The sequence below is a fragment of the Antarctobacter aquimaris genome, assembly GCF_900184945.1.
In the GTDB taxonomy this organism is placed as follows: domain Bacteria; phylum Pseudomonadota; class Alphaproteobacteria; order Rhodobacterales; family Rhodobacteraceae; genus Maliponia; species Maliponia aquimaris.
The window spans coordinates 112,235-221,956 of record NZ_FXYF01000003.1 but is presented as its reverse complement, the minus strand read 5'-3'; the positions used below and the strand labels follow the sequence as shown (position 1 = coordinate 221,956).

General features: G+C 67.6%; 112 protein-coding genes, 1 tRNA gene and 1 pseudogene (2 of these 114 only partly in view). 55 read left to right on the top strand and 59 right to left on the bottom strand.

All coding sequences use genetic code 11. The features are described from left to right. On the top strand, positions 1-461 hold the 3' end of the coding sequence (gene glyA, locus MAA8898_RS06715; protein ID WP_094020224.1) for a serine hydroxymethyltransferase. It extends 835 nt beyond the left edge of the window; the window shows 461 of its 1,296 coding nt (coding positions 836-1,296); the start codon falls outside the window, past its left edge; the stop codon is at positions 459-461. A gap of 79 nt (positions 462-540) precedes the next feature. On the opposite strand, the gene MAA8898_RS06710 is transcribed toward glyA, so the two are convergent. Then, positions 541-1,179: an HAD family hydrolase gene (locus MAA8898_RS06710; protein WP_094020223.1), complete on the bottom strand. Its 639-nt coding sequence runs from the start codon at positions 1,177-1,179 to the stop codon at positions 541-543. 196 nt (positions 1,180-1,375) lie between these two features. Between MAA8898_RS06710 and MAA8898_RS06705 the strand changes: the two genes are divergently transcribed. Both MAA8898_RS06705 and MAA8898_RS06700 read left to right on the top strand, forming a co-directional pair. Continuing rightward, complete coding sequence (locus MAA8898_RS06705) at positions 1,376-1,783, top strand: (R)-mandelonitrile lyase (protein WP_094020222.1); 408 nt, start codon at positions 1,376-1,378, stop codon at positions 1,781-1,783. A 153-nt stretch (positions 1,784-1,936) separates the two neighbouring features. Continuing rightward, complete coding sequence (locus tag MAA8898_RS06700) at positions 1,937-2,809, top strand: DUF817 domain-containing protein (RefSeq protein WP_094020221.1); 873 nt, start codon at positions 1,937-1,939, stop codon at positions 2,807-2,809. Here the strand turns inward: MAA8898_RS06700 and MAA8898_RS06695 are convergent. From MAA8898_RS06695 to MAA8898_RS06685, 3 genes are read right to left on the bottom strand one after another with little or no spacing between them, the layout of a single operon-like run. Further along, positions 2,772-3,671: an EamA family transporter gene (locus MAA8898_RS06695; protein WP_094020220.1), complete on the bottom strand. Its 900-nt coding sequence runs from the start codon at positions 3,669-3,671 to the stop codon at positions 2,772-2,774. The genes MAA8898_RS06700 and MAA8898_RS06695 overlap by 38 nt on opposite strands. A 47-nt stretch (positions 3,672-3,718) precedes the next feature. Further along, positions 3,719-4,618 (bottom strand): fatty acid desaturase, encoded by a 900-nt coding sequence (locus MAA8898_RS06690; protein WP_094020219.1) that lies wholly within the window; start codon positions 4,616-4,618, stop codon positions 3,719-3,721. Continuing rightward, a complete protein-coding gene (locus MAA8898_RS06685) occupies positions 4,611-4,817 on the bottom strand; it encodes a DUF2061 domain-containing protein (RefSeq protein ID WP_094020218.1) in 207 nt (68 codons plus the stop codon). Before MAA8898_RS06685 ends, MAA8898_RS06690 begins: the two co-directional genes overlap by 8 nt. Positions 4,818-4,924: 107 nt before the next feature. On the opposite strand from MAA8898_RS06685, the gene MAA8898_RS06680 reads away from it, so the two are divergent. After that, positions 4,925-5,788 carry a helix-turn-helix domain-containing protein gene (locus MAA8898_RS06680; protein ID WP_094020217.1) on the top strand — a complete coding sequence of 288 codons (864 nt, stop codon included), beginning with the start codon at positions 4,925-4,927 and terminating at the stop codon, positions 5,786-5,788. Between the two features lie 184 nt (positions 5,789-5,972). Here the strand turns inward: MAA8898_RS06680 and MAA8898_RS06675 are convergent, their stop codons facing one another. Beyond that, the gene (locus tag MAA8898_RS06675; RefSeq protein WP_094020216.1) at positions 5,973-7,019 is read right to left on the bottom strand and encodes an aldo/keto reductase; all 1,047 of its coding nucleotides are present in this window, start codon (positions 7,017-7,019) and stop codon (positions 5,973-5,975) included. 127 nt (positions 7,020-7,146) lie between these two features. On the opposite strand from MAA8898_RS06675, the gene MAA8898_RS06670 reads away from it, so the two are divergent. Next, complete coding sequence (locus tag MAA8898_RS06670; protein ID WP_245853265.1) at positions 7,147-7,761, top strand: ImuA family protein; 615 nt, start codon at positions 7,147-7,149, stop codon at positions 7,759-7,761. Between the two features lie 199 nt (positions 7,762-7,960). Here the strand turns inward: MAA8898_RS06670 and MAA8898_RS06665 are convergent, their stop codons facing one another. After that, entirely contained in the window at positions 7,961-8,410 is a 450-nt protein-coding gene (locus MAA8898_RS06665; protein ID WP_141194808.1) for a hypothetical protein, read from the bottom strand. A 240-nt stretch (positions 8,411-8,650) separates the two neighbouring features. Between MAA8898_RS06665 and MAA8898_RS06660 the strand changes: the two genes are divergently transcribed. Both MAA8898_RS06660 and metG read left to right on the top strand, forming a co-directional pair. Continuing rightward, positions 8,651-9,874: an MFS transporter gene (locus MAA8898_RS06660; protein ID WP_094020214.1), complete on the top strand. Its 1,224-nt coding sequence runs from the start codon at positions 8,651-8,653 to the stop codon at positions 9,872-9,874. A 97-nt stretch (positions 9,875-9,971) separates the two neighbouring features. Further along, on the top strand, positions 9,972-11,684 hold the full coding sequence (metG, locus tag MAA8898_RS06655; protein ID WP_094020213.1) for a methionine--tRNA ligase: 1,713 nt from the start codon (positions 9,972-9,974) through the stop codon (positions 11,682-11,684). Positions 11,685-11,690: 6 nt separating this feature from the next. On the opposite strand, the gene MAA8898_RS06650 is transcribed toward metG, so the two are convergent. Then, positions 11,691-12,644: an NAD(P)-dependent alcohol dehydrogenase gene (locus tag MAA8898_RS06650; protein WP_094020212.1), complete on the bottom strand. Its 954-nt coding sequence runs from the start codon at positions 12,642-12,644 to the stop codon at positions 11,691-11,693. Between the two features lie 88 nt (positions 12,645-12,732). Between MAA8898_RS06650 and truB the strand changes: the two genes are divergently transcribed. Further along, positions 12,733-13,656, top strand: a complete 924-nt coding sequence (truB, locus tag MAA8898_RS06645) for a tRNA pseudouridine(55) synthase TruB (RefSeq protein ID WP_094020211.1) — start codon at positions 12,733-12,735, stop codon at positions 13,654-13,656. Positions 13,657-13,755: 99 nt separating this feature from the next. On the opposite strand, the gene MAA8898_RS06640 is transcribed toward truB, so the two are convergent. After that, positions 13,756-14,589 (bottom strand): alpha/beta fold hydrolase, encoded by an 834-nt coding sequence (locus tag MAA8898_RS06640; RefSeq protein ID WP_094020210.1) that lies wholly within the window; start codon positions 14,587-14,589, stop codon positions 13,756-13,758. After that, positions 14,589-15,266 (bottom strand): haloacid dehalogenase type II, encoded by a 678-nt coding sequence (locus MAA8898_RS06635; RefSeq protein ID WP_094020209.1) that lies wholly within the window; start codon positions 15,264-15,266, stop codon positions 14,589-14,591. The genes MAA8898_RS06640 and MAA8898_RS06635 overlap by 1 nt, the downstream gene beginning before the upstream one ends. 194 nt (positions 15,267-15,460) lie before the next feature. Here MAA8898_RS06635 and MAA8898_RS06630 point away from each other — a divergent pair, with 194 nt between their 5' ends. Further along, positions 15,461-15,889, top strand: coding sequence for an FKBP-type peptidyl-prolyl cis-trans isomerase (locus tag MAA8898_RS06630; protein ID WP_094020208.1), 429 nt, complete (start codon positions 15,461-15,463; stop codon positions 15,887-15,889). Between the two features lie 73 nt (positions 15,890-15,962). Next, complete coding sequence (locus MAA8898_RS06625) at positions 15,963-17,072, top strand: hypothetical protein (protein WP_094020207.1); 1,110 nt, start codon at positions 15,963-15,965, stop codon at positions 17,070-17,072. On the opposite strand, the gene MAA8898_RS06620 is transcribed toward MAA8898_RS06625, so the two are convergent. Together MAA8898_RS06620 and MAA8898_RS27055 are read right to left on the bottom strand one after the other, a co-directional pair. Beyond that, positions 17,032-17,598 carry a transglutaminase-like domain-containing protein gene (locus tag MAA8898_RS06620; RefSeq protein WP_245853264.1) on the bottom strand — a complete coding sequence of 189 codons (567 nt, stop codon included), beginning with the start codon at positions 17,596-17,598 and terminating at the stop codon, positions 17,032-17,034. The genes MAA8898_RS06625 and MAA8898_RS06620 overlap by 41 nt on opposite strands. Before the next feature lie 28 nt (positions 17,599-17,626). Beyond that, positions 17,627-17,761 (bottom strand): hypothetical protein, encoded by a 135-nt coding sequence (locus MAA8898_RS27055; protein ID WP_281252850.1) that lies wholly within the window; start codon positions 17,759-17,761, stop codon positions 17,627-17,629. Between the two features lie 181 nt (positions 17,762-17,942). Here MAA8898_RS27055 and pcaD point away from each other — a divergent pair, with 181 nt between their 5' ends. The 8 genes from pcaD (at position 17,943) to MAA8898_RS06580 (ending at position 26,334) form a co-directional block, all read left to right on the top strand. Beyond that, positions 17,943-18,731: a 3-oxoadipate enol-lactonase gene (gene pcaD / locus MAA8898_RS06615; protein WP_094020206.1), complete on the top strand. Its 789-nt coding sequence runs from the start codon at positions 17,943-17,945 to the stop codon at positions 18,729-18,731. Positions 18,732-18,735: 4 nt separating this feature from the next. Continuing rightward, on the top strand, positions 18,736-19,446 hold the full coding sequence (locus MAA8898_RS06610) for an alpha/beta fold hydrolase (protein ID WP_094020205.1): 711 nt from the start codon (positions 18,736-18,738) through the stop codon (positions 19,444-19,446). Between the two features lie 5 nt (positions 19,447-19,451). After that, positions 19,452-20,783 (top strand): lyase family protein, encoded by a 1,332-nt coding sequence (locus MAA8898_RS06605; protein WP_094020204.1) that lies wholly within the window; start codon positions 19,452-19,454, stop codon positions 20,781-20,783. Between the two features lie 32 nt (positions 20,784-20,815). Continuing rightward, positions 20,816-21,994 carry a TCR/Tet family MFS transporter gene (locus tag MAA8898_RS06600; RefSeq protein ID WP_245853262.1) on the top strand — a complete coding sequence of 393 codons (1,179 nt, stop codon included), beginning with the start codon at positions 20,816-20,818 and terminating at the stop codon, positions 21,992-21,994. Between the two features lie 100 nt (positions 21,995-22,094). Next, complete coding sequence (locus MAA8898_RS06595; RefSeq protein ID WP_094020202.1) at positions 22,095-23,183, top strand: zinc-binding dehydrogenase; 1,089 nt, start codon at positions 22,095-22,097, stop codon at positions 23,181-23,183. 107 nt (positions 23,184-23,290) lie between these two features. Beyond that, entirely contained in the window at positions 23,291-24,523 is a 1,233-nt protein-coding gene (locus MAA8898_RS06590) for a mandelate racemase/muconate lactonizing enzyme family protein (RefSeq protein WP_094020201.1), read from the top strand. Positions 24,524-24,578: 55 nt separating this feature from the next. Further along, positions 24,579-24,914 (top strand): ArsR/SmtB family transcription factor, encoded by a 336-nt coding sequence (locus MAA8898_RS06585; RefSeq protein ID WP_245853261.1) that lies wholly within the window; start codon positions 24,579-24,581, stop codon positions 24,912-24,914. After that, positions 24,901-26,334: an amidase gene (locus MAA8898_RS06580; RefSeq protein WP_094020200.1), complete on the top strand. Its 1,434-nt coding sequence runs from the start codon at positions 24,901-24,903 to the stop codon at positions 26,332-26,334. Before MAA8898_RS06585 ends, MAA8898_RS06580 begins: the two co-directional genes overlap by 14 nt. Before the next feature lie 100 nt (positions 26,335-26,434). Here MAA8898_RS06580 and MAA8898_RS06575 read toward each other — a convergent pair whose 3' ends face one another. Beyond that, entirely contained in the window at positions 26,435-28,315 is a 1,881-nt protein-coding gene (locus MAA8898_RS06575) for an acyl-CoA synthetase (protein WP_094020199.1), read from the bottom strand. Positions 28,316-28,488: 173 nt separating this feature from the next. Between MAA8898_RS06575 and MAA8898_RS06570 the strand changes: the two genes are divergently transcribed. Beyond that, the gene (locus MAA8898_RS06570; RefSeq protein ID WP_094020198.1) at positions 28,489-28,791 is read left to right on the top strand and encodes a DnaJ family domain-containing protein; all 303 of its coding nucleotides are present in this window, start codon (positions 28,489-28,491) and stop codon (positions 28,789-28,791) included. Positions 28,792-28,798: 7 nt separating this feature from the next. On the opposite strand, the gene MAA8898_RS06565 is transcribed toward MAA8898_RS06570, so the two are convergent. From MAA8898_RS06565 to MAA8898_RS06530, 8 genes are all read right to left on the bottom strand, one after another. Further along, entirely contained in the window at positions 28,799-29,455 is a 657-nt protein-coding gene (locus MAA8898_RS06565) for an SOS response-associated peptidase (RefSeq protein WP_094020197.1), read from the bottom strand. A 5-nt stretch (positions 29,456-29,460) separates the two neighbouring features. Then, positions 29,461-30,654, bottom strand: a complete 1,194-nt coding sequence (locus MAA8898_RS06560) for a class I SAM-dependent methyltransferase (protein ID WP_094020196.1) — start codon at positions 30,652-30,654, stop codon at positions 29,461-29,463. A 64-nt stretch (positions 30,655-30,718) separates the two neighbouring features. Then, the gene (locus MAA8898_RS06555) at positions 30,719-31,798 is read right to left on the bottom strand and encodes a methylglyoxal synthase (protein ID WP_094020195.1); all 1,080 of its coding nucleotides are present in this window, start codon (positions 31,796-31,798) and stop codon (positions 30,719-30,721) included. Between the two features lie 3 nt (positions 31,799-31,801). After that, positions 31,802-32,590 (bottom strand): pyridoxal kinase, encoded by a 789-nt coding sequence (locus MAA8898_RS06550; protein ID WP_094020194.1) that lies wholly within the window; start codon positions 32,588-32,590, stop codon positions 31,802-31,804. Positions 32,591-32,692: 102 nt separating this feature from the next. Next, positions 32,693-33,355 (bottom strand): dienelactone hydrolase family protein, encoded by a 663-nt coding sequence (locus tag MAA8898_RS06545; protein WP_094020193.1) that lies wholly within the window; start codon positions 33,353-33,355, stop codon positions 32,693-32,695. Between the two features lie 63 nt (positions 33,356-33,418). Next, on the bottom strand, positions 33,419-34,387 hold the full coding sequence (locus MAA8898_RS06540) for a TAXI family TRAP transporter solute-binding subunit (RefSeq protein WP_094020192.1): 969 nt from the start codon (positions 34,385-34,387) through the stop codon (positions 33,419-33,421). Further along, the gene (locus MAA8898_RS06535; RefSeq protein ID WP_094020191.1) at positions 34,387-36,312 is read right to left on the bottom strand and encodes a TRAP transporter permease; all 1,926 of its coding nucleotides are present in this window, start codon (positions 36,310-36,312) and stop codon (positions 34,387-34,389) included. Before MAA8898_RS06535 ends, MAA8898_RS06540 begins: the two co-directional genes overlap by 1 nt. Continuing rightward, complete coding sequence (locus tag MAA8898_RS06530; protein ID WP_094020190.1) at positions 36,309-37,238, bottom strand: amidohydrolase family protein; 930 nt, start codon at positions 37,236-37,238, stop codon at positions 36,309-36,311. Before MAA8898_RS06530 ends, MAA8898_RS06535 begins: the two co-directional genes overlap by 4 nt. Positions 37,239-37,347: 109 nt before the next feature. Between MAA8898_RS06530 and MAA8898_RS06525 the strand changes: the two genes are divergently transcribed. Further along, the gene (locus MAA8898_RS06525) at positions 37,348-38,271 is read left to right on the top strand and encodes a LysR family transcriptional regulator (protein WP_094020189.1); all 924 of its coding nucleotides are present in this window, start codon (positions 37,348-37,350) and stop codon (positions 38,269-38,271) included. A gap of 13 nt (positions 38,272-38,284) precedes the next feature. Here the strand turns inward: MAA8898_RS06525 and MAA8898_RS06520 are convergent, their stop codons facing one another. Beyond that, the gene (locus tag MAA8898_RS06520; RefSeq protein WP_094020188.1) at positions 38,285-38,980 is read right to left on the bottom strand and encodes an SDR family NAD(P)-dependent oxidoreductase; all 696 of its coding nucleotides are present in this window, start codon (positions 38,978-38,980) and stop codon (positions 38,285-38,287) included. Between the two features lie 314 nt (positions 38,981-39,294). Between MAA8898_RS06520 and MAA8898_RS27195 the strand changes: the two genes are divergently transcribed. The 6 genes from MAA8898_RS27195 to MAA8898_RS06490 all read left to right on the top strand — a co-directional run bounded on the left by MAA8898_RS27195 (position 39,295) and on the right by MAA8898_RS06490 (position 45,312). Beyond that, positions 39,295-39,597, top strand: coding sequence for an integrase arm-type DNA-binding domain-containing protein (locus MAA8898_RS27195; RefSeq protein ID WP_094020187.1), 303 nt, complete (start codon positions 39,295-39,297; stop codon positions 39,595-39,597). Positions 39,598-39,605: 8 nt separating this feature from the next. Beyond that, the gene (locus MAA8898_RS27190; protein WP_094020186.1) at positions 39,606-39,998 is read left to right on the top strand and encodes a hypothetical protein; all 393 of its coding nucleotides are present in this window, start codon (positions 39,606-39,608) and stop codon (positions 39,996-39,998) included. Between the two features lie 613 nt (positions 39,999-40,611). After that, positions 40,612-41,523: an alpha/beta fold hydrolase gene (locus tag MAA8898_RS06505; RefSeq protein ID WP_094020185.1), complete on the top strand. Its 912-nt coding sequence runs from the start codon at positions 40,612-40,614 to the stop codon at positions 41,521-41,523. A 135-nt stretch (positions 41,524-41,658) separates the two neighbouring features. Continuing rightward, a complete protein-coding gene (locus MAA8898_RS06500) occupies positions 41,659-42,783 on the top strand; it encodes a substrate-binding domain-containing protein (RefSeq protein ID WP_176445086.1) in 1,125 nt (374 codons plus the stop codon). A gap of 74 nt (positions 42,784-42,857) precedes the next feature. Then, positions 42,858-44,351 (top strand): sugar ABC transporter ATP-binding protein, encoded by a 1,494-nt coding sequence (locus MAA8898_RS06495; RefSeq protein WP_094020183.1) that lies wholly within the window; start codon positions 42,858-42,860, stop codon positions 44,349-44,351. Further along, positions 44,335-45,312 carry an ABC transporter permease gene (locus MAA8898_RS06490; RefSeq protein WP_094020182.1) on the top strand — a complete coding sequence of 326 codons (978 nt, stop codon included), beginning with the start codon at positions 44,335-44,337 and terminating at the stop codon, positions 45,310-45,312. Before MAA8898_RS06495 ends, MAA8898_RS06490 begins: the two co-directional genes overlap by 17 nt. A 338-nt stretch (positions 45,313-45,650) precedes the next feature. Here MAA8898_RS06490 and MAA8898_RS06485 read toward each other — a convergent pair whose 3' ends face one another. The 9 genes and pseudogenes from MAA8898_RS06485 to MAA8898_RS06445 form a co-directional block, all read right to left on the bottom strand. Continuing rightward, positions 45,651-46,595, bottom strand: a complete 945-nt coding sequence (locus MAA8898_RS06485) for a sugar-binding transcriptional regulator (protein ID WP_245853259.1) — start codon at positions 46,593-46,595, stop codon at positions 45,651-45,653. 73 nt (positions 46,596-46,668) lie between these two features. Next, positions 46,669-47,661: an ABC transporter permease gene (locus MAA8898_RS06480; RefSeq protein WP_094020180.1), complete on the bottom strand. Its 993-nt coding sequence runs from the start codon at positions 47,659-47,661 to the stop codon at positions 46,669-46,671. A gap of 42 nt (positions 47,662-47,703) precedes the next feature. Beyond that, positions 47,704-48,037 (bottom strand): annotated as a pseudogene (locus tag MAA8898_RS06475) (1-deoxy-D-xylulose-5-phosphate reductoisomerase); the annotation flags it as partial. Positions 48,038-48,059: 22 nt separating this feature from the next. Then, positions 48,060-48,533 carry a beta/alpha barrel domain-containing protein gene (locus tag MAA8898_RS06470; protein ID WP_094020179.1) on the bottom strand — a complete coding sequence of 158 codons (474 nt, stop codon included), beginning with the start codon at positions 48,531-48,533 and terminating at the stop codon, positions 48,060-48,062. Between the two features lie 233 nt (positions 48,534-48,766). Further along, complete coding sequence (locus tag MAA8898_RS06465; protein WP_094020178.1) at positions 48,767-49,726, bottom strand: carbohydrate kinase family protein; 960 nt, start codon at positions 49,724-49,726, stop codon at positions 48,767-48,769. Between the two features lie 30 nt (positions 49,727-49,756). After that, on the bottom strand, positions 49,757-50,743 hold the full coding sequence (locus tag MAA8898_RS06460) for an ABC transporter ATP-binding protein (RefSeq protein WP_370738614.1): 987 nt from the start codon (positions 50,741-50,743) through the stop codon (positions 49,757-49,759). Positions 50,744-50,811: 68 nt separating this feature from the next. Continuing rightward, positions 50,812-51,657 (bottom strand): carbohydrate ABC transporter permease, encoded by an 846-nt coding sequence (locus tag MAA8898_RS06455; RefSeq protein WP_094020177.1) that lies wholly within the window; start codon positions 51,655-51,657, stop codon positions 50,812-50,814. A 3-nt stretch (positions 51,658-51,660) separates the two neighbouring features. Continuing rightward, positions 51,661-52,605, bottom strand: coding sequence for a carbohydrate ABC transporter permease (locus MAA8898_RS06450; protein WP_094020176.1), 945 nt, complete (start codon positions 52,603-52,605; stop codon positions 51,661-51,663). A gap of 41 nt (positions 52,606-52,646) precedes the next feature. Beyond that, positions 52,647-54,164, bottom strand: a complete 1,518-nt coding sequence (locus tag MAA8898_RS06445; RefSeq protein ID WP_245853258.1) for an ABC transporter substrate-binding protein — start codon at positions 54,162-54,164, stop codon at positions 52,647-52,649. Between the two features lie 259 nt (positions 54,165-54,423). On the opposite strand from MAA8898_RS06445, the gene MAA8898_RS06440 reads away from it, so the two are divergent. The 11 genes from MAA8898_RS06440 to MAA8898_RS06390 all read left to right on the top strand — a co-directional run bounded on the left by MAA8898_RS06440 (position 54,424) and on the right by MAA8898_RS06390 (position 65,490). Continuing rightward, positions 54,424-55,755 carry an NAD(P)H-dependent oxidoreductase gene (locus tag MAA8898_RS06440; protein WP_094020174.1) on the top strand — a complete coding sequence of 444 codons (1,332 nt, stop codon included), beginning with the start codon at positions 54,424-54,426 and terminating at the stop codon, positions 55,753-55,755. Then, positions 55,748-56,761 (top strand): thiamine pyrophosphate-dependent dehydrogenase E1 component subunit alpha, encoded by a 1,014-nt coding sequence (locus tag MAA8898_RS06435; RefSeq protein WP_094020173.1) that lies wholly within the window; start codon positions 55,748-55,750, stop codon positions 56,759-56,761. The genes MAA8898_RS06440 and MAA8898_RS06435 overlap by 8 nt, the downstream gene beginning before the upstream one ends. Continuing rightward, on the top strand, positions 56,758-57,768 hold the full coding sequence (locus MAA8898_RS06430; protein WP_094020172.1) for an alpha-ketoacid dehydrogenase subunit beta: 1,011 nt from the start codon (positions 56,758-56,760) through the stop codon (positions 57,766-57,768). The genes MAA8898_RS06435 and MAA8898_RS06430 overlap by 4 nt, the downstream gene beginning before the upstream one ends. Beyond that, the gene (locus tag MAA8898_RS06425) at positions 57,768-59,093 is read left to right on the top strand and encodes an acetoin dehydrogenase dihydrolipoyllysine-residue acetyltransferase subunit (protein ID WP_094020171.1); all 1,326 of its coding nucleotides are present in this window, start codon (positions 57,768-57,770) and stop codon (positions 59,091-59,093) included. Before MAA8898_RS06430 ends, MAA8898_RS06425 begins: the two co-directional genes overlap by 1 nt. Before the next feature lie 144 nt (positions 59,094-59,237). Continuing rightward, positions 59,238-60,146 (top strand): sugar-binding transcriptional regulator, encoded by a 909-nt coding sequence (locus MAA8898_RS06420; protein WP_245853257.1) that lies wholly within the window; start codon positions 59,238-59,240, stop codon positions 60,144-60,146. A gap of 38 nt (positions 60,147-60,184) precedes the next feature. Next, the gene (gene lpdA, locus MAA8898_RS06415) at positions 60,185-61,573 is read left to right on the top strand and encodes a dihydrolipoyl dehydrogenase (protein ID WP_094020169.1); all 1,389 of its coding nucleotides are present in this window, start codon (positions 60,185-60,187) and stop codon (positions 61,571-61,573) included. 66 nt (positions 61,574-61,639) lie between these two features. Next, on the top strand, positions 61,640-62,344 hold the full coding sequence (locus MAA8898_RS06410; RefSeq protein ID WP_094020168.1) for a hypothetical protein: 705 nt from the start codon (positions 61,640-61,642) through the stop codon (positions 62,342-62,344). Positions 62,345-62,354: 10 nt separating this feature from the next. Continuing rightward, the gene (locus MAA8898_RS06405; RefSeq protein WP_094020167.1) at positions 62,355-62,972 is read left to right on the top strand and encodes a hypothetical protein; all 618 of its coding nucleotides are present in this window, start codon (positions 62,355-62,357) and stop codon (positions 62,970-62,972) included. Positions 62,973-63,124: 152 nt separating this feature from the next. Next, positions 63,125-63,349, top strand: coding sequence for a 2-C-methyl-D-erythritol 4-phosphate cytidylyltransferase (locus MAA8898_RS27265; RefSeq protein WP_370738616.1), 225 nt, complete (start codon positions 63,125-63,127; stop codon positions 63,347-63,349). 171 nt (positions 63,350-63,520) lie between these two features. Then, a tRNA-Gly gene (locus MAA8898_RS06395) sits at positions 63,521-63,594 on the top strand. Positions 63,595-63,690: 96 nt separating this feature from the next. Beyond that, positions 63,691-65,490, top strand: a complete 1,800-nt coding sequence (locus MAA8898_RS06390) for an ABC transporter transmembrane domain-containing protein (RefSeq protein ID WP_094020165.1) — start codon at positions 63,691-63,693, stop codon at positions 65,488-65,490. Here the strand turns inward: MAA8898_RS06390 and MAA8898_RS06385 are convergent. After that, on the bottom strand, positions 65,465-66,394 hold the full coding sequence (locus tag MAA8898_RS06385; protein ID WP_094020164.1) for a LysR substrate-binding domain-containing protein: 930 nt from the start codon (positions 66,392-66,394) through the stop codon (positions 65,465-65,467). The genes MAA8898_RS06390 and MAA8898_RS06385 overlap by 26 nt on opposite strands. A 124-nt stretch (positions 66,395-66,518) precedes the next feature. On the opposite strand from MAA8898_RS06385, the gene MAA8898_RS06380 reads away from it, so the two are divergent. After that, complete coding sequence (locus MAA8898_RS06380; protein ID WP_094020163.1) at positions 66,519-66,803, top strand: hypothetical protein; 285 nt, start codon at positions 66,519-66,521, stop codon at positions 66,801-66,803. Positions 66,804-66,857: 54 nt separating this feature from the next. Here MAA8898_RS06380 and MAA8898_RS06375 read toward each other — a convergent pair whose 3' ends face one another. Next, entirely contained in the window at positions 66,858-68,417 is a 1,560-nt protein-coding gene (locus MAA8898_RS06375) for a bifunctional metallophosphatase/5'-nucleotidase (RefSeq protein ID WP_094020162.1), read from the bottom strand. A gap of 176 nt (positions 68,418-68,593) precedes the next feature. On the opposite strand from MAA8898_RS06375, the gene MAA8898_RS06370 reads away from it, so the two are divergent. Next, positions 68,594-68,932, top strand: a complete 339-nt coding sequence (locus MAA8898_RS06370; protein ID WP_094020161.1) for a DUF952 domain-containing protein — start codon at positions 68,594-68,596, stop codon at positions 68,930-68,932. Continuing rightward, positions 68,929-69,987 (top strand): quinone-dependent dihydroorotate dehydrogenase, encoded by a 1,059-nt coding sequence (locus MAA8898_RS06365; RefSeq protein WP_094020160.1) that lies wholly within the window; start codon positions 68,929-68,931, stop codon positions 69,985-69,987. The genes MAA8898_RS06370 and MAA8898_RS06365 overlap by 4 nt, the downstream gene beginning before the upstream one ends. 25 nt (positions 69,988-70,012) lie before the next feature. Here the strand turns inward: MAA8898_RS06365 and MAA8898_RS06360 are convergent, their stop codons facing one another. From MAA8898_RS06360 to MAA8898_RS06335, 6 genes are all read right to left on the bottom strand, one after another. Beyond that, the gene (locus MAA8898_RS06360; protein ID WP_094020159.1) at positions 70,013-70,675 is read right to left on the bottom strand and encodes a phosphoribosylanthranilate isomerase; all 663 of its coding nucleotides are present in this window, start codon (positions 70,673-70,675) and stop codon (positions 70,013-70,015) included. Between the two features lie 89 nt (positions 70,676-70,764). After that, positions 70,765-71,124: a LapA family protein gene (locus tag MAA8898_RS06355; RefSeq protein WP_094020158.1), complete on the bottom strand. Its 360-nt coding sequence runs from the start codon at positions 71,122-71,124 to the stop codon at positions 70,765-70,767. Positions 71,125-71,126: 2 nt separating this feature from the next. Continuing rightward, on the bottom strand, positions 71,127-71,408 hold the full coding sequence (gene ihfB, locus MAA8898_RS06350) for an integration host factor subunit beta (protein WP_058245850.1): 282 nt from the start codon (positions 71,406-71,408) through the stop codon (positions 71,127-71,129). A gap of 217 nt (positions 71,409-71,625) precedes the next feature. Then, on the bottom strand, positions 71,626-71,919 hold the full coding sequence (locus MAA8898_RS06345; RefSeq protein WP_176445085.1) for a hypothetical protein: 294 nt from the start codon (positions 71,917-71,919) through the stop codon (positions 71,626-71,628). A gap of 116 nt (positions 71,920-72,035) precedes the next feature. Continuing rightward, positions 72,036-73,751 carry a 30S ribosomal protein S1 gene (gene rpsA, locus MAA8898_RS06340; RefSeq protein WP_281252849.1) on the bottom strand — a complete coding sequence of 572 codons (1,716 nt, stop codon included), beginning with the start codon at positions 73,749-73,751 and terminating at the stop codon, positions 72,036-72,038. 181 nt (positions 73,752-73,932) lie between these two features. Beyond that, on the bottom strand, positions 73,933-75,450 hold the full coding sequence (locus MAA8898_RS06335; RefSeq protein WP_176445084.1) for a winged helix-turn-helix domain-containing protein: 1,518 nt from the start codon (positions 75,448-75,450) through the stop codon (positions 73,933-73,935). Positions 75,451-75,621: 171 nt separating this feature from the next. On the opposite strand from MAA8898_RS06335, the gene MAA8898_RS06330 reads away from it, so the two are divergent. Then, a complete protein-coding gene (locus MAA8898_RS06330; protein WP_094020154.1) occupies positions 75,622-76,308 on the top strand; it encodes a DUF1045 domain-containing protein in 687 nt (228 codons plus the stop codon). A 7-nt stretch (positions 76,309-76,315) separates the two neighbouring features. Here MAA8898_RS06330 and MAA8898_RS06325 read toward each other — a convergent pair whose 3' ends face one another. Further along, positions 76,316-77,275: a CorA family divalent cation transporter gene (locus tag MAA8898_RS06325; protein ID WP_094020153.1), complete on the bottom strand. Its 960-nt coding sequence runs from the start codon at positions 77,273-77,275 to the stop codon at positions 76,316-76,318. A gap of 159 nt (positions 77,276-77,434) precedes the next feature. Between MAA8898_RS06325 and MAA8898_RS06320 the strand changes: the two genes are divergently transcribed. Both MAA8898_RS06320 and MAA8898_RS06315 read left to right on the top strand, forming a co-directional pair. Further along, on the top strand, positions 77,435-77,698 hold the full coding sequence (locus MAA8898_RS06320; protein WP_094020152.1) for a hypothetical protein: 264 nt from the start codon (positions 77,435-77,437) through the stop codon (positions 77,696-77,698). Positions 77,699-78,111: 413 nt separating this feature from the next. Then, complete coding sequence (locus MAA8898_RS06315; protein ID WP_094020151.1) at positions 78,112-78,336, top strand: hypothetical protein; 225 nt, start codon at positions 78,112-78,114, stop codon at positions 78,334-78,336. Positions 78,337-78,421: 85 nt separating this feature from the next. Here MAA8898_RS06315 and MAA8898_RS06310 read toward each other — a convergent pair whose 3' ends face one another. Next, positions 78,422-79,000 carry a hypothetical protein gene (locus tag MAA8898_RS06310; protein ID WP_245853256.1) on the bottom strand — a complete coding sequence of 193 codons (579 nt, stop codon included), beginning with the start codon at positions 78,998-79,000 and terminating at the stop codon, positions 78,422-78,424. 83 nt (positions 79,001-79,083) lie between these two features. On the opposite strand from MAA8898_RS06310, the gene MAA8898_RS06305 reads away from it, so the two are divergent. Beyond that, positions 79,084-79,623, top strand: a complete 540-nt coding sequence (locus MAA8898_RS06305) for a Crp/Fnr family transcriptional regulator (protein WP_176445083.1) — start codon at positions 79,084-79,086, stop codon at positions 79,621-79,623. 72 nt (positions 79,624-79,695) lie between these two features. On the opposite strand, the gene rpsD is transcribed toward MAA8898_RS06305, so the two are convergent. Continuing rightward, positions 79,696-80,316, bottom strand: a complete 621-nt coding sequence (gene rpsD, locus MAA8898_RS06300; RefSeq protein WP_094020149.1) for a 30S ribosomal protein S4 — start codon at positions 80,314-80,316, stop codon at positions 79,696-79,698. A 293-nt stretch (positions 80,317-80,609) separates the two neighbouring features. Between rpsD and MAA8898_RS06295 the strand changes: the two genes are divergently transcribed. The 4 genes from MAA8898_RS06295 to gcvA all read left to right on the top strand — a co-directional run bounded on the left by MAA8898_RS06295 (position 80,610) and on the right by gcvA (position 84,981). Then, positions 80,610-81,383: an EAL domain-containing protein gene (locus tag MAA8898_RS06295; RefSeq protein ID WP_094020439.1), complete on the top strand. Its 774-nt coding sequence runs from the start codon at positions 80,610-80,612 to the stop codon at positions 81,381-81,383. Between the two features lie 190 nt (positions 81,384-81,573). Continuing rightward, a complete protein-coding gene (locus MAA8898_RS06290; protein WP_094020148.1) occupies positions 81,574-82,749 on the top strand; it encodes an acetyl-CoA C-acetyltransferase in 1,176 nt (391 codons plus the stop codon). A 178-nt stretch (positions 82,750-82,927) separates the two neighbouring features. Further along, positions 82,928-83,650, top strand: coding sequence for an acetoacetyl-CoA reductase (gene phbB / locus MAA8898_RS06285; RefSeq protein ID WP_094020147.1), 723 nt, complete (start codon positions 82,928-82,930; stop codon positions 83,648-83,650). Between the two features lie 389 nt (positions 83,651-84,039). Then, positions 84,040-84,981 (top strand): transcriptional regulator GcvA, encoded by a 942-nt coding sequence (gene gcvA, locus MAA8898_RS06280; RefSeq protein ID WP_094020146.1) that lies wholly within the window; start codon positions 84,040-84,042, stop codon positions 84,979-84,981. 60 nt (positions 84,982-85,041) lie between these two features. Here gcvA and MAA8898_RS06275 read toward each other — a convergent pair whose 3' ends face one another. The 3 genes from MAA8898_RS06275 to MAA8898_RS06265 form a co-directional block, all read right to left on the bottom strand. Beyond that, entirely contained in the window at positions 85,042-85,218 is a 177-nt protein-coding gene (locus MAA8898_RS06275) for a YdcH family protein (protein ID WP_094020145.1), read from the bottom strand. A gap of 105 nt (positions 85,219-85,323) precedes the next feature. Beyond that, positions 85,324-86,106, bottom strand: a complete 783-nt coding sequence (locus MAA8898_RS06270; RefSeq protein ID WP_245853255.1) for a tRNA1(Val) (adenine(37)-N6)-methyltransferase — start codon at positions 86,104-86,106, stop codon at positions 85,324-85,326. Further along, positions 86,103-86,312: a putative signal transducing protein gene (locus MAA8898_RS06265; protein ID WP_094020144.1), complete on the bottom strand. Its 210-nt coding sequence runs from the start codon at positions 86,310-86,312 to the stop codon at positions 86,103-86,105. Before MAA8898_RS06265 ends, MAA8898_RS06270 begins: the two co-directional genes overlap by 4 nt. Positions 86,313-86,366: 54 nt before the next feature. On the opposite strand from MAA8898_RS06265, the gene MAA8898_RS06260 reads away from it, so the two are divergent. Next, the gene (locus MAA8898_RS06260) at positions 86,367-87,368 is read left to right on the top strand and encodes a polyprenyl synthetase family protein (protein WP_094020143.1); all 1,002 of its coding nucleotides are present in this window, start codon (positions 86,367-86,369) and stop codon (positions 87,366-87,368) included. Here MAA8898_RS06260 and MAA8898_RS06255 read toward each other — a convergent pair. The 3 genes from MAA8898_RS06255 to MAA8898_RS06245 all read right to left on the bottom strand — a co-directional run bounded on the left by MAA8898_RS06255 (position 87,361) and on the right by MAA8898_RS06245 (position 91,659). Continuing rightward, entirely contained in the window at positions 87,361-88,179 is an 819-nt protein-coding gene (locus MAA8898_RS06255) for a 4-(cytidine 5'-diphospho)-2-C-methyl-D-erythritol kinase (RefSeq protein ID WP_094020142.1), read from the bottom strand. The genes MAA8898_RS06260 and MAA8898_RS06255 overlap by 8 nt on opposite strands. Further along, entirely contained in the window at positions 88,160-89,908 is a 1,749-nt protein-coding gene (locus MAA8898_RS06250; RefSeq protein ID WP_094020141.1) for a tetratricopeptide repeat protein, read from the bottom strand. Before MAA8898_RS06250 ends, MAA8898_RS06255 begins: the two co-directional genes overlap by 20 nt. Positions 89,909-90,009: 101 nt before the next feature. After that, positions 90,010-91,659, bottom strand: a complete 1,650-nt coding sequence (locus MAA8898_RS06245) for an electron transfer flavoprotein-ubiquinone oxidoreductase (RefSeq protein ID WP_094020140.1) — start codon at positions 91,657-91,659, stop codon at positions 90,010-90,012. A gap of 419 nt (positions 91,660-92,078) precedes the next feature. Between MAA8898_RS06245 and greA the strand changes: the two genes are divergently transcribed. Further along, entirely contained in the window at positions 92,079-92,549 is a 471-nt protein-coding gene (gene greA, locus MAA8898_RS06240) for a transcription elongation factor GreA (RefSeq protein WP_094020139.1), read from the top strand. A 10-nt stretch (positions 92,550-92,559) separates the two neighbouring features. Continuing rightward, positions 92,560-93,564: a hypothetical protein gene (locus MAA8898_RS06235; RefSeq protein WP_094020138.1), complete on the top strand. Its 1,005-nt coding sequence runs from the start codon at positions 92,560-92,562 to the stop codon at positions 93,562-93,564. Positions 93,565-93,710: 146 nt separating this feature from the next. Here MAA8898_RS06235 and MAA8898_RS06230 read toward each other — a convergent pair whose 3' ends face one another. The 5 genes from MAA8898_RS06230 to MAA8898_RS06210 form a co-directional block, all read right to left on the bottom strand. Then, complete coding sequence (locus MAA8898_RS06230; protein ID WP_094020137.1) at positions 93,711-94,967, bottom strand: molybdopterin-binding protein; 1,257 nt, start codon at positions 94,965-94,967, stop codon at positions 93,711-93,713. Then, positions 94,968-95,819: a molybdopterin guanine dinucleotide synthesis gene (locus MAA8898_RS06225; protein ID WP_094020136.1), complete on the bottom strand. Its 852-nt coding sequence runs from the start codon at positions 95,817-95,819 to the stop codon at positions 94,968-94,970. Next, entirely contained in the window at positions 95,816-96,322 is a 507-nt protein-coding gene (gene mobB / locus MAA8898_RS06220) for a molybdopterin-guanine dinucleotide biosynthesis protein B (protein ID WP_094020135.1), read from the bottom strand. The genes MAA8898_RS06225 and mobB overlap by 4 nt, the downstream gene beginning before the upstream one ends. Next, positions 96,319-96,948, bottom strand: a complete 630-nt coding sequence (gene mobA, locus MAA8898_RS06215; RefSeq protein WP_094020134.1) for a molybdenum cofactor guanylyltransferase MobA — start codon at positions 96,946-96,948, stop codon at positions 96,319-96,321. Before mobA ends, mobB begins: the two co-directional genes overlap by 4 nt. Positions 96,949-97,027: 79 nt before the next feature. Next, positions 97,028-97,951: a formate dehydrogenase accessory sulfurtransferase FdhD gene (locus MAA8898_RS06210; protein ID WP_094020133.1), complete on the bottom strand. Its 924-nt coding sequence runs from the start codon at positions 97,949-97,951 to the stop codon at positions 97,028-97,030. A 64-nt stretch (positions 97,952-98,015) separates the two neighbouring features. Between MAA8898_RS06210 and MAA8898_RS06205 the strand changes: the two genes are divergently transcribed. Next, positions 98,016-98,723: an AzlC family ABC transporter permease gene (locus tag MAA8898_RS06205; protein WP_245853254.1), complete on the top strand. Its 708-nt coding sequence runs from the start codon at positions 98,016-98,018 to the stop codon at positions 98,721-98,723. Beyond that, positions 98,720-99,037, top strand: coding sequence for an AzlD domain-containing protein (locus MAA8898_RS06200; RefSeq protein WP_094020131.1), 318 nt, complete (start codon positions 98,720-98,722; stop codon positions 99,035-99,037). The genes MAA8898_RS06205 and MAA8898_RS06200 overlap by 4 nt, the downstream gene beginning before the upstream one ends. Before the next feature lie 12 nt (positions 99,038-99,049). Here MAA8898_RS06200 and MAA8898_RS06195 read toward each other — a convergent pair whose 3' ends face one another. From MAA8898_RS06195 to MAA8898_RS06180, 4 genes are all read right to left on the bottom strand, one after another. Continuing rightward, positions 99,050-99,688 carry a hypothetical protein gene (locus MAA8898_RS06195; protein WP_176445082.1) on the bottom strand — a complete coding sequence of 213 codons (639 nt, stop codon included), beginning with the start codon at positions 99,686-99,688 and terminating at the stop codon, positions 99,050-99,052. A 37-nt stretch (positions 99,689-99,725) separates the two neighbouring features. Then, positions 99,726-99,860 carry an aa3-type cytochrome c oxidase subunit IV gene (locus tag MAA8898_RS06190; protein ID WP_094020129.1) on the bottom strand — a complete coding sequence of 45 codons (135 nt, stop codon included), beginning with the start codon at positions 99,858-99,860 and terminating at the stop codon, positions 99,726-99,728. Positions 99,861-99,982: 122 nt separating this feature from the next. Continuing rightward, positions 99,983-101,023 carry an MBL fold metallo-hydrolase gene (locus MAA8898_RS06185; RefSeq protein ID WP_094020128.1) on the bottom strand — a complete coding sequence of 347 codons (1,041 nt, stop codon included), beginning with the start codon at positions 101,021-101,023 and terminating at the stop codon, positions 99,983-99,985. After that, the gene (locus tag MAA8898_RS06180) at positions 101,023-102,723 is read right to left on the bottom strand and encodes an acyl-CoA dehydrogenase (RefSeq protein ID WP_094020127.1); all 1,701 of its coding nucleotides are present in this window, start codon (positions 102,721-102,723) and stop codon (positions 101,023-101,025) included. The genes MAA8898_RS06185 and MAA8898_RS06180 overlap by 1 nt, the downstream gene beginning before the upstream one ends. Before the next feature lie 141 nt (positions 102,724-102,864). Here MAA8898_RS06180 and MAA8898_RS06175 point away from each other — a divergent pair, with 141 nt between their 5' ends. Further along, a complete protein-coding gene (locus MAA8898_RS06175) occupies positions 102,865-103,803 on the top strand; it encodes an L-threonylcarbamoyladenylate synthase (RefSeq protein ID WP_094020126.1) in 939 nt (312 codons plus the stop codon). Between the two features lie 267 nt (positions 103,804-104,070). On the opposite strand, the gene MAA8898_RS06170 is transcribed toward MAA8898_RS06175, so the two are convergent. Then, positions 104,071-104,652, bottom strand: coding sequence for a YqgE/AlgH family protein (locus MAA8898_RS06170; RefSeq protein ID WP_094020125.1), 582 nt, complete (start codon positions 104,650-104,652; stop codon positions 104,071-104,073). Positions 104,653-104,795: 143 nt separating this feature from the next. Between MAA8898_RS06170 and MAA8898_RS06165 the strand changes: the two genes are divergently transcribed. Beyond that, positions 104,796-105,593: a protein-disulfide reductase DsbD domain-containing protein gene (locus MAA8898_RS06165; RefSeq protein ID WP_094020124.1), complete on the top strand. Its 798-nt coding sequence runs from the start codon at positions 104,796-104,798 to the stop codon at positions 105,591-105,593. Between the two features lie 35 nt (positions 105,594-105,628). Here MAA8898_RS06165 and MAA8898_RS06160 read toward each other — a convergent pair whose 3' ends face one another. Together MAA8898_RS06160 and MAA8898_RS06155 are read right to left on the bottom strand one after the other, a co-directional pair. Beyond that, entirely contained in the window at positions 105,629-109,045 is a 3,417-nt protein-coding gene (locus tag MAA8898_RS06160) for an efflux RND transporter permease subunit (protein ID WP_094020123.1), read from the bottom strand. A gap of 3 nt (positions 109,046-109,048) precedes the next feature. Beyond that, positions 109,049-109,722, bottom strand: partial view of an efflux RND transporter periplasmic adaptor subunit gene (locus MAA8898_RS06155; RefSeq protein WP_094020122.1) — the 3' portion only. Its footprint extends 790 nt past the window's final position; only the last 674 of its 1,464 coding nucleotides appear in the window; its start codon lies beyond the right edge, outside the window; it ends in the stop codon at positions 109,049-109,051.

The following is a 109,722-nucleotide window of genomic DNA, read 5'->3' as shown; positions in this document are numbered from 1 at the left end:
CCGTGGCCTTCGGCGAGGCGCTGCGCCCCGAGTTCAAGACCTACCAGCAGAACGTCATCCGCAACGCGCAGGCGCTGTCGGACCAGCTGATCAAGGGCGGGCTCGACACCGTGACCCACGGCACCGACACCCATGTCGTGCTGGTCGACCTGCGTCCCAAGGGCGTCAAGGGCAACGCCACCGAAAAGGCGCTGGGCCGCGCCCACATCACCTGCAACAAGAACGGCGTGCCCTTCGACCCCGAAAAGCCGACCGTGACCAGCGGCATCCGCCTCGGCAGCCCCGCCGGCACCACGCGCGGCTTCATGGAGGCCGAGTTCCGCCAGATCGCCGACTGGATCATCGAGGTGGTCGACGGTCTGGCCGCCAACGGTGAGGACGGCAACGCGGCCGTCGAGGACAAGGTCAAGGCCGAGGTCGAAGCGCTCTGCAAACGCTTCCCGATCTACCCCGGCCTCTGAACCGCGCGCCGCAAATTTCTTTCAAAGAAATTTGCCCGCCCAGCCCGAAACGCCCGCCCTGACCGGCGGGCGTTTCACACTACAAAAGTCCGGCCAGCCCCGCGCCCTCCAAAAGGGAGGCGGCGCGGTGATGCCCGATCTCCTCGGGTACCGGAGCCAGGTCCGGCACCACGACCACGGTCATCCCCGCCGCCATGGCCGAACGCGATCCGGTGGCGCTGTCCTCGAAGGCCAGGCAGTGCTGCGGCGCGATGCCCAGCCGCGCCGCCGCCGTCAAATAGGGTTCGGGGTGCGGTTTGGCCAACACGACGCAATCGCGCGTGACCACCGTATCGAACCGGTCGTGAATCCCCGCCGCCCGCAAGCTGGCCGTCGCGCCGCGCATCCGCGACGAGGTCGCCACCGCCCGCGGCAGGCCCAGCCCGACAATCGCGTCCAGCACGTCCAGGACACCCGGCTTCAGCGGCATCCCCCGGCTGCGGATCGCGTCGAATTCCTCGCCCCAGGCGCTGTCCAGCGCAGGGACGATCTCGGCGCCGAACTCCTCGGCCATCCGGGTTTGCGTGGTCAGGGAGTCGGTGCCGATCAGGCTGTGAAAGAACTCCTCGCGCCAGGTCAGGCCAAACCGCGCGGCGGCGCGCGTGGCCGACTCCAGCGCGACGGCTTCGCTGTCCACCAATGTCCCGTCCAGGTCGAATATCACCGCCGCGTAAGTCATCCCGTCGCCTCCTGTTGTCCGCGGCCAGAGATGACAGATAACCGGGCGACCGCAAGCGGCCCGCCCTCGCGCGGCGTTTCACCCTGTTACAGCCGGCAACGAAAACCCGGACCGACCGGACCGTGCCAGAGCAGGCTTGGTCAATCCCGCGTCTTGCTCTAGCCTTCCGCCAACCGCCACCCCCCCAGGAGCCCCCATGCAGATTCACCGCGCCGGCACCCGCGCCTCCGTCACGCCGAACCCCGATTATTTCACCGGAACCGTGCGCTTTGACCCGGTGATCGCGGCACCCGACCCGTCCCGCGTCAACGCGCTGGTCGTCACCTTCGAGCCGGGCGCACGCACCGCCTGGCACACCCACCCGCTGGGCCAGACGCTCCTGATCCTGTCCGGCCTCTGCCTCGCGCAAAAGGAGGGCGAGCCGATCCAAACGCTGCGCCCCGGCGACACCGTCTGGTTCGCCCCCGGCGAAAGACACTGGCACGGCGCCGCGCCCGACGTCGCCATGTCCCACCTCGCGATCCAGGAAGCGCAGGACGGCAGCACCGCCGACTGGCTGGAAAAGGTCTCGGACGCGGACTACACCGGCCCGCGCGCCGACTGATCCGCGCGCCGCCGCCCTGCTTCTTCTTGGTCCAAATACCTCCGGGGGTGAATGGCCGCAGGCCAGAGGGGGCAGCGCCCCCACCCTTTCCTCGATGAAAAGGTCAGGCATCCCTGACTGGCGCCCCCCTACCCTGGCACTATCACGGATCGGATGAAAAACACCCGCAGCCTCGAACGCGCCCTTGGCGATTTCACCCGCGCCCGCCTGCCCCGGGGCCTCGCGGACCTCGCGATGTTCGTCCTGAAACAGGGCTGGGCCTGTCTCTTCGGCTTCCTGATGCTGGCGGGCCTGCTGCTGACCGACAGGTTCTGGCCGGACGACGCGGCGCTGCACCGCTACGACCTGCTGTTTCTCTACGCTCTCACCCTTCAGGTCGGCTTCCTGCTGTTCCGGCTGGAGACGCTGACCGAGGCCAAGGTCATCCTGCTGTTTCACCTCACCGGCACCGCGATGGAGCTGTTCAAGGTCAATGCCGGCAGTTGGGCCTATCCCGAACCGGCGGTGTTGCAGATCCACGGCGTGCCGCTGTTTTCCGGCTTCATGTATGCCGCCGTGGGCAGCTACATGGCGCGCGTGATCCGCATCTTCGACATGAAATTCGCCCCCTACCCGCCGTTCTGGATGACCCTCGCGCTGGCCGTGGCGATCTACGTCAACTTCTTCGCCCATCACTACCTGCCGGACGCGCGCTACGTGCTGATGGCGCTGACGCTGGTGCTCTACGGGCGCACCCGGGTCTGGTTCACGCTGAACCGCACCCGGCGCTGGATGCCGCTGCCGCTCGCCGCCTTCCTGAGCTCGATCTTTCTCTGGATCGCCGAGAATATCGGCACCGCCACCAACACCTGGCTCTACCATGGCCAGACGACGCTGGACCTCGTGCGCCTGTCCAAGATGGGCTCGTGGTATCTGCTGCTCTACGTCAGCTTTGCCACCGTCACGCTGGTGCTGCGCGACGCGCTGTCGCGCACGCCGCAGCACGACGTCACAGCACCAGCACCAGCACCACAAGCGACACGGTAAGCACGCCGATCCCCGCCAGTTCGCGCGCCGTCACCCTTTCGCGGAAAAACAGCACCGAGGCGGCCAGCGACAGGATCAGCTCCACCTGGCCCAAGGCATAGACATAGGCCGCCGTCTGCAGCGTGAAGGCGGTGAACCAGCCCATCGACCCCGCCATCGAGGTCAGCCCCAGCCAGACCGCCCGCCGCCGCGCCACCCAGACGGCCCCCAGCTGCCCCGGCTCGCGCCACCGCAACCAGACCGCCATGGCCAGCGACTGCATCAGCGTCACGCAGCTCAGCGCCACGGCGGCGCGCAGCAGGGGATCGTCGCTCGGCACCGACAGCGTCGTCGCCCGGTAACCCACCCCCGCCACGGCAAAGAAAAACCCCGACCCGACCCCCAGCAGAACCGCCCGGCTGCGCAAGCCCCGCAGCAGCCCGACCGCGTCCGGCGTCCGCGACAGCAGCAGCACCCCCGCCAGCCCGATGCCGATCGCCACCCAGCCCATGAGGGAGATCACCTCGCCCAGCAGGACAAAGCCGATCAGCGCGGTCTGGATGACCTCGGTCTTCTTGAAGGTGATGCCAACGGCAAAGTTGCGCTCGCGAAAGGCCAGAACCACCAGGATCGTCGCCAGGATCTGCCCCAGTCCGCCGATCACCGCCCAGCCCCAGAACGCCGCCCCCAGCACCGGCAGCGCGGCACCCGTGGTCCAGAGGTAACCGCCCAGCAGCAGCGCCGCCGCCGGCGAGGCATAGGCAAACCGCGCAAAGGTGCTGCCCGTGGCGCTCAGCGCGCCGCCCGACAGCACCTTGTGCAGCATGAAGCGCAGCGTCTGAAAGGTGGCGGCGCAGAGTGTGGCGAAAATCCAGAGGTCCATCCCGCCATTAGCGTCGGACCGAAGGGGTTAGCAAGAGCGCCGCGCGCCTACCCCTTGGGCCACAGCGGATGCGGCACCGGGTCCTTGGCGCGCAGGAAAAAGCGCCGGAACACCTCGGCGTAAGAGGCATAGCGGTAGGCGCCGTTGCGGCTGAGATAGCGCTTGCGGTTCTTGCGATAGAGTTGGGGCAGGCGATACCAGGGCACCATGGCGTGCATGTGGTGCACCACGTGCAGGTTGTTGTTGAGAAAGATCAGCGCCAGCGGGCCGCGATCCTCGATCACCACCGTGCGGCCGCGCGCATCCAGGTGGGCGCGATGCTCCAGAAAGGTGCGGATTTTCAGCACCGACAGCGCGGCATAGCTGCTGACCAGCCAGGCCCAGACCGGCATCTGCCCCACCGCCGCGATCCACCAGATCACCAGCGCCACCGCCGGCCCATGCAGCGCCCAGCCCAGCAGCACCCGCCGGTCGCCGCGCCGGATCAGCCGCAGGTCCGCCAGCATGAAACTGGCGGTCCCCAGCAGCGGCCCCAGCAGCATCCGCCCGGCCAGCGTGTTGTTGACCCGCAAGAGCGCGCGCAGGAGGCGGGGCAGACGCTCCCAGACCTTGGGATCGAGGTAATTGCTCTCGGGGTCGTCATAGGGATCTGTCAGGATCGAATCGCGGTGATGCGCCAGGTGCGTGTCCTTGAACCGCAGGTAGGGCACCACCAGCGACAACGCCGGAAACACCAGCGCCGCGTTCCAGAACCGCGACCGGAACGGGTGGCCGTGCAGCATCTCGTGCGTCAGCGACGAATGCAGCGCCGCGCCGACCGTGACCAGCGCCATGCCCAGCGGCAGCCAGAGCGCGGCGGCCAGCGTGGTGCCCAGCGCCCAGAGCGCGTAGCAGGCGGCGAGCAGCGCCAGGGTCGGCCATTCGAGGCCGCGCAGGCGGTCAGCCATGGGGGCGCCCCCAGCGGACAGCGGCCCAGAGCCGCTCGTAGGCCAGGTAGGTGACAAAGCCGAGCACCGCGTTGACCGCCGCCATGCCGCCGCCCAGGGCCAGCGACCCGGTAAAGGCAAGTCCGACCAGCGCCATGACCACCAGCCCCAGCAGCGTCCAGATGAGCGATTTGACCAGCGTGCGTGCCCGCGTCTCCATGAGGTCTCCAAAATGGGTCCGATTGGCGCCACGGTAACGAGCGCGTGAGACGCGGGGCATTCTGTGTCTGGTTCACATTTTTCGCATTCCGTGACAATAATCACCACATGAAGGGGATTCTCGACAAACGACAGCGCGCCGCTCTCCTGCGCGCACGGCTGACGCAGGCCATGACCCGCGCAGGATCGAACCAGACCGCGCTGGCGCGGGCGGTGGGGGTGGACCGTTCGACCATCTCGCAACTGCTCAAGGACGAAGGCGCACGCCTGCCCAACGCGCATCTCGTGGGGGCCTGCGCGCAGGCGCTGGGGGTGTCGACGGACTGGCTGCTGGGCCTGTCGGACCGGCCCGAAAGTGCGGCCGACCTGCTGGCCACCTCGCTGACCCTGACCGAGGCGCCGCGCGCGCTGGTGGACGAACAGATCTACCAGTGGCACCGCGAGGCCGAGGGCTACAAGATCCGCCATGTCCCCGCCAGCCTGCCCGACATGCTCAAGACCCGCGCGGTGCTGGAATGGGAATACGGCCCGCACCTGGGCCGGACCACGGAACAGGCGATCAACGCCTCCGAAGACCGGCTGACCTGGATGCGCGCGTCCAAGTCCGACTACGAGATCGCGCTGCCGCTCTACGAGCTGGAGAGTTTTGCCGCCGGCACCGGCTATTACGCCGGTCTCTCCGCCGACATCCGCCGCGCGCAGCTGGCCAAGCTGATCGAGCTGTCCGCCACGCTCTATCCCCGGCTGCGGGTCTACCTGTTCGACGCGCGGCGGCTCTATTCCGCGCCGGTCACGGTGTTCGGCCCGCTGCTGGCGGTGCTCTACCTGGGCCGCAATTACCTGGCCTTCCGCGACACCGTGCGGATCGCGGCGATTACGACGCATTTCGACAACCTGGTGAAGGAGGCCAGCGTCACCGCCCGCGCCCTGCCCGACCACCTGCGCGGGTTGCAGGGGCGGGTGGGCGGCTGAGCGCTTGCCCGGCGGCGGTATGGGACAGGCGATGTCGCCGGGGTATTTTCACAGAGAAGAAGCCGCAAGGGATCGCCCTGGTGGTGACCGCCCCGCAAGGATCGGCCGGGGCGATCGTCCGTGAAGCGGCCCTGGCATCCGGGCACTCCGCCCTCCTGCCCTGCCAGAGCCCGGGCCTGCCGGGTCAGTAGGGCATCGGGTGGGCCTTGTGCACCGCGTCCAGCCGCTCCAGCAGCTCCGGTGTCAGCTCGACCTCGGCCGCGCCCAGCAAATGATCAAGCTGCTCCAGCGTCGTCGCGCCAAAGATCGACGAGGCCACAAAGGGCCGCCGCGCCGACCAGGCCAGCGCCATGTGCACCGGGTCCAGGCCAAAGTCGCGCGCGACCGCCAGGTAGGCCTCGACCGCCGCAAACACGCGCGGCGACTTGCGGCCGCCCATGCTGTCGTTCAGCGTCATGCGCGAGCCCTCCGGCACCGCGCCGCCCTGGTACTTGCCGGTCAGGAAACCCGCCGCCAGCGGCGAGAAGGGCAAGAGCCCCACCTCCTCGTAGGTCATCAGCTCGGCCAGGTCGGTGTCGGCCAGCCGGCACAGCAGCGAGTATTCGTTCTGGATCGACACCACGCGCGGCCCGCCGGTCCGCGCCGCCGTCTGCAGCCACATCTGCGTGCCCCAGGCGCTTTCGTTCGACAGGCCGAAGGCGCGGATCGTGCCGCGTTCGACCTCGGCCTGCAACGCGCCCAGGCAATCCTCCATGTCGGCCACCACCTGCGCCCGGGTCCAGCCCGACTGCGACGGGTCATAGCGCCAGTTCTTGCGGAACATGTAGCTGCCCCGGTTCGGCCAGTGGAACTGGTAGAGGTCGATGTAGTCGGTCTTCAGCCGCTTCAGCGAGCCTTCGATGGTCTCGCGGATGGTCCTGGACGAGATCGGCGCGCCGCTCCGGGCGCGGCTGCCCTCGCCCGAATGCTTGGTGGCCAGGATCCAGTCCTTGCGCCGCCCGGTGGCGGCGAACCAGTCGCCGAGGATCTCCTCGGTGCGGCCCACCGTCTCGGTGCGGACCGGGTTCACCGGGTACATCTCGGCGGTGTCCATGAAATTGATCCCGGCCGCCAGCGCGCGGTCGATCTGGCGGTGCGCGTCCCCGGGCGCGGTCTGGGTGCCATAGGTCATGGTGCCAAGGCAAAGCTCGGACACCGTGAGGCCGCTCCGGCCCAACGGGTTCATCTTCATGCGGGTCTTCCTGTCTTGTCATCCGTGTTGGGGGGCAAGATGACACCTCGGGCCGGGATGGCAAGGGGATCGGCCCCGCGCACCTCCGCACTTGAGAACAAATACGGAACATGGCAGGCTGCGACTCATGACCATGGCCTCTGCCCTCCTGTCGCGCCGCCCCCATGCGCCGCCCCCCGCGTTGACCCTCTGGCACGAGATCGCGCTGCCGCTGGCGCGGGTGCACGAGATCTGCGGCCAGGCGCGACGCACGCTGGCGCTGCACGTGATGGCGCAGGCGGGCGGGCCGGTGATCTGGATCCACCGCCGCCACAGCCCCGATCAGCTGAACCCCTGCGGCATGGTCGGGCTGTTTTCGCCCGCCGAGGTGATCCTGGCCGCCACCGACCGCCCCGAGGACAGCCTCTGGGCGATGGAGGAGGCGCTGCGCAGCGGCGCCGCCCCGGTGGTGGTGGCCGACCTGGCCGAACCGCCCGGCATGACCCCGGTGCGCCGCTTGCACCTGGCCGCCGAGGCGGGGGCCGAGAACGGGTTCTGCCGGCCGCTGGGGCTGCTGCTGACGCCCGGCACGGGCGGCGCGCCGGGGATCGAGACACGGCTGTCCTGCGACCCGGCGCATGGACCGGGCGGGCAGGCCTGGCGGATCGAGCGGCTGCGCGCGCGGATGATGCCGCCCAAGACCTGGCGGTTGGAGGGAGGCCGGCTGGCGGGCTGGCCCGGCGCGGAGTCCCGGGAGGGCTGACCCATCACACGGGTGCCGTTTGCCGGGCACCGAGAGGTCCGACAATCACCGGATGGTTTGGCGAGGTGTCTATGTCAGTCGTGCGGGACAAAGGGTGAATTCGCTGCAGTTGCGCCAATGGCTGCTTTCGGTTGCATACCAACAGCAGTGCTATCTGACCGCGGTGTTCTGTGTATTGAAATGTGGCCTTGTGCAATTGTTACTTTTGAATTGCGGGAAATTCTCGCTTCGATTGCTGTGGATCGACGAGCAAAAAGTATAGGGTCCCTCCACCAAAGAAAGTGCCCATTAAACCCACGAGGAAAATGGTGTTGAGTGGCATGCCTTTTTGATCCAGCCATACCATCGCCAATGACCATAGCAAAAACGCGCCATAAAGCATTAGAGCGCCGTAGAACCTTGCACGTTTTTTCGTAAGGATTTTAGCGATGAAGAAGGCGACCAGAAACGGAAACCATGTTTCGGCTACGTGGTTCATATAGTGCATTTCTGGGGAGGCGCCACCGGGAAAGCCCATACCCATAAACAACGCCAAAGCCGGATACTGCCATGGCAGGAAAGGGTTAATTGCTTCGACCACCGCAAGACCAATCCAAACGATGAAAGCTCCTGCGAATGCGGCCAGATAAATTGCGAGTCGCCTTACCATCGCGTCAAAATAGGTAGCTCAAACGCTACTGGCAAGGGTGATGGGAAGCCGTAGAATGTATTAATTGCATTGTTCTCCCAACCAGACCAAGCGGCCATTCGTGTGTAGTGCAGCATCGGACGAAGAGGGCTCCAACCAGCCCCCCCAAATCCCTGCCGACCCCCCGCAAAGCCCTCAAAACGACCCCGAAAATGTCGCACAGCCACGTGACACTCCCGGCTTGAGCGCGCAGAAGGGGGCATGCGCATGCTTCTTTCCTTCGCCGCCTTGTTCCTGTCGGTCATCCTGTTGCAGCTCTCGTCAGGGGGCGTCGGGCCGCTCGACGCGCTGTCGGGGCTGGCGCTGAACTTCACCACCGCCGAGATCGGCATCCTGGGTTCGGCGCATTTCGCCGGGTTCTTCATCGGCTGCTGGTGGGCGCCCCGGCTGATGGGCGACGTCGGCCATTCGCGCGCCTTTGCCGCCTTCACCGCGCTGGGGACCATCGGCATCCTCGGCCACATCCTGACCGACGACCCCTATGCCTGGGCGGCGCTGCGGATCGCGCAGGGGCTCTGCGTGGCGGGCTGCTACACGGTGATCGAGGCCTGGCTGCACGCCAAGGTGACCAACGCCAACCGCGGCCGCGCCACCGGGGCCTACCGGCTGGCCGACATCACCGCCTCGCTTGGGGCGCAGCTGATCATCTCGATCCTGCCGCCGGCGCATTACATCAGCTACACGATCCTCGCGATCATCTGCTGCGCAGCACTGCTGCCGCTGACCCTGACGCGGCTCAGCCCGCCCGAGATGCCCGAGGCGCCGCGCCTGACGCCGCGCCTCGCCTGGACCCGCTCGCCGCTGGCGGTGGCCGGCGTGCTGGTCTCGGCGCTGTCGAGCGCGTCGTTCCGCATGGTCGGGCCGCTCTACGGCACCGGGGTCGGGCTGCACACCGGGCAGATCGCGCTGTTTCTCGCCTCCTTCGTGGCGGGCGGGGCGCTGGCGCAGTACCCGGTGGGCTGGCTGGCCGACCGTTATGACCGGCGGCACGTGCTGATCTGGCTCTCGGTCGCGGCCATCGTCAGCTGCGCGCTCACCGCGCTGGCCTCCGGCATGCCGACCTGGGCGATCATGGCGACCGCCGCGCTGTTCGGCCTCACCACCTTTCCGATCTTTTCGATCGCCGCCGCCCACGCCCACGACTTCGCCAGCGAGGATGAGCGCGTCGCGCTCTCGGCGGCGCTGATGTTCTGGTACGCGGTGGGCGCCATCGCGGCACCCTGGGTCGCCTCGCTGCTGATCGAGCGTTACGGCCCGACGGCGCTGTTCGGCCTGATCGCCGCGGGACACGCGGCCCTTCTGGTGTTCGGTCTGGTCCGGATGCGGACGCGCCGCACAAGGCCGACCCGCACGCGCTACATCTACACGCCGCGCTCCAGCTTCACCATCGGGCGCCTGCTGGGCCGGTTCCGGGATCGCGACTGATCCCGGCCTCTCCCCGAGGTCCCGCAGGCGCCAACGCCACTGGCCAGCCCCGGCAACATCCGCTAGACACCGCCCGACGTGAACAACGGATCGACCCATGGCCCGCCATCTCATCACCTCCGCCATTCCCTACATCAACGGCGTCAAGCACCTGGGCAACCTCGTGGGCTCGCAGCTGCCCGCCGATCTCTACGCGCGCTACCTGCGCAGCCGCGGCCACGAGGTGCTGTTCCTCTGCGCCACCGACGAACACGGCACCCCGGCCGAACTGGCCGCCGCCAAGGCGGGCAAGCCGGTGGCCGAGTATTGCGCCGAGATGTGGCAGGTGCAGAGCGACCTGGCCGAGGGCTTCCGCCTGTCGTTCGACCATTTCGGCCGCTCCTCCAGCCCGCAGAACCACCGCCTGACCCAGCATTTCGCCAAGGTGCTGGATGATAATGGCCTGATCCGCGAAGTCTCTGAAACGCAGATGTATTCGCACGCCGACGGCCGCTTCCTGCCCGACCGCTACATCGAGGGCACCTGCCCCAACTGCGGCTTCGAGTCGGCGCGCGGCGACCAGTGCGACAACTGCACCAAACAGCTCGACCCGGTCGACCTGATCAACCCGCATTCCACCATCTCGGGCTCCACCGACCTGGAAATGCGCGAGACGAAACACCTCTATCTGCGCCAGTCCGCGATGAAGGACCAGATCGAACAGTGGATCGACACGCGCGAGGGCTGGCCGGTGCTGACCACCTCCATCGCCAAGAAATGGCTCACCGACGGCGACGGGTTGCAGGACCGCGGCATCACCCGCGACCTCGACTGGGGCGTGCCGGTGCAAAAGGGCGACGACCCCTGGCCGGGCATGGAGGGCAAGGTGTTCTACGTCTGGTTCGATGCCCCCATCGAATACATCGCCTGCGCGCAGGAATGGGTGGACGCGGGCAAGGGCGACAGTTGGGAACGCTGGTGGCGCACCGACAAGGGCGCCCAGGATGTCCGCTACACCCAGTTCATGGGCAAGGACAACGTGCCCTTCCACACCCTGTCCTTCCCCGTCACGATCCTGGGGAGCGGTGAGCCGTGGAAGCTGGTCGACTACATCAAGTCCTTCAACTACCTCAACTATGACGGCGGCCAGTTCAGCACCTCGCGCGGGCGCGGCGTGTTCATGGACCAGGCTTTGGAGATCCTGCCGGCGGACTACTGGCGCTGGTGGCTGCTGAGCCACGCGCCGGAAAACTCCGACAGCGAATTCACCTGGGAGAACTTCCAGACCTCGGTGAACAAGGACCTCGCCGACGTGCTGGGCAACTTCGCCTCCCGCGTGACCAAGTTCTGCCGCTCGAAATTCTCCGAGGCGGTGCCCGAGGGCGGCACGCCCGGCGCGCGTGAGGACCAGTTGATCGCCGACCTGACGGCCAAGGTCCGCGAGTACGAAGAGCACATGGAGGCGATCGAGATCCGCAAGGCCGCCGCCGCCCTGCGTGCCGCCTGGGTGCTGGGCAACGAGTACCTGCAAGAGGTCGCGCCCTGGTCCACCATCAAGACGGACCCGGAGCAGGCCGCCATGCAGATCCGCCTGGGGCTAAACCTGATCCGCCTCTACGCCGTGATCTCCGCCCCCTTCATCCCGGACGCCTCCGCCGAACTGCTGACCGCGATGCATGTTCAGGGCGCGGACTGGCCCGGCAACCTGTCCGAGGCGCTGACCGCCCTGCCCCCCGGCCATGCCTTCACGGTGCCCGAAGTGACCTTCCGCAAGATCACCGATGCCGAACGCGAGGACTGGCAGGAACGGTTCAAGGGCGTGCGGACCTGACACCCCTCAGGGGCGGATCACGATCTTGCCCCTGACCTCGCCCGCCCCGGTGCGCCGCAGCGCCTCGGGCACATCCTCCAGCGACAGTACCGCCTCCAGGTGCGGCGCGATCCGCCCTTCGACGGCCATGCGGGCCACGGTTTCGGTCAGCTGACGCCCCGAGGGCACCATCAGCATCCCGATGGACTTGCCCCGCAGCCGCCAGGCCAGCCCGCCAAAGACCAGCGCCAACAGCACACTGACCTCGCCCCCCACCGCCCGGTAGCGCCCGCCGGGTGCCAGCGCGCGGGCGATCCGCGCCGGACCCCGCGTCGCCACCATGTCCAGGATGCTGTCCCAGGTCTCACCGACCTCGGTAAAGTCGCGCTGCCGATAGTCCATCGCCGCGTCCGCCCCCAGCCCGCGCAGCCACTCCACCTTGCCCGCGTTGTCCACCACGGTCACATGCGCGCCCCTGGCCTTGGCCAGTTGCAGCGCCATGGTCCCCGATCCGCCGCCCGCGCCGTTGATCAGCAGGCGCATTCCGGGCCGCAAGCCTTCGGTCCCCGCCACGGCAATGCCGCCCGCCTGCGGCAGGCAGGCGGCGATCTCGTCGCTCAGGGCCTCGGGCACGGCGGCCACATGCCCCGCCGGGACGCAGACGCAGTCGGCAAATCCGCCGCGCGTCATGACGAAATCGCCCATCACCCTCTGGCCCGGGGCAAAGCCGCTGACGCCTTCGCCCAGCGCCTCAACGATACCCACGATATCGGACCCCAGCACCGGCTGTTTCGGCCGCCACAGCCCGCCGACCATCCGCGCATAAAACGGACTTCCGGTCAGGTACTCCCAGTCCGACAGGTTCACCGCGCAGGCCGACACTTTCAGCCGGACCTGTCCGCGCCCCGGCTCCGGCACCGGCAGATCGCCGACCCGCAACCCCTCCGGCCCGCCGTACCGCTCCTGAACAACCGCTCTCACCGGGCCCACCTTTCCGCCGACACCCGCCCGCGATTGACAGGGCCGGTGCCGCTTGTTACCCCCCGCGCCTCATCCATGAGGACACCCAATGGCACGCAAGCGCAAGGGCCGGGACATTTCCGGCTGGCTCATCGTCGACAAACCCGCCGGCCCCACTTCGACCGCCGTGGTCAACAAGGTCCGCTGGGCGTTCGACGCGAAAAAGGCCGGCCATGCCGGGACGCTCGACCCCGAGGCCACCGGCGTGCTGGCCGTCGCGCTGGGCGAGGCGACCAAGACTGTGCCTTTCGTCACCGACGCGCTGAAGGCCTACCAGTTCACCGTGCGTTTCGGCCAGGCGACCAACACCGACGACGCCGAAGGCGAGGTCATCGCCACCTCCGACCTGCGCCCGACGGACGACGAGATCAAGGAGGCGCTGCACGGCTTTGTCGGTGAGATCATGCAGGTCCCGCCGCAGTTCTCGGCGGTCAAGATCGACGGTGAACGCGCTTACAAGCTCGCCCGCGAGGGCGAGGAACTGGACATCGCCGCGCGCCCCCTCTGGGTCGAGGAACTGCTGCTGACCGACCGCCCCGACCCCGACCACGCGGTGTTGCAGATGACCTGCGGCAAGGGCGGCTACGTCCGCGCCATCGCCCGCGACCTCGGCCAGAAACTCGGCTGCCTCGGCCATGTCCGCAGCCTGCGCCGCGTCTGGTCCGGCCCCTTCGACGCCGAACAGGGGATCACCTTGGAGCAGGTCGACGCGCTGGCCCGCACGCCGGACCTGGACGCCTACCTGCTGCCGCTCGAGGTCGGGCTGGCCGACCTGCCGGAATTGAAATGCACCGCGCAGGGGGCCGTCCGCCTGCGCAACGGCAACCCCGGCATGGTGCTGGCGTCAGACGTCGAGTATGGCGACGAGGCCTGGGCCTCGTTCGAGGGCAAGCCCGTCGCCGTCGGCCGCTACAAGGCAGGCGAGTTGCACCCCTCGCGGGTGTTCAACCTGAACGATCAGGCGGACCCGTAAGGGCGCAGCGGCGGCAAAGGTTAGCGAACCCTTGCCGCCTTGTACAAAACGACAGAAATCGCGTACAAGACGTACCTTTTGTACAACTTGCCGACCGGATCAGGGCGCGTCCCGGCGCAGCATCCCCAGCCATTTTCGCAGCCCCTCCAGCGACTCCGGTTCGTCCAGGAACGGGATGTGCCCCCGCCCCTTGACCTCCACTGCCACCATGTCCGGCCGCCGCCGCTTCATTTCCTCGAAACATTCGCGCGTCAGCAGGTCCGAATTCTCACCCCGCAAGGCACACAAAGGCAGCCCCGCCAGCGCGTCGAACAGCGGCCAGAGCACCGGCGCGGGCTGCACGTCACCGCCCAGCACCGCGTCGCGCAGCTTGGGGTCATAGGTCAGGTCAAGCCCTTGGTCCGTTTGGACAAATAGCCGTTCCGCCTCTTCCATCCAGCGGCTCTCGGGCACGCCCACGAACCCTGTCAGCAGCTCCTGCCGCCGCTTCGCCACCTCCGCCAGCGTCTTCTGCGGCGGCTTGCGGCCGAGGTAGCCCTTGATCACCTCCAGCCCGGCGTCGGCTATCTCGGGGCCGATGTCGTTCAGCGCCACGCCCAGCAGCCGGTCCCTGGCCGAGGCCGCCAGCACCATGGCAATCAGCCCCCCGCGCGAGGTGCCCAGAACCGCGGCCTTGGCGATCCCCAGGTGATCCAGCAGCTCCAGCGCATCGCGCCCCTCGACCGGGATCTGGTAGGTCTCATGCGGGCCCCAGTCGGACTGACCCCGCCCGCGATAATCAAGCCTTATCAGCCTGTTACCCGACAGATGCGGGGCGACGAAATCGAAATCGCGCCCATCCCGCGTCAGCCCCGCGAGGCAGAGCAGCGGCAGCCCCTCGCCCTCGTCGCGGTAGAACAGGGACAGCCCGTCAGAGGTGGTAAAACGCGGCATCACACAAGCTCCGGTATGGATGTCAGATCGCTCAGGACATGCTGCGGGCGCGCCATCAGCCGGTCCATCGGCAGTCCCGCCCGGTTCACCCAGACCGTGTCAAAGCCGTAGGCCGAAGCCCCCGCCGCGTCCCAGCCGTTCGACGACACGAACAGCACCTCCGCAGGGGTACAGCCGAACTCCTGCCCGACCAGGTCATAGACCGCGCGGGCGGGCTTGAAGATGCCCACCTGCTCGACCGACAGCACCGCCGCCAGGAACTCGCCGATGCCGGCGCTGTCCACAGCACCCTCCAGCATGTCACGGCTGCCGTTCGACAGGATCGCCGCCGACACCCCATGCGCCCGCAATTTCGCAAGCATCAGAGGCACTTCGCGGTAGGCGGGCAGCTCCCAATACAGCGCCAGAAGGCGTTCGCGCAGCTCCATGTCGTCGAGGCCCGCACGCTCCATCGCCCAGTCCAGCCCGTCCTGGGTGACCTGCCAGAACGGCACGTAATCGCCCGTCACCGCGCGCAGCCAGCTGTATTCCAGCTGCTTGGCGCGCCAGTCGGCGGCCAGCTGCGGCCAGACCTGCGCCAGCGCTTTGCGCCCCGGCTCCTCGGCCGCCACGCGGGCCGCGGCGGCCACGTCGAACAGCGTGCCATAGGCATCGAACACGCACACCTTGATCGCCATCGCGGCTCTCCTTCCCGTCTCCGGGCGCCACCCTGACACGCGCCGCGCGCGGCGAAAACCCCGATCCGGGCGGATTGTCCGCAGAAGTCGGTTTGCAAATCCGGCCCCGGACGCATAGGTTATTGGCCAAGCCTGAGTACCCGGGACGCACCCGGCCTCGCAGATCAACCCTCCCCGACATGACAGGATACCCCATGACGCAGGTCAAATCCGGCGACACCGTTCGTCTTCATTACACCGGCACCCTTGCCGACGGCACCACCTTTGACTCCAGCGCAGGCCGCGACCCGCTGCAATTCGAGGTCGGCTCCGGCCAGATCATCCCCGGCCTCGACAAGGCGATCCCCGGCATGACCGTGGGCGACAAGAAGACCGTGCAGATCCCGGCGGACGAGGCCTATGGCCCGGCCAACCCCGAAGCCCGCCAGGACGTCCCGCGCGCCGAGATCCCGCCGGAAATCCCGCTCGAGGTCGGCCTTCAGCTTCAGGTGCAGGCCCCCAACGGCCAGGTGCTGCCGGTGGTCGTGGTCGACGTGAGCGAGGAAACCGTGACCATCGACGCCAACCACCCGCTGGCGGGCAAGGACCTGACCTTTGACATCGAACTGGTCGAGATCGCCTGAGCGAAGAGACCTTGCGCCGCCCCCGCATGGGGCGGCATGCTGGGCCTGTCCATTCCAACGACAGGCCCTTTTCATGTCCGCTGTTCTGCGCTGCCTCGCCGCCCTCACCTTTCTGCTGACCGCCGCGACGGCGCAGGCCGGGACATGGACCCGCCTGCAACCGGCGGACATGGGCGACTGCGCCGTGCTGTTCGAAGGCCCCATCGGTCCGGGCGACCTGACGCAGGCCATCGGCACCGGGTTGCTGGACGGGTTCAACACCCGCATCTGCCTGAACAGCCCGGGCGGATCGCTGGGTGAGGTGCTCGCCTTTCTCCAGGCGTCCGAGCGGGGCGACACCGCCTTCTTCTTTGGCACCCGCGTGCGGTCGGGCGACGAATGCCTGTCCTCCTGCGCGATCCTGTTCATGTTCGGCCAGTCCTTTGGCGCCAACAGCCCCTACCCCAGCCGCCAGCTGGAACCGGGCGCGCGGCTTGGCTTTCATTCGCCCTTCATCCGCGACGGTGCGGCGACGGCGGCCTCCGACGCGGAGGTCTTCAAGGTCGCGCTCCAGGTGGCCAAGCTGCTGGCCGACCGCTCCTACAAGGCGGTCACCGCCGACGGGGCCGCGCTGCCGCAGGAACTGCTGGCGCTGGTGCTGGGCACCCCCTCGGCCGAGATGCGCTATGTCGAGACCCTTGGCGAGGCGAAGGTCATGAACATCGAACTGACCCGCAATATCGAGACCGAGGTGATCCTCCAGGACCGCCGCGAGGTCCTGGAACCGCTGATCAAGCAGATCTGCATCGCCAGCCACACCCTGACCTTCCGCCAGCACATGGTCGACGAAGGCTACGACTTTGCCGACCTCGTGGAGCGCGCGACCGACCCGGCCACGACCGGCCCGGACTACGAGATCACCGCCTACGTGCGCAATCGCGGCGACGGGAACTCCGGCAACAACGACCTGCTCGCCGTGGTGACCGGCCCGGGGTATTTCCAGCCCGGGTGGTTCAGCGCGGGGTCGATGATGTACTGCCGGGTGGCGATGTCCTTCGAACCCGCACCTGGCGGTGTCAAGGTGCAGTGGTACTACGCCGATTTCGACTTCATCAGCGACACCGACCTGACCCGCGTCCCCGATGAAACCTACCGTTTCGAGGTCATGACCGGCGGCCTGCTGCCGCTGGACACCCGGTTCTGAGCGCCCGCGCTCGCCCCTGCGCGCCGGCGTCATCCGCCAGATGCTCGATCCAGACCTTGAAGTCCGAAAGCGCGTCGTGCCCGAAGCTGTGCGACAGCGGCACGCCGGCGGCGTCCCGCCCCTGCGCGATCAGCACCCGGCCATAGCGCGTGTCATTGTTGCGCGGATCGAAGCTCCACCAGCGGCCGCCCAGGCAGACCTCCATCCAGGCGGCGAAATCCATCGGCGCGCAGGGCTGAGGCTGGCCGATGTCGCTGACATAGCCGGTGCAATAGCGCGCCGGGATGTTAAGGCAGCGCCACCGGGTGATCGCCAGATGCGAGTCGTCGCGGCACACCCCCACCTTCTCCACCAGCGTTTCGGCCGCCGTCCGCGTGGCGCGCGAATGCTCGTAGCCAAGGCGCACGTGGCCATGCACAAAATCGCAGACCGCCTGCACGCGCTGCCAGCCCATCGGCCCCTTGCCAAAGCGTTTCCAGGCAAAGCCGGACAGCAGGCGCCACCAGGCGCGAACACCAGTTGCCAAAGCTGTCGCGGTAGCTTGCGACCGGGACCTAGGGCGTCGCGACCAGCCGATCAGGCTGCTCCAGATCGCCGGCCCGCGAAGAGTGGGCGTTCAGCAGCAGGATCATCGGCGTGGGTTGCCCAAGGGCAAAGACCAGTCGACATCCGAGGTGCAGGCCCATCATGGATCGCAATTCCTGGTGGCTGGAATTTCGTGGAAAAGGCGAGTGCCCCCACAGGGGACCGGCCATAGGGTGTCTCGCGACAGAGTCGACCACCGGACACGGAACCGCCCCGCGCGGGCGACAAGCCCCCTTTCTGCTCTTGCCCCTTCGCGCTAAACCGACCGCAACGGAGGGACACATCATGCACATGGCACATTTCGGCGAGCTTGGCCTGCACTACAGCGTCACCGGCCCTGAGGACGGCACCCCCGTCGTCTTCGCCAACTCGCTGGGCACCGATTTCCGGCTCTGGGACAAGATCCTGCCGCTGCTGCCCGCCGGGCTGCGCATCCTGCGCTTTGACAAGCGCGGGCACGGGCTGTCGGATGTCCCGCAGGGCCCCTACAGCATGGGCGCGCTGATCACCGACACCGAGCGGCTGATGGAGCACACCGGCTTTCGCAATTCCATCTTCATCGGCCTGTCGATCGGCGGATTGATCGCGCAGGGCCTCGCGGCCAAGCGGCTGGACCTGGTGCGCGCCATGGTGCTGTCGAACACCGGGGCCAAGATCGGCACCCGCGACATGTGGGCCGACCGCATCAAGGCGGTGAACGAAGGCGGGCTGGAGGCGGTCGTCGGCCCGACGATGGACCGCTGGTTCTCCAAGCCGTTCCAGGCCGACCCCGAGTTCCCCGCCTGGCGCAACATGTTCCTGCGCACTCCGGCGATGGGCTGGACCGGCTGCGGCGCGGCGATCGCCGGCACCGATTTCATCAGCTCGACCAGCGGGTTGCGCCTGCCGACGCTGGCGATTGCCGGCAGCGAAGATGGATCGACCCCGCCCGACCTGGTGTTCGAGACCGCCGACCTGGTCCCCGGCTCGGAGAAAAGGCTGATCCGCAACGCCGGCCACCTGCCCTGCGTGGAGCAGCCGCGCGAATACGCCGAGATCCTGACCGCCTTCCTGCGGGCGCAGGGCGCGGCCTGACGCGGTGGCGCGCCTGCTGCTGATCCATGGCGCGGCGCATGGCGCCTGGTGCTGGCGCGACACTCTGCCCGCGCTGGCGGCGCTGGGACATCAGGTGCGCGCGCTGGACCTGCCCTCGCACGGGCAGGACCGCACGCCGGTGAACGATGTCACGCTGGACCTTTACGGGCAGGCCATTGTCGAGGCGCTGGACGGCCCCACCGTGCTGGTCGGCCATTCCATGGGCGGCTACGCGATCACCCGCGCGGCCGAGCTTGACCCGACGCAGATCGCCGGGCTGGTCTACCTCTGCGCCTACGATCCCTGGCCGGACCTGAGCCTGGCCCAGATGCGCATGAAGGCGCCGTCTCAGCCGCTGCTTCCCGCCCTGCGCGTGTCCGAGGACCGCCTCAGCTTTACCGTCGACCCCCAGATGGCGCGTGACCTCTTCTACCACGACTGCCCGCCCGACACGGTGGAATTCGCTCTGGCCAATCTCTGCCCGCAGGCGGTCGCGGCCTCCTCGGTCCCGGTGGCGCTGACCGCCGGATCGCAGGACCTGCCGCGCAGCTACATTCTCTGCACCGAGGACCGCACCATCCCGCCCGCCTTCCAGCGGCAGATGGCCGCCCGCTTTGCCCCCGACCGGGTGGCCGAGTTGCCCAGCAGCCATTCGCCCTTCTTCTCGATGCCGGGGGCCCTCGCCCGCGCCATCGACGCCTTCGTGAAAGACTGACGCCCATGCCCGCCACCCCGTTTGACAGCGTCCACCTGCACCGGCTGTTCCCCACCGGCGACACCGCGCGCCTGTTCGCCGACAGCGCCGAGATCCGCGCCATGATGCTGGTCGAGGCGGCGCTGGCGCAGGCGCAGGGCGCGCAGGGGGTGATCCCGGCGGACGCCGCCGAGGCGATCCAGCGCGCCAGCCTCGAATGCGAGGTCGACCCGGTGAGCCTGTCCAGGGCGACGGGCGAGAATGGCGTCTCCGTCCCCGCCTTCATCGCCGCCTTCCGCGAGGCGATGATGGCGCCGGAACATGCGCAATACCTGCACTGGGGCGCGACCTCGCAGGACATCCTGGACACCGCGCTGATGCTGCGGCTGCGGCAGGCGCTGGCCCAGCAGGAGGCGCGGCTGCGCGCGACGCTGACGGCGCTGGCCCGACTGGCGTCGCAGCACGCCGAAACCGCCATGGCCGCCCGCACCTACGGCCAGCACGCCACGCCCACCAGCTTTGGCGCACAGGTCGCCTCGTGGGGCTGGCCGCTGCTGGACGCGCTGAAGGCGCTGCCCGACCTGCGCCGACGCGCGCTGCTGGTATCGCTGTCGGGCGCGGCGGGAACCTCGTCGGCGCTGGGGCCTGACCCGGCGGGCCTGCGCGCCGACATGGCGCGGCGGCTGGGCCTGACCGACCCCCTCCGCAGCTGGCACAGCGACCGCACGCCGATCCTGAGCATCGCGGGGTGGTTCACGCAGACCGCGCTGGCCGCGGGCAAGATGGCCGAAGACCTGCTGATCGCCACGCAATCCGGCATCGGCGAGGTCACCCTTGGCGGCTCAGGTGCCTCCTCGACCATGCCGCAGAAACAGAACCCGGTCGCGCCCTCGGCGGTGGTGGCGCTGGCGCGCCACGCGCAGGGGCTGGACGCCACGCTGCAGGGTGCCGCCCTGCACCGCCAGCAGCGCGATGGCGCCGCATGGTTCACCGAATGGCTCTGCCTGCCGCAGCTGGTGCTGTCGGCCTCCGCCGCGCTGAGCCACACGCAGAGCCTGGCCGAAACGCTGACCCCCGACGCCGAGGCAATGCAGGCCACGCTGGACGCCACCGGCGGGCTGCTGATGGCCGAGGCGCTGTCCTTTGCCCTGGCCGCCCAGATGCCCCGTCCCGAGGCGCAGGCGCTGACCAAGACACTGTGTCAGCAGGCCCGCGCCACCGGCACGCCGCTGGCGCAGATCGCCCTTGCCGCCCACCCGGACCTGCCCGCGGCGCTGTTCGACCCGGTCGCCCAGATGGGCCAGGCCCCGGCCGAGGCGCGCGCCTTTGCCCGGGCCGTCGCCGACCTGCCCGCATAGCGCAGATGCCGCTGCCCATCGTTTTTTTGCTCATGACCGTGACGCTGAATTCGATGGGCATCGGGCTGATCATCCCGGTCATGCCCGACCTGATCCAGGAGGTTACCGGCCGCCCTCTGTCGGAGGCCGCGCTGTTCGGCGGTGTGCTCAGCACACTCTACGCGGTGATGCAGTTCCTCTTTGCCCCCTTCCTCGGGCGGCTGTCGGACGCCTACGGACGGCGCGCCGTGCTGCTGGGCACCTTGGGCATCATGGTGGTGGACTACGTCGTCATGGCGCTGGCCAGCAGCCTCTGGATGCTGCTGCTGGCGCGCGCGGTGGGCGGCTTTGCCTCGGCCACGCAGGCCACCGCCTCTGCCGCCATGGCCGACATCTCGGACCCGGCCGACCGCGCGCGCCGCTTCGGCATCGTCAGCGCCGCCTTCGGCATGGGCTTTGTCCTGGGCCCGGTGCTGGGCGGCTTCCTGGGCGAGCTGGGCAGCCGCGCGCCGTTCTGGGCGGCGGGGCTGCTCTGCGGCGCGGGTGCGCTGCTGGGTGCCTTCGTCTTTCCCGAAACGCTGCCAAAGGACCGCCGCCGCCCGGTGACCTGGAAGGGCGTGAACCCCTTCGCCGCCTTCCGCGCGCTGGGCCGCCTGCCCGGCATCACCCGCGCCCTGATCGTCTATTTCCTCTACAACCTCGCCTTCGGCGTCTACCCGGCGATCTGGTCCTTCTTCACACAGGCGCAGTTCGCGTGGTCGCCCGCCATGGTCGGCTTTTCGCTGGGCATCTTCGGAGTCTCCTTTGCCTTGGTGCAGGGCGGGCTGATGGGCGTGATCCTGCGCCTCCTGGGCGAACGCGGCACGATGCTCTTCGGCCTCGGCGTCTCGGTTCTCTGTTACGCCGCGCTCAGCCTTGTCACCTCGGGCACGCTGGCGCTGATCTTCGCGCCGCTCGCCGCCTTCGGCGCGGTCTACGCCCCCGCCCAGCAGGGCGTCATGAGCCGCGTCGTCGGCCCCGAGGAGCAGGGCGCGCTGCAAGGCGTGCTGACCTCCACCGTCGCCGTCGCGATGATGATCGCGCCCTTCCTGATGTCCAATGTCTTTGCCACCTTCACCGCGCCGGACCGCGCAACACAAATTCCCGGCGCGCCCTTTGCGGTCGCCGGCCTGCTGACGCTGGCCGCGCTGGCCCTCGCCCTCTGGCCGACCCGCCAGCCAGCCGCCGCGTAACGCGCACGGCCAAACGCACAAACAACCGCAGGCCTGTCGCTTTCGGGCTTGAGCCGCCGGACCTGGCCGCGCAACCTGCGTCCAAAACCGGGAGGGTCCCTTGCCACGCATCCGCGCCGCGGTCTGTACCGCGTTCTCAAAACCGCTGACGATCGAGGAGATCGACCTGCGCGCCCCCGAGGCGGGCGAGGTCGAGGTCACGCTCGAGGCGGTGGCCATCTGCCATTCCGACATCTCCTATGCCGAGGGCGCCTGGGGCGGCGACCTGCCCGCCGTTTACGGCCACGAGGCCGCGGGCCGCGTCACCGCGCTGGGCGCGGGCGTCCAGGGCATCGCGATGGGCCAGCGGGTTGTCGTCACGCTGATCCGCGCCTGCGGCACCTGCGCCAACTGCGCCTCCGGCAAACCGACGATCTGCACCGGCAACACGCCGCGCCCGCAGGTGCTGACCCGGCCCGACGGCACCCCGGTCATGCAGGCGATGTATTGCGGCGCCTTCGCCGAAAAGGTGGTGGTCGACCAGAGCCAGCTGGTCGTCATGCCCGACGACATGCCGCCCGAGGCAGTCTGCCTGCTGGCTTGCGGCGTGATCACCGGCATCGGCGCGGTGGTCAACGCCGGCCGCCTGCGCGCGGGCGAGGACGTGGTGGTCATCGGCGCCGGCGGCGTCGGGTTGAACGCGATCCAGGGCGCCCGCATCGCCGGCGCCCGGCGCATCGTCGCCGTCGACATGAGCGAGGCCAAGCTGGAGATCGCCAGGTCCTTTGGTGCGACCCACGGCGTGCTGGCGACACAGGACGCGCCGTGGAAGGCCGCGCAGGCCGCGCTGGGCCGGGGCACCGATGTCGTCGCCGTCACCGTCGGCGCGATCCCGGCCTACGAACAGGCCATGATGTACCTGGGCTATGGTGGCCGGATGGTGATGATCGGCATGCCCGCCACCGGCGCGACGGCGAAATACGAACCGGTGATCCCCGCCTTCATGAGCCAGCAGATGATCGGGTCCAAGATGGGCGACGTGGTGATCCGCCGCGACATCCCCTGGATGGCCGACCTCTACCGGCAGGGCCGCCTGATGCTGGACGAACTGGTCTCGGGCCGCTTCACGCTCGACCGGATCAACGAGGCCATCGCCGACACCAGGACCGGCGGCGCGAAACGAAACGTCATCCTCTTCGACCAGGGCTGACACCCGCCCCATCTTCTTTGGTTTGACAAATACCTCGGGGGGAGTCCCGGACCCCGTCCGGGACGGGGGGCAGCGCCCCCCACCGCCCTCGCCATCAGGAGACTGCATTGAAACTCCAGGACCTCGACATCATCGTCACCGCCCCCCCGGCCCCCGGCTGGGGCGGGCGCTATTGGATCCTCGTCAAGCTGACAACGGCGGACGGCATCACCGGCTGGGGCGAATGTTATGCTTCCTCGATCGGCCCCACGGCGATGCGCGCCGTCATCGAGGACGTCTTTGCCCGCTATTTCGAAGGCGAAAACCCCGAGAACATCGAGCGCATGTTCCGGCGCACCTATTCCTCGGGCTTCACCCAGCGCCCCGACCTGACCGTCATGGGCGCCTTTTCCGGGCTGGAAATCGCCTGCTGGGACATCCTGGGCAAGGCACGCAACCGGCCGGTCTGGGCGCTGATCGGCGGACTGATGAACGAGCGTGTTCGCGCCTACACCTACCTCTACCCGCTGCCGCACCACCCGATCGGGCCGTTCTGGACCTCGCCCGAGATGGCCGCCGAATCCGCCGCCGATTGCGTTGCGCGCGGCTACACGGCGGTCAAGTTCGACCCGGCCGGCCCCTACACCATGCGCGGCGGGCACCAGCCGGGCATGCGCGACATCGCCCTGTCGGTGCGGTTCTGTCAGCTGATCCGCGAGGCGGTGGGCGACCGCGCGGACCTGCTGTTCGGCACCCACGGCCAGTTCACCACCTCGGGCGCGATCCGGCTGGGCCAGGCGCTGGAACCCTACAGCCCGCTCTGGTTCGAAGAGCCGATCCCGCCGGACAACCTGCTGGAATTCGCCGAGGTCGCCCGCGCCGTGCGCATCCCCATCGCCACCGGCGAGCGGCTGACCACCCGCGCCGAATTCGCCCCGCTGCTGCGCACCGGCGGCGCCAGGATCCTGCAACCGGCACTTGGCCGCGCCGGCGGCATCTGGGAGATGCGCAAGCTGGCCGCCATGGCCGAAAGCTTCAACGCCGAGATGGCGCCGCACCTCTACGCCGGCCCGGTCGAATGGGCCGCGAACATCCAGCTGGCCGCCGCGATCCCCAACGTGCTGATCGCCGAAACCATCGAGACACCGTTCCACGACGCGCTGATCAAGGGCAGCATCCGGGTCGAGAACGGCCATGTCACTGCCCCGCAGACCCCCGGCCTCGGCATCGAGGTCGACGAGGCGCTGGCCCGGGCGCACCCCTTCACCGGCGAGGGTCTGCACCTGCAAATGCAGGACGCGCCCTGCAATTACGCCGATGGCAACGCGTTCCAGGGGGGTGCCCCGGCCGTCGAATCATGATCTCGCCTTTCGGGGTGGGTGGCGTTATACTGGCTGTCAAAACAAAATGAGTCCCATGGAAGACCTCAGCAAGTTCACCCCGCCGCCGGCCGAGATGGCGACCAATGCGCAGAACGCCGCCGCGTTCCTCAAGACGCTGGCCCACGAGGGACGGCTGATGATCCTGTGCCACCTGGGCAACGGCGAAAGATCCGTGGGCGAGTTGGAAGAGTTGCTGTCCATCCGCCAGGCCGCGGTCAGCCAGATGCTGGCCCGCCTGCGCGAAGAGGGGCTGGTCACCACCCGGCGCGAAGGCAAGACGATCTACTACAGCCTGGCCAACGAAAACACGAGCCGGGTGATTGCCCTGCTCTACGACATGTTCTGCGCAAAACCCGATGGCGGCTGCTGACCCCGCCTTTGGCGGTCCCGATCTCTGCCGTCTGACCGCTTGCGCGGCGGTCGATCTGCTGCGGCGGCGGCAGGTCAGCCCGGCCGAGCTGATCGACGCCAGCCTGGCCCGCATCGCCCAGACCAGCCCCGCCATCAACGCCACGGTGACCCTCTGCGCCGACCGAGCCCGCGCCGCATCGCAGGCGGTGGACGCCTCCAGCCCGCTGGCGGGCTTGCCCATCGGCGTCAAGGATCTGACCCCGGTCGCGGGCGTGCGCACCACCTGGGGCAGCCCCGCGCTGGCCGATTTTGTCCCCGAGGCGTCGGACCCGCTGGTGCTGCGGCTCGAGGCGCAGGGCGGCATCGTCATCGGCAAGACCAACACACCCGAAATGGGCGCCGGGGCCAATACCTTCAACCCGGTCTTCGGCATGACCCGCAACCCCTGGGACACGCGGATGAACGCCGCCGGCTCCTCGGGCGGGGCGGCGGCGGGGCTGGCGGCGGGCGAGGTCTGGCTCAGCACCGGATCGGATGTCGGCGGGTCGCTGCGGACCCCGGCCAGCTTTTGCGGCATTGTCGGGCTGCGCCCCACGCCGGGCCGGGTCATCAGCGGCAACGGGCACGACGGGTTCAACCTGTTCTCGGTCGAGGGGCCGATGGCCCGCACGGTCGAGGACTGCGCGCTGTTCCTCGACGCCATGGCGGGATGGGACGCATCCTCGCCGATCTCCTTTCCCGCCCCGGAAACCGGGTTTCTCGAGACCTGTCGGGCGGACACCGGGGCGATCCGCATCGCCTTTTCGCCGGACCTGGGCGGGCTGGCCCCGGTCGAGCCGGAGATGGCCGCGATCCTCGCCGACGCGCTGCGCCGAATGCAGGCGCCGGACGTGGACGTGACCGAGGAGACGCCGGACGTTACCGGTCTGTCCGAGACCTTTCGCACCTTCCGCGGCCTGGGCATGTGGACCGGCTTCCGTGCCACGCCCAAACGGGTTTCGGACGCCTACAAGGCGACGCTGAAACAGAACATCGCCGAAGGCGGCCGACTGACCGTGGACCAGATCGCCGACGCGCAGCGCAATCGCTCGCGCCTGTACGAGACGATGCAGCGATTTCTGACCCGGTTCGACGTGCTGGCCTGCCCGATCTCCGGCATCGGGCCGCTCCCGGTCGAGATCGAGTATCCGCCCAGCGTCGCCGGCGTGGCCAGCCGCGATTACATCGACTGGCTCAGCTTTGCCTTCCTCGCCACCACCTGCGGCCTGCCCGCGCTGTCGCTGCCCGTGGGGCGGGATGCGCGCGGCCTGCCGGTGGGGCTGCAACTGATCGGCCCGCCGCGCGGCGAGGCCCGTCTGTTGCAGGTGGCGCGGCGGCTGGAGCAGGCGGCGGGCTTTCCAAGGACGCCGATCGACCCGGTCGTCACCCACACGGCCTAGGGCCTTGCGCGCCTACGGATCGGCCCGGGGGAAAGGGCTTAAGTAAGCCCTTTCCAACGCGCTTCGAAGCGCGTTGACCGTCGCGCCCGCCGCGCCCGGATCACTTTGCCCAGGCCCAGGGCCGGGTGTAGACGCCCAGGACCTGTGTCACCTCGTCCTCGGTCGCGCCGTTGCGGGCCAGTTGCGCCACCAGCCCCTTGCTCTTGTCGTCGATCACAGAGACGACGCGCGCCGCGCAGCCGGCCTTTTCCAGCGCATGGTTGTAGACCCGGGTGATCGCCTGCTTGCGCAGGTCGGGTTTGAACACCTTGCCGACGGCGGTCTTGGGCAGCTCGGGCAGGATGGTCATGTGCTTGGGATAGGCCGCGCGTTCGTGGATGTGGACGCGGGCGTGCTCCAGCAGTTCTTCCTCGGTCACCTCCGCGCCGTCCACCAGCTCGACAAAGGCACAGGGCACCTCGCCGGCGTGCGGGTCGGGCTGGCCGATGGCGCCGGCAAAGGCCACGGCGGGATGCGCCAGCAGCGCCTCCTCGATCTCGGCCGGGTCGATGTTGTGGCCGCCGCGAATGATCAGGTCCTTCGCCCGCCCGGTGATCCACAGGTAGCCGTCGGCGTCGATCCGGCCCAGGTCCCCGGTGCGCAGGTGGGTGCCGTAGTGGTAGAGGCCCGTGTTCTTGTCCGTCTCGGTGTAGGTGTTGCCCAGGTAGACGCCGGGGTTCGACACGCAGATCTCGCCGATCTCGTCCACCGCGCATTCCAGCGGGCCTTCGTTGGTCGCCTTGACGATCTTGATGTCGGTGTAGGGAAACGAGATGCCGACCGAGCCGACCTTCTTTTCGCCATCCACCGGGTTGACCGAAACAAGGCAGGTCGCCTCGGTCAGTCCGTAGCCTTCGCAGATGGTCACGCCGCAGGCGCTTTCGAACCGCTTGAACAGCTCCAGCGGCATCGGGGCGGAACCGGAAAAGGCGGTCTTGATCGACGAGATGTCGGCATCGACCTTGCGCTGCATCAGCGCCGAAACGGCCGTGGGCACGGTGATGACAAAGGTGATCTTCCACCGCTCGCAGAGTTTCCAGAAGTTGCCCATCACGCCCTGCCCCCGATAGCCCTGCGGCGTCGGGAACACCACATGCGCGCCCGAGAACACCGCCGCCATCAGGATGACGTGGCAGGCAAAGACATGGAACAGCGGCAAGGGGCACATGACGTTGTCGGTTTCCGAGAACAGCAGCGTGTCGCCCAGCCAGCCGTTATACAGCATCCCCTCATAGGTGTGCTGCGCGACCTTGGGCATGCCGGTGGTGCCGCCGGTGTGGAAATAGGCGGCGACGCGGTTGTCCTTGCTGTCGGCGAATTGCAGGGTCTTCGGCTGGTGCGCCCTTTCGCGGTTGAAGTTCCTGACATCGGCGTGGTGATTGCCCGGGTTCTTGGGCCGCACGAAAGGCACGATCAGGTTCTTGGGGAAGGACAGGTAGTGGTTCAGGTCGACCTCGAGCACCGTGTGCACGCGCGGCGCATTGCGCACCGCCTCGGACATCTTCTGCGCCAGGTCGGTCTTGGGGAATGCCTTGAGCGTGACCACGACCCGTGCGTCCGTCTCGCGCAGGATGGCCGAGATCTGTTCGGCCTCCAGCAACGGGTTGATCGGATTGACGATGCCCGCGACGGCCCCGCCCAGCAGGGTGGTGATGGTCTCGATGCAGTTGGGCAGGACGTAGGCGATGACGTCCGTTTCCTGGACCTTGAGGCTGCGGAACAGGTTGGCCGCCTGCGCGGTCTGGTCGCGCAACTCGCCCCAGGTCAGGGTGACCGCCTTGTCGCCCGGCCCCGAGAACATCTGGTAGCTGACCGCCGGCCGGTTCGGGAACCTGTCTGCCGTTCGGCTCAACTGCCCCCAGAGCGTTTTCGGGATGTCCCGGTCGGCCCATGGCATTTCGGATTCGATTGCATTCCGGTCGTCCAATCCCGCGTAGGTCATGGGCGGCTCTCCTCCCCGCTTTATTGTTGAGCAGCAGTTTGGGAACCTTTGTCGCGCCGCGCAAGGGAATCGGACGCTGCGGCATCCGGTATCTGACGCAGCGTTTCTTCGTCCTGTCCTTGCGACCGAACCACGCGCTTTGAAATCGCCCCGCGTTGTGGCATCTGGCGGACATGGACCACCCGCTGATCGACCTCATCAACGCCCGCATCAAGGCCGCCGAACAGGACGGCGCCTTTGACAATCTCGAAGGCGCGGGCAAGCCGCTTCCGCCCTGCGACGATCCCGCCGGGGCGGTGTTCACCCGTATCCTCAGGGACAGCGGCGCGGTGCCCGAAGCGGTGGCGCTGACGCGCGACCTGGCCCGTCTGCGCGAATGCCTGCGCGACACGGCGGACCGCAACGCGAGGGCGGGCCTGATCCGGGACATCGCGTTGATGGAAACCCGGCCGGAGATCGCCAGGCGGAGCGGGTGAGCCGCGCTCAGATCGGCGCGATCAGCTCCGGCCCCTTGGCCCGGTTCGAGTTCACGCGCGGATCGACCCGGTGAAAGGCCAGCGCGTCCTCGGGTGCGGCCCGCATCAGCGCCGCCGCACCGTGGCCGTCCTCGCCCAGCCACTTGGACCAGTCGTCGCGGGCCAGGATCACCGGCATCCGGTGGTGGATGGCCGACATCGCCTGGTTCGCGGCGCAGGTCACCACGGCACAGGTCCGCAGCGCCTGCCCGTCGCGCTCCCAGTCCTGCCAGACCCCGGCAAAGGCCATGGGCCCCTCACCTGCCGGAAAAATGTACCACGGCAGGCGCTTGTCGTCCTCGTCCTTGGTCCATTCATAAAAGCCGGTGGCCGGGATCAGGCAGCGCCTTTCGCGGCAGGCGGCCTTGAAGGCGGGTTTCTCGGCGATGGTCTCGGCCCGCGCGTTGATCAGCAGCGGCCCGCCGATCGGCGCCTTGTACCAGTGCGGCAGGAAGCCCCAGCGCATCGCGGTCAGCCGCCGTGCGCCGTCGTTCATCACGACATGGACGTTGTTTGTCGGGCAGACGTTGTAGTTGGGCACATCGGGCAGGTCGTTGCCGGGCACCGCGTCGAACAGCTGCGCCATGGCATCGCTGGGCAAGGTGATCGCAAACCGCCCGCACATCGCGGTTACAGCCCGAAGCGCGAGTAGTGCAGCAGCCCCCAGGCGGTCAGCTCGCGCTCCAGCTTGCCCCAGAGGTCGCCAAAGCGCAGCGGATCCATGCGGGTCACTTCGCGGATCTGGGCGAGGGTGCGGCGGTTGTCGATCGCCGCCATCAGCGGCGCGCAGTCGCGCGGGATGCGCAGCTGAACATCCGCCTCCTTCAGCGTGATCGGCAGCGGCTTGCCCTGCGCCACCGCCTGCGCCGGCTTGCGCATGTCGCTGGTGGGCGAGCGCGGCACGAGGCTGAGTTTCGATCCGGTCGCCACCTTGCGCGTCTCGTCGGCGGGCACGAGGTAGCCGGCGTGCTTTTTCATCGTGCCGCGCAGCTTTTCGGCCAGCGCCATGGCGGTCGCGTCGTCCATGCCCTTGGGCCGGTCGGTGATCCGCGCCAGGTCATAGAGGCCCATCGGCAGCAGGCCCTGCACCTTCCACCCGGTCTGCGCCAGCGTGTCCATCAGGCGGGGGATGTCATACGGCGTGTCCTGCCCGTGCAGCAACAGGTCATAGAAACCCGCGTCGCCGGTGCGGTGGTCGTTGACGTTGATGTTGGCGGCAAAGGGGTGGCCCTTGTGCAGCCCGGCGACCAGCTTTTTCGCCTTGGCCAGCCGCGCCTGCGGGGCCATGCCCTCGAACAGCGCGCCGAATGCCTCCTGCAAGGGATAGATGCCCGACCGCCCGTAGGGCGCGTAGACCATGAAGCCCATGCCGCCGCCCGGCGCCAGCGCCGCCCGCAGCGCGGCAAAGCCCGCCGCCGGGTCCGGCAGGTGGTGCAGCACGCCGCAGCAGTCGATGTAGTCGAACGGGCCGTATTGCGCCGCGTCCAGCAGGCTGCCGGTGACAAAGGTGATGTTGGTCAGCCCGCGCACCCTGGCCCGCGCCTCGGCGATCTCGCGCGAGGCGGTCGACAGGTCCAGGTAGGTGATCTCGGCAGGCGCCCCGGCCGAGGTCATCAGCTGCGCGATCTGGATCAGCGCGTCGCCGGTGCCGCCGCCCGCCACCAGCACCCGCAGGGTTTGCGACCAGTCGCGGCTGCCCTCGAACAGGTAATGGTCGATCTCGAACGGGTGCGAGGGCGAACCGGTGATCAGGCGCTTGGCTTCGTCCGCCGGGTCACGCTCGGGGTAGGGATAACTCTCGTACTGTTCCTTGACCGTGACCATGCGTCCCTCCGTCCATGTGCGCCCCGGTGTGCCCCAGAACCGCGCGCGGGGACAAGCCTAGATATCAGCCCGCCCGGCGGCGGGTCAGCAGCGCCGCCGCCAGCATGTCCGCCGCCGAGGTGCTGAGCGCCAGCGGCGTGTCGTGCAGCATCGCCAGCCGGGTCAGCGCCTGAAGGTCGACGTCGCCGCCATGCGGCACCGTGGGATCGGCGAAGAAGATCACCGCGTCCAGCTCGCCGGTGGCGATCAGCGCGCCAAGCTGCTGGTCGCCGCCCCGGTCGCCGCGTTGCAGGCGACGGATGGACAGGCCGGGGTGCTGTTCGGCCAGCATCCGGCCGGTGCCACCGGTGCAGATCAGCCGGTGCCCTTCCAGCGCCGCCTGGTGGCGCGAGACCCAGGCGCGCAGCTGCGCCTTGCGCGTGTCATGCGCCACCAGCGCCAACCGCCGGGGTGCCGGGGACAGCGCCCGTGCCCGCGCCGTGATCGCCAGGATCGAGCGCACCTGCCCGGCAAAGCCCGCGCTCTCCGCCGGAAAGGCCCCGGCCAGCGCCGCCGTGCCCACGGTAAAGCCCGCTGCCCCCGCCTCGGCGCAGGTGGTCACGCGCGCCTCGCTGTCGATGCTGCCGGCCATGATCACCGGCTTGCCCACCGCCGCGCAGACCTGCGCCATCAGCCCCGGCACATCGCCGTCAAACCGGTAGGCCAGCAGGTCCAGCCCATGCACATGCTCGAAATCCGCAAGGCTGCGGGCCGAGGCGACGATGTCCGACGCCGGTCCCTCCAGCACGCTGGGATGCCCGGTGATGCGGCCCGGAAAGGGGTAGTAGCGCACCGGGTGGTGGCGCGTGATCTCGGTCACCTCTTTCGCCCGGGTGCCGCCCAGCAGGCAGTCCACGTCGATTTCCACGGCGGCGCGGGCCGAGGCCATCTCGCTGTCCGCGTCCAGGCTGACGACCTCCAGGTAGGACCGCCCCCCGGCACTGCGGATCGCGGCGGCCAGCGCCTTGAGCTCGGACATGGGCAGGCCCACGTCCTTGAAGCCGATGTGCCGCACGCCACCTTCCAGCGCCTCGTCCAGCCGCGCGCGGGCGTCGGGGATGGTGCGGTCGTTGGCGGTCAGCATCAGGATGAAATCGAAAGCCATGGCTCAGGTCTCCTGTTGAATCGGCGTGGCAAGGGTCCAGAGCGGCGCGCTTTCGGCGATGCGCAGGTGCGGGGCGTGCAGGCTCTCGCCGATCAGGGTCGACAGATGGCCCAGCGCCGTCGCCACGTCCAGCCCGCCCGCGATGAGGGCGGAAAACACATCGCCCACGCCATGCGGGACGCCGTCGTGGCGGGGGACGATGTAGCGCTGTGTCGCGTCATTCGTCACCCGCAGGACCCCCGTGCTGTCCGGGCTGAAGGGGGGTGAGGTGACCAGCACCTCCGGCCGCTTCAACGACCGCGCCGCCGCCACCGCTCCGGCCTCCGTGGTCACATCATGCCCTGTCAGCCAGCCCAGTTCCCAGAGGTTCGGCGTCAGCACATCGGCCCGCGGCACCAGTTCGGTGCGCAGGGCCTCGGCCGCGGCGAGGTCCAGGTACAGGCCCTTGGGCGCATCGCCCAATACCGGGTCGACCACGATGCGGGCCTGCCCTGCCATCCGGTCGGCCAGGTCGCAGGCCAGCGCGACATGGGCAGCACTGGGCAGGTAGCCGGTCAGCAGCGTGTCCTGCGCCGCAAGCCATCCGTTCACCGCCAGCGCCTCGATCATGCCGCGCAACTGCTCGGGCGGCACGCGTGCGCCCGAGACATGTGGCCAGCCGGGGTGGTTGGACAGGATCACCGTGGGCAATTGCGTCACCGTGTGGCCCAGCGCCTGCAAGGCGGGCGCGGCAGCCGACAGGCCCACGTGACCGTGGGCCACCCAGCTGGACAGGATCAGCACGCGCGCCATCAGCGGGGAAGCTCTCCGTTCGGGCCGCCGGGGTGGCGGCCCACGCGAGAAGCCTATCGCCTGTCCCTCGCCGGTCCAAGCGATCCTGTCAGGACAGCCGCCTCAGCCGACGTGGCGCGCGAAGAACTCCAGCGTGCGCGCATGCGCCGTCTCGGCGGCCTCGGCCCTGTAGTCGTTGGGGCGGGCGTCGTTGGCAAAGGCATGGCCCGCACCTTCGTAGACATGGGCCTCCATCTGCGGGAAGTAGGCGCAGGCAGCCGCCAGCATCTCGGGCGGCACATGGCTGTCATCGGCACCCCAGTGGCCCATGACCGGGGCCTTCAACGGGGCGATCTGGTAGCTGGGCAGGCGCGTGCCGTAGAACGGCACCGCCGCCGCCACGTCCAGCACCTGCGCCGCCCGCAGCGCCAGCCCGCCGCCCCAGCAAAAGCCGATCACCCCGACCTTGCCGCCATGCGCCTTGAGCGCCTGCACGGCGGCGTCCACATCCATCATCACCTGGTCGAGGTCCGAGGTCAGCATCAGGTCACGCCCGCGCGGCGCCTCGGCAAAGGGGATCACCTGCCCGCGTGCCTGCCGGTCGAACAGCGCGGGGATCGCCACCTCGTAGCCGGCCCTGGCGTATCTCTCCGCCACGCCCTTGAGCTGGTCGGTGACGCCAAAGATCTCCTGCAGGATGACAACCCCGCCGCGCCGGGTGCCCTGCGCAGGTGCGATCCAGCAGTCAAAGTCATGGCCGTCCGCGGCCGTGAGCCTGGTGAACATGTCTCGGCTAGTCCTTTGTCATACGAGAGCGCCGCGCAGACAGGCCGCACGGCGCAAAAGGGCCTACTGGTTGACCGGCACGCCGACCTCTTCGAAGTAGCGCACCGCGCCCGGGTGGTAGGGCGTCGCGTTGGCGGGCGCCATGGCGTCGAAATCCGCCCGCTTGAACCCGCCGAATGCATTGCCCAGCGCGTCCTTGTTCTGGTGGATGACCTTGGTCAGGGTGTAGACTAGATCGTCATCGACGGACTCGTTGGTCAGCAGCATCCATGGCACGGACACCAGCGCCGCCTCCCAGGTCTGCAAGCCGTTCACGCCGTCGTTCTGGCCCAGCGAGACGATCTTGCCCGAGGGCAGCACCTCTTGCAGCGCGGCGGTCGCCGCGTCGCCGGTGGGCACCGAGATGTAGCACAGCCCGCCGCGGTCCTTGAGCTTGACCGCCGCCTCCTGTCCGGCGCCTGCGTTCAGGCTGACCAGCGCGATGTCGACCAGCCCGTCGCCCAGCGCGTTGATGCCGTCGACAAAGCTGGAAACCGGCACCTGCTGGAAATCGTCCGAACTCAGGCCCACGGTCGCCAGCGACCCTTCGATGTAATAGGGGATGATCGTGGACGAGATATACTCGGACGCGATCCGCAGCTCGCCCGCCCTGCCGGTCAGGTCCGCGACGGATTTCAGGCCCAGGTCGCAGGGCGCCATGATGCCGGTGGTCAGCTTGAACATCTCGCCGACGAGGCGGATGCCCGGATGCGCGCGGTCAAAGTTGCCGCTGCCGCCGTAGGCAAAGGCCGCCTCGGCCCCGTTGGCATAGCCGAAATCGACCTCGCCCGATTGCAGCAGCGGCATGTAGCCTACCAGCGGCTGCGTCCGCACGGTGATGCCGTTGTCGTTGGCCACGACGGCCACCGCCTGACCCGAGTTATAGGCGAGCGAGCCTTGCGCGCCCGTCGCCATCGACACGACCTGCGCCGAAGCGGCGGCCCCCAGCCCGACGGCAAACGCGCCTGCCAGCGCGAAAATCCTGGTGTTCATCAGTCCATCCTCCCGTTTGGTGACAGTGTGTTATCCATGGTCTGCGCCGGGCGCAGCAGCCGGAACCCGGCCAGCGCCACGATGCCCGCGGCCGCGACGGCGTGCAGCGACATCGCGACCTCGACAAAGCCCAGCGGCAGCGTCAGCGCGCCCAGCGCCAGGAACAGCCCGCGCAGCAGCAGGCCCAGCCGTCCGCCCCAGTAGCCGGTGATCGCCACCGTCACCGCACCGATGCCCAGCGCCGTCAGCAGGCCGGCGCCTACGATCTGCGGCCAGGTGCCCTGCAACAGCAGCGCCGGCGTGGCGACAAAGGCAAAGGGCAGGATGAAGGCGGCCCAGCCGACCCGCATCGCCGCAAGACCTGTGGTCAAAGCCCCCGCGCCCGAGATCGTCGCCGCGGCAAAGGCCGCCAGCGCCACCGGCGGCGTGATCATCGACATCATGCCAAAATACAGGATGAATAGGTGCGCCGCGATCGGCTGCACCCCGGCCTCGACCAGCGAGGGTGCCACCAGCGAGGCCAACAGCACGTAGACCCCCGAGGTGGGCATCCCCATCCCCAGCACCACGCAGATCGCCGCCGACATCATCAGCAGCAGCACGAGGCTCTGCCCCACCGCGTCAACCAGCACCAGCGTCAGCGCAAAGCCCAGGCCGGTGACGTTCAGAACGCCGATGACAAAGCCCGCTGCCGCCAGAACCAGGATCAGATCGACCATCGACACGCCGGTGTCGACAAAGACCCGGCCCAAGGTGCGCAGCGTCAGGCGGTTGCCATCATACCCGCGCAGCCAGCCCGCCGCGACGATGGCCAGCGACGCCAGCAGCGCCGAATCCTCCGGGTCCAGCCGCATCCAGAAGAGCGCGTAGAGCAGCACGCCAAAGGGGATCAGGAAGTGCCAGCCGGCCTTCAGCACGTCGCGCACGGTCTTGGCGTTCTCGTCGGGTGCCGCGATGCCGTCGCGCGCGGCGATCAGGTCGACCTGGAGAAAGACGCCGAGGTAATAGAGGATCGCCGGGACCAGCGCCGCCCCCGCGACGGCCGCATAGGGAATCTCCAGGAACTCGGCCATCAGGAAGGCCGCGGCCCCCATGATCGGCGGGGTCAGCTGCCCGCCGGTGGAGGCGACCGCCTCGATCGCGCCGGCGTTTTCCCTGGAGTAGCCGCCGCGCTGCATCAGCGGGATGGTGATCACCCCGGTCGTCGCCACGTTCGACACCGCCGAGCCGGAGATCGAGCCGAACAGCGCCGAGCCGACCACCGCGATCTTGGCCGATCCGCCGCGCGCCCGCCCCGTGGCCGCCATGGCGAGATCGGTGAAAAAGGCCCCGCCCCCGGCGGCAAACAGCAACTGGCCGAAAAAGACGAACAGCAGCACCACGATGGTGCCCACCGCCAGCGGCGAGGAGAACACCGCCGAGCTGTCGAAGCCGACGTAATCCACCAACCGCTGCGGCGACAGCGCCTTGCCGATCAGCCGCCCGCCGACCCTGTCCGCGAACAGCGCATAGACCAGGAACGCCGCGACGATGCCGAACAGCATCAGGCCCGCGCGCCGCCGCACGCCCTCCATCACCGCCAGCACGACCACCGTGCCGATCAGGGTGATCTGCCAGGGGCGGTAGAACTGTTCCTTGAGCAGCCAGACGAAATCCGCCGCGGCGTAGAGCAGCGTGCCAAGGCAGACCGCCGCCGCGCCGATGCCCAGGATCCCCAGCGCCGCCTTTTTCCCGTCGATGCCGAAACGCAGGTAGACGATGGCCAGCGCCAGGCCCAGTTGCAGCGCCAGGTACTGCTGGCGCAGCAGGGCAAAGCCCAAACGGGTGTGCGCCTCGACGTTCCACAGGATGCAGGCGACGCACATCACCGAGGCGAGGCAGGCAATGGTCCAGCGGACCCAGGGCGCTTCGCTTGGGGTGGTCATGCCCGTTCCTCGGGCCAGTAGAGGCGCATCGGGTTGTCGACCAGCAGACGGTACTGTGCGTCCGTGTCCGGCGCGATGCGCGGGATCATGTCGACCAGCGCGCCATCGTCCGGCATGTGGCTGGTCATGTTGGGATGCGGCCAGTCCGTGCCCCAGAGCACGCGGTCGGGGTAATCCGCCACCAGCAGGCGGGCAAAGGGCACCACGTCGTCATAGGGCGGCCCGGCAACGGTCAGCCGCTCCGGGCAGGACACCTTGATCCAGAACCGCTCGCTGGTGTCCATCAGTGTCCGCACCCGCGCAAAGCCGGGATCATCCGGGCCATTGGCCAGCTCCGGCCGGCCCATGTGGTCGATGACGATGGTGCCCGGCAGCGCCGTGATGAAGGGCGCGAGGTCCTCTAGCTCGGCCGATTCGAAATAGACGACGATGTGCCAACCCAGCGCGGCGATCCGCTCGGCCACGCGGACATAGCGGTCCTTGGGCGCGTTGCCGACCAGACGCTTGAGAAAGTTAAAGCGCACGCCGCGCACGCCGCCCGCGTGCAGCGTGGCAAGCTCGCCATCGCTGATCTCGGCATCGACCACGGCCACCCCGCGCGCGCGCCCGCCCGAGCGGGCGATGGCGTCCAGCATGGCGCTGTTGTCGCTGCCGTGGCAGGTGGCCTGCACGATCACGTTGCGGCTGAACCCCAGGTGGTCGCGCAGCGCGAACAGTTGCCCCGCCGTGGCATCGACCGGCGTGTATTTCCGCGTCGACGCAAAGGGAAACACGGCAGCCGGGCCGAAGACATGGCAATGCGCATCGACGGCGCCCGGTGGCGGCACGAAACCCGGCCGCGACGGTGCGGGATGAAACGGCATGTAGTCCGCGTCCGGCTGCGTGATCCCGCCCCCCGGACTGCCCTGTGTCGCGCCTTGCGGCATGCGCTCTCCTCCCCTTTCCTCCCGCCACCACTGTTGCGGATCGGGTTCCATTTGTGAAATGGATACTCGTGTTGCAAAGCATCATTACAAATGATGAAGGCCCGCCGCGATGACCCTGAACATCGACCTGAACCTGCTGCACGTCCTGCATGTCCTGCTGGAGGAACGCAGCGTGACCCGCACCGGCGAACGGCTGGGCCGCACCCAGTCGGCGATCTCGAACGCGCTGAAACGGCTGCGCGACACGCTGGGCGATCCGCTGCTGGTGCGCACCCCCGACGGGCTGACGCCGACCCCGCGCGCCGAACAGCTGGCCCCGCTGGTGGCGCGCATCGTCGAGGACGCAACCGCCTGCGCCACGCCCACCGGCGCGTTTGACCCGGCCACCGCCGAGGAACAGTTCCGCATCGGTGCGCCCGACCGCCTCAGCATCCCGATCATCCTGCCGCTGCTCGAATCCGTGGGCCGAAAGGCGCCCGGCATCGTGCTGAACCTGCGCACCACCGACCGCGACTATGCCCTGCGCCTGATCGAAAGCGGCGAGATCGACCTGGCCGTCGGCTGGTTCGACAAGACCCCGCCACACATTGCCAGCATGCTGGCCTACGAGGACCGCTTTGTCTGCCTGTGCCGCAAGGATCACCCGCTGCTGGACGAGTCCCCGCCGTCGCTGGACAAGATCCTGGGCTATGCGCACCTGGTGGTCAGTTCGACCGGCGACCGCCGCGCCGCCTTTGACGCGATCCTCGACCGCCACGGGCGGCAGCGTGCCATCGGCGCGACGCTGATGAGCTTTACCATCGTGCCCGAACTGCTGGAACGCTCGGACCTGGTGGGCGTCTTCACCCACCGCGCGGCGGAATACCTCGCCTCGCGCTACGAGATCGCCGCCGTGCCGGTCCCGCTGGAGGTTTCGCCCATCGCCAACCGATTGATCTGGCACCGCCGCTTTGAACGCGACCGCGCCCATGCCTGGCTGCGCAATGAGATCCTGCTGGCCTCGCGCCGCAACATGTCCGGCGAGGGGCGCTGAGCGGCGCCCACCCTCAGAACCGTTCGACCCAGGGCCGCACGGCCACCTCGTTGGTCCAGGCGCTGGGGTCCTGTTCGATCAGGTGGCGGTAGGTGCGCGCGATGGCCTCCGGGCGCAGCATCGAACGCGGATTGTCCGCCGGCTCGGCCCGCCCCGGGTTCAGGATCGCCCCGTCGATGTTGATCCAGGCGACGTGGATGCCCTGCGGGTGCAGCTCGCGCGCCATGCTTTCGGCCAGGCCGCGCTGCGCGAACTTGCCCATGGCAAAGGGGGCCGAGAGCGGAAAGCCCTTCACCCCGGCCGAGGCGCCGGTGAACAGGATCGTGCCGCGCACACCGTCCACCGGCTCCGCCTCCAGCATGCGCCGCGCCGCGTGCTTGCCGCAGAGAAAGGCGCCGATGGCGGTGACCTCCACCGCCTTGCGCACCTCGTCCGCCGCCAACTCTGCCACCGGCCCCCGGACCCGCGCCGAGGGGTTGAAGACCACGACGCGCGGCGCCTCCGGCAAGCTGTCGAACAGGCGCGCGACCGCGTCCTCGTCCGTGGCGTCCAGCAGGACCGTGCGGGCGCCGGTCTCCTTGGCCACGGCGCGCATCCGGTCCCCGCTGCGGGCGGCCAGCGTCAGCGCGTGGTCCCGCGCCAGTTCCCGCGCCACGGCGGCCGACAGCCCCTCTCCGGCGCCGATGATGACAGCCTGCGGTTTGGCCATGCTGCGCTCCTCCTTCGTTGCGGTGCCAATCTCGCCCCGGATCCGCGTATAGCATACCACGAACCCCGCCGAGCGGGCGTTGAGTATTGGCAAGACCCTTGGCTTCCAAGGAACCGCTTTGAGTGGCACCGGACCGCACTGGGCTGCGACACATCTCATCTCATTTGAGAATGTCCTGTTCTGAGCCGCATAGGCTTGCGCTGACCATCACGCTGTTTCCGAAAAAAACCGACAAAACGCCAATGCTCAGACAGACCTTCGCCCGCAAAGGTCCACAGACGAAATCCAGCACCGACAAGCACTGAGATAGCGAGGTGAAGGGACTGGTCCTCTTCGTCGGCAAACGCTCGAAAACCTGGTGCTTTCAGAAGGATGTCGGTGGTCAAACAAAGCGGGTCCTGATTGGCCGCTTCCCGATCATTTCCGCGCAGGCCGCCCGGCAGACCGCTCTCGGGCTGGCACTGGAAATGGGGCGAGGCGCTGGCAAGACGATCCAGACCGGGGCCCCTACCCTTCTGGCCGCCATGAAGGTCTACCCCGCCCGACCCAAGCTGCGCAGCCAGTCCGACATGGACACCGTCAAGGCCCCCTTGACCTGCACCAGAAGGACTGGCTGAAGCTGCCGTTGGACGAGATCACCAAAGCCATGGTCGTCCGGCGGCATCGGGAACTGGCCGTCCACCCGGTCAGCGCCAATCGAACTTTGAGAATGGTCCGGTCGATCTGGAACCACGCCCGACGCACCTATGACCTGCCCGAGTGCACGACCATGGCCATCGAGTGGTTCGAAGAACAGCCGAACGGGACCGTCATCAAAGACCTCCGCAAATGGCGGAACGAGGGCGACGGCCTGTACAACCCGATTCACCGGGTATTCCGCGAGATGGCGCTGTCCACCGGCTTTCGGAGGCCGGAGTTACTGACCCTCGGGTGGAAGAACGTGCAAGAGGACTTCATACACGCCGATGACCAAGAACGGCCGCAGTTTCGATCTCCCCAACATCCAGCATCACCATGAGATCCTTGCCCCGCTCCGCGGGTTGAGCCGGAAATGGGTCTCCCTCCCCCGCCCAAGGCCACCAGCGGACACCTGACAAGGTCGCAACGGTTCAAGCGGAGCGCGCACGCGCACCGCCAGACCTTCGCGACCGTGGCCATGAGCGCGATTGGGTTCCGGGGGTGAGTCGTCGCCCAAGGTTGCGCTTTCGGACTTTTGCGTTGCGGTCGAGGACGGAAGAACCCGGGTTTTCCGCACGACAGGCAGAACAGAACGTCTTTGAATTCAAAAAACGTTCGGTCATTTCGGACCGACGCGAGGACAGATGTCACTCTCGCGCCCGCCGATGAGCGATCAGAATTCTGATAAAAAATATATATTTAGGAGGCACCACCGCCACATCATCCGGCTGGAAGCATGCGGACAGCCACGTCCCGCCCTCGCGTTACACGAACAATTCCATTTTGACATTTGTTCTACTATAGAACATAAGTACAGACAGGGAGTGAGGGGCAACACTGACAGCCAATCGGCCAGAAACGGTCGGCGCAGCCGCCAGGGCAAGACCTCGATCCACTGAAACCTCCAGTTTCGCGCCTCGACGGCGCGCAGATTGACGGAAAGGACGAGGGGAATGGCAGAAATCTTCGACCACACCGGCGCACCCGTGAAACACGGACGGGCCCGCGTGAACGGCATCCGGATGCACTACGTGACCGCCGGGCAGGGAGAGCCGCTGCTGCTTGTGCACGGTACGCCCAAGACGAATTATTACTGGCACAAGCTCTTTCCGCTGCTGACCGAGCATTTCACCGTGGTCGCCCCGGACCTGCGTGGCTTCGGCTACACGGACAAGCCGCCGGTCAGTGACGGATATGACAGCCGCACGAACGCCCAGGACCTGGCCGAGTTGATGACCTATCTCGGTCACGAAACTTTCCATCTGCATGGCGAGGATCGCGGAGCGGAGTTCGCCTACGTCCTGGCCGCGACAGAACGTGCGCGGGTCAAGACGCTGTCCTTCTGCGAGATGCTGCTGTCAAGCGAGGGTCTCGAAGAAGCCTCCTTCTTTACCCCGGACAACATCACCGCGCAGTTCCGTCAGAGCGGTGTCTGGGTCTGGCACATCCCCTTCTTCTGGATCCCCCACCTGCCCGAAATGCTGATTTCCGGCAAGGAGCGGGAGTTCTGGGAGTTCTGGATCAAGGCCGAGACCTGGAACCCCAACGCGATCACCGCGGAAGCCCTGAATGAGTGGGTGTCCTGCCTGAAGGCACCGGGCGGTCTGCGCGGCACGCTGGAAACCTATCGCGCGGCCTTCAAGAACGCCGAGATCGTTCGCGAACTGCGCAAGGAAAAGCTGACGCTGCCGATCATGACGGTTGGCGCCCCGGAATTCTTCGGCCCCTTGGTCGAAGAGCAGATGGCGCGGCTGTCACAGGGGGTCGAAAAGGCCGCGGTCTTCGAGGAATGCGGTCACAGCCTCGCGCTCGAAGCAGAGGACCGCCTCGCCGCGATGCTCAAGGATTTCATGCTCGGTCGTTGACCGAACCCGGGCGCGTTCCTGCGCCTGTCACAGGCCGGACGACCGGCCCCACACTGCAAGCAAGGAAGTGAGACTCCTACCATGATGAACAAGCGAACCTTTCTGAAATCGACCGCGGCAGGCGCCGTGCTTTTTTTGAGCGGCATTGCCCCCGCCGCCGCGGACATCGGTGATGTGCGCCATCCGCTTTGGTACGAGGCGCCGACCGAGCGCACGCTCGAACTCGCCAAGATCGACGACCTTTCGCAGACCGTCGTCAGCCTCGGGCCCCGCGGCGAAGATGGCGTGCTCTACAGCGAGATCGAGATCACCGAAGAGCAGAAGGAAAAGATCCGGGCGGGCAACTTCACCGCGGCGATCTCTCTTGGCTGGCTGGGCGATGACTGGGCGTCCCAGCAGCTTCTGGGCTTGAAAGAGACCTTTGCGGATCTCGGCATCGAAGTGGTTGCCGAAACCAACGCCAACTGGGAAGATGCGCGGCAGATCTCCGACCTGGACGCAATCTCGGTTCTGAAGCCGGACCTCGTTGTTTCGATCCCCCTGAACACCGCCACGACGGCCTCGGCCTACAAGCGTCTGGCCGACGCGGGTTCCAAGATCGTCTTCATCGACCAGGCCGCCGACGGAATGCAACCCGGCGAGAACTACGTGTCGGTGATCTCGTCCGACAACCTCGCGTTGGGCATGTATCTCGCCGATCTTCTCAACGACGCCGTCGGCGGTGAGGGCGATGTGGCGGCGATGTACTACGCCAACGACTTCCACGTGACCAACCTGCGCTACATCGGCTTCATCGCGCGCCTGATGGCGAAGTATCCCGATCTCGATCTCATCGCGGCCGCCGGACACGACAACCCGAACAAGGGCCAGGAAGTCGCGCAGGCGCTGCTCGCCCGCTACCCGACGCTGAAGGGTGTCTACGGCTCGTGGTCCATCCCCGCCATGGGTGCCGCAACCGCAGCGCGGATCAACGGAAAGCGTCCGGCAGACTTCAAGATCGTCAACGAGAACTTCGACCAGATCGTCGCTGCCGACATGGCCGCGAATGGTTACATCGCCGGCATCTCGACGCAGCAGCCCTACACGCAAGGGGCGACCGAAGCGAAGGCAGGTGCGCTGGCGCTGATCGGTGAGAGCCTGCCGTCCTACATCTCGGTGCCGCCGGTGCGGGTGAGCCGCGACAACCTGGCCGAAGCCTACGAGAAGATCTATCGCATCCCGCTTCCGGCGGTGATGTCGAAGGACCTGCAAAGCAACTGAGCAAAGCTGCCGGGCGCGACGCGGTGTTGCGCCCGGCCCTACCCATGCTGAGACGATGTTCGGGAGGATCAGCCATGACGACCGACGCACTGGTGATGCGCAACATCGACAAGTCGTTCAACGGCGTTCCGGTTCTCAAGGGCGCCAGCTTCACGCTCCGCCGCGGGGAATGTCACGCCCTGATGGGCGAGAACGGTGCCGGAAAATCGACGCTGATGAAGATCCTCGCCGGCGTACATGCCCGTGACGCGGGCACCGTCGAGGTCGCCGGAACAGAGGTCAGCTTTGCAACTCCCCGCGAGGCCGAACTTGCCGGGATCTCGATGATCTACCAGGAATTCAGCCTGGTGCCGACGCTGACGGTGGCCCAGAACATCTTTCTCGGTCATGAGCCCAAATCCCTGCGCGGCGGAATGATCCGCGACAAGGACATGGTGGCCAAAGCGAGAGAGATCCTGAGCGAACTGGGTGAACGGATCGACCCGCGCGAACGGGTGGAAAATCTGAGTGTCGGTGCAAAGCAGATCACCGAGATCGCCAAGGCCCTGTCGAAGAACGCCCGGATCATCGTGATGGACGAGCCGACAGCATCGCTGTCCGAGGAAGAGGCCGAGCGCCTGTTCACCCTGGTCCGCAAGCTGAAATCGAACGGCATTTCCATCGTCTACATCTCACACCGCATGTCCGAGATCTTTCGCATCTGCGATCGGATCACCGCGATGCGCGACGGTCGCGACGTTCTGACGGCCGAGGCCGGCGACGTGTCGATGGAACAGCTGATCCGGGCGATGCTGGGCGACGACAACAGTTCGTCCATGCACTGGATCGAGCGCGGAATCGACGCGGCGGCACAGCCTGTGCTGACGGTGCGGAACCTGTCCGTGCGCGATCTGGTCCATGATGTCAGCTTTGATGTCCGGCCCGGTGAGATCGTGGGTCTGGCCGGTCTGACCGGCGCGGGGCGGACAGAAATCGTCGAGTCCATTTTCGGCCTGCGGCGCGCGGATGCGGGCGAGGTGCGGATCGGTGGCCGCACCGTGCGCGACACCAGGGAGGCGATCGCGGCGGGTGCCGCCTTTGTGCCGGAGGACCGACGCACGCAGGGCCTCGTTCTTGATCACGCCATCAAGGACAACGTGATCCTGCCCAGCCTGGAAGCGTTCAGCCGCAGGGGAGTGATCCGCGACTCCGCGGCCCGGAAAGCCACGAGGAAGCATATCGGCGGGCTCAAGATCCGCGCCGAGGGACCCGGTCAGATCGTCCGCTTCCTGTCCGGCGGCAACCAACAGAAGATCGTGCTCGCAAAATGGCTCGAGCGCGCTCCGAAGCTTCTGATCCTGGACGAGCCGACCATCGGCGTCGACATCGGCGCCAAGGCCGATCTCGTCGATACGATCCGGCAGGCCGCCGACGCGGGGACCGCGGTTCTGGTCATCTCGTCGGAATTCGAAGAGCTGCTCGCGGTAAGCGACCGGCTTCTGATCATCCATGACGGGCGCCTGATCCGGGAAATGCCGCGGCAGGCCGTCGATTCTGAGGAGGTGCTCCACCATGCTGTCCAAGGCTGAAAACAAGGTTGTCCCCGGCGGGCTGCCAGCGTTCAACATCTCCTGGCGCGAAAACATCGTCTATATCTGCTTTGCCGCCGTCCTGGTCTTCTTCGCGTTCACCATCGGCGACAAGGGCTTCCTGACGGTGACCAACCTGTTCAACATCGCACGAACCACCGCGATGATCGCGGTGATCTCGGTCGCGATGACCTTCGTGATCTCCTCGGGTGAGCTGGACCTGTCTGTCGGGTCCACCGCGGCGCTTGCGGCCCTGTGCTCGGCCCTGGCGATGCAGGCGGGTCTCGGCTTTCTGGGCGGTGTGGCCGCGGGTCTTCTCGCTGGCCTGGCCGTGGGTCTGATCAACGGCTTCTTCGTCACGGTGATCTCGATCCCCTCGTTCCTTGTCACGCTGGGCATGATGCAGCTCATTCGCGGCGTCGACATGCGGGTGACCTACACCAATCCCGTTCCTGTGCGGAACGAAACCTTTGACGTGGTCTTTGGCCCGGGCACGATCGGGGTGGTTCCGACGCTTTTCCTCTGGGCGCTTCTGGTCGCTGCGATCGGACACTTCGTGCTGCGCTACACGCCCTTCGGCCGGCAGGTCCTGGCGACCGGCGGCAACCGTGAAGCAGCGCGTTACTCCGGCATCAACACCCGGCGGACCAAGGTGATCTGCTTCATCATCACTGGCATGGGCGCTGCGCTTGCGGGCATGCTGTGGACCGGCATGATGGGCACCGCACGCTACAATTTCGGCGAGGGCGCAGAGCTTGCCGCCATCGCGGCGGTGATCCTGGGCGGCACCAACCTCTTCGGTGGCAAGGGCACGATCGTCGGCACCTTCGTCGGCGCGCTGCTGATCGGCACCATCAACAACGGCCTGATCATCATGGGCCTCGATGTCAGCGAACAGATGATGGTCGCCGGTGCAATCATCGTGCTTGCAGTTGCCTTCGGGAAAAAGCCCGGACGCTGAACACGACGACAAGCGAATTCGCCGCGCGGGGTCAAACGGCCCCGCGCGGATTGCATTCCGGGGGCAGAATCCGAGAGAGATCGGGCACGCCGGATGTCACTGCCGCAAGAGCCTCTTCGGATCGCCCAACGGGAGCGATCAGCGCCGTCCCGGCTCTGGTCGACGTGGTGGTCGCGGCCGATGCCGCATCGCAAGGAGCGATTTCACCCGACGCGCCGCAGCGGGCGATCGTCACCCGGCGGCTCCGGTTTCAGCTGGATGAGGGTCGGGGGCAGTGCAGACGCGGCGGCCGCGGACCCGCCGCCACGATGCCCGGCCGGCAAGTGAGCGGGCGGAGGTCACTTTTCTCCGCACAGGCGGCTTGCGATCGCCTCGTCGGTGACCAGGACGGCCGGTGACAGCATCCGCATGGCGGCGCGGATGACGGTGTATTTGTGCCAGCCGCCCGAAGCGAGAACCAGCTTGCGCGCCTGCCGCAGGTCGTGCGGGTGAATGGCGAAAACGCGGTCGTTGACCGGATGATCGACGATCCGGCCCTCCGCATCGACAAACCGGCACAGCACGTCGCCCACCGCGCCCGCCCGTTCGAGCGAGGCGATCTCGTCCTGGGTCAGCAGGCCGTACTCGGCCAAAAGTGAGCGCGGGGTCAGGTCGCCCACCGAGAGAATGGCGATGTCAAGCGCGCGCGCCCGCTGTTGCAACTCGACGATGCCGCTGTGCTCCATCAGCGCGTCCCGGGTCGACCTGTTCGGCGCATAGACCGGACCGGCCATCAGGAAACACTCGGCCGACAGCTTGTCGGCGACGCGCCAGGCGAATTCGGACGGGTTCACCTTGGAGACGCGCGTCAGCCCGCCCAGCAGGGAGATCACCTTGAGTCCGTTCGGCTGCCTCTGTTCGATGGCCGGGACGCCGCTGGTCAGGGTCGACCCCCAGCCAAGCCCGACGGACATGTCCGGCCCGATCGCGCCGTTGAAGTAGCCGGCCATTTCCTTGCCGATGATCGCCGGGATGCGGGTCACGTCGGCGGGCGTCGGCACCACGATCGCGCGCTCAAGCCCCCAGACCTGCTCAAGCCGGCGCTCCAGCTCGACGCATTTCGCTTCCTTGGTGGTGACGCGGATCTGGACGCTGCCGTCGTTGCGGGCATTGGCGAGGATCCGCAGGACGCGGGCCCGGTTCAGCCCGACCCGCTGCGCGACCTCGTCCTGCGTCATGCCTTCCATGTAATACAACCAGGCCACCCGGGACTTCATGTCGTCGGTAACATCGCTTTCGGCCAAATCCGTGCTCCTCGACAAGTCGGGGCGCATGCGCCGCGCCCCGAGATGGACCTATCATGCCGGGAGGCGGGCGTCAGTCCCTGCGACGCAGGAGTTCCACGAGTACCGCGACGAGGACGACACACCCGACGATGACTCGCTGCCAGAAGCCCGACACGTTCATCAGGACGGTGCCGTTGGCCAGCACGGCGAGCAGCAGCGCGCCCAGCACGGTGCCGACGATCGACCCCTGGCCGCCGCGACGCGAAGTGCCGCCGAGAATGGCCGCCGTGATCGCCCCCATCAGCCAGCCTTCGCCGACAGAGGGTTGCCCCGCATCCATCCGGCTGGCGAATAGGATGCCCGCCAGGGCGGCGAAAGCGCCCGCCAGACCGTAGGCCAGGAACTCGACCCAGCGCGCGCGGATGCCGGCCAGCACGGCGGCGTCACGGTTGCCGCCGACGGCAAAGATGTTGCGGCCGAACCGGGTCTGGCCGAGCATCCAGATCATCACGCCGGACAGCACCAGGAAGATGATCACCGGCAGCGGGACACCCATGATTTCGCCCTTGCCGAAAACCCCGAACTGCTCGCCCAGCGGGCGGATCGGGTAGCCCTTGGTGATGACCATGGTCATGCCGGCAAGGATTTCCCAGGTCGCCAAGGTCACGATGAAGGGATTCAGCCGGAGCATCGCGACGAAGAAGCCGTTGATCGAACCGATGAAAAAGCCGAAGGCGACGGTGATCGGCAGGATGAGCCAGGGATGGATCCCCCAGTTCACCAGGATGTAGGACCCGACGATGGCCGAGAGCCCGGCCGAGGCGCCGACCGAAAGGTCGATGCCTCCGACCAGCAGGACGAGGGTCTGGCCAAGGGCGACGATGCCGACAAAGGCCGCCTGCCGCGCCACGACCGAGAGGTTGTAGGCGGACAGGAAGTTGTCGGCGGCAAAGGCGAGCGCGGCGGTCAGCACGACCAGGGCGACAAGCACGCCGCTCGCTTCCCATTTCCAGAACCGCGCGGCGAGAGATGCTGACCTGCGCTCGGGCAAGAGCGGCAACTTGGCGGTATTCGAGGGTGTCATGTGCTTTCTCCCTAACTCAGCTCATGGCCAGTTGAAGCAGGCCTTCCTGCCTTCCGCCAGCAGGAGCGCGCCGGCGCAGACAAGGCTTTCCTCGTTCGCCAGCGCCAGCGTACGGCCGTTGCGCAGCGTGCGCAGTCCGGGTTCCAGACCGGCCGAGCCGACGATCCCGGACATCGCCCAGTCGGCCGGCCGCTCGACCGCCTCCAGCGGGGAGGTCCGGCCGGCGGCCACCTCGATCCCGGTTCCGCCGAGCGCCGCGCGACGTTGCGCCCGCCGGTCAGGGCGACCACCGCGCAGGCTTCGGGTTCACGCGCGATCATGTGACCGTGTTCTGGCCGAAAAAGCCCGTCGCCCCGAGGATGGAAACGCTCTTCATGTTGCCGCCCCTTGTCCGTTGGCTATTGGTCGGCGTGCCGTTTCTCGATCACGCCGACTTCGTTCCTCGCGCAGAGGATCACCGGCACGCGCCCGTACGGCGACACCGGCGCGATCCCGAGGATGCGGTCACGCCCGATGGACGCCGCGCGGGCCAGGCTCACCGGCGACGCCGTCCTTGACATGGTGTCGGACCGGCGGCTCGCACCAGCCCGTGCGCAAGGCATGGATCGCGAATTCGGCGGCACCGCCGAGGCGCCGTGCATGACCGGATGCGTCGCGGGCAGCCGCCGGTGGAATTCCATCAGCGTCTCCATGGCCGGAATGTCGCCGGCGGGCGTGCGGCTGAACTTGCCGCCGCAGGAGGCCGGTGTCTTGCCGTCCGCGCCCAGCGAACCGTTCACCACGACCGAGGAAAAGCCGAGGTCGATGGCAGTCTTGCAGGCAGCGAAACTGTTGCCGTGGTGCGGTGCATGACACCCGGGATCTTGGGCCATGTCTTTGACTCCGCGTTCCGCAGGTGCCGCAGCATCGCCTCCCCCATGTAGGCACGCGATGCGCGTCTCCTTCAGGATCGCCGGGCTGTCGGTGGCGCCTGCGGCTTGCTTCACGGCGCGCGGGGTTTAAGTGTTGGAAACGTTGACCGCCGGCATACCATGGCCCCGTTTGGCCGCACGATCGAGGATCGTCCGCATGGCGACGCGCATTTGAAAGCCTCCGGGCCTGGTGTCTAGGCGTGGACGGATCGGGCGCGGACCGGCTGGGTCTCCATGAACCGGATCGTGTCGTCCAGGCTGGTCACCACCGCCTGCGAGCCGAGACCCATGGCGTTCTGCGCCGACGACGCCTGGCCGAGACGGATGCAATCCTCGAGCGAGCGCCCGAGGTGCAACCCGGTGGCAAATCCCGCGTTGAACGCGTCGCCGCAGCCACAGGTGCAGACCACGTCGATCTGGAAGGCCGGGATGTCGAATTTCCGGCCCTGCCGGTCGCGGTACATCGCGCCCTCCGCGCCCAGCGTCATCACCACCGCGCCCACGCCCTGGTCAAGCAGGAATTGGCAGACGTCCTCGAAATCCGACAGGCCGGACAGCGCCATGGCCTCTTCCTCGGAGGGCATGAAGAAGTCGGTGTGCGCGAGCAGCGGCCTGAGCAGCTTCAGGTCCTCGGCCTTGGACGCGAACACGTCGAGCGTCGTCGTGATACCGCGCTTTTGCGCCTCCTCCAGCAGCTCGGCGTTGCGGCCGTTGTCCATCGCGTCCATCAGGCCGACGCCGCCGATGTGGAATATCTTGGTGTCGAGCACCCGGTCGACCTGATCGTCGCCGACGTAAAAACCCGCCGTGGCGCCCCGCTTGTGCAGCGCGGGCCGCTGGCCGTCCGGGCGCGTCGTCACGATGCTGGAAGAGGTCATGAAGTCCGGGCAGCGCTGCATCATCTCCGTATCGACGCCGAAATCGGCGTAGCGGCGCAGCACCCAGTCGCCCATCAGGTCGTTGCCGAGGCCGCCGACCGCCTGCACCTTGAGCCCGTGTTTTGCCGCCACCACGGCGGCCGCCCCGGCAGCGCCAGAGATCGCGAGGGCGAAGTCCTCGACAAAGTAGGTGTCGCCGTTCGGAGGGATCTGGGTCACCGGGCGGCACAACGCGTCGAACGTGTGAAACCCTACGGCGGTGTAATCGAATGTCATGAGGTCCTCCCCCCTGGATGGTGTTGCAGGTCAGCGCAGGCGTTGACCGGACGTCGAATCGAACAGGTAGATGCGGGCAGGGTCAAAGCGGACGTGCGCCGGGCTGTCGAGGTCAGCCCTGTAGTCGCGGTCCGCCTTGACCTCGAACAGCTTGTCGCCAGCCTTGAGGGTCAGGAATGTCATGTCGCCGGTCGGCTCGACGCCGTAGACGGTGCCGGTCAGGTTGGAAACGTCTCCGCCGACCTTGCAATCCTCGGGACGCACGCCGAGCGTCAGGTTTCCGTCGTGCCGCGCAGGCAACCCCTCGACCTTGATGCCGGGCGCGGTGAACACGCCCCCGGACATGATGCCCGCAACCAGGTTCATCGGCGGCGAGCCGATGAAACTGGCGACAAAGGTGTTGGCCGGGTCGTTGTAGATCTCGTCCGGCGTTCCGATCTGCTGGATCGCGCCCTTTTCCATGATGACGATGCGGTCGGCCAGGGTCATGGCCTCGATCTGGTCATGGGTGACGTAGACCGTCGTGATCTTCAGCTCGCGCTGGATGTGCTTGATCTGGAGGCGCATGTGCTGGCGCAGCTTGGCATCGAGGTTCGACAGCGGCTCGTCCATCAGGAAGACATGCGGCTGGCGCACGATGGCGCGGGCCAGCGCCGCGCGCTGGCGCTGGCCGCCGGACAGCGCGCTTGGCTTGCGGTCGAGGTACTCGGTCAGTTCGACCAGCGCGGCGGCGCGCTTGATCAGCCGGTCGTGGTCAGCCTTGGGCACGCCCCGCATCCGCAGAGGAAAGCGGATGTTCTCGTAGATCGACATGTTGGGATAGAGCGCATAGCCCTGGAACACCATCGCCACGTCGCGGTCGCGGGCGTCGATGTCGTTCATCACCTCGCCGTCCATGACGATCTCGCCCTCGCTGGGATCTTCGAGGCCCGAGATCATCCGCATGGTCGTGGTCTTGCCACAGCCGGAGGGACCGAGGAAGACGATGAACTCCTGGTCGGCGATGTCCAGGTTCACGTCCCGGACGCCCCACACGGCGCCCCAACGCTTTTGTATGTTGTTCAGCTAGATACGTGCCATTGTGGTTATCCCTTGACTGCGCCCATGGTCAGGCCGCGCGACAGGTGTTTCTGGATCAACACGACCACGAGGAACACCGGCAGGAAGGCGAGGAAGGCGACCAGGGCGATTGCGTTGTAGATCACTCCGTCGGAACCGCCGGTGAAGTTGGCGAGAGCGACGGACATGGTGTAGGCGTCGGGCGTCGACGCGATCAGCAGCGTGAAGAGGAATTCGTTGATGGCAAAGATCATGGCGATGACCGAAGCGGTGATGATGCCGGGAAGGATCGCCGGGATGATGATCTCCCACAGGATGCGGATTTCCCCGGCGCCGTCGGTCTTGGCCGCGTCCTCCAGCTCTTTCGGGATGTCGAGCATGTAGGACCGGATGATCCAGGTCACGAAGGACAGGTTGATCGCCGCGTAGATCAGCATCAGCGCCCAGATCGTGTCCAGCAGGCCAAGGTTGCGGAACAGGAAGAAGATCGGCACGGCGACGATGGCGGGGGCCATCATGCGGGTCGACAGGATGTAAAAGCCGATGTCGTCGCGGCCGCGGTACTGGAACCGCGACAGCGAATAGGCGGCGGGAATGGCCAGCACCAGGTCGATCAGCACCGAGCCGAGGATCGCCGCGACCGAGTTGCGCAGGTATTTCGCCATCGGCCAGTCCTCCCAGATCATGTGCCAGGCGTCGAGGCTGAAGGACGGCCAGTAGATCGGCGTCGGCGTGATGATCTCGGTCCGCGGCCGCAGGCCGATGGACAGGAACCACAGCACCGGCATCAGGCAGAACAGCGCCCAGGCCCCGAGGATGGCATAGCGCAGCGTCAGGCTTTCGCTGCGGGTCTTCTTGCGTGCCGGGGCCATGGGTCAGCTCCTTGCCGAGACAAAGGCGCGCTTCACGATGGATTGCGCGATGACGATGGTGACGATCAGCATGACGACCGAGGCCGCAGAGGCGTAGCCGAAGTTGAAGAACTTGAAGCCCGTCCGGTAGATGAAATAGCTGATCGTCTCGGTGCCGAAGGCCGGACCGCCCTTGGTGATGATAAAGACGTTGGTGAACATCGTGGTGATGTCGATGGCCCGCAGGATCAGCGCAACGGCGATGATCGGCTTCATCATCGGCAGCGAGATGTTGAAGAAGATCGCGTACCACGACGCCCCGTCCAGCCGCGCCGCCTCTTCCACTTCCTCGTCCTGGCCCTGGAGACCGGCAACGAAGATGATGAACAGGAACGGCGTCCACTGCCAGACATCGGCCAGGATCAGGATCATCCGGCTCAGCCAGGTCGAGGACTGGTAGGCGATGTTGCCATCCACCAGCCCGACCTTCATCAGCAGGTCGGCGATGACCCGCCCGTCGAGGAACGCCAGCTTGTAGATGAAGGCCACCGCCGAGGGCATGAACAGCATCGGGACAAGGAAGATGATCCGCCAGCCACGCACCCAGGGGTCGCGGTAGGCGTAAAAGGCCAGCGCGAGCGCGATCACGCATTGCAGCGCGAGCGAGATCGACCCCATGACCAGCGTGTTCCACAAGGCACCCCAGAACTGGTAGTCGCTCCAGAGCTTGGCATAGTTGCCCAAGCCCACCCATTGCCACGGCCCGAACTTCACGTTGTATAAGCTCTGGGTGATGGCGAAGATGCCCGGGTAGAGCGTGATCAGCAGCAGGTAGATCACCGCCGGCGCAACGAGCAGGTAGGGCAGCATGGCCTTCATGCGCTTGCTGCGGCGCTTGAATTTCCGTTGCGTCGGGTGAACCGGGGCAGCGCGTGCCGCCCCGGTGTCCGACAGTACCGGGTTGCTCATGACAATCCCCTTCCTGTCCGAGTGTTGGAAACGGCCCCGGCTCAGAACGGCAGGGGCTTGCCCTCGCCGACGTAGAGACCCGGTGCCGCGGCCGCGTATTCCACCGGGTCGCTGCCCTGGTAGAATCCGTTCTGCGACATGATCTCGCGGACCGCGGCGGCGGCGTTGTCGAGCGCCTCCCTGGCGGTGATCTGGCCGACGACCGCGCGGTTGATCTCGTTGCCGATGGTCTGTTCGATCGGGAAGGCGCCGGGCAGACGTGGCGCGCACCAGGCGTGGTGCAGGCTGTCGCCCCAGACCTTTGCCGGCTGCGACACCGCCTGCAGGTTCGGGTTTTCCAGCACCGACTTGTAGCCGGGCGCGACGCCGTTGGCGTTGGCCTCGTTCATCGCCATGATCGACGACGTGGTCAGGAAGGCCAGCATCAGGAAGGCGCCCTCGGGGTTCTGCGCGGCCGCCGCGACGCAGGAGGTCGAGCCGGCGATGTTCGGCGGGGCAAAGCGGCCGCCCGAGATGCGCGGTTCGTAGATGGTGACGAAGTCGTCGACGATCTGCGACTGGTCCGGGCGCATCGCCTGGGTGCCGCTGTCCTGCCAGCTGATGTTCGTCGCCACCTGGCCGCCCAGCCAGGCGGCGCGGTTTTCCGGCCAGCCGGCGCCGGCGAAACCTTCGTTGGCGTTCTTGCTGAGCGCGAGGATGATCTCGAGACCCTTCATGCCGGCATCGCCGTTGAAGATCGGCTCCCAGTTCTCGTCGAACAGCATCATGCCGGCCTGCGCCGAGATGTGCTCCCAGGTGTAGGTCGACCAGAACCCCGGCGCCGCCATCAGGCCCACGCCCGAAACGCCCGGCGCCACCTTGTTCAACTCGCCCGAGATGCGGATCAGCTCGTCGTAGGTCGGCACCGAGTTGACCTTGTCGATCGGACCGCCCAGCACCTGCTCGACGTAGCCCTTGCGCAGGTGCACCATCTGGACGTCGCAGTCGAACGGGATACCGTACATTTCGCCGTTGAAGTAGCCGTAGTTCAGCCGGTAGGTGTCATAGAAATCGTCGAGTGGCAGGTTCCACTTGTCGGCAAAGTCCTGCAACGGATACAGGAAGCCCGGCGCCGCGAAATCGCCCAGCCAGGGCGAGAAGAACTGCAACGCGTCGAACGAGGCATTGCCGGAAATGAACTCGGCCAGCGCCTTGTCATAAAAGCTGTCGTCCGGAATCGGCACCAGTTCGACGGTGATGCCCGAAAGCTTTTCGAAGGGCACTAGGCCCTCGGCCGCGGACTCCGCGTCGGCGGCCCCGACGGCGAATCGCACCTTGGTGCCCGCCAACTGCGACCGGACGGCCTCCCAGTCGACGGTGCGGATCCAGTCCTTGGAGCTGTCCCAGATCGGCTTGTCGTCGGACATGCCGTAGAGATCGCGGTAGTCCGCGCGCACGTATTTCGAGATCGAGATCTCGTCGAGAACGCTTTGCGGATCAGGCAGGTGGCTCGCCGCCGGCAGCTTGCCGCCCCACGTAGAACCGACCGCGGTGATGCCTGCGGCAGAGGCCGTCGTCATGAACGAACGGCGCGATAATCTTCCTCTGAGTCCCATCGAGATTCCTCCCTGGATGCAAGATGAACCAGCCTTTCCGCCCTCCTCGAAGCATCGCCTACACGGCTCAAGGCTGATTGAACAACTATGTGTTCATAAGTTTTATTGTTCACATTGACCCGTTTCGTCAAGACGATTTGCGCCATGCTGGAACATTTTTGTTGACCTTTGTACAAAAGTTCAGAATAGTTGGCCCAAGAAAATGCCTCAAAGGAATGGACCAATGGCCTCCAACATCGCACTGACAGGTCTGGCAAAGGACCTTGCCGCCCGCGCGGCTACCGGCAGGCCGGTCCGAATCGGCCTGATCGGCTCGGGAGAGATGGGCACCGACATCGTCACCCGGGCCGCCATGATGGACGGCGTCGACATCGCCGCCATTTCCGAGCTGAACGTTCCCAACGCGCACAAGGCGGTGTCGATCGCCCGCCAGGAGGACGGACACAGCCAGGACGCCAAGTCGACGGACCAGCTGAACGCCATCATCGAGAGCGGCAAGACCGCGATCACCGACAAAGCCGACCTGATCCTCGAATCGGGTCTGATCGACGTGGTGATCGACGCCACCGGCATCCCCGCGGTCGGCGCCGAGATCGGCCTGCGAGCCATGGAGCGCGGCAAGCACCTGACGATGATGAACGTCGAGGCCGACGTCACCATCGGCGCCTACCTGCGCAACGAGGCCGAGCGGCTCGGCGTGATCTATTCGCTGGGCGCCGGGGACGAACCGTCGTCCTGCATGGAGCTGATCGAATTCGTCACCGCCATGGGTCACAAGGTGGTCTGCGCCGGCAAGGGCAAGAACAACCCGATGAACGTCGACGCGACCCCCGACGCCTACGAGGCAGAGGCAATCTCGCGGCACATGAACCCACGCCTCCTGGTGGAGTTCGTCGACGGGTCGAAGACCGCCGTGGAAATGGCCGCCATCGGCAACGCCACCGGCCTCATTCCCGATGTGGACGGGATGCACGGCCCCGCCGCCGGCCCGAAGGAACTGGCCAAGGTGCTGATCCCGAAGAAGGACGGCGGCATCCTGTCGGGCATCGGCAAGGTCGACTACTCGATCGGCAAGGGCGTCAGTCCGGGCGTGTTCTGCATCGTCGAGGCCGAACATCCGCGCATCCATGAGCGGATGAAGGACCTCAAGATGGGCGACGGCCCCTACTATGAGTTCATCCGCCCCTATCACCTGACCTCTCTCGAGGTGCCGCTGACCTGCGCGCGCGCCGTGCTCTACGGCAAGGCCGACATGATCCCGCTGCCGAAACCGGTGGTCGAGGTCTGCGCGCTGGCAAAGAAGGACCTCAAGCCGGGCGACAAGCTCGACCAGATCGGCGAATACACCTACCGCGCCTGGGCCATGGAAGTGTCCCGCGCTCAGGCCGCCGTCGCGCTGCCGGCCGGCATGCTGACCGGCGCAACCGTCATCGCGCCCATCAAGAAGGGCGAACTGATCACCGCGGCGAACACGAAGCTGCCCAACACCAGACTGGTCGAGCTGCGCCGCCGCCAGGACGTCATGCTCTACGGCAAGGATCTGCTCAATGTCTAAGACCGGCACCACGAACAAGCCCTACGCCATCGGCAAGTATTCCGCAGATGCGCTGAAGGAAGCGCTCAGCAAGATGTACCTCATCCGCAAGTTCGAAGAGGGTGCAGAGGACAGCTACATGCGCGGCCTGATCCACGGCACGATGCACCTCAGCATCGGCCAGGAGGCCTCGGCCGTCGGGTCCTGCATGTCGCTGACCGACGCGGACAAGATCACCTCGACCCACCGCGGCCACGGCCATTGCGTCGCCAAGGGCGCCGAGCTGTCGAAGATGTTCGCCGAGTTCTTCGGCAAGGAAACCGGCTACTGCAAGGGGCGCGGCGGCTCGATGCACATCGCCGACCCGTCCAAGGGAAATCTCGGGGCAAACGGCATCGTCGGCGGCGGCCTGCCCATCGCGGTCGGCGCCGCCCTTTCGGCCAAGCGCCTCAAGACCGGCGCCGTGACGGTGTGCTTCTTCGGCGACGGCGCCAACAACGAAGGCGCCTTCCACGAGGCGCTGAACATGGCCAAGGTCTGGAACCTGCCCGTGGTCTTCGTCTGCGAGAACAACAAGTACGGCATGTCGACCTCGACCGCGCGCTCGACCGCGGTGAAGAACATCGCCGAGCGCGCCGCCGCCTACGCGATGCCGGGCGTGACGGTGGACGGCAACGACTTTTCGGCCGTGACCGAGGCGGTCGATGCCGCGGTCGCGCGCGCCCGCAACGGCGATGGGCCGAGCCTGGTCGAGAATGTCACCTACCGCTGGCGCGGACACTCCAAGTCCGACCGCAACCGCTACCGGACGAAGGAGGAGATCGCCGAATGGCAGTCGCGCGATCCGATCGCGGCGATGGCCAAGATGTTGATGGATCACAAGATCGCCACCGCGGCGGAGATCGCCGAGATCGAGGCCGAAGCCGACAGGATCATCGCGGACGCCATCAGGTTCGCCAGCGAGGGGGCTGACCCGAAGATCGAAGAGGTCACCCGCGACGTCTACACCGAAGGGGCCGCAGCATGAACGCGCACAGCAAGACCGATCTCCGCGAACTGTCCTATGCCGAAGCCATCCGCGAAGCGATGGACATCGCCATGGCCGCCGACGAGCGCGTCATCCTGATGGGCGAGGACATCGGCGTCTATGGCGGCGCCTTCGGCGTCACCGGCGACCTGGTCGAGAAATACGGCACCGACCGCGTGATGGACACGCCGATCTCCGAGCTGGGCGGCGCCGGGGTCGCGGTGGGTGCGGCGCTGACCGGCCTGCGCCCGATCTTCGAGTTCCAGTTCTCGGACTTTGCCACCCTGGGCATGGAGCAGATCGTCAACCAGGCGGCCAAGATCCGCTACATGCTGGGCGGCGCGGTGTCGGTGCCGCTGGTGATGCGGTTCCCCTCCGGCTCCGGCACCGGGGCCGCGGCCCAGCACAGTCAGAGCCTTGAGGCCTGGACCGCCCATGTGCCGGGCCTGAAGGTCGTGCAGCCCTCGACCCCGGCGGATGCCAAGGGCCTGCTTCTGGCCGCGCTCGAGGATCCCGACCCGGTGATGATCTACGAGCACAAGATCCTCTACAAGATGAAGGGTCCGGTGCCCGAAGGCTACTACACCACGCCGATCGGCACGGCCGCCATCGTGCGCGAGGGCAAGGACCTGACCATCGTCGCCACCGCCATCATGGTACACAAGGCGCTGGACGCGGCCGTAAAGCTGGCCGCCGAGGGCATCGACGCCGAGGTGATCGACCTGCGCACCGTGCGCCCTCTGGATCGAGAGACCGTGCTTTCCTCGGTGCGCAAGACCGGCCGGCTGATCTGCGTCTACGAAGCGGTCAAGACACTGGGCGTGGGCGCCGAGGTCTCGGCCATGGTGGCTGAAAGCGATGCGTTCGACTTCCTCGACGCGCCGATCGTGCGGCTGGGCGGGGCGGAATGCCCGATCCCCTACAACCCCGAGCTGGAGAAAGCCGTGGTGCCGCAGGTGCCGGACATCCTGGAGGCGGCGCGCAACATTGCGAAAGGACGTGTGTGATGCCCACCGAAGTCATCATGCCCAAGGTCGACATGGACATGGCCTCGGGCAAGATCATGTCCTGGCACGTCGCCGTGGGCGAGGCCGTGGCCAAGGGCGAACCGTTGTTCGACATCGAGACCGACAAGGCGGCGATGGAGGTCGAGGCGCCGGCTGACGGCATCCTCCACCACACCGCGCCCGAAGGCACCGAGATCCCGATCGGCACGCCCTGCGCGTGGCTCTATGCCGAAGGCGAAGAGGTGGCCGCGCAACCCCTGCCCTTCGCCACGGTCGGCGGCAGCAGCGCCGCGCCGGCGGCGCCCGACTCCGATGCCGGCGCGGGCGGCGACGAAGAGGCCCGGCCCTGCGCTGCCGAGCGCCCCGCCCCGGCGGCGCAGACCGATGCCGGCGGCGGCAAGACCCGCGCGACCCCGCTTGCCCGCTCACTGGCGGCCGGGGCCGGACTGGACATCGCCGAGGTTCCCGGCAGCGGCCCGAGAGGCCGCGTGCAGGCCGAGGACATCCGCGACGCCGTCGCCGCCCGCAGCGTCCCGGCCGCGCCGCTCGCCGCACCCGCCAGCTTCATCCCGGAGACCGGCAGCCTCGCGGTGACCCGCTCCAGGGGCGGCACGGGCACACCGGTCGTGCTGATCCACGGCTTTGCCAGCGATGCCACGTCCTGGGCGCCGCTCGAATCCCACCTGAAGAACAGCCCGCTGATCCGCATCGACCTGCCCGGCCACGGCAAGTCGCCGAAGCTGCGCATCGACAGCTTTGCCGACCTGGTCAAGGAGGTGCGCCGCGCCTTTGACGGTCTCGGGATCGAGGCTGCTCACCTGGTCGGCCACAGCCTTGGCGGCGCGGTCAGCCTGGCGCTGGCCGACACCCGGCCCAGGTCGCTGTCGTCGCTGACGCTGATCGCGCCCGCGGGGCTGGGGCCGGATATCGACGGCGATGCAGTGTCCGGCATCTGCCGGGCGAACCGCACCGAAAGCCTTGCGCCCTGGCTCCGGGCGCTGGTCGCCAACGAGGACCTGATCACCGACAGCTACGTGCGCCTCGCCATGGCGGGCCGGGCAGACCCGAACCTGCGCGCCGCGCAGTCCGCCCTGGCCGGGGTGCTGTTTCCCGATGGGGTGCAGGCCTTTGACTTGCGCGCCGCGCTGGACCGGATCGAAACGCCGACACGGATCATCTGGGGCCGGCAGGACCGCATCATTCCCTGGAAGCACGCGCTGCGTGCTCCGGGCCGGATCGGCCTGCACCTGTTCGAAGGCACCGGGCACATGCCGCAGATCGAGTGCGCCGAGGCGGTCGGAAAGATCATGACATCCTACGTCTGATCAGATGTTCATTGTCACCAACCAGGGGTTTCCGCTATGCCTAGAGACAGTTCCGACCGCGAGGACCCATCCGGAGGCAAGTCCATTACCAAGACGCAAAACCAGCTTCGGATCAGGGCCGCCTGGCTTTACTACATCGAGGGGATGACCCAGTCGGATGTGGCGAAAAAGCTGGGCGTGAACCGGATCATGGTGACCCGCCTTCTGTCCGAGGCCAAGAAGCGCGGCGAGGTCGTGATCCGGATCAAGTCCGAACTTTCCGACCTTGTCGAGCTTCAGCAGCGGCTGCAGGAACGATATGGACTCGCGCAGGCGATTGTCGCCCCGCTCGAGGACCCCGAGGACGATCCGACCCGGGTGATCTCGGCCGCCGCCGGGGCCTTCGTGTCCGACCTGATGCAGAACGACATGACGGTCGGCGTGGGCTGGGGCAGGACGCTGCATAGCATGTTGCCCTACATCGAAGAGCGCGCGCTGACCGGCGTGCGCGTGGTCTCGCTGCTCGGCGGCATCGCACAGGCGCGGCGCTTCAACCCGGCGGAATTCGCCTGGCAGTTCGCCGAACTGTTCGAGGCAGAAGGCTACCTGATCTCGGCGCCGGCCGTGGTGGACTCGGCCCAGACCCGGCACGCCCTGCTCGAGAATTGCGGTCTCGACCAGATCCTGCTGCTGGCCGAAAGCTGCGATGTCGCCCTGCTGTCCTGCGGCGGCATCACCACGCTGACCACCTCCTACCGCTCCGGGCACATCAACGAGGCTGCGCGCGAAGCGCTGATCGAAAAGGGCGCGGTGGGCGACCTGCTCTACCACTTCCTCGATGCGGATGGAAAACTCGTCGATCACTCGGTCAACACGCGCTCGATCTCGATGTCGCTCGACCGGCTGAAGCGGGTTCCGAAAAAGGTGCTGATGTCGGGCGGGGCCGAGAAGATCGGCATCATCAAGGCCACCATGGCCGCCATCGCGCCCACCGTCCTGATCACCGACGAAGTGACGGGCCGGGCGCTGATGGACGAGGCGGAGGCCAAACCCGCCGACACAGCCACCCGCTGAGCGCGTCCCACGGACGCCGAACTCGAAAGAACATGCCAATGGCAGATTACGACGTCATCATCATCGGTGCCGGTCCCGGAGGGTATGTCTGTGCCATCCGCTGCGCGCAGCTCGGCCTGGAGACCGCCGTTGTCGAGGCGCGCGACAGCCTCGGCGGCACCTGCCTGAACGTGGGGTGCATCCCCTCAAAAGCCTTGCTGCACGCGTCCCACCTGCTGCACGAAGCACGGCACACCTTTGCCAGGATGGGTCTGAGCGGCGCGGCGCCCGAGGTCGACTGGCCCCGGATGCAGAGCTACAAGACCGAGGTGATCGGCCAGAACACCAAGGGCATCGAGTTCCTTTTCAAGAAGAACGGGGTGACCTGGATCAAGGGACACGGCCGGCTGCGCGACGCGCGGACAGTCGACGTGGCGGGCAAGCCGCACACTGCGAGATCCGTGGTGATCGCCACCGGCTCTGCTCCGGCGACGCTGCCTGGCGTGACCATCGACGAAAAGGTGATCGTCAGTTCCACCGGCGCGCTCGAGCTGGCGCGGATCCCCAGGCGGTTGATCGTCATCGGCGCCGGCGTGATCGGGCTCGAAATGGGATCCGTCTACGCCCGCCTCGGTGCCGAGGTGCAGGTGATCGAATACCTCGACGCGATCACCCCCGGCATGGACAGCGACATCCAGGGCAGCTTTCGGAAGCTGCTGCACAAACAGGGGATCGGCTTTGTCCTGGGAGCGGCCGTGCAGGGCGCAGAGCTCACGCAGGCCGGCGCAAGGGTGCGCTACACGCTGCGCAAGGACGGCAGCGCCCACGAGGCTGAGGCCGACACAGTCCTTGTCGCCACCGGGCGCACCCCGCATACCGAAGGACTCGGGCTCGACGCGCTCGGGATCGAGATGACGGCACGCGGCCAGATCAGGACCGACGGCCAATGGCGGACCTCTCTGCCCGGCCTCTACGCCATCGGCGACGTCATCGCCGGTCCGATGTTGGCGCACAAGGCCGAGGACGAGGGCATCGCCGTGGCCGAAACGATCGCCGGCCGGCGGGGGCACGTGAACTACGACGTGATCCCCGGCGTGATCTACACCCACCCCGAAGTCGCAGCGGTCGGCAAGACCGAGGACCAGCTCAAGGACGAAGGCCGCACCTACCGGGTCGGACGGTTTTCCTTCATGGGCAATGGGCGGGCCAAGGCGGTCTTTGCCGGAGAAGGGTTCGTCAAGCTGCTGGCGGATGCCCAGACCGGCCGCGTGCTGGGCTGCCACATGATCGGACCGGGCGCCGGAGACCTGATCCACGAGATCTGCGTCGGCATGCAATTCGGAGCCGCCGCCGAGGACATCGCCCGCACGTGCCACGCCCATCCGACCTTTTCCGAGGCCGTGCGCGAGGCCGCGCTTGCCTGCGGCGACGGGGCAATCCATGCCTGACCCCAAAGTGCCCCCCTGTGGCACCGGGGGCCACTCACGTGATACGCTTCTGGCAGGGAGGTCAGGATGATGATTGCAAAGCCGCCGACCCCGGGCTTTCTGCCCGATCTCGCCATGCCGCTGCGCGATGCCCTGCGTGGTGTCGCCACGCTGGCCGACGCCACCGAGGAAATGCTGGAGCCCGCGGCCAAGCTCTTGCCGGAGCCGCTCCGCTCGCGGTTCCGGACCGCCCTCGATTCGCTCGAAGCGGCAGGCAAGCGGTTGATCCATGCGCCCTTGGACATCCGGCAGATCGACATGGCCGCACGGTTCATGGCCGGGTCGGACACCGGCAGACCCGCGCTCGAAGCCTGTGCCACCGTTATAGCCTACGCCTGGGAACACTTGGGCGAAGCGCGCGAGACCCACGGGCGCCTGATCAGCGAGACGCTGGTGGCCGAGCGACTGGCGCGGACCCGCGCCGTCTCGCTGGCCGGCGGCGCCGATTTCGCCGCCGAGGTGCTGATCGCGCTGCGGCAATCCTCGGCCATAGGCCGGATGCCGGGGCTGACGCGCGGCCTTTCGACGGGTGACGCGGACGATGTCGATCTGGCCGTGATGGCCGTTGCGATCTGGCTGCTGTCCAGCCGGTCCGAGACCCTCGCCGAGGAGGAAAAGCTGCTGGACCTGTCGCTTGCCCTGGTCCGGGCCTTGCGCGACGACGCGGCGACCGCCATGTCCGGGCGCGAAAGCCTTGCGCGTTTCCTTGCGGAAACCTCGGCGCATCTGTGAGGGACACGCGATGACCTTGCCGGAGACACACCCGACCGACCAGCCGCTCCGCAAATCGGCCCAGCGGCTGCGCTGGTTCGTGGACGCCTTCGAAAGGCAGGTCGGGAACACCGAAACGCAGACCGGAAACGCGTTCGCCATCGACCGGGGCGCGCTGGCCCAGGTCTTTGCCGAATGGCTCAAGGCCTTCGAGGCGCAGAAACCCACGTGCGAGGATGACAAGCCGGCCTATGTCGGTTTTGCCGCCGGGCTTATGCTGCGCACGCTGATCCGGCACAAACCTGCCGTCTGCACCGAACGTCCTGCCGGCGCGGACGAGTCCAACCCGGCCTATTTCTGGCCCGAGGGCTACCTGTATGTCGCCTTCTGCCTGAACGTGCGGGGCCTCGTGTTGCAGACGGATTTCCACTCCGAACAGCATCCGAGCGACGCACTGAACGAAACCCGGACGTGGTGGAGCTTTCGGGAAAACGTGCATGAGGACCCCTCGCTCGCGATCGCCTTTCTCGACCTCTTCGCCGGCGACGAACCGGAATGGTCCGTTCCCGAACTGTTCCGCACCGGACGGGTGCGCGAACTTGCGGGGCGGTTCTACACGCGCGATGTCCTGCCGGGCGATGCGTCCTGAGAACCGGTGTGCGCGCGGAAGCGGCTCGGCACCCATGACCGGCCCAGCGGTTGGGATCAGAAATCCCCAAGCAGTTTCTCCCCCTCGGGCCGAGCACGTCCATCTGCCTGGGGATCGAGGCCTTTCTGCGGGTCGGCGCGGCGCATTGGATCGTGCCGGTCAGCCATCCGGCCGGCCTTGACCTCCGAGGAAATCTCCGCGCGGCATCCGCTGCAACGAGACGTCTCTGGCACGCACAGACACCCCAGAACTTCCGGTACGACCGCATCCTGGAGACGCACGGCAGGCACGACAGCTCCGACACCGACCAGGTCGCTGTCGCGCGCGAGACCGGACTTGATGTCCGACCGGTCTCGGGTTCGGACCAGACCTGCTAGATCACGACACTTGAGGAGCTGGAGCGCGCCCGGCAGGACGCGGAACGAAACCTCACGGCCATCCCTGCCGCGTGCGCGTGACCGCCGCCACGACCCGCGCAGACGGGGGCGCGACCGCCGACATCGCGCTTGACCCCCAGACTGTCTTGAAGTACCCATCCCACCTGCTGAGCGGGCGTTGTGTAATGGTAAGACCCTTGCCTTCCAAGCAAGAGATACGGGTTCGATTCCCGTCGCCCGCTCCAGTCCCTTCCCCCGCCGCCCCGGACCCGCGTCAAGACGGCGCTTGACCCTCGCGTCTGGCGTGGCAAAACACCCTGCGCGACAAGGAAGGAGACCCCATGGCCGCCAACACCACGCCGGGCACTGGCGAGCAGGAGCGCGAGAAATCGCGCAAGCTGGGCTCGCTCGGGGCGCTCTGGCCCTTCATGGTGCCGTACCGGGGTCTGATGCTGGCCGCCATCGGCGCGCTGATCGCCACCGCCTGCATCTCGCTGATGCTGCCGCTGGCCGTGCGCCGCGTGGTCGACAACTTCAACGTCGAGGACGGCGCCCTGCTGGATCAGTATTTCGCCGCCGCGCTGGGCATCGCCGGGCTGCTGGCCGTGGGCACCGCGCTGCGCTATGCGCTGGTCACAAGGCTGGGCGAACGCGTGGTGGCCGACATCCGCAAGGCGGTCTTTGACAAGGTGATCGGCCTCTCGCCCGCCTTTTACGAAAAGATCATGACCGGCGAGGTCCTGAGCCGCATCACCACCGACACCACGCTGATCCTGTCGGTGATCGGGTCGTCGATCTCGATCGCGCTGCGCAACATCCTGCTGTTTCTCGGCGGGATCGTCCTGATGCTGTTCACCTCGGCCAAGCTGACGGGGTTGGTGCTGCTTCTGGTGCCCGCCGTCGTGGTTCCGATTCTGGTGCTGGGCCGCCGCCTGCGCAAGCTCAGCCGCGAGAACCAGGACTGGATCGCCGCCTCATCCGGCAATGCCTCGGAGGCGCTGACCAGCGTGCAGACCGTGCAGGCCTACACCCACGAGGACCCCTCGCGCCGCGCCTTCGCCGACGTGACCGAGAAAAGCTATGACGCCGCGCGCCGCCGCGTCACCACCCGCGCCGTGATGACCATGATCGTCATCTTCCTGGTGTTCACCGGCATCGTCGGCGTGCTCTGGATCGGCGCCTGGGACGTGCGGGCGGGCGGCATGAGCGCGGGCTCGCTGATCCAGTTCGTGATCTATTCGGTCATGGTGGCCGGCGCGGTGGGCGCCCTGTCCGAGGTGTTCGGCGAGTTGCAGCGCGCCGCCGGCGCGACCGAGCGGCTGGTCGAATTGCTGCACGCCGAGGACAGCGTGCGCGATCCCGCCCATCCCCTGCCCGCCCCCGCCCCGGTCCGCGGCGAGATCCGCTTTGACGGTGTCACCTTCCGCTACCCGTCGCGCCCCGGCGTCGCCGCGCTGGACGGCGTCGACCTGACCATCGCCCCCGGCGAGACGGTGGCCCTTGTCGGCCCCTCGGGCGCGGGCAAGACGACGATCATCCAGCTGATCCAGCGGTTCTACGACCCGGCGCAGGGCCGCGTCCTGCTGGACGGCGTGGCGCTGGACGCCATGGCGCGGCACGATTTCCGCCGCCACCTGGCGCTGGTGCCGCAAGACCCGGTGATCTTTGCCGCCTCGGCGCGCGACAACATCCGCTTTGGCCGCCCCGGCGCCAGCGATGCCGAGGTCGAGGCCGCCGCCAGCGCCGCCGCCGCGCATGACTTTCTCAGCGCCCTGCCGGACGGCTACGACACCTGGCTGGGCGAACGCGGCGTGATGCTGTCCGGCGGGCAGAAACAGCGCGTCGCCATCGCCCGCGCGATCCTGCGCGATGCCCCGGTGCTGCTGCTGGACGAGGCGACCAGCGCGCTGGACGCCGAAAGCGAACGCGCCGTGCAGCGTGCGGTGGACAAGCTGGCCGAGGGCCGCACCACGATCATCGTCGCGCACCGCCTCGCGACCGTGAAGAAAGCCGACCGCATCATCGTCATGGACCAGGGCCGCATCGTCGCCACCGGCACGCATGACGACCTGGTGTCCGAAGGCGGCCTGTATGCCCGCCTTGCCCGGTTGCAGTTCACCGACGGGATGGCGGCGGAGTAGCGCCAGGCAGCGGCTGCCGCGTCGCTTCTTCCACCGCCCATTCGCGGAACTTGCGCACCTTTGGCACCTCCCAGCGGTCACGCCGGCCCAGCAGGCAAACGCCGCCGACGGGCGCGCCTGCGACCATGTCCGGAAACGGCGCCACCAGTGTCCCGGCTGCGAACTCGTCCTGGCACAGCACGAGGTCTGCCATCACCACCCCCGTGCCCATCACCGCGGCGCGGGTTGCGATATCCAGATTGGGAAAATCGTCACCCGATCCCGCATCGACTCCGGCCACAGGAAAGCAGGCCAGCCAGGCCCGCCAGTCCGCGTGATCCTGCGTTTCATGCAACAATGCCGCGCCGGCCAGGTCCTCGGGCCGATCCAGCCGGTGCCGGGCCAGGTAGACCGGGGCACAGGCCGGCGTCATGCGCACGTCGAACAACAGCTGCATCGCGATCTCCCGGCCACGACCCGGCCAATGCTCGATCGAAAAGCCGAGATCGTGATCGAGGCCGTCAAACCCAAGGTCGCCGTGGAAATCGGTCGTCAGACGCAGGCGTATGTCGGGATGTCGTTCGCGAAAGCGGTCAAGGCGGGGGATCAGCCAGCGGATTGACGTCGCCGGCGGGCAGATGATGCGCAGTTCCGACGCGTCGGAGGCGATCCGCCGGCTCACGGATGCGATGCGGCCAAAGCTTTCCGTCAGCACCGGCAGCAGCTGAAGCCCGGCTTCGGTCAGGGTGACGCCCCGCGCATGCCGGCGAAACAAGGGCACGCCAAGATGCTCTTCCAGAAGCTTGATGTGACGGCTGACCGCCCCGCGCGTGACATGCAGTTCTTCCGAAGCGCCGACGAACCCATCGTGGCGGGCCGCCGCCTCGAAAGCGCGCAAGGCATTGAGCGGGGGAAGTCGTGGCAACTTGAGTCCGGCCTTTGGATCAGAAAAGCTAATCCATTGTGGCGAAACCCTGGTTTGCGGGCAAGCGGAACGCGGCCCATGCTTGCACTTATGACGCAGGTTTTATCGCGTTGGAGAGGCCGAAATGAGCACCGCGACGAAAAGCAGCCAGATCCCGGCGCCCGGCGGCGCGTGGATCTGGATCAGGAAAGCTGCCCGCATCCTTGCCGGCGGCGCTTCCGTCCGCCGGCAAGGGCAGGACATTCTCCGCATCGCGGAAACCGCGCCACATCTTCTGCAAGACGCGGGTTTTACCCGGTCCGAGGTCCCGGGCACAGGCATCGTGATCTGGCAACGGGACAAGGTGCGGGTGACGATCCACCCGGCCTATGGCGGTGCCACCCGCGTCTCGGTCGAGATACTTGACTGACGTGAAAAAGGCCGCCCCGAAGGAGCGGCCTTTCCCCTGATTGGCTGAAAGCGCTTACTTCTTCACGGTGATCCGACCGTCGGTGTAGGGCGTGTAGGCGCCGTCCTTGGCCAGGAATTCCGCCGTCACGTCGGCCAGGTCGGGGCCGAAGTCATAGGCGTTCATCGCGTCCTTGAACATCGCGTAGCCGTCGCCGCCGTTGCGCACGTAGTTGTTGGACACCACGCCATAGACCTTGTCGGCCTCGATCGGCGCGCCGCCCAGCATCACGTCGGACACCCGGCTGCCCGGCGCCTGCGTCAGGTCGACGGTGAAGGTCAGACCCGCCACCTGCGGGAAGCGGCCCGCGCCTTCCTCGACCTGGCTCACGCCGTTCTCAAGCGCCTCGACCACGACCGCGCCGGTGACCTGGAAGGTCGACAGCGTGTTCTGGAACGGCAGCACGGTCAGCACCTCGCCCATGGTCACCGGGCCGGCGTCGATGGACGACCGCAGACCGCCGCCATTGGCGATGGCGATCTCGACGCCCTGCGACTTCACCCGGTCCAGCATCGCGTCGGCCACCAGGTTGCCCATCTGGCACTCCATCGTGCGGCAGGTGTCGCGCGATCCGTCGATGGCCTCGGCGGTCTCGGCGACCACCTTGTTGCGGATCTCCTCCAGCGGGATGGCCGCCTCGGCGATGCGCGACTTGACCGCGTCGTCCTCGGTCACGGCGGCGTCCAGGATGATCGGCGCCCCCGTGGCCGAGATCACCTCGCCCGCGTCGTTGAAGGTCACGTTCAGTTCGCCCAGGAACTTGCCGTAGGCATAGGCCTGCACGATCTGCACGCCGTTGACCACGGTCGGATAGGGGCCCGCCGCGCCGTCCATGTCGCCCAGCAGGGTGTTGGAATGGCCGCCCACGATCACGTCCACGCCGGTGGTGTTCTCGGCCACCCGCTGGTCGACGCCGTAGCCCGAGTGCGACAGCACGATGATCTTGTTCACGCCCATTTCGGTCAGCTTGTCGACCTCGGCCTGCACCGCCTCCGACGGATCGGTGAAGACGATGTTGTCGCCGGGGCTGGCCAGTTCGTCGGTGTCCTGCGGCGTGAGACCGATCAGGCCCAGCTTTTCACCGCCGCGCTCGATCACGGTGGATTTCTGCAACACGCCGGCCAGCAGCGGCTCGCCCGAGACGTCGGCGTTCGACATCAGCACCGGGAACTCGACCGCGTCCATGAAGCCGCGCAGCACCTCGGGGCCGTCGTCGAACTCGTGGTTGCCCACGGTCATCCCGTCGTAGCCCATGAGGTTCATCATCTCGGCAGCCAGCTTGCCCTTGTAGTAGGTGTAGAACAGCGTGCCCTGGAACTGGTCGCCGCCGTCCACCAGGATGTGGTTGTTGGTCCGCGCCTTGGCCGCGTTGATCGCGGTGATCAGCCGGGCCGAGCCGCCAAAGCATTCGCCCGCGGTGTTGTCCTCGGCCGAGCAACCCGAGTCGTATTTCGAAATCGGCTCGAACCGGGCGTGGAAATCGTTGGTATGCAGGATGGTCAGCGAGTAGTCGGCAGCTGCACTGCCCGCCACAAGCGCCAGCGCAGCGGCGCCGGTCATCAGGGAACGCGTCATGGGAAACCTCTCTGTCAGGTTTATCGTTGAATGGCCAAAGCCTGCCCCGGACCGCGGCCCGAGTCAAAGCCTGTCGTAGCGATAGCCCGCGGCGCATGACGGAACGATGATGCCCCGGCAGGCACAGCGCGCGTTGTCCGCTTGACCGCCGTCCCCCCGCGCGGCATCACACGGCCATGGTGATATACAAGATCCTCCGCGCTGACGAATGGGCTGCGCTCCGGGCACAGGGCGAAACCGCCGGTGCGCCCATCGACGTGGCCGATGGCTACGTGCATTTCTCGACCGCCGCCCAGGCCGCCGAGACCGCCGCGAAACATTTCGCAGGGGCCGAGGGGCTGGTGCTGCTTGCGCTCGAGTCCGAAGCGCTGGGCGATGCGCTGAAGTGGGAACCCTCGCGCGGCGGCGCGCTGTTCCCCCATCTCTACGGCCCCCTGCGGCTGGCCGACGTGCTGTGGCATGCGCCGCTGCCGCTTGGCCCCAAGGGACACATCTTTCCGGACGCGATGGCATGACCCCGCTCGAACGGCTTGGCCTTGCCGTGATGCACCGCATGGACCCCGAGACCGCGCACGGCCTCGCGCTGAAGGCGTTGCAGGCCGGGGTGGCGGCGGCGCCCGGCCTCGTGACCTCGGACCGGCTGCACTGCACGCTGGCGGGCCTGCCGCTGCCGAACCCGGTCGGCCTGGCCGCCGGGTTCGACAAGAACGCCACGGCCCTGCACGGGCTGTCGCGCGCGGGCTTCGGCTTTGTCGAGGTGGGTGCCGCCACCCCCCGCCCGCAGCCGGGCAACCCGCGCCCGCGCCTGTTCCGGCTGGCCGAGGATCGCGCCGCGATCAACCGCTTCGGCTTCAACAACGACGGCATGGAGGCCATCGGCGCCCGCCTGCGCACCCGGCCGCGTGACCTGGTGCTGGGGCTGAACCTGGGCGCGAACAAGGACAGCGCCGACCGCGCCGGGGATTTCGCCCGGGTGCTGGCGCATTGCGGCGGCGACGTGGATTTCGCGACGGTCAACGTCAGCTCGCCCAACACCGAGAAACTGCGCGACCTCCAGGGCAAGGCGGCGCTTTCGGCGCTGCTGGCCGGCGTCATGGCGGCGCGCGACGGGCTGGCGCGGCCGATCCCGGTGTTTCTCAAGATCGCGCCCGATCTCGACGACGCCGAACTCGCCGAAGTGGCCGAAGTGGCGCTGGCCTCGGGCGTGGCGGGGATCATCGCCACCAACACCACACTGTCGCGCGCCGGCCTCCAGTCGCGGCACGCGCAGGAGCCGGGCGGCCTCTCCGGCCAGCCGCTGTTCGACCGCGCGACCCGCGTGCTGGCGCGTCTGTCGCAGCTGACCGAAGGCACACTGCCGCTGATCGGCGTCGGCGGCGTCGGGTCTGCGGAACAGGCCTATGAGAAGATCCGCGCCGGCGCGAGCGCGGTGCAACTCTACACCGCGCTGGTCTACGGCGGCCTCAGCCTGGTGTCCGACATCGCGCGGGGCCTCGATAGCCTGCTGGCGGCGGACGGCTTCGGCTCCGTGGCCGAGGCGGTGGGCACGGGCCGCAACCGCTGGCTCTGACCGGCGCGGCCTGCGCCGCGCTGCCTCAAAGGCGCGGCGGCGCTTCGGCCTCCATAGCCGCCGCGACGAACCGCGCGATCATCGCCGCGTCCTTGACCCCCGGCGCGGATTCGACACCCGATGACACGTCCACCTGCGCCGCCCCGGTCATCGCCACCGCGCGGGCCACGTTGTCGGGCGTCAACCCGCCCGCCAGCATCCAGGGCCGCGACCAGCGCCGCCCGGCGATCAGCCGCCAGTCAAAGGCCAGGCCGTTGCCGCCGGGCAGGTCCGCGCCCTTCGGCGGCTTGGCATCGACCAGGATCTGGTCGGCCACCTGCTGGTAGACCGTCAGCCTGTCCAGGTCCTCGGCGCCGGCGACGCCCACCGCCTTCATCACCGGCAATCCCCAGCGTGCGCGCACCTCCGCCACACGCTCCGGGCTTTCGGACCCGTGCAGCTGGATCATGTCCAGCGGCACGGCGCGGGTGATCTCGTCCAGCAGGTCGTCCGTGGGGTTCACCACCAGCGCAACCTTGGCCAGCCCCACCGGGGCCAGCAGCGCAAGGTCGCGCGCGGCCGCGACAGACAGGTTGCGTGGGCTCTTGGGGAAGAAAACGAAACCGGCATACCGTGCGCCCGCGGCGGCAACAGCCGCCACGTCCTCTGGCCGCGTCAGACCGCAGATCTTGACCCGGGTGTCGGCCATGGGGCACCCCTGCTTCTTCTTGGTGGAAATACCTCCGGGGGTGAATTGGCCCAAGGGGCCAAGAGGGGGCAGCGCCCCCTCGCCCGGTCTCAGCTCGCCTGGTCGAGGATCGCCAGGACTTCGTCCTTGTCCTTGTCGCGCTCGGCCTGAGTCCTCTTCAGCTGGCGCTCCAGCTTCTTGACCTCGTGGCCCTTGGCGGACGCCTCGGCGCGGAACTTGTGTTCGCGCAGCCATTCGAACACCTCGCCCAGGACAAATCCCAGGACCAACCCGCCCAGCGCCACGGCAAACAGCGGCACCTGCACCGAAAAGGCCAGCCAGCCGATCTGCGGCAGGCTCGCCAGCCCGGCGGGCAGGGTATTCAGGGTCACCGGGGCCAGGTTCGCGACGCTGACCACGGTCAGCACGATCAACAGGGAGGCATAGATGGCATAGCGGATGTAGCGCATTGTTACTTTCCGTTGAGGCGGTCGCGCAGGAGCTTGCCGGTCTTGAAGAAGGGCACGTGCTTTTCCTCGACCTCGACGGATTCCCCGGTCCGGGGGTTCCGCCCGACGCGCGCGTCCCGCTTCTTGACCGAAAACGCCCCGAAGCCCCGCAGCTCGACCCGGTCGCCCCGGGCCATGGCATTGGTGATCTCTTCGAAAATCGTGTTCACGATCCTCTCCACGTCACGCTGATATAGATGTGGATTCTCGTCTGCAATCTTCTGGATCAATTCCGATCTGATCATCCCCACGTCCCCTGGTGGAATCGGCCTGCGCCTTGTTTTATCGCCCGACTATACGCGCGCTCACCCTTTACGGGAACCGCCAAGTTTCAGAAAAATTCAACTCTCGCAGCGCTTTGCGGCAGGATATCGCTGAAATGCCCTGCCGCCGGGCGGTGGCGGGCAGGTTGCACCGGGCCGCGGGACCCCGCATCGGGGCCCGATTCGGCCGCTGCGGGGCCTATTGGCAGACAGCGGCGAATTGTGTCCGACGGCTGGAGTCGGTGTTTCCAGGCTGGAAATAGACCAGCCGCATCCCTGCCTCGGCGCAGACCTGCGCGGCCTTGTCGCGGACTTCGCCCGGCTCCCACTTGTCACCGAAATAGCCGCGCAGCTGGTTCTGGTCCTTGACCGTCACCGCCCGCATCTGCAATTCGGTGCCGTCCGTCGGGCTGCCCTGCGCCACGGCGGAAACCGCCAGCCCCCCGCAAAGCACAGCGCCCATCGCGGCGCGTATCCATCCGACTCGCTGCATCCTGCCTGGTCTCCCCCTTGGCGTCGCCCCCTGGCGAACCGTCCGGCCCACCAAAGCAAAAAGGCCCCGCAGATGCGAGGCCTTTTCGTCATTTCATGTCAGTCAGCGCGGGGCGCTCACTCGTCGCCCTTGAGCGCGGCGCCCAGGATGTCACCCAGCGATGCACCCGAAGCGGACGAACCGTACTGTTCCACGGCTTCCTTCTCTTCGGCGATCTCGCGTGCCTTGATCGACAGGCCCAGGCGGCGGGTCTTGCTGTCGATGTTGGTCACGCGGACGTCCACGTGGTCACCGACCGAGAACCGCTCGGGGCGCTGCTCGGAGCGGTCACGCGACAGGTCGGACCGGCGGATGAAGGACTTCATGCCCTCGTATTCCACCTCGATGCCGCCATCCTCGATCGCGGTGACGGTGACCGTCACGATCGAGCCGCGCTTCACGCCGCCAACCGCGTCGGCGAACTTGTCACCGCCCAGCGCCTTGATGGAGAGTGAGATGCGCTCCTTCTCGACGTCCACTTCGGAGACCACCGCCTGGACGATGTCGCCCTTGCGGTATTCCTGGATGGCTTCTTCGCCGCGCTGGTCCCACGACAGGTCCGACAGGTGAACCATGCCGTCGATCTCGCCGGGCAGGCCGATGAACAGGCCGAACTCGGTGATGTTCTTGACCTCGCCCTCGACCTGGGTGCCCTCGGGATGGGTTTCTGCAAACACTTCCCATGGGTTGCGCATGGTCTGCTTGAGACCCAGCGACACCCGGCGCTTGGCGCCGTCGATTTCCAGCACCATGACGTCCACCTCCTGCGAGGTCGACACGATCTTGCCGGGGTGCACGTTCTTCTTGGTCCAGGACATCTCGGAGACGTGGACCAGGCCCTCGACACCGGGCTCCAGCTCAACAAACGCACCGTAATCGGTGATGTTGGTGACGCGGCCCTTGTGAACCGAGCTGAGCGGGTACTTGACGCCGACCAGATCCCACGGATCTTCCTGGAGCTGCTTCATGCCCAGGCTGATACGATGGGTGTCCTTGTTGATCTTGATGACCTGGACCTTGACGGTCTCGCCGATCGACAGGATCTCGGACGGGTGGTTGACGCGGCGCCATGCCATGTCGGTCACGTGCAGCAGGCCATCCACACCGCCCAGGTCGACGAAGGCGCCGTACTCGGTGATGTTCTTGACCACGCCGTCGACGGCCTGACCTTCGGTGAGGTTCGAGATGACCTCGGCACGCTGCTCGGCGCGGGATTCTTCGAGGATCGCACGGCGCGACACCACGATGTTGCCGCGGCGGCGGTCCATCTTGAGGATCTGGAACGGCTGCTTGAGGCCCATGAGCGGGCCGGCGTCGCGCACCGGGCGCACATCGACCTGGGAGCCGGGCAGGAAGGCCACGGCGCCGCCGAGATCGACGGTAAAGCCGCCCTTGACCCGGCCGAAGATCGCGCCTTCGACGCGGGCGTCGTCGGCATATGCCTTCTCGAGACGGTCCCATGCCTCTTCACGGCGTGCCATCTCGCGGGAGATGACGGCTTCGCCGCGGGCGTTCTCGGCCGACCGCAGGTAGACCTCGACCTCGTCGCCGACGTTGACGTTGGGCTGCTCGCCGGGCTCGGCGAATTCCTTGAGATCGACGCGGCCTTCCATCTTGTAGCCGACGTCGATGATGGCCTGGCCCGCTTCGATCGCGATGACCTTGCCTTTGACAACCGAACCTTCGTCCGGTGTGTCCATTTCGAGGCTTTCATTAAGGAGGGCCTCGAATTCCTCCATTGTAGCATTAGCCATGTGGCGTCTGTTATCCTTTGTCTTCGGTTTTCTGGCCAAGCGGTTGTCTCCGCCGGTCTTGAAGTTGGTCACGTGAGCTGCCGCAAAACAAAGAGGGCCGGAGAAGCCCGACCCTGCTCGATCTCTCTGCCGCGGCGTTTGATGCCTTGTCGACAGGCGCGCGTATAGACCAGGTTGGCCCGCGTTTCAAGAGCGGGATGGCCGGACCGGCATCGCGCCGCTAATCCGGCAGGCCGACCCCTGCGTAGGCGTCGCGGACCCGCGCGATACCCTCGGGATCATTGACGGCGATGTCCGCGATCTGCCGGCGACTGGAGAAATCCGGCATCTCCTTCAGCAGCAGGGGCACCAGGCGCCTTGCGTCCTCCACCCGCCCGAGATGCCAATACACCGTGATCAGCGGTTGCAGAATGCCGCCGTTCGCGCCGTCCTCGGCCAGGCACTCTTCGAGGATCTCTGCCGCCGTCTCCAGCCGCCCGGCAAGAAACGCGCACAGGCCCCAGCAGAACCGCGAATGCGCGCCGATGTGGCCCACCGGGTCAAGACGCGTGGCACGGCGCAGATGGGCGATCGCCCTTTCGTAATCCGTGACATAGTACTCGACCCAGCCCGCGGCGTTCAGCACCAGCACGGAATTCGGCGCCATCCGGACAGCCCGGCGCACCGCCCGCACGGCCAGATCGCGGTCCATGTTCAGATAGGCATCCGTGAACCCGGCAAAGGCAAGGACAAGGGGATCCTGGGTCTTTCCCGTCATCAGCGCCTTGGCCAGGGGTCCGACCGCTGCCTGCGTCTCTTCCTTGGTGATCCAGCGGGCCCCGCGCGCAACAAGGAACGCGCGGCATTTCCAGGCCTTGGCCAGTTCGTAGCCGGGGTCGATCGCGATCGCGCGGTCCAGCAGGTCGACCGCCGCGCGAAACGCCTCCACGTCGGGCGGGCGCAAGGCATTCGGCAACGCCCGCAGGCAGAGATCGTAGGCCCGCGGATCCTGCGTCGGCTTGGCGGCGGCACGCCCCGCCTCGGCCACCAGCAGCGCGGGTTCGATCGCCCCGCAGACCAGTTCGGTGATGCGGTCCTGCAACTCGAACAGATCCGCGGTCGTCCCGGTGAACCGCTCGGACCACAGGGTGTGCCTGCTCTCGGCCTCGACCAGCTGCACGGTGATGCGAAGAGTCTCGCTCGCCTGCTGAATTGCCCCTTCCAGCACGTAGCGCACGCCCAGGGTCTGGCCGACATCGGCCAGGTCCACCGCACGCCCCTTGAAGCCAAAGCTGGAGGTGGCCGAAATCACGAACAGCCCGGAAATCCGGGTCAGCGCGGCGATCAACTCGGTGACCATGCCATCGACCAGGTAGTCGCGGTCGGGCGCGCCGGTCAGATTGGCAAACGGCAACACGACCAGTGATGGCTTTTCCGGCAACACCGGAGGCGGCGCATCCGGTGGCGGCGCGGCAACCTGGGTCAGCTTGTACCCCACCCCGGGCACGGTCGCGATGGCCCTGCCCCCGATGACCTTGCGCAAGGTGCTGATCTGCACGGTGAGGTTGCTCTCTTCCACCGCCAGGCCGCCCCAGACCGTTTCCAGAAGCTCCTGCTTGCTCACCACCCGGTCCGAATGCGCGCAGAGGTATGCCAGGACGTCAAAGGCCCGCGCCCCGATGGCCACCGACTCGCCGGCAACCTCAAGGGTGCGCGCGGCGGGATCGACGCGGAACGAAGGCAGGGCGGCTTCGGTCACGAGACAGGCTCCGGCAAGGTTGCGCAAAGCCTAGCAGAAACCTCTCCACGGCCAAGCACGACAGTCACACCCGAAGGGCCGGGAACCCGTGTCGCATTGGCAACCCTGCCCCCCTCTGTCACCCCCACGCCGTGATACTCCGGCACAGGCCCGGCAGGACAGGAGGTCGCCATGCAGTTTTCGCGCTATGCCGTCTACGTGACCCTGCCCAGGGGGCCGCTGGTCGACTTTGGCGCGGCCTGGCTGGGCTGGAACGCGGCCAGGGGCGAACGCCCCTCCGCGCCCATGGTCCACGGGCTGCCACGGCCAGTGCACGAGATCACCGCCACCCCGCGCAAGTACGGGCTGCACGGCACCGTCAAGCCGCCGTTCCGGCTGGCCGAGGGGCACAAGCCCGACAATTTGCACGACGCGCTGGGCACGCTCTGCGCCGCGCTGGCCCCGGTGACGCTGGAGGGCCTGGCGCTGACCCGGCTTGGCAGCTTCCTCGCGCTGACCCCGACCGGAGACACCGCCGCGCTGACCGCACTGGCCGCGCGCGTGGTCGCCGATCTCGACCCGTTCCGCGCCCCGCTGACCGAGGCCGAACTGGACAAGCGGCACAAGGCAAACCTCAGCGACCGGCAAAGGGAATTGCTGCGCGACTGGGGCTATCCCTACGTGATGGACCAGTTCCGCTTTCACATCACGCTGACCGGGCGGCTGTCGCCCGACGAGGCCGAGCAGGTGCGCCTGGCGCTCTTGCCGCGTCTCGAGGACAAGCTGCCGCGCCCCTTCGTGATCGACGCGCTGACGCTCTGCGGCGAGGACAGCACCGGCTATTTCCACGAGTTGCAGCGCTACGCGCTGTCCGGCTGAGCCGCGCTCAGAGCCACTTTTTCCACTTGAAGTAAAGGAAGGTGATCACCGCCGAAGCCGCCATCGCCAGCAGCGCCAGCGGATAGGCATAGGGTTCGGCCAGTTCCGGCATGTGGTGAAAGTTCATGCCGTAGATCGAGGCGATCAGCGTCGGCGGCAGGAACAGCGCCGCCACCACCGACAAGAGGCGGACCGTGGCGTTCTGCGCCAGGCTGATCATCCCCAGCGCGACATCGCTGATCTGGCCCATGCGCCCGGCAACGAAATCTGCGTGCTCGACCAGCGCGGCCATGTCGCGCGCCTGCGCCTTGACGATCTCGCTCAGGGTCGTGTCGTCGCTTTGCCGGGCGACACGCACGGTGAAATAGGTCAGCGCCCGTTCCAGCGTCATCAGGCTGAGGCGCACCTTGGACAGCGTTTCCGCCTCGGCCGCGATCCGGTTCAGCGACGCGCGCAGCGCCGGCTGGTGCGGGATCGCCGTTTCGGCAAAGATCTCGCGCCCGGCCACCTCGAGCCCGCGGTCAGACGCCTCCAGCAGGTCGGCAAGACGGCCGACAACCGCCTCGATCAACCCCAGAAAGATCCGGTCCGGCGTGCCGCATCCCGCCGCCGTGGCGTCGGCCTGGCCGGGATAGGCATCGAACGAGCGCGGCGCATGGTAGCGCACCGTCAGCAACCGGTCCGGCGCCAGGATGAAGGCCACCGGCCGATGCACCCGCACACCGTCCGGCAGCTGGCCCGGCAGCGACACCACCATGGTTTCGGTCTCGCCATGCCGGTAGAGCCGGTTTGACAGTTCGATTTCCTCCATTTCCGCCAGCGTCGGCACGTGCAGGCCCAGCGCCTCGACCTGCGCGGCCTCCGGCGCGACAGGGTCGCGCAGGTCGATCCACTTGGCGTGGTCGAGCGACACCCCCTCCGGCAACGCCCGCAGCCCGGGCCCGTCGATCTCGTAGGCGTCCAGCATGATCGTCCTCTGCCTTGTCTTCCCGGCTGTCCCGCCCGGTCTAGCCCGGTCCGGACGGCCGCACCAGTTCCCGTGCTGCATCCGGACTTGGCGTCGCCGCACCGATGGGCCAATCTGCGCTCAGACGGGACAAGACCGCAGAGACGAAAAGGAACCGCGATGGGCGGGATCATCGGGATACTGGTGGTGGCAGGTGTCGTCCTGCTGGTGATCCGGTCGTCGCAACGCCACAAGGCACGGCGCGCAAGCCTGCACCAGGATGGCGCGGGCACCTGGGTCTGGGTGGACTTCGACGGCTCGACGCGGAGGTCGGACATCCACCCCGACCAGCCGGGCGGCGCCTGGCACTCCAAGCCTTCGGACAACGACGGCGGCGGCGGTGGTGACAGCGGCGACAGCGGCGGAGACGGCGGCGGAGACTGACATTGGCTAAAATCGCAGGCATTTGGGTCCGGGTCCTGCGGCGCGCGGTCCACATTCCTGCCGTCATTTGCCGATACCCCGGTCACACATCCTAACAACCCGGAGGTTCTTCATGTTTCCCGTCGTCACCGCCCTGCTTGTCGTTTTCAGCCTCGCGCTCATCGCCAAGGTGCTGCACGCCCGCAGAAAATCCGACGAGTGAGGATGACCGAAAGGCTCGACCGGACCTGAAACCGGGCGAGCCTCTCGGCACTTGACCGGGGCATTCCCTGACCGCGTCCGATCACGCACAGGCGAGCCATGCAGTCTGGCGAAAGCGGCTATGACCCCGGATCGCTGGCGCTGCATCGCAGCATGACCTAGCTTTCAAGCCATGGGAGGGACAACATCTCACCTTGAAGAGAGGTCCTGATATGGCAAACGCACAACTGACCACCGCTCCGCGCGGCATCATCACGGGCAGCATCACCAGCTTTTTCCAAAGCGTCTTCAATGGCCTGACCTCCATTGCCGAGACCAACAGCCGGGTGAAGGAAGTCGAGCGCCTGAACGCGCTGTCGGACGCAAACCTGGCCACGAAGGGCCTGCGCCGCGAAGACATCGTGCGCCACGTGTTCCGCGACGTCTACTACGTCTGACGCGCCGCCCGGCAGACCGTCCGCGTCGCATGCAAAAGACCGCGCCCCGATGGGACGCGGTCTTTTTGTCTTTGCCGTCGGCGGGTCAGTTTGTCGGGCGCTGGGTCATCATCCGCTCATGCACCGCCGCCATGCCCCGCTGCGCCATGTCCGACACCTCGGCCGCGTGCAGGTGCAGCGCCTCGACCAGGTCGGGTGCCTCGGCGGTCTGGACCACGACGATGCCGTCGTCGGTGATCTCGATCTCGGTGCGGATCTCGTCGCCGCGGGCAAAGAAGACGTCCAGCGTCGGGCTCTGGATGAAGACCTGCGGATCGCGCCCCTCCTCGACCCGCGTGATCATCTCGGCCACGTGACGCAGCAGCGCCGCCATCACCTCCGGATCATCCGAGGCGGTGACGGTCCGGATGCCGTTCGGCAGGTTGCTCACCGTCCGGTCAAACGTCCGGACGTTGCGGAACAGGGTCGCCATGTCGGCGCTTTCCTCCGGCAGGGCGTCCAGCCCCCGCAGGCCGGGCATGTTGACCTCGTCATGCCCGGTTCCGTCCGCGCCGTGGTGGTGACCCATGCCATGCCCCTGCCCCGCCATCTGGGCCGGAGCGGCGTCGGGAAGCAGCGCCGCAAGCAGCATCGCCGCGGCAAGTGACTGAAAGGCGTGTCGCATCGTCATCTCTCCTCTGCCGCATCTGCGGCGTCATCCTCACCTGGATATGGCACAACCGGGGCACAGCTCATATGATCGCAATCATGCCGACTGACCTGACCCCGCTCTTTTCCGATGGACGCCTTCGCCGTCTCCTGCCCGGAGAGGCGCTGTTTCACAGTGGCGCAGATTGCGTAGAGATGTTCCTGCTGACCTCCGGTCGGGTAGACCTCATCCGCTACGGCCGGGACGGGACACGCCTGCGCCTGCACCGGGCGACCGCCGGGGATGTCTGCGCCGAGGCGTCGGCCTACAGCGACAATTACCATTGCGATGGGGTCGCCGACGGTCCGGTCGAGGTGATCGCCATGGCGCGGGCCCAATTCCTGGACAACCTGGCCCGCACCCCGACCCTGTCCCGTACCTGGGCGGCGCAACTGGCGCGGAGCCTGCAAAAGGCGCGCCTGCAATCCGAGATCCGCACCCTGCGCACGGTGGCCGAGCGTCTTGACGCCTATCTCGCGGACGGGCAGCCGCTGCCGCCCCGGGGCGCATGGCAGGACCTGGCCGAGACGCTGGGCATCAGCCGCGAGGCGCTCTACCGCGAGCTGGCACGCCGCCGTACAGGCGGCACGGAATCCTGAAACAGAAAAGGCCGCCCGGACAGGGCGGCCTGATCGCAGCATAATCGTCGCGGGCGCGCGGCCCGCGCCGGCTCAGTTCTGTGCGTAGTATTCGATGACCAGGTTCGGTTCCATGATCACCGGGTACGGCACGTCGGACAGGCCCGGGGCGCGCACGAACTTGGCGGTCATCTTGGAGTGGTCGGCCTCGATGTAGTCGGGCACGTCACGCTCGGACAGCTGGGTGGCCTCGAGCAGCACGGCGATCTGGCGCGACTTCTCGCGCACTTCGATCACGTCGCCTTCCTTGACGCGGTACGACGGGATGTTCACCCGCTGGCCGTTCACCAGCACGTGGCCGTGGTTCACGAACTGGCGCGCCGCGAACACGGTCGCCACGAACTTGGCGCGGTAGACCACTGCGTCCAGGCGGCGCTCGAGCAGGCCGATGAGGTTCTCACCGGTGTCGCCCTTCATCCGCTCGGCTTCCGAGTAGATGCGGCGGAACTGCTTTTCGGTCAGGTCGCCGTAGTAGCCCTTGAGCTTCTGCTTGGCGCGCAGCTGGAGGCCGAAATCGGAAATCTTCTGCTTGCGGCGCTGGCCGTGCTGGCCGGGGCCGTATTCGCGGCGGTTCACCGGCGACTTGGGGCGGCCCCAGATGTTTTCGCCCATGCGGCGGTCGATCTTGTACTTGGCAGACGTGCGTTTGGTCACGGCTGGTCTCCTTCGTCAGGGTTTCGAAGGGCGTTGTCCTCTCCCCGGATTTGGCCGGGGTGACAGGGATCCCCTTGCGGGGGCCACCAACACCAATGAAGGCGCGCTTATACAGGGGGGCCGGTCCGTGTCAAGGCGGCGCGCAAACCCCTGCGAATTTGAACCAAACAGCAACATTTACCCTTGATTCACACCTGGGGGCGCAGAAAGGGCAGGTACTTGGCACGGAGGCGGAAGTGGCAGGGAAATCGGCAGCATTCGACACCGGGGCGCGCAACGCGCTGGAACACGCGATGATGACACGGGATGCCGGCGCCATGGACATGGTCCGCCGGGCGATCCAGCACCGCCAGGTCATGCTGGCCTTCCAGCCGGTGATGCAGGCCCGGGCCCAGGAGCGCATCGCCTTTCACGAGGCGCTGATCCGCGTGCTGGACGAAACCGGCCGGGTGATTCCGGCCGCAGACTTCATCGAGGCCGTCGAAGACACGGAATATGGTCGCATCCTGGACTGCATCGCGCTGGAAAAGGGGCTGGCAGAGCTGGCATTGGTGCCCGGTCTGCGGCTGTCGGTCAACATGTCGGCACGGTCGATCGGCTACAAGAAGTGGATGCGCACCCTCAACCGCGGGCTCGAACAGGACCCGACGGTGGCGGAACGCCTTATTCTCGAAATCACCGAAAGCTCGGCGATGCTGGTCCCCGAGCTTGTCACCAGTTTCATGGATGACCTGCAATGCCGGGGCATCTCCTTTGCCATCGACGACTTTGGTTCCGGCTATACCGCGCTGCGCCATTTCAAGCAGTTCAACTTTGACATCCTCAAGATCGACAGCCAGTTCTGTGCCGGCGTCGCCACCGACCCGGACAACCAGGTGCTGGTCGGCGCCATGGTCAAGATCGCCGAACAGTTCGACATGTTCACCGTCGGCGAAGGCGTCGAAAGCCAGGCCGACGCCGACTGCCTTGCCGCGCTTGGACTCGACTGCCTGCAGGGCTACCTGTTCGCGGCCCCCACCGTGCGCCCGCTGTGGCGGTCCGCCGGCGCGCGGCAGCAGGTCGGCTGACAGCTCTCCCGCACCTCCGGGCCCCGTGCCGGTGCATATCCGCTATGCATTCGGGCCTGAGACACCCTGTCCGGTTCTTCTGCGCCGACTCATCGGCTATTGCCGTCACAGACAAGTGAGGATGTGAAGGGTCAGCACCCGGCTGATCCGCATCCCGAGTTGATGCACCCGCTTGCGTGGAGGACACTCTATGACCAACGTCGTTATCGCATCTGCTGCCCGGACTGCTGTCGGCAGCTTTGGCGGTTCCTTTGCCAACACCCCGGCGCATGATCTTGGCGCCGCCGTCCTGGAGGCGCTGGTCGCCCGTGCCGGAATCGCAAAGGAGGACGTCTCCGAAACCATCCTCGGCCAGGTGCTGACCGCGGCCCAGGGCCAGAACCCGGCCCGCCAGGCGCATGTCAACGCCGGCCTGCCCAAGGAATCCTCGGCCTGGAGCATCAACCAGGTCTGCGGCTCCGGCCTGCGCGCCGTGGCGCTGGGCGCACAGCACATCATGCTGGGCGACGCCTCGATCGTCTGCGCCGGCGGCCAGGAGAACATGACCCTGTCGCCCCACGCCGCGCACCTGCGCGCCGGGCACAAGATGGGCGATGTGTCATACATCGACACCATGATCCGCGATGGCCTGTGGGATGCCTTCAACGGCTACCACATGGGCCAGACCGCCGAGAACGTCGCGCAGCAGTGGCAGATCAGCCGCGAGATGCAGGACGAATTCGCCGTCGCCTCGCAGAACAAGGCCGAGGCCGCGCAGAAGGCCGGCAAGTTCGATGACGAGGTGATCGCCTTCACCATCAAGACCCGCAAGGGCGACATCGTTGTCGACAAGGATGAATACATCCGCCACGGCGCCACCATCGACGCCATGCAGAAACTGCGCCCCGCCTTCGCCAAGGACGGTTCGGTCACCGCCGCCAACGCCTCGGGCCTGAACGACGGCGCCGCCGGCGCGCTGCTGATGTCCGCCGACGAGGCTGAAAAGCGCGGGATCGAGCCGCTCGCGCGGATCGCCTCCTACGCCACCGCCGGGCTGGACCCGTCGATCATGGGCGTCGGCCCGATCCACGCCTCGCGCAAGGCGCTGGCCAAGGCCGGCTGGAAAGTCGAGGACCTGGACCTGGTCGAGGCCAACGAAGCCTTTGCCGCGCAGGCCTGCGCCGTGAACAAGGACATGGGCTGGGATCCGGCGATCGTGAACGTGAACGGCGGCGCCATCGCCATCGGCCACCCGATCGGCGCCTCGGGCGCGCGCGTCCTGAACACCCTGCTGTTCGAGATGAAGCGCCGCAACGCCAAGAAGGGCCTTGCCACGCTGTGCATCGGCGGCGGCATGGGCGTCGCGCTCTGCGTGGAGCGTCCGTAACATCGCGGATACCGCATATCGGGGGCGCCCACCGGCGCCCCCTTTTTCTTGGGTCGCGCAGCGCTGAGAAAAACATCTCTGCCAATGTCCCGAAAAATGCGCAACAATGTTGCGAACTCAAAATCTGACAGGTAACGAAGTTACCAAGACAAGACAGCCAAGACTGGAGGACACCCACATGGCACGTGTAGCACTCGTCACCGGCGGAAGCCGCGGCATCGGCGAAGCCATTTCCAAGGCACTCAAGGCCGAAGGCTACGAGGTCGCCGCGACCTACGCCGGCAACGACGAGAAGGCCGCCGCCTTCTCCGCCGAGACCGGCATCAAGACCTACAAGTGGAACGTGGCCGACTACGCCGCCTCCAAGGAAGGCATCGCCAAGGTTGAGGCCGACCTCGGCCCGATCGACACCGTCGTCGCCAACGCCGGGATCACCCGCGACGCGATGTTCCACCGCATGACCCCCGAGCAGTGGAAGGAAGTCATCGACACCAACCTGACCGGCGTGTTCAACACCGTTCACCCGGTGTGGCCGGGCATGCGCGAGCGCGGCTTTGGCCGGGTCATCGTGATCTCGTCGATCAACGGTCAGAAGGGCCAGGCCGGCCAGGTCAACTATGCCGCCACCAAGGCGGGCGACCTCGGCATCGTCAAGTCGCTGGCCCAGGAAGGCGCCAAGTTCGGCATCACCGCCAACGCGATCTGCCCGGGCTACATCGCCACCGAGATGGTCATGGCCATCGACGAATCCGTCCGCGAAAAGATCATCAAGGGCATCCCCGCCGGCCGCCTGGGTGAGCCGGACGAAATCGCCCGCTGCGTGGCCTTCCTCGCGTCCGAGGGCTCGGGCTTCATCAACGGCTCGACCATCTCGGCCAACGGCGCGCAGTTCTTCGTCTGACGCACCGCGACCAAGCTGAAAAACTCGAGGGGAACGCACTGTCCGAATGGGTGCGTTCCCCTTTTCATTTCACGGCCCGTCCCTGCGCCACCAGGATGCCCGGCTTCGACCGGCGCCCGCTATGGCGGGTCATCCCGAAAGGCCGCGCGCAGGGTCCGGGCGTCCGTCAGGCGCGGCGGCCGGTCAGCATGCGCCACAATCCGGCGACAAGAGCGCTCCGGGCGGCATGGGCGGCACGGATGGCATCACGGTGGCGGGTGTCCTGGGCAGCTTCAAGCATGGCATCCTCTCGATTGCAGACTTTCTTGACTGATCCATAGCTAGGCTTCATCAATGCTGCGGACAAACGAGACTTCTACGGCAGTCACACAAGAAAATCTTGAGTCAACATGGCTGATCGCCTGCCCCCTCTCACCGCCCTGCGCGCATTCGAATCCGCCGCGCGCCACCTCTCTTTTGCCAAGGCGGCAGAGGAACTCAACGTCACGCCCGCCGCGCTGTCGTTCCAGATCAAGAACCTCGAAGAGCACCTGGGCGCGCCGCTGTTCCACCGGCTGAACCGGGCGGTGGAGCTGACCGAGGCCGGGCGCGTGCTTTCCCCCGGCGCCAGCGAGGGCTTTGAACGGCTGGCCGCGGCCTGGCGGGCCACCCGGCGTCTTCAGGACGCCCGCGCGCTGGCGGTGACGGCCGGGCCGGCGTTTACCGCAAAATGCCTGGCACCACGGCTGTACAACTTTGCCCGCGCCTATCCGCAGATCGAACTGCGCTTTGTCGCGGGCTTGCGCATGATGGATTTCGAACGGGATGAGATCGACGTGGCCATCCGATACGGCTATGGCGCGGACGCCGGGCTGTACAGCGAACACCTGATCGACGAGGGGCTGACGCCGATGATGCGCCCGGAACTTGCGGCGCGTTTCACGACCCCGCAAAGCCTGATCGACGCACCGCTCCTGCACGACGCGTCACATGACTTTCTCGACCCGCCGGCCAATTGGGCGGTCTGGTTCCGGGCCAACGGAATCGATCACACACCCGCGCCAACGGCGCGTTTCTCGCAGGCCGATCACGCACTGGACGCGACCCTGGCCGGGGGCGGGGTGGTGTTCACGCGGACATCGGTCGCGCAACAGTATCTTGCTTCGGGACAGTTGGTAGCGCCGTTCGACATCGCGCTGACGACGCGGGCGCGGTTCCGCTTGCTCTGCGCCAAGGGGACTGAAATGCGCCCCCAGATCGTCGCGTTCCGTGAGTGGCTTTCTTCCGAAATCAGGTCTCTGCCCACGGGACTCGAAGGCAAGACGCTCATTTCGGTCGAGGACCTGTCCTGAGACGTACCGACGACGCGGATCGTCGTCCGAACGGCCAGGACAGGTCAGTTATGTGTTACGTCAAACGAGTGCCTCGGAAGCCAATCGGTTGATCTCTTCCTTGACCCTCAGCTTTTTCTTTTTGAGGTCCGCGATGTGCAGGTCATCGATGCCCGGAGCGCGTTGCGCCTCCTCGACGGCCTCCGAGAGGGCACGATGTTTCTTCTTCAGTTCCTGCAAGTGCGAACTCAAGCTCATTGGATGCTCCTTTCATGCGGTTGGATCTCCAGTCCAGCACAGTTCCGATCACAAGTCACGCTGCGGATGCAGCATGATTGCACAAAAATGTAACTTGGACGCAGGTCACCCCTGACCTGCCGAAAAATCCAGCGCCGCGCCGTCCTGCATCACCGCCTGGAAACGCGCCGTGTAGCGGGTCCCCGGCTCCTCGTGAGTGTCGCCATCGTGGATCACCGCGCCGGGGTGAAAGCGGAACGGCGCGCGTCCGTCCTTGCGTCCGCGCAGCAGGATCAGCCGGGGCGCGCGGCCCGCACGCGGCAGCAGCGGCAGCAGTTCCAGCGCGCCCAGCCGCCCCTGCATCGCGGCAATCAGGTCCGGTAGGCGTTCGGCGCGCTGGATGAAGGTCGCGTACCCCCGCGGCTTCAGCCGACGCGCCGCGCAGGCCACCCAGTCCGTCAGCGGCGTTTCGCCGGCCAGGGCGATCTCGCGCCCGGCCTCATCCGCGCCGATGCGCTTTCCGGCCTCGAAATAGGGGGGATTCGCAAGCACATGGTCAAAACTCTGTGCCTTCATCTCGGCAGGAGGGTCGCCCAGGTCGCCGGTCCAGATCTCGCCGGTCAGCCCGTTGTGCGCCAGGTTCCGGCGTGCGAGATCGGCGTAGCCCGGTTGCAGCTCCAGCCCCGCCAGCCGCAGGCCCGGCACCCGGACGCCCAGGCAGCACAGCCCCGGCCCCGCCCCGCAGCCCAGGTCCAGCACGCTCTGCCCCGGCACCGCCGCCACCGCTGCCGCCAGCAGCACCGGGTCGGTCCCTGCGCGGTAGCCGTCCCGCGGCTGCAACAGGCGCACGCGCCCGCCCAGCATGGCATCCTCGGTCAGCGCGTCGGGGGCAAAGGGCGCGGCCCTCAATACTCGACCCCGGCCTCGCGCAGCAGGCGGCGGGCGGCTTCGGCCTGATCGCGGCGCACCATCAGGCGGCGCGGCAAAATGCCGATGGATCCTTCGAGGACGCTCATGTTTACGTCCAATTCAAAGCTGTCTATACCCTCCCCGTTCAGGAGGGTTCTGACCAGCGGGATCAGGGTGATGTCGTTGGTGCGCAGGAGTTCTTCCATGAGGGGGATGTAAGGACAAGGCACCCGATTTGTCGAGCCTTGCACGGGAGTTTGATGAGCTTGGACGAAAGCACACAGAAGCCGCACGAGCGTCTTGCCGCCTTGCTGGCCGATGACCTGGCTGAGGTCAACGCGCTGATCCGCGAGCGGATGGCCTCGCGCCACGCGCCCCGCATTCCCGAAGTGACCGCCCACCTGGTCGAGGCTGGGGGCAAGCGGCTACGGCCGCTGCTGACGCTCGCGACGGCGCGGATGTGCGGCTACGACGGCCCCTTCCACATCCACCTGGCCGCGACGGTGGAGTTCATCCACACCGCGACCCTGCTGCATGACGACGTGGTGGATGAGAGCAAGAAGCGCCGCGGCCGGCCCACGGCGAACCTGCTGTGGGACAACAAATCCAGCGTGCTGGTCGGCGACTATCTCTTTGCGCGTTCCTTCCAGTTGATGACCGAGACCGGCAGCCTGCGGGTGCTGAGCATCCTGTCGGACGCCGCGGCCACCATCGCCGAGGGCGAAGTGCTGCAACTGACCGCCGCGCAGGACCTGCGCACGACCGAGCAGACCTATTTGCAGGTGGTGCGCGGCAAGACGGCGGCGCTGTTCTCGGCCGCGACCGAGGTGGGCGGCGTCATCGCCGGCCGCCCCGAGGCCGAGGTGCGCGCGCTGTTCGACTATGGCGATGCCTTGGGCATTGCCTTTCAGATCGTCGACGACCTGCTGGATTACTGGGGCTCGGACGCCACGGGCAAGAACGTCGGCGACGATTTCCGCGAGCGCAAGCTGACGCTGCCGCTGATCAAGGCCTTTGCCGCCGCCGATGACGAGGCAGAGCGCACCTTCTGGAAGCGGGTGATCGAGAAAGGCGACCAGCAGGAGGGCGACCTCGCGCATGCCATCGACCTGCTCAACCGGCACGGCGCGCTGGAGGCGACGCGGACCGAGGCGCTGGCCTGGGCGGCCAAAGCCAAGGCGGCAATGGAGAGCCTGCCCGCGTCCGAAATCCGCGACCTGCTGATCGACCTGAACGACTACGTGGTCAGCCGGATCAACTGAGCGTGCATGCCCGGACCCACCAGTCCGGGTTGCCCCGACGCAGGTCCTGCGCCGCCGAGTCGGCCACAGCGCGGGATTCGAACAGGCCAAAGCAGGTGGCCCCTGACCCGGACATCCGGACCAGCCGGACCCCGGCGCAGGCCCCCAGGGCCTCCAGAACCGTGCCGATCACCGGCTGCAACGCCCGCGCCGGCGGCTCCAGGTCGTTGCGCTGCGCCGCAAGCCAGGCCGTCAGGTCGGCGTTCCAGGGCAGATCCGTCATCGCAGGATTGTCCTTGCGCGCCAGAGCGCGAAACACCTCCGGCGTCGAGACAGCCACGCCGGGATTGACCAGCACCGCGTGCAGCGGCGCGATCTCCAGCGGCTGGATATCCGCGCCGATTCCCCGCATCCGCGCCGCCCGCCCCAGCAGGCAGACCGGCACATCCGCACCCAGCCGGGCCACTGGCATGGGCGAAGGACGGCCTGTCAGCGCCTCCATCGCCCGCAGGACGGCCGCGGCGTCCGACGATCCGCCGCCGATCCCCGCCGCCGCGGGCAGGTGTTTGTCCAGCGTGATCGCCACAGGCAGGCCAAACGGCTCTGCCGCCTTCCAGCACAGGTTGCGCGCGTCTTCGGGCACGCCCGCCGCGCGCGGGCCGGTCACCCGCAGGGACATGACCGGGGCCGGGGCCACGGTCACCCGGTCCCCCACGTCGGCGAACATCACCAGCGAATCGAGCAGGTGATAGCCATCAGCGCGCTGGCCGGTGACGTGCAGGGACAGGTTGACCTTGGCCGGGGCGAAACCGTCAGTTGCCGGCGGCGTCATCCGCAACCTGCAACGGCGGCGATCCTTCCTCGGCCAGCACCTGATCAAGCCCGACCGCGATCTTTCGCTTGATCCGCTCCGGGTCGGCCTCTTCCGACGCGTCTTCCCAATCGACGAAGGACAGCGCGCGCTTCCACATGAACTCGGCCTCGCGGTGCCGCCCCACGGCCCAGTAGACATCGCCCAGGTGGTCGTTGACGATCGGGTCGATCGGCATCAGTTCGGCGGCGCGCTCCATGTGCGGCACGGCTTCCTCGTAGCGGCCCAGACGGTAGAGCACCCAGCCCAGGCTGTCGACGATGTAGCCCGAGTTCGGCCGCGCCGCGACGGCGCGCTCGATCATGTCCAGCGCCTCGTCCAGCTTGACCTTCTGTTCGACCAGCGAATAGCCGAGGTAGTTCAGCACCTGCGGTTGCTCCGGGTTCAGGTCCAGCGCCTTGCGGAAATCGGCCTCGGCCTGGTCCCAGAGGTCCTGCCGTTCATAGGCGATGGCGCGGGCGTAGTAGAGGAACCACTGCCGGTCGCTTTCCTCGGTATAGCGCGATACGGCCACGGTATAGGCGTCCACGGCGTCGGTATAACGTTCCTGCGTGCGCAGGTAGTCGCCCAGCGTGGTCCAGACGATGGGCAGGTCGCCATGCGTCTCGGTCAGCTTGTCGAGGACGGCCACCGCCTCGTCCAGCCGGTCCTCGGAGCGCAGCGCCTCGGCGCGGCCCAGTTCGGCCGCGTGATAGGCCGGGTTGTCGGCGGTCACCTTGCCATATGTTTCGATCGCCAGCGCGTATTGGCCGATCGTGCTGAGCACCTCCGCCGACAGCAGGGTCGCGTCGATGTGGTCGGGCCGCAGGTATTCCGCGATGCGCGAATACAGCAGGGTGACGTCGTGGTTTTCCTCGTTCGAGAGCACGCCTGCCAGGGTATAGAACACCTCGGCGATGCCGTCGCGTGGCGAGCGGATGTAGGTAAAGGGCAGCGTCTCGCCCGCCGTCAGCTGCGTCCGCATCCGTGTAAGGCCCGGGTCCAGGTCGCCGCCAAAGGCCGCGTCCAGAAGCTGAACAGCGTCGTCGTTGCGGTCCAGCTGGCTGAGGATCTCGGCCTGCGCCATGACCCCCCGCCGGGTCGAGGACATGCCCGCGGTGGCGCTGCCGCTCAGGATCTGCTCGGCGGTCTGGTAGTCGCCGACCGAGGCCAGCGCCAGCGCCTTGTGATAGGCCGCGAAGGGGCCCAGCCCCTGCACCTTGGCCACCTCGTCAAAGCTGACAACGGCGGCGGTCATGTCGCCCTGCCCCAGCTGCGCCCAGGCCTTGATCAGACCGTCGGCCAGCGGACCAAGGCCGCGCTGGTCCTCGATCGCCTTGATCACCGGGCCATAGGCTTCGCCGCGGGCATCGCGGGCCACCAGCGCCATCTGCGCGATCTGGCTGGAAACGCCATCCAGCGCCAGCCGGTCGGCAAAGGTCGAGGCGCGGTCCACCTCGCCCAGCGAGATGTTGGCCAGCACCGCGCGCTCCAGCAGTTCGGCTCGGGCCGGGTCCCGCGCCAGCGCGCGGCTGTAGTAATAGGCCGCCGACTTGAAATCCCACAGAAAGCTGGCCTGCCGGGCGGCCAGGTAGTCGCCCGCAAAGCCATTGGCTGCCACCACCTGCGGCAACGCCATCGCCGCCGCGAGAAGGCCCGCACGGACCGTCCGTTTCCAAGCTGTCAAGATGCCGGCCTCCTCAGTCGCCATTTTCACCAGAGCCTAGAGCGCTTGGGCAGGCATGGCAATCGCGACCGGACCACAGGTCACCGGGCGATCACGTCAGCGCGAGATCGCCCGGAAGTTGGGCATCACATGTTGGGATAGTTCGGCCCGTCGCCGCCCTGCGGGACGGTCCAGACGATGTTCTGGCTGGGGTCCTTGATGTCGCAGGTCTTGCAGTGCACGCAGTTCTGGAAGTTGATGACAAAGCGCGGGCCGCTGTCGTCCTGCACCACCTCGTAGACCCCAGCCGGGCAATAGCGCTGCGCCGGTTCGGCATATTTCGGCAGGTTGATCACCGTGGGGACGGTGGCGTCCTTCAGCCGCAGGTGCGCAGGCTGGCTTTCCTCGTGGTTGGTAAAGCTGAAGGCGACGTTGGTCAGCCGGTCAAAGCTCAGCTTGCCGTCCGGCTTGGGGTAGTCGATGGGCTGGAATTTCGCCGCCATGCCGGTGGCCTCGGCGTCGGTCTTGCCGTGGCTCAGCGTGCCCAGAAGCGAGCCGCCGAACAGCGAATTGGTCCACATGTCGAACCCGCCCAGCGCAAGGCTGGCGGTCAGCCCGTATTTCGACCACAGCGGTTTGACGTTGCGGACCTTGAACAGGTCCTTGCCGATGGCGCCGGTCCGAACCTCGGTCTCGTAGTCGCCCAACTCGTCGCCGGTGCGGTCGGCCCTGATCGCGGCAAAGGCCGCCTCGGCCGCCGCCTTGCCCGACAGCATGGCGTTGTGGTTGCCCTTGATGCGCGGCACGTTGACCATGCCGACCGAACAGCCCAGCAACGCGACGCCCGGCGCGACCATCTTGGGCATGGACTGGTATCCGCCCTCGCTGATTGCCCGTGCGCCGTAGGCCACGCGCTTGCCGCCCTTCAGCAGCTCGGCCACCATCGGGTGATGCTTGAAGCGCTGGAACTCCATGTAAGGGTACAGGTACGGGTTCTCGTAGTTCAGGTGGACGACAAAGCCGACGTAGACCTGATTGTTGTCGATATGGTAGATGAACGACCCGCCGCCCGCGTTCGATCCCAGCGGCCAGCCCATCGTGTGGGTGACGCTGCCCAGCTTGTGCCTGGCGGGGTCGATCTCCCAGATTTCCTTCATGCCCAGGCCGAACTTCTGCGGCTCCTTGCCCTTTGACAGGTCGTATTTCGCGATCACTTCCTTGGAGAGCGACCCGCGCACGCCTTCGGCCAGGAACACGTATCTGCCCAGCAACTCCATGCCCGGCTCATAGCCGTCGCCCGGCGTGCCGTCGGCATTCTTGCCGAACTCGCCGGCGACGACGCCACGAACCTCGCCACTTTCGCCGTAGACCAGTTCCGAGCACGACATGCCCGGAAAGATCTCGACGCCCAGCGCCTCGGCCTGCTCGGCCATCCAGCGGCAGACATTAGCCATCGAGACGATGTAGGTGCCGTGGTTGTTCATCAGCGGCGGCATCGGCCAGTTGGGAATGCGGATCTGGCCCGCCTCGCCCAGCATGTAGAAATTGTCCTCGGTCACCGGGACGGTCAGCGGCGCGCCCTTGTCCTTCCAGTCGGGGATCAGCGCATCCAGGCCGCTGGGGTCCAGCACCGCGCCCGACAGGATATGCGCGCCGATCTCCGAGCCCTTTTCCAACAGGACCACGTTCAGATCGGCATCCAGCTGCTTCAGCCGGATCGCCGCCGACAGGCCCGCCGGCCCGCCGCCCACGATCACCACGTCGTATTCCATCGACTCGCGCACGATGTCGTTCATGTCGTTCCCTCCAGACACGTCCTCGAACGGCCCGCCGCAGCGGCCGGGTAATAAAATTTCAAAAACACCTAGCGCGGCCCTGCGGCAAAGGTCAATGCGGGCGCAGCGTCACGAGGCCGCAGCCCATGGCGCAGGACCTCTCCTGCCCGTCCGGACAGGCCCGGTCAATTCCGTTTGCGACACGTCGCAGGGGCCGCGCGCCGCACCGGCCCGGCGGCGCGGGCAACCCCTGCGCGCGGACGGATCGGCGATTCGCCTCCCCGCCAGGCACCGGCGCTCCGCCGGCGCCAAGGCATTCGGCGCCGGACCGGCCGGAACACGGCGAAAACCTGCTGGCAAGACGCTTGCGGACGCTTTACATCGCGCCCTCACGCGACAAGACTTGGTCGCAACGCGTCTTTCGAAAAAGAAGGTCCGAAATGGACAAGATCCTGATCACCCGCGCGGGTTACACCGCGCTCGAAACCGAATTGAAGAAGCTCAAGTCCGAAGAGCGCCCCGCCATCATTCAGGCGATCGCCGAGGCACGCGAACTCGGCGACCTCAAGGAAAACGCCGAATACCACTCGGCGCGCGAGAAACAGGGGTTCATCGAGGGCCGCATCAAGGAACTCGAAAGCGTCATCGGCCTGGCCGAAGTCGTCGACACCTCGACCCTGTCCGGCCCGATCAAGTTCGGCGCCGTGGTGACGCTGGTGGACGAGGACACCGACGAGGAAAAGACCTGGCAGATCGTGGGCGAACACGAGGCCAGCGTCGAAAAGGGCCTGCTGAACATCAAGTCGCCGATCGCGCGCGCTCTGATCGGCAAGGAAGAAGGCGACAGCGTCGAGGTCCGAACGCCCGGCGGCAGCAAATCCTACGAGATCCTGAGCATCACCTACAAGTGAGGCCGGCCCCATGAGCGACCCGAAGGACGCCCGCCCGACCCTCCCCGGCCTCTACCCGCGCGGGGAGACCGATGGAGTCACGGGTGTCGAAATCGCGGCGATGGTCGCCTCGGGGCTCTGGGTCCTGCTGACCGGCTGGTATTTCGTGACGACACCGGCCGCCGAAGGCGCCCCCCTGCCGTTCCTGCTGGCGGCCATGATCATCGCGCTGCCGGTGGCGCTGATCTGGGTGGCGGCACTGTCGCTGCGCGCCGCCCGGGTGATGCGCAGCGAAAGCGAGCGGTTGCAGGCCGCGATCGACGCGCTGCGCCAGGCCTACGTGGCCCAGGCCCAGAGCGGCAAGGGCCAGCCGCCGCACCCGCAACTGGTCAAGCGGCTGGACGACATCGCAAGCGTGCAGAAGAACCTCGAATCCACGCTCGCCATGCTGGGCGGCATCCGCCAGGCCGGCGGCGGCGGCGCGGCGCTGGCCATGGCGCCGACCGCCGAGCAGGAGCACCAGCCGCGCCTGTCCCTGGGCACCCCCGCCGAGGACCTGCAACCGCCGCTCTCCAACGAGGACTACATCCGCGCGCTGCATTTCCCCGAAACGGCCGAGGACGGCGCCGGGTTTGCGGCGCTGCGCCGCGCGCTCAAGGATCGCGGCACCGCCAAGCTGATCCAGGCCGCCCAGGACGTGCTGACCCTGCTGTCGCAAGACGGCATCTACATGGACGACCTGCGCCCCGACATGGCCCGCCCCGAGGTCTGGCGCGGCTTCGCCAAGGGGGAACGCGGCCGCGCCATCGCCGCGCTGGGCGGCGTGCGTGACCGTTCCTCGCTGGCGCTCGCCGCCGGGCGCATGAAACAGGACCCGATCTTCCGCGACGCGGCCCACCATTTCCTGCGCCGCTTCGACACCAGCTTTTCCACCTTCGAACCCGGCGCCAGCGACGAGGAAATCTCGGCCTTCGCCATGACCCGCACCGCCCGCGCCTTCATGCTGCTGGGCCGGGTGGCCGGGACCTTCGACTGATCGGGGCGCGGAACCCGGCGGCAATTCTTGGAGTGTATTGACCAAGAATACACACGGGGCGCTCTCCCCATGCTTCTTCTTGGTTCAAATACCTCCGGGGGAGTCGCGCGGAACGCGCGGCGGGGGCAGCGCCCCCCCTTCGCCCCTCAGAGCCCGAAACTGCCGAAGGGCAGATAGCGCACGGGCGTCCCCGGCTCGACCAGCATCGCGTGGTCGGGCAATTCGACCAGGCCTTCGGCCCAGCTCAGCCCCGAAATGCGGCCCGACCCTTCGGATTTGAACACCTCGGCGCGGCCGTCCCGGATGCGGGCGCGCAGATATTCGCGCCGGCCCGGTTTCTTGTTCTTCGAGAACGCCGCGGGCACCTCGAACGCCTGCGGCTCTTCCCAACCCGCACCTGCCAGCAGCCCCAGCGCCGGGCGGGCAAAGACCAGCGTGCAGACAAAGGCAGCGACCGGGTTGCCGGGCAGGCCAAACACCGGCTTCCCTTCCCAGAGCCCAAGCACAAGCGGGCGGCCCGGTTTCAGCGCAATCCGCCAGGCGGTCAGCGCGCCGGTTTCGCGCAGCAGGGCCGAGACGTGATCCTCATCCCCGGCCGAGGCCCCGCCCGAGGTCAGGATCACGTCGACAGGCGCGCTGTCGAGCCGCGCGCGCAGGGCGGCGCGGTCATCGCGGACATGGCCCAGGTCCACCGGCAAATGCCCGAAACGGTCGATCAGCCCCAGCAGCATGGGCCGGTTGGCATCGTAAATCTGCCCCGGTCCGGCGGGCGCGCCGGCGGGCACGATCTCGTCCCCGGTGGACAGCACGCCGACCCGCAGCGGCGCAAAGACCGGCAGGTCGTTCAGACCGGTGGCGGCGGCAAGCGCCAGGTCGGCCGGTGTCAGCACCCGACCGGCATGCAGAATCTGCGTGCCCGCCACGATGTCCTCACCGGCGCGGCGGGTGTTCGACCCCGGCTTGACCGGCCCGCGAAAGGCCACCTGCCCCTCGCCGGTGGCGCAGTCCTCGTCCAGCACCACGGTGTCCACACCCTTCGGCAGCGCGGCCCCCGTCAGGACGCGGATCGCGTGGCCGGGCGGCACCTTGCCGTCATAGGCCACGCCGGCCGCCGCGCGGCCATCGACCAGCGGCAGGGCCACGGTATCCTGCCCTGCGATGCTTGCAGCGGCAAAGCCATAGCCATCGACCGCGGTGTTGGCCTGCGGCGGGTTGGAGCGTCGCGCCACAAGGTCCCCGGCCAACACGCGACCCGCCGCCTGCATCAATGGCACCTCCTGCCGGGCAACGACCGGGTGCAGGCGATCCCGCAGCAGGGACAGCGCCTGGTCCACCGGGGTCCAGTCGACGCCGGGCGGCAGGGCAAAGCAGTCGTTGCGCAGGGGGGGCGGTTGAAGTGTCATCTATCCAAGCCTGTCCGTGAGTTCCCGTTCATGGCCAAGGCCGAAGATCCAGCCTTCTACCGGCGCCTCGACCGACAGCATCGCATTCAGTTGCGCGGGTGCCAAGCGTGACAGCGCGCGTGCAAGCAGCCGCACCTGCACCGCATCGCGGATATCGCCCGGCCCGGTGTGCACCCGGACCGCCGGGTCGATCAGCGTCGGCCAGATTTCTACCAGCGCGACCGGGCGGTCGAGCGGCTCGAAGGGCCAGACTGCGATCCGCCCGGCAAAGTGGCGGCGCAGGCGGTCCAGCACCGGCAAGCCCATCAACACCTGCGACCCCACGGCCCCGGCGCCGGACAGCTGCCAACAGGTAAAGGCGCCCCTCGCACGGGCTTCGCTGGTGCGGCGGTCCGGAAAGGGATTGCGGTAGGCCGCCTTGGTGCGCGGCAGACCGTCGATGTCGCGTTTCAGCCCATTGCCCCAGAACGGCCCGTCTCCCCCGGCCAGCCGGCGGTTGATCCCGGCCGCCACGTCAAAGCGGTTGTTCTCCTTCGGCCGGTCCTCGATTCGCTCCGCCAGCCAGCGCCAGACGCCCAGCGGATCATCCTGCCCGGTCAGCGCCCGCGCATAACCGGCCGGGTAGCCAAAGGGGAAGTCGACCCCGATCAGCAGCCGTTCGCCCCCCCTCAGGGCGGTGTCGATCCGCTCGGCCAGCGTATCTTCGGCAAGCGCCCTGTTGCGCTGGTACTGCGGCGCGCGCTCGCCCTCGGGCCCGCTCTCGCCGATCCAGATCGCGTCCTTGCGGGGGCGCCGCCCGGTGTCGTTGCCGCCGGACCAGTCGACCATGACGAAGCGGTCAAAACCGCTCATTCCGCCGCCCGCGCCAGGCCCACCTCAGCCAGGATGAAATCGGTGATCGCCTGCGTGTCGTTCAGGTCGAAGACCGGGCGGTCCAGCACCAGGGGCGTGTCCGAGGCCACCGCCCGCACCGTTGCATTGTCCTGCGCGATCAGCGGGTTGCCCGTCCCGGCACGAAAGGCCTCGATCTTGGGGTGGCTTTCGCGCTTGTAGCCCTCGACCAGCACAAGGTCGACCGGCGCCAACCGCGCCAGCAGCTGGTCCAGGCGCAGTTCCGGCGCGTCGCGCATCTCGATCATGTGCGCCACGCGGTTGCGCGAGGCAAGGATCACCTCGGAGGCGCCCGCGTTGCGGTGCCGCCAACTGTCCTTGCCCGGCTGGTCCACGTCAAAGGAATGATGCGTGTGCTTGACCGTGCTCACGGTCAGGCCGCGCCCGGTGATCTCGCGCACCAGGCGCTCCATCAGCCCGGTCTTGCCCGCGTTCTTCCAGCCGATCACACCGTAGAGTCTCACAACAGGTCCTCCGCCTGCGCCAGGTCCTCTGGCGTGTTGACGTTGAAAAAGGGGTCGAAGGGCACGGCGGGAAACACCGCCTCGCGGCCGCCGTGGCGGTCGGTCCAAAGAACCACCTTCTTGAGGCCCTCCGCCAGCGCCGCGCGCAGATCGTCGCGCAGGGCCACCGGCCAGAGGCCGAAGGTGGGATGCCGGATCAGGCCCGAGCGCGAGCGGCTTTTCGTCTCGGCATCGCCCTCGGTCGCGGCCAGCACCAGCGGGTCCGCCTGCCCGTCGGCTGCGCTCAGCAGGCGCGCGGCGAGATCGGCGGGAAAGAACGGCGTGTCGGCGGCGACGCTGACCAGGGTTTCGGCCCCCTGCTCGGCCGCCCAGTCGAGCCCGGCCAGCACCCCGGCCAGCGGCCCGGGAAAACCGGCAATGGAATCCGCCCGCACCGGCAGCCCGAAGGAGGCGAAGCGGGCCGGATCGCCGTTGGCGTTCAGCACCATGCCCGTCACCTGCGGCCCGAGGCGCTCCATCACGTGCGCCAGCAAGGGCCGCCCGCCCAGCGGCAAGAGCGCCTTGTCGCCGCCGCCCATGCGCGTGGCGAGACCACCAGCCAGGATCACACCGGCCGGCGCGGTCATGGCAGCAACCGCCCACACGGGGCGGACCAAATTCCGCTCACGGAATTTGCAAGAATTTTGGAAAATTCTTGCGCCCGGCTCATTCCGCGCTCTTCCGCCGCGACTTGCGGTCTTCCTCCACGACGTCGTCGGGGTTCATGTCCCGCACCAGCCGTTCCGCCCCGCTGAGGCAGACAAAGCGCTTGCCGCGCATCCGCCCGATGCAGGTCAGCCCGACCTGTCGCGCGATCTCGACCCCCCAGGCGGTAAAGCCCGAGCGCGAGGCCAGCACCGGGATGCCCATCAGCGCGCATTTGATCACCATTTCCGAGGTCAGGCGCCCGGTGGTGTAGAGGATCTTGTCCTCGGCCGATACCTGGTGGCGGAACATCCAGCCGGCGATCTTGTCCACCGCGTTATGCCGGCCGACGTCCTCCATGTAGACCAGCGGGCGGTCCCTCTGGCACAGCACCGTGCCATGGATCGCCCCGGCCGACAGGTACAGCGAGGGCGTCGTGTTGATCCGGTGCGCCAGCGCGTAAAGCCAGGAGGTCCGCACCTCGACCTGCGGCAGCGCCACCTGCTCCAACCCCTCCATCATGTCGCCAAAGACCGTCCCCACCGCGCAGCCCGAGGTGCGGGTCTTCTTCTGCACCTTCTCCTCGAAGGTGGTCTGCGAGGCCGTGCGCACCACCACCGTCTCCAGTTCCTCGTCGTAATCGACGCCGGTGATCCGCTCGCCGTCGGCCAGCATCCCCTGGTTGCGCAGGAAACCGATGGCCAGATACTCGGGGTAATCGCCGATGGTCATGGCGGTGACGATCTCCTGCCGGTTCAGGAAGATCGTCAGCGGCCGTTCCTCGACCACCGAGATCTCGACCTCGCGGCCCTCGTGGTCCAGCCCGCTGACGGCACGGGTCAGGCGGTTGGCTGCCGGATCGGGGGCAATCAGGTAGTCGGACGCGGGGTCATTCGGCGGGTTACGGGGCAAGTCATGGGGCGGCAGGTCCGCAGGCGATTGCATCGGGCGTCTCGCTTGGTTAGGCGACGGGCAAAGTGAGGCTGTAGTCATGGACGGCACAGGCGCGATGTCAAGCTATTGGCGGGGACTGCGGGACGGTCTGCCCTTCCTTCTGGTGGTGGGGCCTTTCGGGCTGCTCTTCGGAGTGGTGGCGACCGATGCAGGGCTGAGCTTTTTCGAAGCGGTCAGCTTTTCCGTCGTGGTCATCGCCGGGGCGGCGCAGTTCACCGCGATCCAGCTGATGCAGGACCACACGCCGACGCTGGTGGTGCTGGTCTCGGCCATGGCGGTGAACCTGCGGATGGCGATGTATTCCGCCTCGATCACCCCGCACCTCGGCCCGCTGCCGCTGTGGAAACGGGTGATGGTGGGCTATTTCCTGGTCGATCAGAGCTATGCCGCCTCGATCCTGGAATACGAACGGCATCCGCAGCTGACCGTGGCGCAGAAGTTCGGCTATTTCATGGGCGTCGTCACACCGACCTGCATCCCGTGGTATCTGTTCACCGCGCTGGGGGCCTGGCTGGGCCAGGCGATCCCGCCCGAACTGGGGCTGGATTTCGCGGTGCCCATCGCCTTCATCGCGCTGTTCGCCCCGGGCCTGCGCACCGGCGCGCATCGGGTCGCGGCGCTGGTGGCGGCGCTCATGGCGCTGGGTTTTGCCGGACTGCCGTACAACCTTGGCCTCATCGTCGGCGCGCTGGCGGGCATGATGGCGGGGGCCGAGGTGGAGCGGCGGTCGGGCCTGCCCGCGGACCGGAGGCCGGGCGCATGAAGGACCTGTGGCTGATCATCGTGCTGATGGGGCTGGGGTCCTTCGGGCTGCGCTTTGTCTTTCTCGGGCTGGTGGGCGACCGGGCGCTGCCGGGTTGGCTGCTGCGACACCTGCGCTACACCGCCGTGGCGGTGATGCCCGCCCTGGTCGCGCCGCTGGTGGTCTGGCCCAGCGCCACGGGCGGCGAAACCGATCCGCTTCGCCTGGCCGCGGCGGCGGCGGCGCTGGCGGTGGGCTATGGCTGGAAAAGCCTTTACGGTGCGATGATCGCGGGCGCGGCGGTGATGCTGGCGGGGGCCTGGCTGCCGGTCTGAGACCGGGCGAATCTACTGCCCCTGCCGGGTCTGCGCTTGCTTGCCCTGAAGCTCGGCGATGGCGGCTTCCTTGTCGTCGCTGTCGTCCTCGCGCAGCACGCGCTCGGTCACGCCGGGCAGGCGGGCAAAGGAATCGGCCAGCTTGTTCGGGAACCAGCTGCTGCTGAGCCCCTCGAAGCCCGGCAGCTTGCGCAGTATGACGGCCACCGCGTTTGAACACAGCGCAGGTCCCACGGCGCCCTGGGCCTGCACCATGCGCAGCGCCTGTTCGGCCACTTCGCCGGACACCGGCCGGCTGAGGATGCGCACCCGGTAGGTGCTGCGGGCATGCGCGCTTTCGAAATGCACCCGCGCGGTCGGCGTGATGCCGTAAAGCACATCACCGATCTCGGGCACGCCGTTGAACCGGACGTTCCCGGCCGGATCGTAGATCACCCGCTGCGACGGCGCGTTGATCAGCATGGCCGAATGCGCGCCCGAACCGGTGCGGTTGTTGATCATGGTGTAGAGGACGATCTCGGGCGGGCCATCGTGGCGATAGACAGCCCGCGCGACTTCCTCTGCGGACGCATCGCGTCCCGAGATGTTGCCGCCGCAACCGGCCACAAAAACAGTCGCGCCCATCGACGCAAAGACGGCTCGACGGTTCATCGCCCTACTCCACCTGCGGTCCACCGGAGGCCCGGCCTCAGGAATTGAAAACCGCCATGAAGATGACCAGCGCGAGGATCACCAGGATCGCGCGGATCACGAAATTGATGAAGCCTTCGAAGGTCTTTTCCTGCGTGGAGACGTCCATGCTACCGTGCTTGTGCTCAGCCATGTCTTTGGTCCTGCGGCCTGTTCTGTGAATGCGTTCCGGGATGGGTTAGCGCAATTCCGCGCCCCTGTCACGCTTTGGCGGGTGGCCGTTATGTCGCGGGTCACGCACGTTTGTCGTTGCGGTCAGACCGCCTGGAACAGCCAGGCCCCGTCCTCGCGCCGCATGCGGGTGGCGCGGCCGTCGTGCCAGAGGTGCAGGCAGTGGGCCATCGATTCGACCAGCGCCAGCCCGTATTCGCCCGCCCAGATCCTGCGCTTGAACAAGGGCGCAAAACAGTCGCCCGCGGTTTGCGGCGTGGCCAGGTGCGCATGCAGCCGCTCCAGCGCGCCGTGGTGATTCTCGATCAACTGGGTCATCCGCGCGCCCAGGCCGGTGAACGGCAGCTTGTGCCCGCCCATGACCAGGTGCCCGGACCGCGCCAGCGTCGACAGCCGCTCGCAGGCCTCAAGCCATTCGCCCACCGGATCGGCCTCCGGTTCGGTCGCGTAGACGCCCAGGTTGGAGCTGATCGAAGGCAGGATCTGGTCGCCCGACAGCACGAGGTCGTCGTCGCGCGACCACAGGGTCGCGTGCTCCGGCGCGTGGCCGTTGCCGATGTGCACGTCCCAGGTCCGCCCGCCCGCGCGCAGGCTGTCGCCCTGCCGGATGCGGCTGAACCCCAGCGGCATCGGCGCCACGCAATCGGCAAAGTTGAAGGGCCGTTCCTGCATTCGCTCGGCCAGGATCGCCGGGTCCATCCCCGCCGCGCGCCAGTAGGCCAGCGTCTCCTCGGCCGGTCGGTCCTGCGCGTCCAGCTGCAACATCCGCGCAAACAGCCAGGCGGTGCGCGTCGTCACCAGTTCGGCACCGTGTGCGGTCTGGAACCAGCCCGCCAACCCCATGTGATCGGGGTGGTGATGCGTGACCACGACACGGCGCACCGGCTTGCCCTTCAGCGGGCCGGACAACAGCGCCTCCCAGATCGCGCGCGATTTCTTCGATGCAAAGCCGGTGTCCACCACGGTCCAGCCATCGCCATCGTCCAGCGCGTAGACGTTGACGTGGTCCAGCTTCATCGGCAGCGGCAGCCGCATCCATAGCAGACCCTCGGCCAGCTCGGTGGCAGTCCCCGGTTCGGGCGGCGCTTCCCAGGGATAGCGGATCGTCTGCGCGCAGCCGTCCATCACGCCACCAGGTCTTCGGTCCGCAGATCGCGCAGCGAGGCGGGATCGGCCTTTGCCTCTCCCAGCAGCCCGATATGGGCAGGCAGCAGCCGGCGGATATAGAAGGCCGCCAGCCGTTCACCCGGGCCGCCCGGATCGGCCAGCGCCGCGCGCAGGTGGAAATGCGCGCCCAGCACGTGGGCAAAGCCCATCAGGTAGGGCACCGCCCCGCCAAAGCGGGCGGCAGGGTCGCGGGCGACCAGTGCCTCGGTCGTCTCGCGCAGCGATTCGGCGGCCTGCCAGACCGGCTCGGCCAGCCCCGGCAGGGTTGCGCGCGCGGCCTCGGCGCTGGTCTCGATCTCGTCCAGCAGGGCGTGGATCGCCTCGCCGCCATCCATCATCTTGCGGCCTACCAGATCCATCGCCTGGATGCCGTTGGTGCCCTCGTAGATCGCCGTCACCCGCACGTCGCGCAGGTACTGCGCCGCGCCGCTCTCCTCGACGTAGCCCATGCCGCCGAACACCTGCATGCCGGTGTTGGAAACCCGGATCCCGGTCTCGGTGCCAAAGGCCTTGGCGATGGGCGTCAGCAGCGCCGCCCGCGCCCGCCACTCCGCACCGCCGGTGGCCCGCTCCATGTCGATCGCCACCGCCAGCGACAGCGCGATCGCCCGCGCGGCGTGGATCTCGGCCTTCATCGTGGCCAGCATCCGGCGCACGTCGGCGTGGCCGATGATCGACCCCTCGGGCGACCGGCCCTGCGTGCGCTCCTGCGCATAGGCCAGCGCGTGCTGGTAGGCGCCCTCGGCCACGCCGATGCCCTGCACGCCCACGCCGAGGCGGGCGTTGTTCATCATGGTAAACATGGCGCGCATCCCGTCATGCGGCGCGCCGATCAGCCAGCCGGTCGCGCCCTCGTAGGACATCACGCAGGTCGGCGAGCCGTGCAGCCCCACCTTGTGCTCGAGGCTGACCACCTTGAGGCTGTTTGCCACGCCGGGGCGGCCATCGGCGTCCGGAATCAGCTTGGGCACCAGGAACAGACTGATGCCCTTGGTCCCCGGCACGCCGTCCGGCAAACGCGCCAGCACCAGGTGGCAGACGTTCTCGGTAAAATCGTTGTCGCCCCAGGAAATGTAGATCTTCTGCCCGGTGATCGCGTAGGTGCCGTCGCCGTTCGGCTCTGCCTTCGTGGTCAGCGCGCCCACGTCCGATCCTGCCTGCGGCTCGGTCAGGTTCATGGTGCCGGACCAGGCGCCGCTGACCAGGTGCGGCAGGTACAGCGCCTTGATCTCGTCGCTGGCGTGGTGGTCCAGCGCGTCGATCTGGCCCTGGGTCATCAACGGGTTCAGCTGCAAGGCCAGGCAAGCGCCGCTTTCCATCTCGTTGACCAGCGTCGTCACGGTCAGCGGCAGGCCCATGCCGCCGTAGGCTTCGGGCGCCGAGGTGGCGATCCAGCCACCCTCGGCCAGCGCGCGATAGCCTTCGGCAAACCCCTTCGAGGTCCGCACCACCCCGTTCTCCAGCCGCGCCGGGTCAAGGTCGCCGTTGCGCTGGAGCGGCGACAGGACCTCTTCGCACAGCTTGCCGGCCTCGCCGAGGATGGCCGCCACCGTGTCGGGCGTTGCCTCGGCGAACCTCCCGGTCCCGGCGACCTGGTCGTATCCGACAACGTCGTTCAGCAGCTTCATGTACGACTCGAGAGGGGCACGATAGGGCATTGGGGGTCTCCTGCTTGGCAAGCCCGCGCGGCTCTAGTAGCACGCCGGCAGGGGCACCTGTGAACCTACGCGGGCGCGCCACCTCTTCAACCGGAACGCCGCGTCACGAAGATGCCGCCGCGCCACCAGAGGACCGTCGCGATGCCCGCCTTGCATCTCAGCGCCAGCACGCCGGACCTGGCCCACGCCGCCGGCATCCTCGCGCGCGGCGGCCTCGTCGCCTTCCCGACCGAGACGGTCTATGGCCTGGGTGCCGATGCGCGCCAGGATCGCGCCGTGGCCGGGATCTACGCCGCCAAGGGCCGGCCATCGTTCAACCCGCTGATCGTGCACCTGGCCGATCTCGACGCCGCCCGCGCGCTGGTCCACTGGACCGACGCGGCCCAGGCGCTGGCCGACGCCTTCTGGCCCGGCCCCCTGACGCTGGTGCTGCCCCTGCGCGAAGGCGCGGGCATCTCGCGGCTGGTGACGGCGGGGCTCGACAGCCTGGCGGTGCGGCTGCCCGCCGCGCCGGTGGCGCAGGCGCTGCTGCGGGCCTTCGGCGGTCCGGTGGCCGCGCCCTCGGCCAACCGCTCGGGCCAGATCAGCCCGACCCGCGCCCGCCACGTGCTCGACGGGCTGGGCGACCGGATCGACGCCGTGGTCGATGGCGGGCCCTGCGCGGTGGGGGTCGAATCGACCATCCTCGGCCTGACCGGCTCCCCCACCCTGCTGCGCCCCGGCGGCGTTCCCGAAGAGGCGATCACCCGCGTTCTGGGCACCCCGCTGGCGCACCGGCGCGACGGCGACGGCATCACCGCGCCGGGCCAACTGCAATCGCACTATGCGCCCCATGCCCGCGTCCGCCTGAACGCGGTGGACTTCGCCCCGGGCGAGGCGCGGTTGGGTTTCGGCCCGGTCGACTGCGACCTGAACCTCTCCCCCTCAGGCGACCTGACCGAGGCCGCGGCCAACCTGTTCGAACACCTGCACCGGCTGGACGCAAGCGACGCCACCGTGATCGCCGTCTCGCCGATCCCGCATGTCGGCCTGGGCGTCGCGATCAACGACCGCCTCAGCCGCGCCGCCGCCGAGCGCTGAGAACCCGCGCCCTTCCAGAGTGCCTGTTCCCCGGAGCCGTCCCTCGCTGATGCCGGAAAGAGGCGGAGCGGACCCGGTGGCAAGGTTGCGCAGCACCGCGCGCAGCGCGGCTCGACCTTGCCTCCGGGGCCGGTCTGCCTCAGGCATCAATCGGCGAGGGGCGGCTTCGGGGGACAGGCACGGGCCTGTTCGCGGGTGAGTTCCGAAGCGGACACCGCGCGCCCGCAGGGCGCGCGCGGATCGCCCCGCGCCAGCGGGGTGAAACCCTCAGGCCCGCCCGCCCGCCGACGACAGCGCCAGCGCCGCAACCCCCAGCGATTTCAGCGCCGCCTCCCACTTGTCCCCGTCCGGCAGGTCAAAGATCAGCTCAGGCGTCGCCTCGCAGACCAGCCAGCCGTTGGCGGCGATCTCGCTCTCCAGCTGGCCTTCGCCCCAGCCGGCGTAGCCCAGCATCATCATCCATTTCTCAGGCCCCTCGCCGCGCGCCAGGTCCTCGAGGATGTCCAGCGTCGCCGTCATGTGCACGTCGTCGCGCACCTCCAGCGTCGTCACCAGCGACTGGTAGTCCGGCGTGTGCAGCACAAAGCCGCGCCCGGTCTCCACCGGCCCGCCGAAATGCACCCGCCGCCCGGACAGGTCCGACACCGACTCGATCTTCAACTGCGCCAGCAGGGTAGGGATGTCGACGTCATCGGCAGGCTTGTTGACGATCAGCCCCATGGCGCCTTCGTCCGAATGGTCGCACATGAAGACGACGCTGTGCTCGAAACGCGGATCGCCCATGCCGGGCATCGCGATCAGCATGTGCCCGGTCAGATTCGTGGTTCCGCTTGGCGTGACACCCGACATCGGTCACCCTTTCCTGTTTCTGGCCAGCAGCATGACCGCCCAGCCCGGGACTGGCAAGTCCGTCACATCTGCGTCATCGCCGCGCGCGGGTCGCTGCAACGTGACTTTTCATTTCAACGCAAAAGCGCCATGTCCCTGAGACCATGAAACGTATCGCTGCCTTTCTTCTCTCTGTCGCCCTGTCCTCGCCCGCGCTGGCCGAAGGCTATGACGATGTCGTGCGCGCCGAACTGCTGTCCGGCTGGCGCCTGCCCAACGGCGACCACATGGCCGCGCTGCGGTTGACCCTGGCACCCGGCTGGAAAACATACTGGCGCACGCCCGGCGACGCCGGCATTCCGCCGCTGTTCGACTGGGCCGGCGCGCGCAATACCCGCGCCGTGGGCATCGAATGGCCCGCGCCGCACGTCTTCTGGCAGGAGGGCATGCGCAGCATCGGCTACAAGGGCGAGGTGATCCTGCCCCTGCGCGTGCAGCTCAAAAACGGCACCCGCGACGCCCGGCTGGGCGGGGTGATCGACATCGGCATCTGCAAGGACGTCTGCCTGCCGCACCGGGTCCGTGTTTCGGCCGAGCTGAAGGCCGACCAGAAACGCCCCGACCCGGCCATCGCCGCCGCGCTGGCCGACGTGCCCTACGGCGCCGACGATGCGGGCATCTCGGCGGTCGCCTGCCGGCTGACGCCTCGTGGGGACGGCATGGGCCTGCGCGTGGCGATCGACATGCCACGCGGCACCGGCAGCGAGGAAACCGTGATCGAGGCGGCCGACCCCAACATCTGGATCGCCGATCCGGAAACCTCCTGGCAGGGCGGACAGCTGGTGGCCGAAACGCGGGTCACGCACATGTCCGGCGGTGCCTTCGCGCTGGACCGCTCGTCGCTGCGGATCACCATCCTGGGCGGCAAGATCCCGGTCGAGCTGTCAGGCTGCGCCGGCTAAGCGGCCCATCCTGACCTGACCCCGCCAAGGCAGCCTCAGGCCGCCCCGTCCCCCGACGCGCGCCGCGCCCCCGACCGGCCCAGCAGCAGCGCAACCCCCGCCACCACGTACAGCACCATCGGCAGCGCCACCGCACCGGCCACGAACAGGCCCAGCGCGGCCAGCCCCGGTGCCACGCCCTCCAGCGCGGGCAGCGCCAGCGCGGGCAGCAGTTCGCCGGTCCAGCCGACATGGCCCAGCGTCGCCGCCAGCCAGCCCAGCATCGCCACCGAGGCCAGCGTCAGCACCGCCCGCATCGACCGTCCGCGGAACCGCAGCCCGCGCTTCAGCGCCGTGACCTGCCGCTCGACATCATGCTGGACCGCCACCAGCGCCGGCACGATCAGCAGCACCAGCAGCACGCCAAAGCCCAGGCCGTAGACCAGCGTGATCACCGTGGGCTTGAGGAACTGCGCGTCGGCCGAGGTTTCGTACAGCAGCGGCGCGAGGCCCAGCACCGTGGTCGCCGTGGTCAGGAACACCGCGCGCAGCCGGTCCGCCGTGCCGTCGATGATCGAGGGGATCAGCCCGCGATCCTTGGCGTATTCGTCGATCTGCGTCACCAGCACGATGGAATCGTTGATGATGATGCCGGTCATGCCCAACAGGCCCACCACCGTGAACATGCTCAGCGGCACGTCCCAAACCGCGTGGCCATGCACCGCCCCCACCAGGCCAAAGGGCACGATGGCCATCACCACCAGCGGCCGGGTCCAGCTGGCAAAGACCCAGGCCAGCACGATGTAGATGCCCAGCAGCACCATGACCAGGCCAAGGCCTGCGTCGGCCAGGAAACTGTCCTCCTGCTCGGCCAGGCCGGCGAGGCGATAGTTGACCTGCCGGCTTTCGGCGATCTGCGGCAGGATCTCGGTCTCCAGCGCCTCGACGATGGCCTGGGCGCGTTCCGGGTTGTCCTCGGAGATGTCGCCGGTCACCGACACCACCCTCAGCCCGTTTTCGCGCCGCACGGTGGAAAACCCGGTCTGCCGTTCGACCCGCACGATGTCGGCCAGCGGCACGTAGGCGCCGTCGGGCGTGCGCAGCTGCATCCGCTCCATGAAATCGGCGGTCAGCTCGCTGTCCGGCAGTTCCACCCGAATCTCGGCCGAACGCGGGCCGTCCGGATAGGTCGCCGCCTCGATCCCGCCCAGCCGGTTGCGCAGCGTGCGGCCCATGCTGTCGATGTCAAAGCCCAGCGCCAGGCCCTGCGGCGTCAGCTCCAGCACCAGCTCGTCCTTGTCGTAGGCCAGGTTGTCCTCGACCGCCGACACCTCGGGGTAGCGCAGAACGGCGGTCTTCAGGACCTCGGCGGCAGCCTTCAGCGTGGCCGAATCGGCGCCGTGGAACTGCACGTCCAGCGCATCGCCCCCCGGCCCGCCGCGCCATCCCCGGAACGAGATTTCCTCGACCAGCGGATGCCTTGAGATGCGGTCCTGCAATTCACCGACGAAGGCAAAGGAGGAATAGGGCCGCAGGTCGGCCTCGATCAGCTCGATCGAGATCGCGCCCAGCTGGTCCGGGTCCTTGCCGTCGGCGCTGGGCAGCGAACGCCCGGCGTTGCCGCCGATCTCGGCCAGCACATACAGCAGCGGGTTGGCGCCGTAACGTTCCTCGTATTCCTTGCCCAGCGCCTCGGTGGTGTCCTGCAACAGCCGCATCTGCGCCAGCGTGTCCTCGCGCGTGGCGGTCGAGGTCATGGCAAAGTTGCCGGTCACCGACCCCTGTTCCGGCGCGTTGAAGAACCGCCAGGTCACGTCGCCGTTGATAAAGGCCGCGATCTGCGCCGACAGCGCCACAAAGGCCAGCGCGACCACCGCGTAGCGCGCCTTGATGACGATCCCCAGAAAGGGACGGAACAGCCTGTCGCGCACCCAGCGAAAGCCCCGGTTCACCAGCCGCGAGGGCAGATCGTACCAATGGTCCTGCACCGAGTTCTTGGCCGCGTGGGCCATGTGGTGGGGCAGGATCAGGAAACATTCCACCAGCGAGGCGATCAGCACCATGATCACGGTGAACGGAATGTCGGCGATCAGGTCGCCGAACCGCCCGCCGATGACCACCAGTCCAAAGAAGGCGATGACCGTGGTGATGGTGGCGGAAAACACCGGCATCGCCATGCGCTGCGCTGCCGTCTCGGCCGCCTCGAAGGGGCCCAGCCCGCGCCGCCGCGCCAGGTGGTCGGCGTGTTCGCCGACGACGATGGCGTCGTCCACCACGATGCCCAGCGTGATGATCAACGCAAAAAGCGAGATCATGTTGATCGTCAGACCCGCCATGTACATCAGTGCGATGGCCGCCAGCAATGAGGTGGGGATGCCCGCCGCCACCCAGAAGGCGGTGCGCGTGTTCAGGAACAGGAACAGCAGCGCCACCACCAGCCCCAGCCCCATCAGCGCGTTGTCCAGCAGGATGTTGAGGCGGCCGGTGATCGCTTCGGACCGGGTGCGGATCAGGTCGATGCTGACACCCGCAGGCAGCGTGGCGGTGAGCTCTGCCGCCACCCGTTCCACGGTGTCCTGGATCTTCAGCGCGTCGCCCCCGGCAGAGCGGTCCACCCGGATCGAGATCGCCGGGTCCTTGCCCACGAAATAGCCCCGCTCGCGGTCGATGCCCTCGACGGTGATGCGCGCCACGTCGCCCACCGTCAGGGTCGAGCCGTCCGGGTTCGACCGCAGGGCGATGGCGGAAATCGCCTCGGCGCTGCGTTTCTCGATGCCGGTGCGCACGCGGGCGCCCGCGCCGTCCACGTCGCCCGCCGGATCGGCCTGCACCTCGGCGGCGATGACATCGGCGATCTGGCGCAGAGTCACGTCATGCGCGATCAGGTTCTGCGTCGGCACCTCGATCACGGTGCGTGGCGCGGCGACGCCGCGGATGGTGGTCTGCGTCACGCCCTCGGCGAACAGCCGCACCACGAATTCGTCGGAAAACCGCGCCAGCTGATCGACCCCCACCGGCCCGGTCACCACCACGTCGGTCACCCGGTCGCGCCAGCCGCCGCGCCGCACGTTGGGTTCCTCGGCGTCCTCGGGCAGGGTGTTGACCGCGTCCACAGCCTGCTGCACATCGTCGGCCGCGCGGCCCATGTCCCAGCCCGGCTCGAACTCCAGCTCGATCGAGCCGCGCCCCTCGCGCGACAGCGCGCTGGACCCGATCACCCCGTCGACCGCCAGCAGCGCCGGTTCCAGCACCTGCACGATGGCGGCGTCGACATCCTCGGCCCCGGCGCCGTCCCATGTCACGCTGACGTCGATCTCGTCGATGATGACATCGGGAAAGAACTGCGCCCGCATGTTGGGAATGGCAAACAGGCCGGCGGCCAGCATCACCACCAGCAGCAGGTTGGCCACCGTGGGGTGGCGGGTGAAGTAGCTGAACAGCCCACCGGCGGATTTGGGAAGCGCGCGCACCATGGATCAGCCCCCCATCCGGGATTCGAGCCGCTCGACCACCTCGGCGGGCACCTGCGTCTGCTCCAGCTGGGACAGGATGCGGGTCTTGGCCTCGGCCGGCATCCGCGTGTTGGCCTCGACAAAGGCCCTCAGCCGCGCGCGCCGCTCGTCCGTCAGTTCCAGCATCGCCGGCGTCTCAGGCGCCTCGGGCGCGGCATTGGCGCCGCGCAGCGGTTTGACCTTGATCCCCACACCCAGCAGCGGCGTGCGCTGTGCCACCACCTCGCGGCCTTCGAGATCGCGCGCGCGCACCAGCACGTCGTCGCCCTGCCGCCGCATCAGCCGCACCGCGACGCTTTCCAGCCGGTCGTCGGCTCCGACCACCAGCACCTCGCCATCGGCGCTCAGCGCGGTGGCAGGCAGGCGGGCGACGAACTCCAGCGCCGGTTCCTCGATGCTGACGGTGACGAAATCGCCGGGCTTGAAGCCGCGCGGCGCGTCCAGCGTGGCAAACAGCAGCCGCCCGGTCTGCCCCGCCCCCACCACCGCACCTTCGCGCGACAGCCGCCCGGTGGCGACGATGTTGGTGCCATAGAGGTCCAGCGCCACGCTGACCGGCGCGGGGCGCAACGCGCCCGCATCGTCAAGAAGACGCCCATAGGCCTGCGTCGAGACGCGGAACGCCACCTCCAGCGCCT

What these genes read in the sequence shown, in the direction of transcription:
- MAA8898_RS06710 (WP_094020223.1), bottom strand. Translation starts at nt 1,179, where the DNA reads ATGACTTACGCGGCGGTGATATTCGACCTGGACGGGACATTGGTGGAC.
- MAA8898_RS06705 (WP_094020222.1), top strand. Translation starts at nt 1,376, where the DNA reads ATGCAGATTCACCGCGCCGGCACCCGCGCCTCCGTCACGCCGAACCCC.
- MAA8898_RS06700 (WP_094020221.1), top strand. Translation starts at nt 1,937, where the DNA reads ATGAAAAACACCCGCAGCCTCGAACGCGCCCTTGGCGATTTCACCCGC.
- MAA8898_RS06695 (WP_094020220.1), bottom strand. Translation starts at nt 3,671, where the DNA reads ATGGACCTCTGGATTTTCGCCACACTCTGCGCCGCCACCTTTCAGACG.
- MAA8898_RS06690 (WP_094020219.1), bottom strand. Translation starts at nt 4,618, where the DNA reads ATGGCTGACCGCCTGCGCGGCCTCGAATGGCCGACCCTGGCGCTGCTC.
- MAA8898_RS06685 (WP_094020218.1), bottom strand. Translation starts at nt 4,817, where the DNA reads ATGGAGACGCGGGCACGCACGCTGGTCAAATCGCTCATCTGGACGCTG.
- MAA8898_RS06680 (WP_094020217.1), top strand. Translation starts at nt 4,925, where the DNA reads ATGAAGGGGATTCTCGACAAACGACAGCGCGCCGCTCTCCTGCGCGCA.
- MAA8898_RS06675 (WP_094020216.1), bottom strand. Translation starts at nt 7,019, where the DNA reads ATGAAGATGAACCCGTTGGGCCGGAGCGGCCTCACGGTGTCCGAGCTT.
- MAA8898_RS06670 (WP_245853265.1), top strand. Translation starts at nt 7,147, where the DNA reads ATGACCATGGCCTCTGCCCTCCTGTCGCGCCGCCCCCATGCGCCGCCC.
- MAA8898_RS06665 (WP_141194808.1), bottom strand. Translation starts at nt 8,410, where the DNA reads ATGGTAAGGCGACTCGCAATTTATCTGGCCGCATTCGCAGGAGCTTTC.
- MAA8898_RS06660 (WP_094020214.1), top strand. Translation starts at nt 8,651, where the DNA reads ATGCGCATGCTTCTTTCCTTCGCCGCCTTGTTCCTGTCGGTCATCCTG.
- metG (WP_094020213.1), top strand. Translation starts at nt 9,972, where the DNA reads ATGGCCCGCCATCTCATCACCTCCGCCATTCCCTACATCAACGGCGTC.
- truB (WP_094020211.1), top strand. Translation starts at nt 12,733, where the DNA reads ATGGCACGCAAGCGCAAGGGCCGGGACATTTCCGGCTGGCTCATCGTC.
- MAA8898_RS06640 (WP_094020210.1), bottom strand. Translation starts at nt 14,589, where the DNA reads ATGCCGCGTTTTACCACCTCTGACGGGCTGTCCCTGTTCTACCGCGAC.
- MAA8898_RS06635 (WP_094020209.1), bottom strand. Translation starts at nt 15,266, where the DNA reads ATGGCGATCAAGGTGTGCGTGTTCGATGCCTATGGCACGCTGTTCGAC.
- MAA8898_RS06630 (WP_094020208.1), top strand. Translation starts at nt 15,461, where the DNA reads ATGACGCAGGTCAAATCCGGCGACACCGTTCGTCTTCATTACACCGGC.
- MAA8898_RS06625 (WP_094020207.1), top strand. Translation starts at nt 15,963, where the DNA reads ATGTCCGCTGTTCTGCGCTGCCTCGCCGCCCTCACCTTTCTGCTGACC.
- MAA8898_RS27055 (WP_281252850.1), bottom strand. Translation starts at nt 17,761, where the DNA reads ATGATGGGCCTGCACCTCGGATGTCGACTGGTCTTTGCCCTTGGGCAA.
- pcaD (WP_094020206.1), top strand. Translation starts at nt 17,943, where the DNA reads ATGCACATGGCACATTTCGGCGAGCTTGGCCTGCACTACAGCGTCACC.
- MAA8898_RS06605 (WP_094020204.1), top strand. Translation starts at nt 19,452, where the DNA reads ATGCCCGCCACCCCGTTTGACAGCGTCCACCTGCACCGGCTGTTCCCC.
- MAA8898_RS06600 (WP_245853262.1), top strand. Translation starts at nt 20,816, where the DNA reads ATGACCGTGACGCTGAATTCGATGGGCATCGGGCTGATCATCCCGGTC.
- MAA8898_RS06585 (WP_245853261.1), top strand. Translation starts at nt 24,579, where the DNA reads ATGGAAGACCTCAGCAAGTTCACCCCGCCGCCGGCCGAGATGGCGACC.
- MAA8898_RS06580 (WP_094020200.1), top strand. Translation starts at nt 24,901, where the DNA reads ATGGCGGCTGCTGACCCCGCCTTTGGCGGTCCCGATCTCTGCCGTCTG.
- MAA8898_RS06575 (WP_094020199.1), bottom strand. Translation starts at nt 28,315, where the DNA reads ATGACCTACGCGGGATTGGACGACCGGAATGCAATCGAATCCGAAATG.
- MAA8898_RS06570 (WP_094020198.1), top strand. Translation starts at nt 28,489, where the DNA reads ATGGACCACCCGCTGATCGACCTCATCAACGCCCGCATCAAGGCCGCC.
- MAA8898_RS06565 (WP_094020197.1), bottom strand. Translation starts at nt 29,455, where the DNA reads ATGTGCGGGCGGTTTGCGATCACCTTGCCCAGCGATGCCATGGCGCAG.
- MAA8898_RS06560 (WP_094020196.1), bottom strand. Translation starts at nt 30,654, where the DNA reads ATGGTCACGGTCAAGGAACAGTACGAGAGTTATCCCTACCCCGAGCGT.
- MAA8898_RS06555 (WP_094020195.1), bottom strand. Translation starts at nt 31,798, where the DNA reads ATGGCTTTCGATTTCATCCTGATGCTGACCGCCAACGACCGCACCATC.
- MAA8898_RS06550 (WP_094020194.1), bottom strand. Translation starts at nt 32,590, where the DNA reads ATGGCGCGCGTGCTGATCCTGTCCAGCTGGGTGGCCCACGGTCACGTG.
- MAA8898_RS06545 (WP_094020193.1), bottom strand. Translation starts at nt 33,355, where the DNA reads ATGTTCACCAGGCTCACGGCCGCGGACGGCCATGACTTTGACTGCTGG.
- MAA8898_RS06540 (WP_094020192.1), bottom strand. Translation starts at nt 34,387, where the DNA reads ATGAACACCAGGATTTTCGCGCTGGCAGGCGCGTTTGCCGTCGGGCTG.
- MAA8898_RS06535 (WP_094020191.1), bottom strand. Translation starts at nt 36,312, where the DNA reads ATGACCACCCCAAGCGAAGCGCCCTGGGTCCGCTGGACCATTGCCTGC.
- MAA8898_RS06530 (WP_094020190.1), bottom strand. Translation starts at nt 37,238, where the DNA reads ATGCCGCAAGGCGCGACACAGGGCAGTCCGGGGGGCGGGATCACGCAG.
- MAA8898_RS06525 (WP_094020189.1), top strand. Translation starts at nt 37,348, where the DNA reads ATGACCCTGAACATCGACCTGAACCTGCTGCACGTCCTGCATGTCCTG.
- MAA8898_RS06520 (WP_094020188.1), bottom strand. Translation starts at nt 38,980, where the DNA reads ATGGCCAAACCGCAGGCTGTCATCATCGGCGCCGGAGAGGGGCTGTCG.
- MAA8898_RS06505 (WP_094020185.1), top strand. Translation starts at nt 40,612, where the DNA reads ATGGCAGAAATCTTCGACCACACCGGCGCACCCGTGAAACACGGACGG.
- MAA8898_RS06495 (WP_094020183.1), top strand. Translation starts at nt 42,858, where the DNA reads ATGACGACCGACGCACTGGTGATGCGCAACATCGACAAGTCGTTCAAC.
- MAA8898_RS06490 (WP_094020182.1), top strand. Translation starts at nt 44,335, where the DNA reads ATGCTGTCCAAGGCTGAAAACAAGGTTGTCCCCGGCGGGCTGCCAGCG.
- MAA8898_RS06480 (WP_094020180.1), bottom strand. Translation starts at nt 47,661, where the DNA reads ATGACACCCTCGAATACCGCCAAGTTGCCGCTCTTGCCCGAGCGCAGG.
- MAA8898_RS06470 (WP_094020179.1), bottom strand. Translation starts at nt 48,533, where the DNA reads ATGGCCCAAGATCCCGGGTGTCATGCACCGCACCACGGCAACAGTTTC.
- MAA8898_RS06465 (WP_094020178.1), bottom strand. Translation starts at nt 49,726, where the DNA reads ATGACATTCGATTACACCGCCGTAGGGTTTCACACGTTCGACGCGTTG.
- MAA8898_RS06455 (WP_094020177.1), bottom strand. Translation starts at nt 51,657, where the DNA reads ATGGCCCCGGCACGCAAGAAGACCCGCAGCGAAAGCCTGACGCTGCGC.
- MAA8898_RS06450 (WP_094020176.1), bottom strand. Translation starts at nt 52,605, where the DNA reads ATGAGCAACCCGGTACTGTCGGACACCGGGGCGGCACGCGCTGCCCCG.
- MAA8898_RS06445 (WP_245853258.1), bottom strand. Translation starts at nt 54,164, where the DNA reads ATGACGACGGCCTCTGCCGCAGGCATCACCGCGGTCGGTTCTACGTGG.
- MAA8898_RS06440 (WP_094020174.1), top strand. Translation starts at nt 54,424, where the DNA reads ATGGCCTCCAACATCGCACTGACAGGTCTGGCAAAGGACCTTGCCGCC.
- MAA8898_RS06435 (WP_094020173.1), top strand. Translation starts at nt 55,748, where the DNA reads ATGTCTAAGACCGGCACCACGAACAAGCCCTACGCCATCGGCAAGTAT.
- MAA8898_RS06430 (WP_094020172.1), top strand. Translation starts at nt 56,758, where the DNA reads ATGAACGCGCACAGCAAGACCGATCTCCGCGAACTGTCCTATGCCGAA.
- MAA8898_RS06425 (WP_094020171.1), top strand. Translation starts at nt 57,768, where the DNA reads ATGCCCACCGAAGTCATCATGCCCAAGGTCGACATGGACATGGCCTCG.
- MAA8898_RS06420 (WP_245853257.1), top strand. Translation starts at nt 59,238, where the DNA reads ATGACCCAGTCGGATGTGGCGAAAAAGCTGGGCGTGAACCGGATCATG.
- lpdA (WP_094020169.1), top strand. Translation starts at nt 60,185, where the DNA reads ATGGCAGATTACGACGTCATCATCATCGGTGCCGGTCCCGGAGGGTAT.
- MAA8898_RS06410 (WP_094020168.1), top strand. Translation starts at nt 61,640, where the DNA reads ATGATGATTGCAAAGCCGCCGACCCCGGGCTTTCTGCCCGATCTCGCC.
- MAA8898_RS06405 (WP_094020167.1), top strand. Translation starts at nt 62,355, where the DNA reads ATGACCTTGCCGGAGACACACCCGACCGACCAGCCGCTCCGCAAATCG.
- MAA8898_RS06390 (WP_094020165.1), top strand. Translation starts at nt 63,691, where the DNA reads ATGGCCGCCAACACCACGCCGGGCACTGGCGAGCAGGAGCGCGAGAAA.
- MAA8898_RS06380 (WP_094020163.1), top strand. Translation starts at nt 66,519, where the DNA reads ATGAGCACCGCGACGAAAAGCAGCCAGATCCCGGCGCCCGGCGGCGCG.
- MAA8898_RS06375 (WP_094020162.1), bottom strand. Translation starts at nt 68,417, where the DNA reads ATGACGCGTTCCCTGATGACCGGCGCCGCTGCGCTGGCGCTTGTGGCG.
- MAA8898_RS06370 (WP_094020161.1), top strand. Translation starts at nt 68,594, where the DNA reads ATGGTGATATACAAGATCCTCCGCGCTGACGAATGGGCTGCGCTCCGG.
- MAA8898_RS06365 (WP_094020160.1), top strand. Translation starts at nt 68,929, where the DNA reads ATGACCCCGCTCGAACGGCTTGGCCTTGCCGTGATGCACCGCATGGAC.
- MAA8898_RS06360 (WP_094020159.1), bottom strand. Translation starts at nt 70,675, where the DNA reads ATGGCCGACACCCGGGTCAAGATCTGCGGTCTGACGCGGCCAGAGGAC.
- MAA8898_RS06355 (WP_094020158.1), bottom strand. Translation starts at nt 71,124, where the DNA reads ATGCGCTACATCCGCTATGCCATCTATGCCTCCCTGTTGATCGTGCTG.
- ihfB (WP_058245850.1), bottom strand. Translation starts at nt 71,408, where the DNA reads ATGATCAGATCGGAATTGATCCAGAAGATTGCAGACGAGAATCCACAT.
- MAA8898_RS06345 (WP_176445085.1), bottom strand. Translation starts at nt 71,919, where the DNA reads ATGCAGCGAGTCGGATGGATACGCGCCGCGATGGGCGCTGTGCTTTGC.
- MAA8898_RS06330 (WP_094020154.1), top strand. Translation starts at nt 75,622, where the DNA reads ATGCAGTTTTCGCGCTATGCCGTCTACGTGACCCTGCCCAGGGGGCCG.
- MAA8898_RS06325 (WP_094020153.1), bottom strand. Translation starts at nt 77,275, where the DNA reads ATGCTGGACGCCTACGAGATCGACGGGCCCGGGCTGCGGGCGTTGCCG.
- MAA8898_RS06320 (WP_094020152.1), top strand. Translation starts at nt 77,435, where the DNA reads ATGGGCGGGATCATCGGGATACTGGTGGTGGCAGGTGTCGTCCTGCTG.
- MAA8898_RS06315 (WP_094020151.1), top strand. Translation starts at nt 78,112, where the DNA reads ATGGCAAACGCACAACTGACCACCGCTCCGCGCGGCATCATCACGGGC.
- MAA8898_RS06310 (WP_245853256.1), bottom strand. Translation starts at nt 79,000, where the DNA reads ATGCGACACGCCTTTCAGTCACTTGCCGCGGCGATGCTGCTTGCGGCG.
- MAA8898_RS06305 (WP_176445083.1), top strand. Translation starts at nt 79,084, where the DNA reads ATGCCGACTGACCTGACCCCGCTCTTTTCCGATGGACGCCTTCGCCGT.
- MAA8898_RS06295 (WP_094020439.1), top strand. Translation starts at nt 80,610, where the DNA reads ATGATGACACGGGATGCCGGCGCCATGGACATGGTCCGCCGGGCGATC.
- MAA8898_RS06290 (WP_094020148.1), top strand. Translation starts at nt 81,574, where the DNA reads ATGACCAACGTCGTTATCGCATCTGCTGCCCGGACTGCTGTCGGCAGC.
- phbB (WP_094020147.1), top strand. Translation starts at nt 82,928, where the DNA reads ATGGCACGTGTAGCACTCGTCACCGGCGGAAGCCGCGGCATCGGCGAA.
- gcvA (WP_094020146.1), top strand. Translation starts at nt 84,040, where the DNA reads ATGGCTGATCGCCTGCCCCCTCTCACCGCCCTGCGCGCATTCGAATCC.
- MAA8898_RS06275 (WP_094020145.1), bottom strand. Translation starts at nt 85,218, where the DNA reads ATGAGCTTGAGTTCGCACTTGCAGGAACTGAAGAAGAAACATCGTGCC.
- MAA8898_RS06265 (WP_094020144.1), bottom strand. Translation starts at nt 86,312, where the DNA reads ATGGAAGAACTCCTGCGCACCAACGACATCACCCTGATCCCGCTGGTC.
- MAA8898_RS06260 (WP_094020143.1), top strand. Translation starts at nt 86,367, where the DNA reads ATGAGCTTGGACGAAAGCACACAGAAGCCGCACGAGCGTCTTGCCGCC.
- MAA8898_RS06255 (WP_094020142.1), bottom strand. Translation starts at nt 88,179, where the DNA reads ATGACGCCGCCGGCAACTGACGGTTTCGCCCCGGCCAAGGTCAACCTG.
- MAA8898_RS06250 (WP_094020141.1), bottom strand. Translation starts at nt 89,908, where the DNA reads ATGGCGACTGAGGAGGCCGGCATCTTGACAGCTTGGAAACGGACGGTC.
- MAA8898_RS06245 (WP_094020140.1), bottom strand. Translation starts at nt 91,659, where the DNA reads ATGAACGACATCGTGCGCGAGTCGATGGAATACGACGTGGTGATCGTG.
- greA (WP_094020139.1), top strand. Translation starts at nt 92,079, where the DNA reads ATGGACAAGATCCTGATCACCCGCGCGGGTTACACCGCGCTCGAAACC.
- MAA8898_RS06235 (WP_094020138.1), top strand. Translation starts at nt 92,560, where the DNA reads ATGAGCGACCCGAAGGACGCCCGCCCGACCCTCCCCGGCCTCTACCCG.
- MAA8898_RS06230 (WP_094020137.1), bottom strand. Translation starts at nt 94,967, where the DNA reads ATGACACTTCAACCGCCCCCCCTGCGCAACGACTGCTTTGCCCTGCCG.
- MAA8898_RS06225 (WP_094020136.1), bottom strand. Translation starts at nt 95,819, where the DNA reads ATGAGCGGTTTTGACCGCTTCGTCATGGTCGACTGGTCCGGCGGCAAC.
- mobA (WP_094020134.1), bottom strand. Translation starts at nt 96,948, where the DNA reads ATGACCGCGCCGGCCGGTGTGATCCTGGCTGGTGGTCTCGCCACGCGC.
- MAA8898_RS06210 (WP_094020133.1), bottom strand. Translation starts at nt 97,951, where the DNA reads ATGCAATCGCCTGCGGACCTGCCGCCCCATGACTTGCCCCGTAACCCG.
- MAA8898_RS06205 (WP_245853254.1), top strand. Translation starts at nt 98,016, where the DNA reads ATGTCAAGCTATTGGCGGGGACTGCGGGACGGTCTGCCCTTCCTTCTG.
- MAA8898_RS06200 (WP_094020131.1), top strand. Translation starts at nt 98,720, where the DNA reads ATGAAGGACCTGTGGCTGATCATCGTGCTGATGGGGCTGGGGTCCTTC.
- MAA8898_RS06195 (WP_176445082.1), bottom strand. Translation starts at nt 99,688, where the DNA reads ATGAACCGTCGAGCCGTCTTTGCGTCGATGGGCGCGACTGTTTTTGTG.
- MAA8898_RS06190 (WP_094020129.1), bottom strand. Translation starts at nt 99,860, where the DNA reads ATGGCTGAGCACAAGCACGGTAGCATGGACGTCTCCACGCAGGAAAAG.
- MAA8898_RS06185 (WP_094020128.1), bottom strand. Translation starts at nt 101,023, where the DNA reads ATGGACGGCTGCGCGCAGACGATCCGCTATCCCTGGGAAGCGCCGCCC.
- MAA8898_RS06180 (WP_094020127.1), bottom strand. Translation starts at nt 102,723, where the DNA reads ATGCCCTATCGTGCCCCTCTCGAGTCGTACATGAAGCTGCTGAACGAC.
- MAA8898_RS06175 (WP_094020126.1), top strand. Translation starts at nt 102,865, where the DNA reads ATGCCCGCCTTGCATCTCAGCGCCAGCACGCCGGACCTGGCCCACGCC.
- MAA8898_RS06170 (WP_094020125.1), bottom strand. Translation starts at nt 104,652, where the DNA reads ATGTCGGGTGTCACGCCAAGCGGAACCACGAATCTGACCGGGCACATG.
- MAA8898_RS06165 (WP_094020124.1), top strand. Translation starts at nt 104,796, where the DNA reads ATGAAACGTATCGCTGCCTTTCTTCTCTCTGTCGCCCTGTCCTCGCCC.
- MAA8898_RS06160 (WP_094020123.1), bottom strand. Translation starts at nt 109,045, where the DNA reads ATGGTGCGCGCGCTTCCCAAATCCGCCGGTGGGCTGTTCAGCTACTTC.